We start from the raw sequence: 115,343 nt of genomic DNA on the forward strand, positions 1-115,343 counted from the left end.
CGCCGGAGGCCGTTCCATCGCCAGTGTCGCCCGCCGGTTCCGCTTCGCTCCACCTGCGGCCAACACTGGCGATGGACGCGTCAATGCACTAACAATCCCAGCGGACCACTCGGTGGGGGCCGGTCACGATTCATATTCGCCACGGATCGAGATCGACGGGCTGAGCGCGAATTCGACGCCTGCACCGTAAAGGAAACCGCTTTCCTTGATCTTCGTGTCGACGGCCTTCGCGCCGGCCGCGGTCGGCGTGGCGGTCAGGTCGAAACGCTGCCAGGCCCAACCGGCCTTGCCGAAGATCAGCACCGAGTTGCCGACGGCGTAGCCGAGGCGACCGGTGGCGTCGATGGTACGGCCCGGATTCACCTTGACGTTGGTGGCGCCGACCTTCTGCGTGAAGGTCTTGCCGCCGCCGCCGAGGCCGAGTTCGGCACCGATCACGATGTTGCTGTCGGTCTGGACGTCGTAACCGACGTAGCCGCGCCAGTCGAAGGACTTCTTGGCGAGGTCGAGCTTGGCGGTTTCGCCAGCGACCGGGCGATCGATGTCGTTGCTCGTGCGACCGAGCGAAGCGCCGATCTTGAAGCCGTCGAAGGCCTTTTCGTCATTGGATTGGGCGTGCGCGGCCTGAGCGGCGAAGAGCGCGAGCCCGCAAAGCAGGATTCTGGTTTTCATGGTATAACTCCACAGGACTTTCGACCCAGATCGGATCGACAAGAGGCCATCTGGCGGCGAAGCGTGGAGCTTTGGTGGATGGATTGCCGACACTGGGTCGAGCGAGAGCGATAACCGGAACCCACTGTTCCGATTGCATTTTCCTTTTTTCGTCCACCCAATTCGCCGACAGGCTGCACAGCTTCTCCACGCAAGGTGGGCATCGCGTGGTCACGTGCACGATCCCGTGCGTCCACAGCACAGAGAAACCGATGATCGCCCGCATTCAAGCCCTGATGGCCAACCATTATCTCTGTTGCATCACCCTCGCCGCCTTGACGCTGATCGCCGCCTTCCTGCTGATCCTTACCCTGTTGCTGCTGGCCGCAATCCGTGTTCTGCGCTGGATCGACGACAGCGCCCCGGCATGGACGCTGCCCTCCGCCGCCGCGATGGCGACGACGATCCTGCTGGTCATCATCGCCCGTATCCGTCGCACCCGCCGTACCGCTCGATATCAGCCCTTCGTGCTGGAACCCTCCGCGCCGGGCTCCCTTGAACAATTCACCCCCCTGGGCGACTGCCGCCGCCCGGCGGTCCGGTCCGGCCCGCAGGAACATCCCGACCGCGAATGCGACCGGGAATTCTCCTGACAATCCTGCCCGGCGCTATTTCACACCCTCGGCGCGCCGCAGGATCGCACCGGGACGCGCTTCGGTCGGTCGGCCATCGTCAAAGACAAGCACGCCATTGACCCACACCTTGCGCACGCCTTCGGACAGGCGCGAACGGTCGCGAACCGTGGCCCGGTCGATGATCGCCTGGCGGTCGAACAGCACCAGGTCGGCGGCCAGCCCCGCCGCGATACGCCCGCGGCCCGCCAATCCCATATGATCGGCGGCGAGCGAGGTCATTTTCTGGACCGCCTGCTCCAGCGACATCAGCTTCTGGTCGCGGACATAATGCCCCAGGATGCGGGGGTAGCTGCCATAACCGCGGGGATGGCCTTCCGGCGCGCCGTCGGTGCTGAAATTGCTGTGCGGCCATTGCATCAGCGTGCGCAGGTCGTTTTCGTCCATCGACCGGCCGATGATCAGTTCCAGATCGCCGGGATGCTGCACCTGCCAGTCCTTGGATTGTTTGAGCAGCGCGAGATAGGTGGCGGCGGGGGACTGCCCGCGCGCCTCCGCGATTTCGGCGATGGTCTTGCCCTCGACCGTGCGGTCGGCGGGAAACAGCGCGAGCGTCAGCCCGTCGGCGGGTGCCAGTTCGGCCAAAAGAAATTCGACCGCCTTCACGTCTTCGAAATTCCGGTCGGGAAGCAATACCTCCATGACCGAGGCCCAATATTGATACGGATAGACGTCGGCCGTGATCCGCACCCCTTCCGCCCGCGCCCGATCGAGTTTTGCCAGCAGGGCGGGGGCACTGCCCCACTTGCTCTTCATCGCGATCTTGAAATGCGAAATCTGAACCGGCATCCCGGTATCGCGTCCGATACGAATAATCTCGTCGATCGCCGGTTCAAGGTGCCGGTCCTCGCTGCGGATATGACTGATATAGCGGCCACCGAGCGAAGCCGCCGTGGCGGCAAGGTCGCGAACCTCGGCATAGTCGGAATGGATGCCGGGATCATATTCCAGCCCGGTCGAAAGGCCGAGGGCGCCATTTGCCATCTCGTCGCGCAGCGCGCGCTCCATCTTCGCCTTTTCGTCCGCATTCGCCGTACGGCGATAATCCTCCCCCATCACGGCGGCACGGATGCTGTTGTGCCCGGCATAGGATGCGATGTTCACCGCGACGGGGCGCGCACGAAGCCCGGCATGAAAGGTTGCGAGCGGATAGTTGGAAAAGCCGTCCTGCCCGACGATGATCGTCGTGATCCCCTGGCTTGTGGCGCCCAGCACATGGGGATGATTGTCGAAATCAAAGTCGTAATGGGCATGGGTGTCGATGAAGCCGGGGGCAAGGACCAGCCCTGCGGCCTCGATCACCTTTTCTCCCGGCCGCGCCTGAAGCGCGCCGACGGCGACGATCCGGTCGTCCTCGACCCGCACCGATCCGGTTTGACCCGCCGCGCCCGTCCCATCGATGATCAGCGCATCGCGGATCAGCCAGCTTTCGGCATGAGACGGCGCGGCGAACAGCATGGCCGTGGCCGCGCTTCCCGCCGCGAGCGCCCATTTTCGCAGGATCTGCATCATTTCTCCTTTTGTGTTGCTGCCGCCCGCGCGGGGGCATCCCCCGGATTGGCGGCGGGAATGGTTACGGGGTTGCGGCGGCGATGGCGGACACCCTCGCGCGCCGGCGCATCGAGCAACGGCGCCGTGCGCCCCTTCAGCCAGCGGTCGAAAAAGGCCACGGCATAATCGATCGAGACGCGGCGCCCTTCCAGGGTGGCCGACCGGCCGCGCAGCGTCAGCGCCAACGGCTGCGCGGCATAGCCAAGCATCGGCGCCATGAACGACATGTCGCTGAAATCCATGTGCCCCATATGGTCGATCTCGACGAAATGGACCGGCTGCGTCGCCGCCCCGAACACATATTCGGCGCCCAGCAAGCTGCTTCGGTCATCGCCTTCGCGCCACCCCGCGACCCACATGAAGGGAATGCGCGTATCCATCGCGGCCAACTGACCGCCCCAGATTTCGCCGTCGAAGTTCAGCCCCGCCTTGCAGCGCGCATCGACAAGGCAGAACTGCCCGGCGGTCGGGCCGCCAAGCGACATGCCGAACACGCCGACCCGCGACAAGTCGATGCGACCGGACAGCAGGTTGGACGGTCCTTCCGCCTGATGGCGTTCCAGCGTGTCGAGCACGAAGCCGATATCGGCGACCCGGTCGTCGATCGAACGCTCGAGAAAGGCTTCGCCGGCGGCACGCTGGCGGCGCAGGTCGAAATAGCGCTGCCGCCGCGCGGGTTCCTTCATCTCCGCCAGCCCGGCCATCGCCCCATGGCCTTCGATCGTCGCGGTTTCGATCCGGCGGGCCTCTGCCCTTGTCGTTCCCGCCTCATTCTGGCGCGTCTGGTCGTTCGACGCGAGCCGCCGCCCGTCGGGCAGCAGGGTCAGGTCGACTTCATGGCTGGGATTCACCGCGACCACGACATAGCCATGGCTGGCGATATCCGCGAGGAGTCCGGAGAAATAGTCGATATTGACGCCATAGCCCGGCGTGAAGAGCAGCAAGGGAAAGGCTTTGCCGCCTGGCGCCATCGGGACGCCCCGCGCGCCGGGCTTTTCGATCCGCCCGATCTCGTCGACGAACAAGGGGGCGAGCGGCGGGAACCAATAGGCGCCAGCGATCGCCCCTGCGACCTCCGGATGACTATAAGGCGCCTTGTTCGCAGCCAGTCCTGTCTGCCATTCGGCGCGCTCGCCGGGCGCGCGCGGCGGTGCCTCTGCCGGATACCAGACTTCGACCATCAACTCGCGGCGGTCGTCGGGATCCTGCGTCTGATATTCGGCGCGCGCGGTATCGCGCATCGGCCATATGAACGACCCGACCGCATAGGGTCCGGTGGTCGGTGGCGGCGGCGCAAAGCTCATCAGCGCGCTGGCCGCCCCGGCCAGTCCGCCGACGCCCAGCGCGGCGGCGGCCAGTGCCAGCCGCACGCTCCGTCGCTGCGGCACCGGGGCAAGATATCCCGCGGCGACGGCAAGCAGCGCCCACAGACCCACCGGCCACAACGCGCCGCGCAGCCCCTGCGACAGGACCGCGGTCAACAGCAGAAGCAACAGGGCCACCGCGAACCAGAAGCGCACCCGCCGACTGCGGACCCAGAAAATGGCGACGCCGCCCAACGACAGTGCCAGCGTGAAGAACAGCATCTTTCCTCTCCCCTCCGGGGCGGCCGCTCGCCGCTCATCCGGACGCGGCGAGCGGCCGCCCCCCACGCGATTCAAAATAGGCGGGCGCCGCAGAACATTTCTCCAAATTACGCGCCACTTTCCGGCGAAGCCTCTGCCCCGCCAGAGCGGAGCCGTGCCTTTTTCCCTTCGATGCCGAGGAAAATGCCGTCGCAGCCGTTTCGATTGGACGAAATGACTGCCGCGTGCCGAAAAATGCGAGATACAATCCAGCCGATTGGCATCAGTTTTCCCGCACCCGAAAAAGCAGGACATTTTGGACATGCAGATCGACATCGCCCGCGAAACGTGGCGGCTTCACAAACCCTTTCGCATCGCGCGCTGCGTAATCACCGAAAGCTATATCGTTCGCGTGACGCTGCGCGATGGAGGGGTCGAGGGCCAGGGCGAGGCCGAGGCGCACGAAAGCGATCTTGCCGAACTCGAATCCGTGGTCGCCGCGATCGAGGGGCACCGCGATGCGATCGCGGCGGGCGCGGACTGGGCGACCGCGCTGGCGTCGGTCAGCCATCCGCGCGCGCGCAATGCGCTCGACTGTGCCTGGTGGGATCTCAATGCCAAGCGCAGCGGCATTCCGGCGTGGAGAGCGGCGGGCCTCGCGCCGCCCACGCCTGTCGTCACCGCCTATACGATCTGCCTCGACGACATCGACGCGATGGCCGACCACGCGCGGCAGGTCCGTCATCGCAAATTGCTGAAGATCAAGCTCGGCAGTCCCGATGGCGACGTCGAACGGATGCGCGCCGTGCGCGCCGCCGCCCCCGATGCGACGCTGATTGTCGACGCCAACGAGGGCTGGTCCTTCGACCAGCTCGCCGCCTATGCGATGCCGCTTGCGGAACTGGGCGTCCAGCTCATCGAACAGCCGCTGCCCGCAGGCCGCGATGCCGTGCTCGCGGATTTTCGCTCGCCGGTGCCGCTGTGCGCCGACGAAAGCTGTCACGACCGGCGCGACCTGCCCCGGATCGCGGGACGCTATCGCTTCATCAATATCAAGCTCGACAAGGCCGGCGGCCTGACCGAATCGCTCGCTCTCGCCCGTGAAGCCCGCGAACTGGGGCTGGATATCATGGTCGGATGCATGGTCGGCACCTCGCTTGCCATGGCCCCCGCCACGCTGGTCGCCGGACTGGCGCGCTATGCCGATCTCGACGGTCCGCTGATGCTCGGCCACGATCGCCCGACGGCGCTGGCCTATGATGACGAAACCAGCCTGGTTTCGGCCCCCACCCCCGCCTTGTGGGGTTGATTCACCTCCCCCCTCCCTTTTTCCGACGCAGAGCAGGACAATATCGATGATCGCAGCCCCCTATCTCCTCTTCCTCGGCGCCGAGGATGACCGCCACAATATCAAGACGGCATCGGGTGTCGCCCGCTGGCGCCCGCAGGATTGCGTCGGGCAATTGCGGATGGACGGATGCACGCTCGACCTTGGCCTGCCCGACCTGACGCCCGAAGAGGCGGTGCGGCAGGGCGTGCGTACGCTGGTGATCGGCGTCGTCAATTTCGGGGGTGTGATCGACCCCCGGTGGGAAGAGCCGCTGGAGCGCGCCCTTGTCGCCGGGCTCGATATTGCCGCGGGCCTTCATGTCAGGCTGAACGACAATGATCGCCTGTCGCGCGCCGCCAGGGCCCACGGGCGGACCCTTCACGATATCCGCCAGCCCACCACGCCTTTTCCGGTCGGGTCGGGCCGCAAACGCAGCGGCCGGCGGTTGCTGACCGTGGGCACCGATTGCGCGGTCGGAAAAATGTACGCCTCGCTCGCCATCACGCGCGAGATGCAGGCGCGCGGCATCGATGCCGATTTCCGCGCCACCGGCCAGACCGGCATTTTCATCGCGGGGTCGGGTATCTGCGTCGATGCCGTCGTATCCGATTTCATATCGGGCGCCACCGAACAATTGTCGCCCGACGCCGCGCCCGACCATTGGGACATTGTCGAGGGCCAGGGGTCGCTGTTCCACCCCGCCTATGCCGGGGTCACGCTGGGCCTCGTCCACGGCAGCCAGCCCGACGCGATGGTGCTTTGCCACGATCTGGGGCGCACGACGATCGACGGCTATCCCGATTATCCGATCCGGCCGCTGACCGACGCCATCGAAACCTATCTTGCCGCGGCACGCCTTACCAACGGCGGCGCGCGCTTCGTCGGGGCCTGTTTCAACACATCGTCGATCGCGGACGAGGATGCCGCCCGCGCCGCGCTTGCCCGGGCGGCGCAGGAAACCGGCCTGCCCTGCTGCGATCCGGTGCGGACCGGCGTGGCCCCGATCGTTGATGCGTTGACCGGATAGGCGCCGCCTGTGTAGGTCCGCGGCCCGGCCTCAGATGCCTGGAACGAAAGGATAAAAGGGTGCGCAGACAACATCAGAAGCTGGCCCAGCTCGACCGGCTCGACCTCAAGATCATCACGGCCCTGCTGCGCGAGGGCCGGATCAGCAAAGTCCAGTTGTCCGAACAGGTCGGCCTGTCGGCGACCCCCTGCTGGGAGCGGATCAAGAAGCTGGAAAAGAGCGGCATTATCCGCGGCTATCACGCCGACATCGACCTGTCGCGGCTGGTCAACATATCCTATTTTCGCGTGGAAATCACGCTGAACAGCTATTCGATGGCGGCCGCCAACCGCTTTGAAAAGACGGTGAAGGCCATGCCCGAAGTCATCGAATGCGAGGCGGTGCTCGGCGGGCTCGACTATGTTCTCAAGATCGCGGCGACCAGCACCGAAAGCTATCGCGAGATCATGGAGAATCTGCTGGACGAGGAAGGGATGGATTTCGACTTTCGCACCTTTCCCATCACCAAGCCGGTGAAAAGCTTCAGCGACAGTTCGGTGATCGAACTGATCGAGACCATGGATATCTGAACAAGCACGGGCGGCGCCACCGCCGCCGCCCTGCCCGTCCCGATCAGTCGGCGACCCGCACGAAACGCACGGGGCCAACGCGGTCCATTTCCATTACAAAGGCGTCGACACGCTGGCCCGGCTTGTCGAAGCGCAGCTGGAACAGCGGCGAACCCAGCCGGTCTTCGCCGAGCTGGAACAACGGCAATCCCATCGCCCCGAAATCGAACGGCGTTCGGCGCGGTCCCGCCTCGAAAACCAGCGAATCGCCCTTGCGGCGGATCACATAATCCGCATCGATCTGTTCGCTGCGATAACGGCCGGCAAAGGCGTCGAGCAGCGCGCCGGCCGGCGGCGATGCGCCGTCGGGCAGGCGCATCTCTTCCTCGTCGGCCGGCGCGCGCGGCGCTTCGGTGAACGCCTTGGCAAGGAACAGGTCGGCGACGCTGTTGGCAAGCGACGCCGGATCGACCGCATCGACGTTGCACAGCACCGCCACGCCCAGACGCTGTTTGGGGAAATGCACGAGGTCGGCGACATAGCCCGCCCAGGCCCCACCATGGCGCACGACATCAAGCCCGCGGTAACGGGCAAGGCCAAGCCCACCGGCATAGACCGCCCCCGACGCCGTCGCGACCGGCTGGCCGTCGGGCAGATGCGCGACGCGCAGCATTTCGGCCTTTACCGCCGGGGTCCACACCCGCCCGCGGTCGAAATCGGCATCCCATTTCTGAAGGTCGCCAAGGGTCGTATAGACGGCACCGTCGCCGGGAACGGCAAAGTTGCTGCCGCCGACCGTCAACCCCTTTTCGGCATCGGCATGATAGGCATAGGCGCGCCGGGGCACGATCCGTCCGGCATCGTCATGCACATGGGTATTGTCCATGCCGAGCGGCTTGAAGATCCGTTCGTCGGAAAAGGCGGAGAAGCTCTGCCCCGACGCCCGCGCGACAATTTCGGCGAGCAGGACATAACCGGTGTTGCTGTAACTAAAGGCGGTGCCCGGCGCGAACATCAGCGCATCCTGCCGCGCCATCAGGTCCAGAATTTCCGGCATCGTCACGCCGTCCCGTTCATCCTGCCCGCGCAGGAACATCAGGTTCAGAAAATCAGGAATTCCGCTGCTGTGATGGATCAGGTGGCGGACCGTGATCTTGCTGCCATAGTCGCGCAATTCGGGAAGGAAGCGGCGAATATCGTCGTCGAGCGACAATTTGCCGTCCTGGGCCGCCAGGACCACGGCCATCACCGTGAACTGCTTGGACACCGACCCGATGTCGAAAACCGTCGCCTCGCTGATCGGCACGCCCAGTTCGACATTCGCCAGCCCGTAACCGCGCGCGATAAGCAGCTTGCCGTCGCGAAAGACGCCCGCGGCACATCCCGGACCATCGGCACCGATATCCGCGAAAATCGCGTCGAAACGCGCGGCGGTTTCGGCGGGCACCGCCGGAGCGGGCTGGGCGGCGACGGTGCTGGCGGCCGCAAGGGCGCTGCAACCGGCGGCAAGGAGCAATAGCGGCTTCATTGGATCTTCTCCCACAATTTCATAACCTTGCCGCCTAGGGGATTTCGGTCAGACAAAAGGACTGAATTTCGGCGCCGCCACCGAGGGATTCTCTGTCGCGCGCCGGACAGGCCGCAACATGCGCGCCGGATTCCTCCTGCAATCCGCGTCATTTCAGTCGGTCTTTCCATGACCCGCCCCCGAAACGCCCATTTCCTCTGTCCCCCTTCCCTAAAACTGCCGCCAGCCCGGGACCGACGACCGGGCGCCCCGCGCTGCTCCCGGTGGCGCGGGGCACAAATGGACAAAATGGGGAGAGACATGATGAAATCGGGCCAGCCTATCCGACGAGCGGCCGCCGCCCTGCTGGCGACAGCCAGCCTGTTGCCGGGAACCGCGGCCTTCGCCGCAGAGCAGGAACAGCGCGCTGCGGCCGAACCCGCTGCGGCCGAAGCGGACGCAACGAACGACCAGCCCGGCAGCGCCATCATCGTGCAGGGTCAGCGATTCTATTATGAAGAGGCCGGATCCGCGCTGAAAATTCCGCTGTCGATCAAGGACACGCCGCAAACGGTCGTCGCGATCACCGAGGACATGCTCGAATTTGCGAATGTTTCCGCGCTGCAGGACATTTACAAGCTCGATGCATCGGCCAGCGCGACCCACGCCACCGCCGATACCACCGTCAACTATTATCGCGGCTTTCGCCAACAGAGCAGCAACGGCGTCCGGATCGACGGGTTCCGCCTGAACATCGACACGCCGCTCGACTTTGCCCCCTTCGAGCGCATCGAACTGGTAAAGGGCGCGACATCGACGCTCTACGGCCAGAATTCGATCGCCGGGACGATGAACGTCATCTCCAAGGCGCCGCGCGCCGATTTCGGCGGCGAGTTGATGTTCGAGGCCGGGTCCTTCCGCCACTATCGCGGCGAGGTCGATCTTTATGGCCCGCTGACCAGCGACGGACGGCTGACCTTCCGCCTGGTCGGGGCCTATACCGACGAAGGCTCTCACCTGCGCTACGTTCATCAGCGGATCGGCGTGATCGCACCGATGCTGCGCTTCGAATTCACGCCCGACACGTCGGTCACGACCCGGATCAACTACCAGCATTATGACACGGTGCCCTTTTTCGGGCCCGGCCTGATCTATGACGGCGACGCGCTCGACGGGCTGATCAACGGCTTCGATCCCGACAAGCTGAAACGCCCCGACCTGCCCCGAAACTTCTTCAACGGCACCGACGCCGACAAGTCGCTGATGAAGAATTTCACCTGGCAGACCACCTTTGAACATCGTTTCGCCAACGACTGGCAATTGCGCGCCAATGCGCAATATGTCGCGGGAAGCGCACGGTGGGAAAGCATTTTCAGCGGCTTCGCGGGTGCCGACTATGTGCCCATCTACAATCGCCAGTCCAAGAACCGCACGAGCAACAAGCTGTACGGCGGCGAGGTCAATATTTTTGGCGACGTCCATTTTCTGGGCGGCAAGCACACGCTCTTCTTCGGCGCCGACTATTCACGGATCCGCTTTCCGATCCTTGCCGCCCACGCCGAGATCGAGCGGCTCAGCATGCGCGACCCCAACTATGTCACCGGAGTGCCCCGGCGACCGGACATGAAGGATTTCGACACCTTCTATCAAAGGCTGCTTTTTCAGGAAGATTTCGGCCTGACCGCGCAGGCGATGCTGCGGCCGCTGAAGGGGCTGACACTGACGCTTGGCGCGCGCTATTCGCGCGATCGGATCAGCGATTCGGTGCGCACCGATACCATCGACCTGATCGACGATCATGTCGCCGCGCCCTTCCGGAAATCCTCGCTCACCACGGGCAAGATGACCTTCCAGGCCGGCGCGACCTATGCGCTGACACCCGGCACCAACCTCTACGCCAGCTATGGTCAGACCTACGAACCCAAGACCGAACGGCAGAGCATCGACAAATATATCGATCCAGAGGAAGGCCGCGCTTACGAACTGGGGCTAAAGGGCAATCTGGCGCGCAAGCTGTCCTATTCCATCGCGCTCTATTACATGACCCGTTCGAACATCGCGCAGTCGCGCTTCGACACCGACTTTTTCGACCCCATCGGCACCCAGCGCAGCCAGGGCGTCGAATTCTCGCTCCAGGGCACGGTGATCGACGGCTGGGAAGCCTATGTTTCGGTATCGGCGCTCGACGCCGCATTCATCGACGGCACCTTCAAGGGCCTTCGCCCCGAAGGCGCTCCGAAACTCGGCGTGTCGGCCTTTACCAGTTACGAGTTCCGCGACGGACCGTTAAAGGGTTTTGGCTTCGGGGCCGGGGTCGTGCACAAAAGTGCGTATCGCACCTTCTTTTCCGAAACCGACGCGGCCGGGCGCCCACTGCCCTATCGCATGCCCGCCAATACCGAAGTCGACCTGCGCGCCTTCTATGCCGCGGGCGACTGGAACATGTCGGTATCGGTCACCAACCTGTTCAACACGCGCTATCACGCGCTGTCGCACAACGGCTTTGCGTTCGGCTTCAACGTCAATCCGGGCCGCGCCGCGATCGTCCGCGTCGCCCGCTCCTTCTAGGACGGCAGCGGCCGCGCCGGCCGCATGACAAAAGTGCGGCGCCGCAAATCGCGGCGCCGCACTCCCCCTCTCCCCAAAGCGGAAACGGTTGTCAGGGCTGCTCACCAGGGAAAAGGAGCAGCCAGTCCGCTTCTGCCTGGATACGGGCGAAGAAACCCCAGCTATCGACGCTGATCGAACGCTTCAGCCACGGGCGGGCCTTTTCGGCGTCGCCGCGCAGAATATAATAGTTGGCAAGGCTATAGGCCGTCGAAGCCGCCACCCCGTCGGCGGTGGCAAAGGCGCGGCCGCTGTCCTTGTCGCTGAAAAAGCTGTCGGCGGCGCGGTTGCCCTTGAACAGCTGCAACCCGTCGAAATAGGTGTCCGATCCGCCTTCCGGGTGAAGGTCGAAAAGGGTCAGATCATAATCGTCGAGGATTTTCTGGGCCTCGCGAAGACGGCCGCCGCGCGCCAGCGACAGATATTCCCAATATCCGTTGGCCGTCCGCGAATCCTTGTCATGCGTAAAGGCGGCGGCATCGGCCGACTTGCCGAACCATTTCGCCGCATTGTCGAAATCATGCTTGGCGAAATAGGCCTGGCCCAGGTGATAATATAGATAATATTGAACGACGTCGGGGTCGCCGGGGAAATAGTCGGGGCCTGGTTTTTCGCGTTCGAGCGGCTGGCCTTCGTAGAGTTTTGCCGCCTTCAGCCCCAGTTCGATCGACTTGTCGAATTCGCGCAGCGAAAAATGGCGGTGCGCCCGGTGCCGCAGCAATTTGGCCGAATTGGGAAAGCGTTTCAGCGCCTGGTCGTAAACCGCCGCCGATTCCTTCGAATAGCCCTGATAGAAAAGGATGCGGCCATACCAGGTCGCGTTATCGGCCGTCATGTTCGCATCGAAGGCGGCCTTGGCGTCGCGGGCGGCGCGCTGCAGCGTTTCCGTCGCGGCGATATTCGCATTGCGATCGACGGTCGTGATCATCGGCTTGCCGAGCAGCGACGTGCCCTGCAGGCTTTCCTGCGCCGACGCCGGTACGGCGGCCAGCAACAGGCCGGCGGTCATCAGCAATTTCAGTTTCCGGGGGACCATGCCTCTCTCCTTTTTGGGTGTCATGCAAAACTGACGCGGGGCGTCAGCCAATGTCGAGATCGAATTTGACGCCCTGCGCCAGCGGCAATTCGGTCGAGTAGTTGACCGTCGCGGTGGCGCGCCGCATATAGTTTTTCCAGCTGTCCGATCCGGACACGCGGCCGCCACCCGTGACCTTTTCGCCGCCAAAGGCACCGCCGATCTCCGCTCCGCTGGTGCCGATGTTGACGTTGACGATGCCGCAGTCGCTGCCCGTCGCCGACTGGAACAATTCGGCCTCGCGCATGTCGCGCGTAAAGATGCTCGACGACAGGCCCTGGAGCACGCCGTTCTGCAACGCGATCGCACCGCCCAGATCGCGATAGGACAGGACATAAAGGATCGGCGCAAAGGTTTCCTCGCGCACGATGGCGGTCTGTGCCGGCATTTCGACGATGGCAGGCCGCACATAATAAGCGTCGGGCGCCCCGGCGACGTCGATCCGCTCGCCGCCGTGAACGATGCCGCCTTCGCGCTTCGCCTGTTCCAGCGCGCGCTGCATCGCGTCATAGGCCTGCTTGTCGATCAACGGCCCGACGTGGCTGTCTTCGGACAGCGGACTGCCGATCCGCAGCCCCTTCATCGCCGCAATCATGCGCTGGACGAAATCTTCGCGAATGCTGTCGTGGACGATCAGGCGGCGCAGGGTGGTGCAGCGCTGGCCGCAGGTTCCCGCCGCGGCAAAGACCGCCGCGCGCAGCGCAAGATCGAGGTCCGCGCTGGGCGCCACGATCGCGGCATTGTTGCCGCCGAGTTCCAGGATGGCCCGTCCGAAACGGCGCGCGATGCGCATCCCGACATCCTGCCCCATGCGCACGCTGCCGGTCGCGCTGACCACCGCAATCTCCGGATGATCGGCGATGAAGCCTCCGCATTCGGCGCGGCCGACCACCACCTGGACCAGATCGGCGGGCGCCGGTTCATAATCGGCGGCAACCTTGGACAGCAGATTTGCAAAGGCAAGCGCGGTGAGCGGCGTCTTTTCCGACGGCTTCCAGATCGCGCTGTCGCCGCACACCAGGGCGACGGTGGTGCCCCACGCCCACACGGCCGCCGGAAAGTTGAAGGCCGAAATCAGGCCCAGAACGCCCATCGGGTGCCAATATTCGGTCAGGCGGTGCTCGGCGCGTTCGGAGGCGATGGTCAGGCCGAACAGCTGGCGCGACAGTCCGACGGCATATTCGCAGATGTCGATGACCTCCTGCACCTCGCCGCGCGCCTCGGTCAGGATCTTGCCATTCTCGATCGCCAGCAACAGCGACAATTCTTCCTTATGCTCGCGCACCGCCAGCCCATAGCGCCGCACCAGCTCGCCGCGATGCGGTGCCGGAACCGTCCGCCAGGCCGTGAAGGCCGCGCGCGCACGCGCGACGACCGCATCCATGTCGGCGGGCTTGTCGGTGCGCAGCTTCGCCAGCGCGCTGCCGTCGACGGGCGAGTGGACGGCAAGGTCGCCGCCTTCGCGATCGCCCAGCGAGAGGCCGAGCCGAGCGAAAATATCCGATACCGTCCGGCTCAGCGGCACGTCCGGCGAAGGGGACGCGGCCGAAACGGAAATCTTGTCGAGTGCATTCATATAACTGCTGTCCATATCGTCTGAAAGAAATGGGAAAGGGCGCTCAACGCGTCGCCGGCGGCTGGTTCCGAATCACCTGGCCGTCCTTGATGACGGCCGAAACATGTTCGAGCACGGTGATGTCGCGATAAGGGTCGCCCGACACCGCGATCAGATCGGCGAATTTTCCGACCGCGATCGATCCGACATGCTGCGACTGCCCGAGCAGTTCGGCGGCATCGACCGTCGCCGAGCGCAGCGCGGCCATCGGGGTCATCGGCCCCTGCTCGACCATCAGGCGGAACTGGCGGGCATTCTGGCCATGCGGCGACACGCCCGCATCGGTCCCGAAGGCGACCTTGACCCCATATTGCACCGCCAGCCGTATATTCTGACCCGACACCCGGCGCGCCTCCGCCATCTTGGCCCGCACGGCCGGGGTCAGGCGCGCATCGTCGGCATGGCCCGCGCCATCGACCAGCCCCAGCGTCGGCACCAGCCAGGTGCCCCGCGCCGCCATCAGCTTCGCGGTGTCGGCGTCCAGATAAGTGCCATGCTCGATCGAATCGACGCCCGCGCGGACCGATGCCGTGACGCCCTGCCCGCCATGCGCATGCGCCGCGACCTTCAGCCCCAGATCATGCGCGGTGGCCACGATCGATTCGAGTTCGGCGTTGGTCAGATGCTGTCCCAGGCCGCGCGCCTGTTGCGACATGATGCCGCCGGTCGAGGTTATCTTGATCAGGTCGGCGCCATATTTCGCCGCCTCGCGCACGCGCAGCGCGCATTCGACGGCGCCGGTGCAGGCCCCCGTATAGTCATAGGGGTAAAGCGCCTCGGTCGCCTTGCGGTTGAGACCCGACATGTCGCCATGCCCGCCGACGATCGACAGCGAGGTTCCGGACAGGAAGATGCGCGGCCCGTGAACCCGCCCCTTTGCGATCGCGTCGCGCAGCGCGTGGATGGGATATCCGTCGGACCCGACATCGCGGACCGTCGTGAATCCGGCCTCCAGGGTTTTTTTCGCATTGGAAAAGGAAAAGAGCGCCACATCCTCGGGCGTATCGACCGCCGCCGACCAAAGCTGCGTTTCGGACGAAAAGCTGAAGTGGACGTGCATGTCGATCAGCCCGGGCAACACCGTCCTGTCGCGAAGATCGATCACCAGCGCGTCGGCATAGCGAATATGCCCGGACCGGATTTCGGCGACCCGCCCGTCGCGAATGACGATGGTGGTCGGACCAAGCGCGCGTTCGCCGGGGACCGCGATTACCGCGCCGGCATGAACGACAAGCGCGCCGTAAGAGGGTGCAGCGGACGGATTTGCCGATGGCGCATCTGCCGCGGCCGTCGCGACGGGCAGCATCGCCGCCGCCATGCCCCCTGCCAGCGCCACCGACAGCATCGCCTTGCGACGGGGCGACCACCCGGGCGCCGACGGTTTGGCGATATCCATCACGTATCAAAACTCCCGTCGTCACCGGGCGTCGAAGATCGCCTTCGCCCCGCCCTTCATTACATAGGAATATTTTGCTGGTTGAGCAAGAATTTTTATGATAGGAAAATTATGAAAGATGAGATGGTCTCCGGAAATTCAAAGAATTCCGGGTGGGGAAATGGGTCACCAAGGAGGGATAAATGTCGAAGTTCGTTTCACGCCTGTTGCTGTCGTCCGCTCTCGCATTCGCGATCGCGCCCGTCGCGCAGGCACAGACCGCGCCGCCGCAAGCCGACGGCGCCACCGCCGATGAAGGCGGCAGCGATATCGTCGTCGTCGGCACGCGCCGGAAAGACCGTTCGATCACCGACAGCGCGGTGGCGATCGACGTCATTTCGCCCGAGCAGATCGATTCGACGGGCTATTCGGACGTAAACGACGCGCTGCGCACGCTGGTGCCGGCCTTTAACGCCCAGCGCCTTCAGGGCAATGACGGGTCGTCCTTCGTCCGCCCGATCACGCTGCGCGGTTCGCCGGCCGACCATGTCCTGCTGCTGATGAACGGCAAGCGCCGCCATCGCGCCTCGATCGTCCAGATCGGGACCGGTCACGCCTCCACCTCGGGCTCGCAGGGCCAGGATTTCAACGTTATTCCGCCCATCGCCCTGTCGAGCGTGGAAGTGCTGCGCGACGGTGCCTCGGCCCAATATGGATCGGACGCCATCGCGGGCGTGATCAACATGGAGTTGAAAAAGGCGAAAAGCGGCGGCTCGATCACCGGGCAGGTCGGCGAATATTATGCAACCGGCGGCCGCACCTATGACATCCAGGGCCACATTGCGGTGCCCGTCGGCGACAATGCCTATTTCAACCTCGCCGCCCAGTATACCGATCAGGCCAAGGCATTCGCCCGCAAGGCGCGCCACGCCGGTGCCGAAGCGCTGCGCGCCGCCGGGGTTCCGGGCGTTCCGGACCATCCCGAAGGCAATCTCGACCCGCGCTACATGGCGTTCAAGTCGGTCTGGAACGCGGGCATCGAGCTTGGCGACGAGCTGGAAGCCTATACGTTCGGCAATTATATGACCGGCAAAAGCTCGGTCACGTTCGGCCTGCGCCAGCCTTTCGCCGCAGGCGGGTTGAACGGCCACAGCACCTATGCGAACTCGGCATTCGATCTCAGCCCCGCGCATCCGCAGGCCTTTGACCTGACCGCCATTTATCCGGGTGGCTTCACCCCCGAATTTTCGGGCAATCTCGAAGATTTCAGCGCCCTCATCGGCCTGCGCGACGATGTCGGCCCCTGGAACTGGGATCTGTCGGCACGCTATGGCACCAACACGGTCGATTATACGATCACCGGCACGATCAATGCCTCGATGGGCGTCAATTCGCCGACCTCGTTCAAGCCGGGTTCGCTGACCCAGCGCGAAATCCAGTTCGACGCGGAAACCTCCTATCAGCTCACCGACGACATTCTGGCCTTTGCCGGCGCCAGCTATCGCAAGGAAACCTATGTCATCGGCCAGGGCGACCTCGCGAGCTATACCACCGGCCCGCTTCAAGATCTGCCGGCCGGATCGAACGGCTTCCAGGGCTTCTCGCCCGAATTTGCGGGCAGCTTTGACTCGAACAGCTTTGCCGTCTTCGCCGAAGTCGACGCCGACATCACCTCCTGGTGGAACCTGTCGGCGGCGGGCCGGTTCGAAGATTATGACCAGTTCGGCGACAACTTCAGCTACAAGTTCGCCACCCGCGTAGAGCTCAGCGATGCCTTTGCGCTGCGCGGTTCGGTCAGCACCGGCTTCCGCGCCCCGGCGGCCGGACAGGTGTTCGGAACCAGCCTGACGTCACAGCTCGACGGCCTTGGCGGCTTCATCCTCGACGCCGTTCTCGTTCCGGGATCGCCGGCGGCGCAGGTGTTCGGTTCGCAGTCGCTGAAGCCCGAAACCTCGTTCAACATGTCGGCGGGCGTGGTCTTCACCGGCCTCGACGGCTTCCTCGCCACGCTCGATTTCTATCAGATCGACGTCGACGACCGCCTGCTGCTGACCCCGTCGCGGGACACGACCGCTGCGGAACGGGCCGCCCTTGCCGCCATCGGCTTCCCCAATGGGGCCGATATCGAACAGGTGCGCTACTTCCAGAACGAGATGGATACGCGGGTACGCGGGTTCGACTTCGTCAGCACCTATCGCCACAGCTGGTCGGACAACGCATCGACCGATTTCAGCCTGGCGCTCAACTATAATGAACAGCATCTTCGCGGCGCGCCGCCGCTGGGCTTCAGCCCGGCGATCGTGACCGAATTCGAACGCGGCACGCCGCGCTGGCGCGGAAATTTCTCCGCGACCACCAAGGTTGGCGATTTCGGTTTCATGGCCCGCGCGATTCACTATGGCGCCTGGCGCCGCCTGAACGGCGCAAGCTTCTTGCCGCGCAAGGCCGTGACGCTGTTCGATGCCGAAGTGACCTATTCGGGGATCGAGAATGTCGATCTCAGCATCGGGGCACGCAACCTGTTCAACATCTTTCCGCCCGATCGCGGTGCCGCCCGTGCCCGCGCCGGTCTGATCTATGACAACCACAGCGTATTCGGCGTCGCCGGTGGCTTCTATTATTTGAACGCCAAGTTCAAATTCTGATCTGAACGACCCGGGATCAGCCAATATTTCCGATAGGCATGGGGTGATGGTGTAGCGGATATGCCAATCCCATAGCCTATCGGAAATTTGTGCTTTATAGATTGTGTCGGATGATTGAGCGGACTTGATCCGCAAGCGGCTCAATCGCCGACACATAGCGATCTCGAGCAAGTTGAAGATTGGAGATTTATGCCGCCCAGAAAAGGAGACGAGCCGGAAGTACTGGGTGCTGTGCGCAACAGAAAGCGGCCTCGTTCCGAATCCTTCCATCTGGGCGAAAGACTGCGCCAGTTGCGGCGCGAACGCGGCATGACGCTCGAAGACGCGGGGCGACTGACCTCGCTGGCCGCCTCCACCTTGTCGAAGATCGAAAATGACCAGATGTCGCCGACCTTCGACGTCGTGCAAAAGCTCGCGGCGGGCTTCGACATCGACATCACCGAACTTTTCGCCAGCAATTCCGGACAGGACAGCGCCGGACGGCGCAGCGTAACGCCCGCTGGCGGCGGACGGCCGATGGAAACGCCGGTCTATAATCACCGGCTGATCGCCGCCGAGCTCAAGCACAAGAAGATCCTGCCCTTCGTCACGACGATCAAGGCCCGCAGCCTCGACGATTTCAAGGCCTGGTCGCTGCACAGCGGCGAGGAGTTTCTGTACGTCCTTTCGGGCGAAATCTGTTTCCAGACCGAACATTATGAACCTGCGATCCTGGGGGTCGGCGACAGCATCTATATCGACAGCGGCATGCAACATGCCTGCTATTCGACCAGCGAAGAGGATGCCGTCGTGCTGTGGGTCAATACCGGCTGAGGCGTCACGCCGTCCCCACCGCTTCGCCGGCGCCGCAACCCATGCTGGCGAAATCGCGGCCCGGAAGAAGGCTTGCAAAAATTTTCCTATCCGCTAATATTTTCCAATAGAGAATATTGGAGAGGAGCGGGTGCAATGGACAGGCGGCAATTCATTCTGACCGGGTCGGCGCTGACCGCCGCGATGGCGGTCGCCCCGACGGCGGCGGCGCGGCAGGCGGCGGCGCGGCCGTTGACCTTCGACGCGATGGGCGAAGTGCGCTTCGAATATGATGCGGCGCTGGTTCGCCGGATGCACGCCAGCGGCCTCGACGCGATCACCGTCACCCTTTGCGATCCCAAGGTCTATGAGGCGCAGGCCTATGAAGAGGCGGTTCAGGCGGTCCTGGACCACGACGCCCATATCGCGGCCCACCCCGAATTGTTCCTGAAGGCGACGCGCACCAGCGACATCGATGTCGCCCGGAAAAACGGCCAGATCGCAATATTCTACCTGTTTCAGAACAGCACGCAGTTCGGCCGCGACCTCGACAATGTCGACCTGTTCTACAAGCTGGGCGTGCGGTCGGCGCAGATCACCTATAACGACCAGAACTGGGCCGGTGCGGGGTGCAAGGAACTGGGCACCAACGGCCTTACCCACTTTGGCCGCGATCTCGTCGCGCGCATGAACGACCGGCGGATGCTGATCGACATGTCGCACGCCAATATGCAGACCATGGCGGATGTGATTGCCGCATCGACCGTGCCCGTCATCGTGTCGCACACCGCCTGCATGGCGGTTCACCAGAATGTCCGCAACACGACCGACGCCAATCTGCGCGCGCTGGCCGACCGCGGCGGCGTCGCGGGCATCTGCCAGATGCGCCCCTTCCTGACGACGAAACGCAAGGATGCGCTGCCCGAATATTTCCGCCACATCGACCATGCGGTCAAGGTGATGGGGGCCGACCATGTCGCGATCGGCAGCGACCGCGACCATCGCGTCGTCGAAATGACCGACGCCTATATCGCCGAACTGAAGCGTGAAGAGGGCGCCAATTTCAACGACGCCGACTGGCCGCTGTTCATCGACGAACTCAACGGGCCGCATCGCATGGAAGTGGTGTGGGACGGCGTGCGCAAGCTCGGCTATCCCGAAAGCGTCGTCGAAAAGATCATGGGGACGAACCTGCGCCGCATCTATCAGCAGGTGGTGGGATGATCCGCCGCCCCGCCGCTCTGGCCACCGCCGCCCTGTCGGCCTTCCTGCTGCTCGCCGCCACCCCCGCGTCGGCATCGCCCGGCGGCGATACCGCGCCGGATTGCCAGACCAGCCTGATCGGTACCAAGCTGTCGCTTCCGGCCTTTTCGCCCGCGACCCAGAAACGCCTCGACCAGGATATCGCGATCGCGCGGGCCGCGCTGGAAATCGCGCCCGACCGCGAAGAATCGCATTTCTGGCTCGGCCGGCGGCTCGGCTATGCCGGGCGCGTCTGCGAGGCGGTCGCGGTGTTCACCGAAGGGCTGAAGGCGTTTCCCGACAGCTACAAGCTGCGCCGATACCGCGCCCGCCACCTCGCCCGCGCCCGCGCGTTCGACGCCGCGCTGGCCGACTATCGCGACGCGCTGGCGCTGATGGAGGGCAAACCCGACAGTTTCGAACCCGACGGTCTGCCCAACGGCCAGGCGCTGACCATCGGCACCTATCGCAGCAACATCATCTATTACCACGCCCAGACCAGTTTCGCGACGGGCGACTATCGCACGATGATCGACGGCATGGCACGGGCGCTCGCGCTCGCGCCGGGCTTTGCCCATGACGACATGCGCGTCCCGACCGCCTATTGGACCTATCTCGCCCATCGCAAGCTGGGCGAACATGACAAGGCGCGCGCCGTCATCGACGCCATCGAACCCGAGCTCAAGCTGATCGAGAATTTCACCTATTACCAGGCGGTGCAGATCATGCAGGGGCGACTGAAGCCCGCCGACGTGGGACCGACCAGGGACAGCACGATCAAATTCGCCATCGCGATGGAACGCCGCTTTGCCGGAGACGAAACCGGCGCCCGCGCGCTGCTGACCGAAATCGTCACCGAAAATGCGCAGGGCCATTGGCCGTCCGAGGTCGAACTGACCGCACCCGACCGGCGCGCGTCGAACTGACCGCGCCCGCGCCGGGCCGTCAGTTCCCGCGGCCGAGCATCCCGCGCGCGATCACCTGCGCCTGGATTTCGGCGGCGCCTTCAAAGATCGACAATATGCGCGCGTCGCACAGCAGGCGGCTGACCGGAAACTCGAGCGCAAAGCCGTTGCCGCCGTGGACCTGCACCGCATTGTCGGCGTTGCTCCACGCGACCCGCGCCGCCAGCAGCTTTGCCATGCCCGCCTCTATGTCACAGCGGCGCCCCTCGTCCTTGGCGCGCGCCGCCGCATAGCTGAGCTGCCGCGCCACCATGGTTTCGACCGCCATCCAGCCGATCTTGTTCGCAACGCGGGGAAAGCGGATCAACGGTTCGGCGAACTGGACGCGCTGCTGCGCATAGGACAGCGCGAGCTCGAGCGCATTTTGCGCAACCCCCACCGCGCGCGCCGCGGTCTGGATGCGCGCGCTTTCAAAGGTTTCCATCAGCTGCTTGAAACCCTGCCCCTCGACCCCGCCCAGCAACGCGGCTTCGGGCAGCGCGAAACCGTCAAAGGCGATCTCATATTCCTTCATCCCGCGATAGCCGAGCACCGCGATCTCGCTGCCCGACAGGCCGGGCGCGGGAAAGGGCGCAGCATCGTCGCCGCGCGGCTTGTCGGCAAGGAGCATCGACAGCCCGCGATAGCCCGGCGCATCGTTGGTGCGAACCAGCAGGGTCATCAGGTCGCTGCGCGCCGCATGGGTGATCCACGTCTTGTTGCCGTTGACGATCCAGCGCCCGTCGCGGCGTTCCGCGCGGGTGCGCAGCGCGGCAAGGTCGGAGCCATGGCCGGGTTCGGTGAACACCGCCGTCGGCAAAATCTCTCCGCTGGCTATGCGCGGCAGATAATGCGCCCGCTGATCGTCGGTACCGCCCAGCCGGATGAGCTCGGCCGCGATTTCCGATCGTGTGCCGAGCGAACCGACGCCGATATAGCCGCGCGACAATTCTTCGGAAACCAGGCACATGGCCAGCTTGCCCAGCCCCGCGCCGCCGAATTCCTCGGGAATGGTCAGCCCAAAGACGCCCAGCGCCGCCATCTCCTCGACCACCGCGATCGGGATATAGGCATTGGCCAGGTGCCAGCCGTGGGCGTGCGGCGCGACGCGGTCGTCGACGAACCGGCGAAACTGGTCCGCCATCATGTCCAGCATTTCGTCGCCCAGTGCGCGGTCGGCCTGCACCCCGCCTGCCAACAGCGCGGCAATCCGCGCGGGATCGGCGCGCAGCCCCCGCGCCGCGCCGCGCAAGGTCGCCGCCTCCTCGTCCAGCCCCATATCGGCGGGACGGACGATTTCGGCCTGGCTCATGGGCAAGCCGCCGGCAAGCTGCGCGACATATTCGGCGAACGCGGCCTCCAGCATCAACTGTTCGATTTCCGCAAGCGCGCGCTCAGCGGCGATCGCTTCCGCCCAGCTTAGCAACGCGCGCAGCGCGGCGGCATAGGTCGTCATCCATGCAAATCCATGCGCGACATGCTGGTGCCGGTTGATCAGCGCGGCATCGACGGCGCCGTCCCGCGCCACGATATCGTCGGTTGCGGCGCGCGCCCGCGCGACAAAGGCATCGACCGCATTCAGCGCCGCGCGGCATCGTTCGATCACCGCCGCCCCGGCATCCCGATCAAGCTCCCCTATCGCCGCACCGTTCGCCATATTCCGCCCCGCTATTGCTGTTCGCGCCGTCCTGCGCCCATCGCCATAGTCAGGCTTTGGCGCGCGCGTCCAGTTCGAAGCCCGGATCGCGGCCCGGATCGCGGCGGCGTTCCGCGTGAAGCTCGGCACGGCCCAGCAGCAACGCCAGATCCTCGCGGCCGATATCAAAGGTTTCCCCCAGATCGCCCAGCGCCGCGTCAATATCCTCCATCAACAGGCCGGTTGCGGGTGCGGGGGGCAGCGCCCGCCCCTCGACCGGTTCGGGGCGATGGGGATAGCTGTGTCCCGAATAGCGATGGAAAATCCAGCCCGCCGCCGTCAGCAGGATCGAATTGACCGCGACAAGAAGAAGAAAACGCGCACCGCCGTCGGACATCACCAGCGGCGCCGCCAGGACGGCACTAAGCGCCGCGGCGCCGCCGGGCGGGTGAAGACAGCGCAACAGCGACATCAACAGGATCGCGGCGGATACCGCAACCGCTGCGGCGACGACGGGATCGGCAATCGACAACACCACGCATACGCCGACCAGCGCCGACAGGCTGTTGCCCCCGACGATCGACCAGGGCTGGGCCAGCGGGCTCGCGGGAACCGCGAACAGCAACACCGTCGACGCACCGATCGGGGCGACGATCCACGGCATCGATGCGGGAAAGACCGCGGCACAAGTCAGGCCGACCAGTCCGACGCCGATCAACGCCCCCAGGCAGGCGAGCAGGCGGTCGCGAAAGCTGGCCCCCGCCAACAAGGGCAAGAAAATCACTTTAACCCGCGCCAATTCCGACTCTTTCCCTGTTGCGATGCGGCCGAATGCAATGTTGCCGCCGAACAGGCCAGTGAGGATTATTTGGTCGGTTGCAAGCCTCGCTTATCGGCGCGGCTTGTCGGCGGGGCGTTTCCACCGCGCTTCGACGATCCCCAGCAGGGTCAGCATCACGACGCTGACGAACCCGCCGATCAGCACCAGCGGCCATTGCGCCGCGCCGCAGGCGATGCCGATGACCGCGGCAAGCCACAGATGCGCCGCGGTGGTCAGATTCTTGACCTCGCCCTTGCTGAACACGATCAACCCGGCGCCGATGATACCGATGAAGGCGCCGGTCGCCTCGAAAATGCGCAACACATCGGCACGCTCGCCGCCGATCTGCGAATAGAGGGCGATCATCGACACCGTCATCGCGGCGGCGGAAAAGCATATCAGGCCATGGGTTCGCAGCCCCGCTTCATGCCCCCGCAACTCGCGGTCGAGGCCAAGCAACAGCCCCAGCACCGCGGCCGCGCCGAGCCGGGACAAAAGATCGAGGTCGATCCAGTGGATCAGGATGGGCGCGTTGAGTTCCATGGCGACAGTATAAAGCAGCGGCGGCCCAAGGGTTCCCTCGACACGTCCGCGCCGCGCCGTGGCGCGATCAGGGGCCGGTTCGCCCTTTCCCGTCGGCCTTGCCGCGGCGGGCGGCCGATCGCGTCCGCACGATCATCGCCGCTCGGACGAAGCGCGCAGCGACAGGCGATAACCGACCGCCAGTTCGTTGACGATCAGCTGCGGCCGGGACGGATCGTCCTCCAGCTTCTGGCGCAGGCCGCGAACCGCGATGCGCAGATATTCGACCCGTTCGACATGGGCATTCCCCCACACGGCCTTCAGCAAATGGGCATGGCTCAACACGCGGTCGGGGCGCCGGGCGAGTTCGGCCAGCACCCCATATTCCTTGGGCGTCAGATGGACGTCCGCGTCGCCGCGCGCCACCCGGCGGCGGTCGAGGTCGATGCGCACGCCGCCTGCCTCGATCACGTCGGGAACATCGCCCGCCTCGACATGGCGCTGGTGACGAAGCGCGGTGCGAATACGCGCCAGCAACTCCTCGGTGTCGAAGGGCTTGGTCACATAGTCATCGGCGCCAAGGTCGAGCGCCGCCACCTTTTCGGCACTTTCGTCGCGCGCCGACACCACGATCAGCGTTGCGGCCGACCGCTTGCGGAAATGCTGGATCAGCTCCAGCCCGTCGCGGTCGGGCAAACCCAGATCGAGCAGCACGACGTCGGGCTTCTCGATATCCAACAGCGCCAGCGCCTGCCGCGCATCGGCGGCATCGACCGCCACATGCCCCGCCCGCGCCATGGTCGCATGAAGCAGGCGGCGGATATGGGCGTCATCCTCCACGATCAATATCTTGGCTGGCAAGGGCATGGACCGTTCCTAGCCGCGCCCGAATGCCCGGTCGAGCGCCCGATTGAGCTGAAGCACATTGACATGCGGGTCGCCCAGAATGCCCAGCGCCGGTCGCTCGATCGCCGCCTCGACCAGCGCGCGGACCCTGGCGGTCGGCACGCCGCGCGCGTCGGCCACCCTTTCGACCTGGAAAAAGGCCGCCTCGGGGCTGATATGGGGGTCAAGCCCCGAGGCGGAGGTCGTCACCAGGTCGGGCGGGACTTGGCGGCCCGGTGCCGTATCGGACAGGGTGGAAACATCGGCGCGCACACGCTCGATCAGCGCCTCGCTCGCCGGGCCCAGATTCGATCCGCCCGACGCCGCGGCGTCATAACCATCGGCGCCGGCCGCCGATGGGCGCCCATGAAAATAGGTCGCACCGGCGAATTTCTGGCCGATCAGTTCGGACCCGACGATCCGTCCCTGTTCGCGGATCAGGCTTCCGTTCGCCTGGGCGGGGAACAGCGCCTGACCGATGCCGGTCAGCGCAAGCGGATAGGCGACGCCGAGCAGCGCGGCGAACAACAAGGTCATGACCAGCGCGGGACGGATGGCGGATTTGAGGTCGGACAACATGGCTGGATCCTTAGGCGAGATGAAGGCTGGTGAGGGCGAGGTCGATCAGCTTGATCCCCACGAAGGGAGCGATCAGCCCGCCAAGGCCGAAAATCGACAGGTTGCGCGCGAGCAGTGATCCCGCATCCATTGCCCGGTATCGCACGCCCTTCAGGGCAAGCGGGACAAGGCATGGAATGATCAGCGCGTTAAAGATGATCGCCGACAGCACCGCGCTTTCGGGCGTCGCGAGTCCCATGACGTTCAGCAGGCCCAGTTCGGGATAAAGGACGACGAAAATGGCGGGGATGATCGCGAAATATTTGGCGACGTCATTGGCAACCGAAAAGGTGGTCAGCGCGCCGCGCGTCATCAGCAACTGCTTGCCCAGCCCGACCACCTCGATCAGCTTGGTCGGATCGCTGTCGAGGTCGACCATATTGCCGGCTTCGCGCGCCGCCTGCGTGCCGGTGTTCATCGCGACCCCGACATCGGCCTGCGCCAGCGCGGGGGCATCGTTGGTCCCGTCACCGCACATCGCGACCAGCCGCCCTTCGCCCTGTTCGCGCCGGATCAGCTCCAGCTTGTCTTCGGGCGTCGCCTCGGCCAGAAAATCGTCGACCCCGGCCTCTGCCGCGATCGCTGCGGCGGTCAGCGGATTGTCGCCGGTGATCATCACGGTCCGGATTCCCATCCGGCGCAGTTCGCCAAAGCGTTCGCGGACCCCGGCCTTGACCACGTCCTTCAGCGCGATGGCGCCGAGCAGGCGCCCGTCCTGCACGACCGCCAGCGGCGTTCCGCCCTGCCGCGCAATCTCGTCGGTGATGCGGCGCAGTTCGGACACGGCGGCGCTCGCTTCGTCCTGCGGATGCGCGCGCAGCACCGAATCGACCGCCCCCTTGTGGATCGTCACCCCGTCGATCCGCACGCCCGACAAACGGGTCTGCGCGGTAAAGGCGATGACCTCTGCCCCGGCCGGAAGCGCTTGGGTGGTGACGGCGTGGCGGTCGCGCGCCAGGGCGACGATCGAACGGCCTTCGGGGGTTTCGTCGGCCAGGCTCGACAACAGCGCCGCCGTGGCCAGCCCGTCAGGACCGATCCCCGCCAGCGGCCGGAACTCGCTCGCCTGCCGGTCGCCGACGGTGATCGTGCCGGTCTTGTCCAGCAACAGCACGTCGACATCGCCCGCCGCCTCGACCGCCCGCCCCGATTTGGCGAGGATATTGAACCGGACAAGCCGGTCCATGCCCGCGATGCCGATCGCCGACAGCAGCGCGGCGATGGTGGTCGGGATCAGCGTGACGAGCAATGCGGCCAGCAGCGCGACCGGCACGCTCCCGCCGGCATAGGCGGCAAAGGCCGGGATGGTCGCAACCGCGATCAGAAAGATGATCGTCAGCCCGACCAACAGGATGGTCAGCGCGATTTCATTCGGGGTCTTGCGGCGTTCGGCGCCTTCGACCAGCGCGATCATGCGGTCGAGGAAGCCCTGCCCCGGCCCGGCCGTCACGCGGACCCGGATGCGATCGGATATGACCCGCGTTCCCGCTGTCACCGCCGACCGGTCGCCGCCCGCCTCGCGGATCACCGGGGCGCTTTCGCCGGTGATCGCGGCTTCGTTGACCGACGCGACGCCCTCGATCACCTCGCCGTCGGCGGGGATCAGGTCGCCGGTTTCGACCAGCACCAGCGCCCCCTTGGCGAGTTCGCTGGCCGGGACGATGCGATAATCATCGTCCGCTCCCGACAACAGCTTCGCCGTCAGCTCCGCCTTCGCCGCGCGCAGCGAGGCCGCCTGGGCCCGTCCACGCCCTTCGGCCAGCGCCTCGGCAAAGGTGCCGAACAGCACGGTCAGCCACAGCCAGATCACCAGCTGGACCTGGAACCCCGTCGACAGGCCCGCGTCGCCCGTCAGCAGCAACAGGGTCAACAGCACGGCGATACAGGCGGTGACGAACATCACCGGGTTGCGCGCCAGCGCGCGGGGGTCGAGTTTGCGCACCGCATCGCGCATCGCGGGCACCACCAGGGCGGCGCGGAACATCGTGGAAGCAGTCATATGTCGTTTCCGTCAGAAAAGGCGGCCGTCGACCATCGCCAGATGATCGGCGATGGGACCGAGCGCGAGGCTGGGCAGGAAGGTCAGGCCGCCCATGATCAGGATGATGCCGACCAGCAGGCCGATCCACAGCGCCCCGGTGGTGGGAAAGGAACCGGCGGTGGCGGGCGTGTGGTTCTTGGCGGCCAGGCTTCCCGCGATCGCCAATATGGGGACGATCACAAAGAAACGGCCGAGCCACATCGCGACGCCAAGCAGGCCGTTATAGAAGGGCGTATTGGCGCTCAGCCCTGCAAAAGCCGAACCATTGTTCGCGGCAGCAGACGTAAAGCCATACAATATTTCCGTGAAACCATGCGGTCCGCCGTTCAATGGGCCGGCCAGACCTGCCGGGACGACGCTCGCCACGGCAGACATAACGAGAATAACCAGCGGCAAAACCCCCACCCCCATCAACGCAAGCTTCACTTCTCGCGCCTCGATCTTCTTGCCGACATATTCGGGGGTGCGGCCAACCATCAGGCCCGCGACGAAAACGGCAAGCAGAGCAAAGAGCAGAAAGCCGTAAATTCCGGCCCCCACGCCGCCGACGACCACCTCGCCAAGTTGCATGTTCAACAGCGGGATCATCCCGCCTAGTGCCGTGAAGCTGTCGTGCATCGCGTTGACCGCGCCGCATGACGCCGCGGTGGTAACGACTGCGAACAGGGCGGAGGCGGCGATGCCGAAACGCACCTCCTTGCCTTCCATATTCCCGCCGCCGACACCTATCTGGTGCAGCAGAGGGTTACCCGCTGCTTCCTGCCAATAGGCTATGGTCACACCACCCAGAAACAACAGCCCCATCGCGGACAGGATCGCCCAACCCTGCCGCGTGTCACCGACCGCCCGGCCAAAGCACCAGGTCAGGCCAACGCCGATCACCAGGATCGACAACATCTGGATCAGATTGGTCAGAGCCGTCGGATTTTCGAACGGATGGGCGCTGTTCGCGTTGAAAAAGCCACCACCGTTGGTGCCCAGCATCTTGATGGCTTCCTGTGTCGCCACCGGCCCCAATGCGATGGTCTGGCGCACGCCTTCGAGCGTTGTCGCCTCGACCGAGGCCGCCAGTGTCTGCGGGACGCCGCTGGCGATCAGGAACAGCGCATAAACGATGCAGATCGGCAACAGCAGATAGAGCGTAACGCGCGTCATATCGGCCCAGAAATTTCCGAGCGTGCGCGTACTGCGCCGTGCAAAGCCGCGGAACAACGCAAATGCGACCGCTATACCCGTCGCGGCTGACAGGAAGTTCTGGATCGTCAGACCCAGCATTTGCGAGAGGTATGACAACGTCGTTTCACCACCATACCATTGCCAGTTGGTGTTGGTGGTAAAGCTGACCGCAGTGTTGAAGGCGCCATCGGCCGCGACCGGCCCGAATCCCTGTGGATTGACCGGCAACAAGCCCTGCAGTCGCAGCAAGGCATAGGTGAAGAGTAAAAGCGTGAAGTTGAAAATCAGCAGGTGCAACGCATAGCGAAGCCAGCCCTGTTCCTGATCGGGATCAATCCCGGACAGACGATAGAAACCCAGCTCCGTCGCCCCGAACAGGCGGTGCAGTGGAGTCGAGCGGCCTTCATACAGCGCGAACAACCATTGCCCCATGGGCTTGGCGAGTGCAGCGAGAATGGCAATGAAAAGCAGGATCAAAGCCCAACCGGAAACGGTCATGACAGAGGCTCCGATCAGAACCGCTCAGGCCGCAGCAGCGCGGCGAGCAGGTAGATAAGAAGAGCGGCGGCGGTTGCGCCCGCCAAAATCAGCGATATCGACACGGATCACGCTCCATCGCACAAGCGGGCGTAGCCAATCGTCAGCGCAAGCAACGCGCCGAGCAGGCCAAGCCACAATATATCGGACATAGTCTGTTCTCCGGCAGGACCGTCCCGCCACATCGCGTGGCGGAAATCGGTTGAGTCCAGCGGCGCTACGCCGGTTCCGCATAAAGTTTCGCGGCCAAATTCGGCCCGGGGCATAAAGTTTCCATAAAGATGTCCGGTGGCCGGATTGGCAGCCCATCCTGTGCTCGGCTAAGGTCGGGGCATGCCGAAAGTGACCCTTTCCGACAAAAGACCTTCTCCCGACGCCCTCCTGCGACAGGTGCGGCGCGAAGACCGCGGGCGGCTTAAAATCTTCCTTGGCGCAGCCCCAGGGGTCGGGAAGACCTATGCCATGCTGATCGAGGGAGCCGCCCGCCGCCGCGCCGGAGACGATGTGGTCATCGCGGTGATCGAGACCCATGGCCGCGCGGAAACCGATGCACTGCTTGAAGGCATGGAGGTGATCCCACGCCGCGACATTGCCTATCGTGGCCACATTCTGACCGAAATGGACATCGACGCCGTATTGCGCCGCGCTCCGCGCATCGCGCTGGTCGACGAATATGCACACAGCAATGCCGAGGGATGCCGCCACCCGAAGCGCTGGCAGGATGTCGCTGAACTGCTCGATGCCGGAATTGACGTCTATACGACGCTCAACATTCAGCATGTCGAAAGCCTTAACGACGTCGTCGCCGGTTTTACGCGGGTTCGGGTTCGCGAAACGGTGCCCGACAGTGTTTTCGAACAGGCCGAAATCAAGCTGATCGATATCCCGCCGGACGAACTGATCGAGCGGCTGAAGGACGGTAAAGTCTATGTCCCCCAGGAAGCCTCGCGCGCGCTAGGTCACTTCTTTTCACGCCCCAATCTATCTGCGCTCCGCGAGATGGCGCTGCGCCGCGCGGCTCTCAGCGTCGACCGTAGGATGCTCGAGGAACTCGACGCAGGCGGCGTCGCTGGCACTTATGCTGCGGGCGAACGCATTTTGGTCGCGATCGGCGAACAACCCGGATCGGATGTGCTCGTTCGCACGGCCAAGAGGTTCGCCGACGGGTTGCGAGCGCCGTGGACAGTCGTCCATATCGAGACACCCAGCAGCGAGGGTTTCGACGAAACGGAGCAACGACGTATCGCCGCCACCTTGGCGCTTGCGGCAACGCTCGGTGCGCGCATCGCAACCATTCCAGCCGAAACCGTCGTCGCTGGATTGCGCAGTCAGATCGAAGCGCAACGCGCCACTCAACTGATCCTGGGCCGGTCGCATGGGAACTGGTGGTCCAAGATACGACGCGGGTCCGTCTTGGAAGCACTAACTCGAGCACATGACGTTTCCATTCACGTCATCCCCTCGGCCGAAACCCTGGTTCGGCGAAGCTGGCATCATAAATTTCCGCAGGGATGGGGAGGGCCACGCCCCTATGCCGTTTCGGTTCTGTTCGTGACGCTGACAACGCTGTTCGCCGTCGCGGCCGCGCCGTTGATCGGCGCCGGAGCCATCGATCTGATCTATCTGGTTCCAGTCATTCTCTCAGCCACATTTTTCGGCCTGCGTCCCGGTCTGACCGCCAGCTTGGCGGCGGCGCTTGCTTTCAACTTCTTTTTCCTGGACCCGGTCCACACCTTCACCATCACCGATCCGCAAAGCATGTTGACCATGCTCATCCTGACCGGCGTGGCGCTGGTGACAAGCAATCTGGCGGGACGTCTGCGGACCCGTGCCCAAATCGGCATCCGCAGCGCAGAGGAAAATGCTTCGCTTGCCGCCTTTGGTCAGAATCTGGCACGCGCCGCGGACCGACAAGCGACCGCCGTGGCAACCTGTGACGAAGTGTCCCGCCTTATCGGCGTAAGAGCGATCCTGCTCGATCATCGCGGCGACAAGCTTCAGACGCTGGTGTCACGCCCGCGAGAGATTTCGATGTCCCCGGTTGATCAGGCGGCGGCCGAATGGGCCTGGAACAGCGGTGAACCCGCTGGACGCGGCACTAGCACGCTCGTCGCGTCGGACTGGCAGTTCCATCCCCTCAGAACCGGACTGGGTGTGCTGGCCGTGCTCGGTATCGCGAATGAAGATGGCCGCGATCCGGTGACCGCCGACAAGGCGACCCTTTTGGCAACATTGGTCGGTCAGGCGGCCTTGGCGCACGAGCGCCTGCACCTCGAAGACGAAATGCGCCAACTTTCGATCCTAGACGAACGCGATCGGCTTCGCGCGGCCCTGCTGTCGTCGATCGGGCACGATCTGCGTACCCCATTGACCGGTGTGACGACGGCCATTGAGGCCATCGCGGCGAGGCATCCCGATGCCGAAGGCTTGCCCGCAGCACGCGCCGGCGCGGTACGTCTGCGCCGCTTTCTGGACAATCTGGTCGAGTTGGTACGTCTGGACGTCGGGGGCATCGAACTGGCCATCAAACCCGTGGATCTTACCGATGCGGTGGCCGGTGCTGTCCACGACCTCAAAGACCTGTTGAACGACCAGGAAATTGATTTCCAGGTGCCAGCCGGACTGCCATTGATCCGCGCCGACGAACGCCTCCTACACCACATCCTGCTCAATCTTCTTGCCAATGCGATCCAGCATGGAGGCAATGACGGGCCGATCAGCGTCATCGGGCTGCGCACGCCGGACGCGGTCAAGTTGACGATACGCGACAGAGGCAAGGGGCTAGAGCCCGGCACCGAAAGCAGCGTTTTCGATACATTCGTACAAGGCAGAGGTGGCGATCGCCTCGGCGGCAGCGGCCTGGGCCTGGCGATCGTCAAGGGTTTCTCCGACGCCCTTGGCGTAGCGATCCACGCGGCCAACGATCGCGGCGGGGGAGCCGCCTTTACCCTTGTCTTTCCGCAGTCCCTGATCGTGATCGCAGACGACTGATGTCCCTGATTCGGCTTCAGTCCAGCAACGCCGCGATCAGATCGCAAATGCGGTCAGGCCGCTGATAGAGGAGAAGCTCGCTGGCATCGGCAACGGTGTCAATCGTCACACGTTCGGACAGACCGCGGCGATTCGTCAAATCGCGGTCGTGCAAGTGGCTGTCCTCCTTCCCGTAAAGCCAAATATCGATTTGGTCGGAGCGCGCCAGCGCCGGGGCCGGATCGCTCAGCACCAGCATACGGTCGCGCGCGAAACCCGCACCATTCTGCAACATCATCGCCCGTGTATCGGTCCGTAGCAACGCCTGGGTTTCCGGCGCACGCAGCGCCTCTGCATTGCGCGGGTTATATCCGTGAGCCCGCTCGATATACCAGTCGGGCCCATGACGACGAACCAGCCGGAGAGCCAGCGCCGTCATGTAGTTCAGCATTTGGGGCGCCGTCGTCGCCAGCCGGAAGAAGGCCCGGTGCACGGGCGTCAGGCGTCGAACCTCGCTTTCGTCCATCTTTCCGAAAGCGCTGACGAAACCCAATCGCCCCAGAAGATGGGGCGCTCGATCGCGGGCGAGGATCAGCATCGTCGCCGCGCTGGTGGTTCCGATTGCCGGGCAATCCTGAAGGCCAAGATGGCGCACCAGCGACAGCAACGCATCGATATTGTCTTCTTCGGCCGACAGGCTCCTGTCGATCTCGCTGCTGCCGTAACCGGGGCGGCACGGGATAATCAACCGTACCCGCAGCCTGTCTAGGGCATCGATCACGGCGCGGGGCAACGAATAGTTGAAAACCGGCCCATGCACCCACAGCATTGGCCGACCGTCCTTGGGACCTGCGAAGCTGTAGCGAAGCGCACATCCTCCCGAGCGAACAAGGCGCTGTTCGTTCCGGTACGGGTTCACCCACTCACCCTCGAAGGGTTCGGCATCGATACCCGACTGAATGCACAACGCCGTGAGGACCCGGATCAGTTCGACCTGCCCCCGGCATCCCGTTTTCGCCAGAACCGCCTTGAACTGCGTCTGGATCGTCTGGATGGATACCGCGCGCAGCTCTGCGATCCGTTGCAACGAACGATGACGATAAAACAGGCGCGCAATCTCGCCTTCGGCTTCGGTCAATCCCCAGGATTGTTCGACAAGGTCAGATGTCGTTTCGAGCCACTGAAACTCAAGCGAACGGATAAGCAGCAAGGGCTGTGGATAACCGAGAAGCGTCACCAGCCGTACTTCGGCAAGCTGCATCTTGTGATCGGCATCGGTCTCTGTCGGATCGACGCACTCGACAACGCGGCGGTCACTGTTACCTCGCTCGCCAGCTTGCGCGCGCAACTGGCGCAGCGCCGCGACATGCACCGGCGCAAGCCAGGCACCGGCATCGATGTCCCCGGTCTGCAAACCAAAGGACAGTCGGCCGCCGGGGTTGATCGCCACAACCCGCCCATCACTGTTCTGGACCATCGCCGCCGTGACGCAGCGAGCGAGCAACTCGTCCGCGGGATCATTGTCGACAACCTGCAGCGCACTTGTCGCCAGCCGACCCACCTCAGCGAACTGGTCGAGCATGGCGGCATCAAGATGCAATTGGCCGTCTCCGCGGCTATCGACACTTCCGATCCGTCGATTCCAGGCCGCAACCAGATCGTCGAACGCCGTCCCGTCGACCAACGTGCGATAGCTGTGGCCGATCAGTTCGACGTCGTTACGTGCTGCGGCTGCCCGCTCGCCTTCCAGCGCCTCGTTCCCCCTGCCGGTCACGCTTTGCCCTTTGCCCCGTCCATACCCGATTTGGGGTATGACGGCCGCACCCCAGTCTTTCAATAAGCGAGGCAGGTCGAAGCGACGGAAATATCCGAAAAAGTTCAACCCCGACCCGAAGGACTCACGATGACCCGATCAAAACTCTTCCTCGTCGCCCTTGCCGCGCTGGCGGCGGGCGGCAGCGCTACGCTGCTCGCCAAGAATAGCGATCCGCAAGCCAGCCTCACCCTCTACAACGGCGAAAACATGATGGGCGAAGGCGTGACGGTGACACGCAATGTTGCCAACTTCCAGTCTGTGCCTGCTCAAGAGGGCTTTGACGGTACGGCCAACGATTTCGCCTATTCGGTGCGCTCTGTCGGTCGCTGGCAGCTCTGCATGGACGCGGGCTTCAAGACCGATTGCATTACCGTCGATGGAGAGTTGGCCGCGCTTGGCGAACGTGGCGGTTCGATCAGCTCAGCCCGCTACATCGGCCCCTCCAAACAGCCGCAGACGAACGCATCGGCAACGCCGTCGCCCGCCCCGTCCTCCCGCCCTCAGGCCCTGCCTCAAGCACAGGCGGCCGAATGGCAGCCGATGTATAATGTCGACCTTTTCGGCAATGACTATCGCGAAATCGTCTATGATCGGCCCGGAAACAGCTGGCAAAGCTGCAAGGCAAGCTGCGACGGCGATCGCAAGTGTCAGGCCTGGACCTATGTTGCACCCGGCCGCACCCCGAATGGCGAATGTTTCCTGAAGGCCCCGGTACCCGCCGCCTCTACGTCCGATTGCTGCATATCGGGGGTCAAAGGTGCCGACAGCTCGCGAGGACGGCGCGGAGACGCGGCGATCAACCTGGGGCTGGGCCGGGTCGGCGACACAGCAAAGCGTGCCGCTGAAGACGAAGTGAACAATGCCGTCGACCGCAAGGTTCGCGGCGCCGTGGGGCGCATCCTGGGCAATTGATCCGCCACGATCATTTGCCAGAATGCGGTTGTGGCGCCGGGCTCGCTCGGCGCCCGCTCCGTCAAGCGCGATACAATCGATTTGCGCGCCACGCGATGAAACTGGCGCGCGATCCGTTAGTTCATCGACGATGCGGCCGGAAAACCGCGAACACCGCCAACGGCAAAGAGGATACCCCCGCGCACCGTTTCGGGCGCCTCTTCCAGCATGTAAAGTTTCACCAGTTCGCGCGTGACTTCGCTATCATCATCCACCACCAGACGCAGCGATGTGACGCCGAGTTCGCCGCGACTGACCACCACGTCGCGGATCGACGAAAGCGGCCAGGCGGCGTCGTTACCACGATAGAGCCGCGCGCCGTCATGGGCGATATAGACGTCACGTTGCCGCCAGAGCCGTCCAAAATGCATGAACGCCAATGTCGCGGCGACGATCACCCCTGTCACCATGAGATCGCCCAGCAACAGGCTGCGCAGGATGACACCGAACCCATCATCCCAGCCCGTGGCTGCAATCCGCTCCCCCAGCAGAACGACGAGCAACACAGCCGACAGAATTTGGCCCAGCAAAACGGGTTTTGGTCGCAGCCGGCCAATTACGACCCTTTTTCTATCTCCATGTGTCATCGCACGGCAGGATAGCAGTGCGTCGCCGCAAAACCAGCCGCCACATGCCGCGGCTTTGAATATATGAAAGCTGCAGGCGTGCCGCATTCACGATGAAATGCTTCGACCCCGAGCTATCATGCGGTAAGTCACCATCATGCGATTGCCGACCTACATCTATGGTCTGATCTACCCTGCCTTTCTGGGCAGTTTCCTGTTCGGTGCACTTGCAGCACCGTTTCCTGACAATATGCATGTTTGGGCCGCGCTGCTGATGATCCTGTATTTTTCGGCGCAATATGGCGAGGGTGCGGTGATCGCCAACAATCCCGATCTAGGCATCGCCGCCCAATATGGGCGGTCGGAGGCCGCAATCGACCTGGGCGAAATCCTGGCCATGGTCGCCATCATGGCGGCAATCGGTATCTTCGGCGATGCCCCTTCGGGCCTGGTCGGACGGTTATTCGATCCGGCCAGCCGCTTCGATCACTGGGGCTGGATGGCGCTGGCCTTTGCCTTGCCTCCCCTCGGCCGCGTTCTGCTGTCCTTTTGGGGACGCCATCCCGATCGCCGCAGCCATGATGTCAAGGCTCATGGTCGCCTGACGGCGCTTTCGCTGTCCGCTGCCGTCGGCTCCTTGCTTGGGTATATTGCGCCCGCGCTCGGCCTTGGCGTAATCTCGGCTTCACTCATGACCTATCTTGTCTTGCTGCTCGGTCGACCCGACATCGGGGAAGCACCGGTCCACGAAACACTCTCCCGTCATCGCCGCACCTGAAGCTACCGCCAGAACGGCTCCTTCTGATATTGAGCCATCACCTCCCTCCGATCATTCTGTCCGCCCGAAAATGGGGAGGAAAAGAATGGGTATTCTCGATAAGCTGGAACTCGACACGCTGTTGCTCGCTGCTATTCTCGTAACGCTGATTGCCCAGATTCTATTGGGACAGCGCGGACGCGAGACGCAATTGCTGCGCCGTCATAATGACCGGCTCATCCAGTCATTGTCATCACCCGCGTTCGATCACGAGCTCACCCGCGCGACCCTGATCGAGGCCAGCGTCATGGCCGAAATTGACACCAAATTGCACGAATTGCAGGAAATGAATTTCGAGCAATTCTCGATCAAACTTGCCGAAGTGGGCCATCCGGAGGTGAGCGACAGCAAGCGACAGAGAATCTGGGACATGATCCGCAACGGACCGATGGCCGCTCTCGGCGGAAAATTGTTCGACAAGCTGTTGGGGCTTTTCAACAAGACGATGGGATTTGGCTGACCGAAACACGCCAAAAGCGCCCCACCCTTGCCAGGACTCCCCTTCTGTATTACATAAATAACACAGCAGGGGAGTTCTGGCCGTGACCGCTACCGCGTTTCTTGCCGCCGCCATGGCTGCCGCGCCCATCGCGTCCCTTCCGATGCCGCAAGGCGCCGATTTGCGCAGCGACATTGCCGCTGCCGACGCGCAGCTTTTCTGGGCAGCGTTCGAAGGCTGTGACCCGGCGGCCCTGCCCGACCTGCTTGCTCCGGATTTCCGTATGATTCACGACAAGGGCGGCCTCGCGGTACCAAGCCGCGATGCGATGCTGAACTCGGTGCGCCATTCCTGCACCGACCGCGAAGCGGGCGGCAAGCACGCAGGATATCGCAACCGCCGCCTGCTCGTGCCAGGTTCCCGTACGATCCGTGAGATGGGCGAGTGGGGCGCGCTGGAAGAGGCTGCGCATATCTTTTTCGAATGGCGAGGTGCCAAGGAAGGGTGGCAAATGGTCGGCGGCGCCCGCTATATGCATCTGTGGCAATGGATGCCCGCGGAAGGGCGTTTTCGCCTGAGCCAAAGCTACAGCTATGACCATGATGCGGCTCTGCCCTATCCCCCATCCGATCCGGTCAAACAGGATGCTCCCCTAAAGTAGGGCAATCGGTTCTGCCCGGTTGCGGCATCGCTTATCACAGCACGACACAAGCCCGGCAGTGCAGCAAGTCGGGCATAGCGCCAGCGCGACTCGCCTCTCCATGCTATGCTGGTCAGCGAAAGGAGACATATCATGCAGGCAGTTACCGAAAGCGACCGCCGCAAGGAGGTGCGCCTCCTCCTCGACCGGATACAGGCGCACCCCGAACGCGACTGGAGCGCGGCCCGCCGCCGTATTGCAACGCTGAACAAACTCATCGGTCCATCCGGACGCAAACCGCATTAGGGGTGTGACACGCTGCGGGTCACACCCCTGAACGCCAAGGAGTTCAGCGACAGCGCGGGTGCGTACCGATATCGCGAATATCCTCTACTCGGCCATCGGCGACCGTCATCTGCAGGCATTGGTGGCTCTGTCTGCGATTCCATATCGTATAAGCGGCGGTGCCCGACTTGAAACCGTCAACATTCGTAAAGCCACGACTGCGCAAGCTACCGTCAGCACTGGACGCCCGCGCGCCATTCAGATCGCGATATTCACCAATCGCCTGATATCCGCCCCGGCCATAATGATGATTCAGATTGGCTCCGCGCTCCTGCACGCCAGCCTGATATCCGTTCGAATAGGCGTCGGAGCGATCATAGTTGTGATAGGCAGCGTTATAGAGGCCATCACGATATCCCCGATCGAATTGAGCGGTCTGGTTCGCGTCATATTCCTTGTCGTCGCGATGGTGTTTCTTGCTCGCGAGCAGCGCCCCCAGCACCGCTATTCCAGCCACAGCGGCAACCGCGGTCCCAGTATTGCTTCCATCCTTCTGATTGCAATCAGATTTGGAAGCATCCTCTATAGATTGATATTTCCCATCCCAGGTTACGACATGGACGCATTTCTTGCCGTCGCCATTCCACCAATAGCTATGCTTGCGATCGGAATCGGCATGCGTTTCGATATGCGTATAACCGCGCATTTCGAGCTGGGTTTCCCCGCTTGATCCACGCACGCCAACCAAATCCTGCAAACCAGCAGTCTGTTTCGCTGCCACCGGCGTTATCAGCATCGCCGCAGACGCCAGCGCCCCGGCCACCATCCTCTTGTGATGCGCCATCATCATTCCCCTGCCAAAGTCGGTAACAACGGCCTGCACCCATCCCACCAGGCCACGCCGTTGCGACTCATGGTCCCCAGATCTTTCTATCACAAATGGCCGTCCTATGGGCTTCGATGAGCTTGCCGCCGATCAGCCGAAAGGTTCCTTGCCGGGGACGGCAATATGGCGCGTCATTTTGACGCGGATCAAAGCGCGAGCGCTCCACTTGGGGCATCGGCGATATATTGCTTCAGGAAAGGATGTATCGCCATGGCGCACCCACTGACCCAGACCCCGGTTCTGATCTTTCTGCTGATGATGGCTGGTTTCATGCTCACCCTTGGGCCCGTCGCAGCCATCGACCTTATACGCTCACGCAAGGAATAGTCAGCGCCCCCAATTGCCGCTGGCACCAAGGTGGGACGGGAGCTAGGTTTTTCCTTTCTTGCTGAAAGGAATTCCGCCGATGTTCCGTTTACCTGTGGTTCTGGCCGCGATGAGCCTTGCCGTCAGCAGTCCCGCGCTCGCAGCCGAGCCCCCGTCCGCGTTTCACGCAGGAACGGTCATTACCGATTTCGGGAAGGTGGCAACCATTGCGGACCGCGACGTGGACGTGCCCACCGGAACGGTGTTGCGGGTCGCGTTCGATGCTGTGACGGGCAAAGAGGCAACGCTGAACCGCACCCTGGAATCGGCCGCGCGCTTCCTCAACATGCATGCCGAAGCTGGCGTTCCGGTGGAGCACCAGCACCTGGCCATCGTGGTTCACGGGGCGGCGGTATTTGATGTCACCACTGTCTCAGCCTATGCCCGCAAATATCCGGGCGCCGAAAACCCCAATGCGCCTTTGATCGCGGCATTACATGCAAAAGGTGCGCGCATCATCGTCTGCGGGCAGAGCGCTGTCGCGCAAGGCGTGGAAAAGGCGGAGCTGTTGCCCGGCGTGGAACTCGCCTTGTCGGCGATGACCGCGCATGCGCTGTTGCAGCAGCAAGGTTATTCGCTGAATCCCTTTTGACGCCGGCAATCAAGCCGCGTCAGCCAGAACCTTGCGTTCGATAACCCGGATGAAAGCGTCCGGTTCCTGCGCCCCGGGCACCAACATGCGGCCGCCCAGAATGAAAGCCGGAACGCCGGTAACATTCTGATCGGCCCAATAGGCTTCCTCGGTGCGTACGATTTCGCCGAACTCTTCGCCTTCCAGGATCGTGGCGGCGCGCGCCTTGTCGAGCCCGACCGATCCTGCCAGATCGACCAGCACTTGCGGATCACCGACATCGCGATTCTCGGTAAAGTGAGCGCGAAAAAGCGCCAGTTTCAGCGCAGTCTGCACACCGGTTGCCGCAGCCTGTTCGGGATCTTCCAAAGCGCCCGCCCAACTCAACAAACGGTGCGCATCGAAGCTGTTGCGCATGCGAAAGCCGGGACCGCGATTAAAGGCAAAACCGAGATCGGCCGCCACCATTGCCATCCGCTCGCTATTCGTCCGACTTTGTTCGGCGCTTATGCCATATTTGCGCATCACATGCTCGCGGGCATCCTCCCCCTCCGGCGGCATCGCCGGGTTGAGTTCAAATGGATGCCACTGCACACGAAAATCCAGCCGGCCCGCGAAATGGGCCATCACCTTTTCGAACTTCAACCACCCGATGATGCACCACGGGCACATCACATCGGACACGATGTCGACCGACAGGCGAGGAAGCGGAGAGGTCATGGCGGAGCTCCTGCAAACACGGCGAGCAGGGCCGCGCCTGCCAACCCTATGGCAAGCGGCTCTTCAGCACCAGCCCGCCGGGGTGCACTATCCGCGCGGAGCCGTTCTGCGGTCCTGACCGGATCGCCGGTCGACGCCCGATCGCCGCTCTGGGCCGTTATAGTTGGGATCCTGCGCCTTGCGGCGGTCTTCTCGGCGGCGCCCCAACGCCGCAAACTGGTCCTTGGTCGGTTCCATCCGGCCCCTCCATACCCCGTCCTTTGTGACGGAAGGCCAAGCTTTTCGCACAGAAAGCCGGAAAAACCATTAACGGCTCGCTCAGGAGCCGCCGTCTGCCGCCGCCGGGGTCAACGCGGCATCAGATTTCGGACGCGATAAAACGCGCCAACTGCCCACCATCAGCATCACGGTCAACGCTTCGACGATCATCGCCTGGACAATCGCTTCGTTCACAATATCGCCGCTCATCGCGCCGACCAACCGACCGATCAGAGCGGTGCCGTAAAGCGCAGCGGGGACCAGCATTGCCCGCGTCCATCCCGCAACCAGTGCGCCCAACGCCGCGGCACCCGCCGCCACCAGGAAAAAGGCCGACAGGTCAGCGCGCACCGTATTGGCTGCGATCCCTTCCACCCCGATACCGAACATTTCGGTGAAACTGGCGGGATCCATCACCCCGCGCACGCCCACGATCATGAAAAAGACGGCCCATAAAAGCACCGCGCCCCGCAAAACCCAGTTGATCATCGATCCTCTCCCTGTTTGCCGCGAACGCTGCGGCAAAAGACAGGAAAGTTCAATCTATTCCGGACAGTCGGCCGCAAAGCTCTCCTCGATCCATCCCCCACCGAGTACGCGGCTTTCGTCCTTGGCATCATAAAGCACGGCCGCCTGGCCCGGCGCGACGCCATATTCGGGCACGGCAAAAAGCAGCCGGTTGCCCTCGACACGCGCCGGAACGGGTTTGGCCATGCTGCGCACCTTGGCGAGTATGGTGCGCCCTTCGACGTCAGCCAGCCAATTCGCCTCGCCAAGGCGCGCTCCCGATACAGCAAGCGCGCGGCGCGGTCCGACAATCACCGCCTTCTTCTCCGCATCGAGGCGGACGACATATAGCGGTTCGGCCTGGCCGCCGATCTCGATCCCGCGCCGCTGCCCTACCGTGTAATGAATTAGCCCCTTGTGGGAGCCAAGGACGGTACCGTCGATATGGACGATTTCCCCCTGATCCTCGGCTTCCGGGCGCAGTTTGCGGACGAGAGAGGCATAGTCGCCATCGGGGACGAAACAGATATCCTGGCTGTCCGGCTTGCCGGCAACGCCAAGCCCGAGCTCACTGGCGATTTCACGCACCACCCGTTTTTCCAAGCCGCCAAGGGGAAAGCGCAGAAAATTGAGCTGTTCCTGTGTCGTCGCAAAGAGGAAATAACTCTGGTCGCGCGCGGGATCGACGGCGCGATGCAATTCCGCCCCCGCAGGCCCCATCACGCGGCGGACATAATGGCCCGTCGCCAGGCAATCGGCACCCAGATCCTTGGCGAGACGGAACAGGTCGGTGAACTTCACACCCATGTTACAACGAACGCAGGGGATGGGGGTGCGCCCCGCCAGATATTCATCGGCGAACTGGTCGATCACCGTATCGCGAAAACGGCTCTCATGATCATAGACATGGTGCGCGAAGCCCAGCCGATCTGCGACCGCACGCGCATCGCGTATGTCCTGCCCGGCACAGCAGGCCCCGACCCGTTTTGCCTTCGCCCCATTGTCATAAAGCTGGAGCGTGACGCCGATGACTTCGGCCCCCGATCGCGCGGCCAGAGCGGCGACCACGCTGGAGTCGACGCCGCCGGACATCGCGACGACGATTCGCCGGTCCTTGAGCGGCATCGCGAGCTGAAAGTCGGCCTGGGCCAGCTCGTCGGGAGAAGAAGCCATCATATCCATGATCGCCGCCATCTAGGGGCAGATCGACGAAAATGCCAGCTTTTCGGCGTTCCCTGTCAATTTATTGACGCAGATTAAGCTTCGCTAACAAGCCATGAAATGGGCATTTACGGGACCTTAGGCGGTTCAGGCTAGACCAGCGGCATGAACCTTGTCCCATCCGATCTTCCGAGTCCCGACGGCGCCCTGCGTCTGCCGCGCCCCGGATTCGATATCGTTCTGGCGGTATCAACGGCGCGCCAGGCGGCATCGCCGACCGTCCGGATGCTGCGGGACCAGATGAATCGCGATAGCCACCGGGCGAGGCTTAACGCCCTGCGGGCCATGATGGCTGGCATTGCAGTCGATCAGGCCCCGCACCCCGTTCGCTTCTTCGACTTGTCCGACGATGCGAACGCCCTGCCCGAAACTATGAACAGCCTGTTTACCAGAGGGTTTCAGTCGATGTTGAACCCCTTGCATATAGACCGGTCTTCGCCGGGTCGCCCGGCATCCCCCGACGTTGATATTATGGAATGAGCATGATCGAGAACCAGAAAATCCGGCCCGCTCAGGTCATCGGCCCGCTCGGCGAACCGCTGACCCTGGACACGCTGCCACCGCCCAACACGACCCGTTGGGTCGTGCGCCGCAAGGCGGAAGTCGTCGCGGCGGTCAACGGCGGTCTTCTGACCGTCGACGAAGCGTGCGAACGCTATGGGCTGACGCTCGAAGAGTTTGCTGGCTGGCAACGATCGATCGATCGGAGCGGCATGCCTGGGCTGCGCGTGACACGTATCCAGCATTATCGCGACCTTTACGAGCGCCAGCAGCGCTTCTGACCGCACGGACGGCAGACAAGATGACGCAAAGAGGGCGCTTCTGGCGCCCTCTTTTTTGCGTGAACGCCAATAACTGTTCACCGAAACTGCAGAAATACCGTCGCTTTTCTGCCGTTTGTCAAATTTGTTGCAACCGTTGGCGTTCACCCTGCGTTGGGCATGCTGTAACAAGGGAGACTGTTATAATGCGCAAGATGTTTATCACCCTCGCAGCCACCTCGGCCCTCGCTCTTGGTGCGTGCCAGAGCCCTGAAGCCGACAAAGTCGAGGATCAGGCCGAAGCCCAGGCAGAAGCCATTGACACCCAGGCCGACGCAATGCCCGAAGGCCCCGCCAAGGAAGCCATGGAAGACAAGGCCGACAAGGTTGAGGAAATGGGCGAGGAAAAGGCGAATGCCATGGACGACAATGGCGAAATCGCTCCGTCGGAAACCGGCATCGGCGACACCCAGAAGAAATAAGTCATTCGCCCTCGGGCGGAGCATCGAAGGCGCCGGAGCATCGCTCTGGCGCCTTTTTTTTTCCTCCGAAGGATATTTGTGCGCCGGAGTGATCCACGTCACCGGCGCGTCACGATCCCGCGGCTAATGAGAACTCGAGAGCGCAACGCCCACTCCACCGGGCGCCACGACCTCACCCTCCCGCCGGCAGAAGCGACCCCTGACGGCGGGAGGGCCTAGCGCTTCGGACAATGGTATCCGATTGCTGATCACCCATGGATCACGCCAATCTGTCCCAGAATGTTCCGGCGCACGAACCGACCATCCGAGAAGGCGAAAATATATCGCCGATAGCGTGAGGGTCAGGCCGCGCCCAGTTGTCGCAGGACGTCCCGCACCCCCGGCGCGCCATCATCCTTACGAAGCGCCTCGAGTCCCGCCGCCACGTCGAGCCGATAATCCGCAACCCCGTGCGACTCCTCCTCGCGGCGTCCACCCATGGCGCGTATCAGGCCGGCCGCCGCATGATTTTCCGACAATATGTGCACGTCAAGTTCGGTGATCCCTTCGGCCAGGCAATCGACGAGCAGTGCCGCGGTCAGCATCCGGGCCAATCCCTGCCCATGATAGGCATCGATCACCGCAACCGAATATTCACCGACCCGCCCGTCAGGAAGGCGGCCTTCGCTGTCACTTTTTCGTTTGTGCCGCACGGCTCGAACCGCTCCGATCGCGGGTTGGCCTTCGCATTCGCTGCAAAGCGCACCCCAGGCGATATGATCATGACCGTCGACATCGGCCAGCCGCTCGATCACCGCGTCGGGAATGACGGGGGCGGGCGAAAAGAAGCGCAAATAGCGCGATTCATCGGACAGTTTGGCAATCGCCTCGCGCAGCAAATCTTCATCTTCGGGCCGGATCGTTCGCAGCAACACCGCCGTCCCATCGTTCAACCGGCTGTGAATCGCCATATCGTCGATGGACCGTGAGGAGGAATTTGCCATCGCCATCCCCGTATCTGCGAAACCAGCGGACAGACTATCGCGCGCGCAGGGCGGTGACAATCGCGACTGACGCGGCAGCGGCGATCGCCTGCCCGTGCCTTCATTCTCTCTTGTTCGCATAACACCGGCCTATACGCCGGACCGGCGCACAGGTTGCAGCCGCCACGCCGCCAAAGGACGAAGCGACCGCAACCGGCGCCGCATGTTATGCGCCGAGCGGCGTCGGCAGCCCCTCCTCTTCCAGCATATTGCCGGACTGGCGATCGAACAGGCGCCGATATCGTCCACCCTCGATGGCAAGAAGATGGGCGTGATCGCCATCCTCGGCAATACGTCCTTCGTGGAATACCAATATGCGGTCGAGCGTCCGGACCGTCGAAAGACGATGGGCGATGATGATCGCGGTCCGCCCCTTCATCAGTCGTTCCATCGCCTGCTGGATCAAGGCTTCGCTTTCCGAATCGAGGCTCGACGTCGCTTCATCGAGGATCAGGATCGGCGCATCTGCCAGAAAGGCGCGCGCGAGCGCGACGCGCTGGCGCTCGCCGCCCGATAGCTTGACCCCGCGTTCCCCGACCGGCGTGGCATATCCACGCGGCAGTTTCGCGATGAAGTCATGCGCGTTGGCGAGACGTGCGGCGGCCTCCACCTCGGCGCGGCAGGCGTCGGGGCGAGCATAGGCGATGTTGTCGGCCAGACTGCGATGAAACAGGATCGGTTCCTGCTGAACGATCGCGATTTGCTGGCGCAGCGATTGCTGCGTTGCGTCAGCCACATTCTGACCATCGATCATTACGCGACCGTCGCTGACATCATACAGGCGCTGGACCAGCTTGACGAAGCTGGTCTTTCCCGACCCCGAATGGCCAACCAGTCCGACCCTTTCGCCACCCCGGATGTGGACGTCGAGATGTTCGTAAAGCGGCTTGTCATGCCCGGCATAGCAAAAGGTCACGTCATCGAAACGCACCTCGCCAGTCGTTATGCGGATCGGCGATGCGCCGGCACGATCCTCTATCCCGAGTGATTGGCCGTGCAGGTCAACCAACTCCTCCATCTCGTTCACCGAACGCTGGAGATTGTGAACGTGAAAGCCGATGTCGACGAGATAGCCATGCACGACAAAATAGCTGGCAAGAACATAGGTCACATCGCCGGGCGTCGCATCGCCACGCCACCAAAGCCACACGGCAACACCGATAATGGCGCTGCGCATGATCCAAAGCACCAGATTCTGAATGGTGCCCGACCTGGTGTATCGCATCCAGGTGCGCCGCGTGCGCCGTGCCCATTTGGCGATCGTCCAGCGGACGTGTTCTTCCTCGCGATCTTCGGCGGCGAAGGCCTTGACGACCGCATTCGAGCCGATGGCATCGGACAACAATCCGCCCAATTTGGTGTCCCAGGCGTTCGACAGGGCCGCAGCCGGCGATGCCCAGCGCGTCGAAAGCAGCAGCAAAACCGAAACATAGAGCGCCGCACCGACGCCCATGACGGCGCCCAGCACCGGCCAATGCCAGCCCAGCAGCAACATTGTTCCGACCAGCACGACCATCGACGGCAGAAGTTGAAGCAGCAGCACATCGTTCAACGTATCGAAGGCCCACATGCCGCGCGTGATCTTGCGGACCGTCGAACCTGCAAAGCTGTTGGCATGCCAGTCGGTCGAGAAACGCTGGACGCGGTGGAAGGTGCGTTGCGTCGCATCGCTCATGATGCGCAAGGTGAAAGGCACGACACCGGACCAGGCGACGTGCCGCAGCACCAGCATCACCAGGCCCAGAACAGCCATGGCGGCAAAGAATGAGAGTGCACTGTCGCGGGCTCCTGCCGACAGGGCGTCGATGAGGCGACCGGCAAACAGCGGCACGAAAATCTCGGCTATCGTCGCGGCGGTAATGAGAAGCGCGATCATCAGCGCCCGGGTGCGCTGTCCGGCCCAATGGCGAAAGGTAAAAGAAAGGACGCGACGGGTCGGACCCGCGCGGTCTGCTTCGGTTGCAAATGTCATAAATTGTCCGGCGCCGAAGCGCCGTCTCCAAAAACGAAATCGATCAAGGAAAATTTGGCGTCAGATCACCAAATCCGAGGAGGTTTCAGAACCTGGGACGAGAACACCTATGGTCCGGAAACCAACCGAAGGGGCGCGGTGCGATCAGCATTGTCATTTCCGCCCTCCAGTCTTCGAGTTCATATTGGAACGGCGAGCACCGTAACAACATCACATGGCAGTAGCAAGTGATTGTTTTCCGGACGTATCATAGGGTTTCCACCATGGTTGCAAGCCAAGCATGGCGCCCCTAGGGGAGGCATCCCTTTCGAGGAGTATCACGATGCGCCGCCTGACCGCCCTATTTCCCCTATTGCTGGCGGCCGCCGCTGTTCCGGCCGCGGCGCTGCATACACCCGAAAGCGCACCGACCGGGCCGAGCATCGCTTTCGAGGGCGGTCGCTGGTTCGACGGGCAGAATTTCGTTCCAGCTCAATGGTATGCCGTCGAAGGTCGGCTGACCTCCACCCGCCCCGAGCGGATCGACGTGCGGATCGATCTGAATGGCCGGTTCCTGCTGCCCCCACTAGCCGACGCGCACAATCACGACATGCAGAACCCCCATTTCGGAGCGATATCGGCGATCAAAAATCTGCGCATGGGCGTGTTTTATTCGCTTCAGATGTGCTCGACACCCGACAGCCGGAACGGTTTCGCCGCGCTGTTCAACCATCCAGGCACGATCGACGTCGTCCATACCGACGCCTGCATATCCTCATCCGACGGGCACCCGCTGGGCATCGCCCTCGCATCCGATCGTGAGATGGGACTGGAACCCGACATCAACGCCGCACGCGCGGGTTACGACCCGATCGACAGCCTTGCCGAACTCGATCGACGCTGGCCGGACATTGCGGCGCGCAAACCCGCGATCATCAAGATCATCCTCGTCAATTCGGAGAACCGGCAACGCGACGCCGCCGACCCGAAAATGTTCGGCTTTCTGGGCCTGCCGGCCGAGCTGGCGCGGCCGATCGTCGAACGCGCCAAGGCCGCAGGCATTCGCGTCGCGGCCCATGCCGACAGCGCGGCCGACTTTGCCGCTGCGGTTGCGGCGGGCGCCGACCTCATTGCCCATCTGCCCGGATATCGCATCGCGCCGGGGATGAAGATCGACGCTTACCGCCTGTCGGATGCCGCAATCGCCGCGGCGCGGCGGCAGGGAACCAAGGTGATCACGACCACCGCGGTCGCCGCCTATGACTTTGGCCCGCGCCCCGAGCACAAGGCGCCGATTCAGGCAATGCAGGCCGAAAACCTGTGGCGTCTGCATTCGGCGGGTGTGCAGTTGGTCATCGGCAGCGACATGGTGATGGGTACGGCCGTCGACGAGATTCTGTATCTCGACGCCCTCAAGCTGATGCCGCGCGCCCAACTGCTGCGCCTTGCCACCGACGACACCCCTGCGACCATCTTTCCCGGGCGTGCCATCGGCACCTTTGCCGAGGGGCATGAAGCGAGCCTGATCGCCTATGACGCCAATCCGATCGACGACCTGACCGCGCTGCGCCGCCCCGCGATCCGGGTCAAGGCAGGGGCGATCCTCGCCGACCCGGCGCCTTAGCCATCGCGCCGGACGCGCGAGGCATCGTCAGGAATCGTCGCCCATCCGCAGCGCGGCGATGAAGGCTTCCTGCGGAATATTGACATTGCCATATTCGCGCATCCGCTTTTTGCCCTCTTTCTGCTTTTCGAGCAGCTTTTTCTTGCGGGTCGCGTCGCCGCCGTAACATTTGGCGGTCACGTCCTTGCGCAGCGCAGCGATCGTTTCGCGCGCGATCACCTTGCCGCCGATCGCCGCCTGGATCGGGATCTTGAACATGTGGCGCGGGATAAGGTCCTTCAGCCGCTCGCACATGCCGCGGCCGCGGCTTTCGGCCGAACCGCGGTGGACGATCATCGACAGCGCATCGACCGGTTCATTGTTGACGAGGATGCTCATCTTCACCAGGTCGCCCGCGCGGTGGCCGATCTGGTGATAGTCGAACGAAGCATAGCCGCGGCTGATGCTTTTCAGCCGGTCATAAAAATCGAACACCACTTCGTTGAGCGGCAGTTCATAGGTGATCTGGGCACGCCCGCCGACATAGGTGAGGTTTTTCTGGATGCCGCGGCGGTCCTGGCACAGTTTCAGGATCGGCCCCAGATAATCGTCGGGGACATAGATCACCGCTTCGATCCACGGTTCCTCAATCTCGTCGATGCGGTTGGGGTCGGGCATGTCGGCGGGGTTGTGGAGCTCGATCTCCTTGGCCGCCTCATTCTTCGTATGCCCAAGCTTCAGCTTGTAAACGACGCTGGGCGCGGTGGTGATGAGGTCGAGGTCATATTCGCGCGTCAGCCGCTCCTGAATGATCTCCAGATGGAGGAGCCCCAGGAAGCCGCAACGGAAGCCGAAGCCGAGCGCGGCCGAACTTTCCATCTCGAAACTGAAGCTCGCGTCATTGAGCCGCAGCTTCTGGATGCTTTCGCGCAGCTTTTCAAAATCATTGGCGTCGGTGGGGAAGAGGCCGCAGAAGACGACCGGCTGAACTTCCTTGAACCCCGCGAGCGGCGCCGTGGCGGGTTTCTTGGCGTCGGTGACGGTGTCGCCGACGCGCGCCTGCGCGACATCCTTGATCTGCGCGGTGATGAAGCCGATTTCGCCCGGGCCGATTTCGGTAAGATCCTGCCGCTTGGGCGTGAAACATCCCACGCGGTCGATCAAATGGGTGGTGCCCGCCTGCATGAATTTGATCTGCTGTCCTTTTTTCAGGACACCATCGATCACGCGAACCAAGATGACGACGCCGAGATAGGGGTCGTACCAGCTGTCGACGAGCATCGCGACGAGCGGCGCGGCAGGATCGCCCTTTGGCGCCGGGATGCGCTGGACGATCGCCTCGAGCGCTTCCTCGATCCCGATCCCCGACTTGGCCGACGCCAGCACCGCATCGTCGGCGGGCAGGCCGATGATATCCTCTATCTCCGCCTTCACCTTGTCGACGTCGGCGGCGGGCAGATCGATCTTGTTGATCACCGGCACGATTTCATGGTCATGCTCGATCGACTGATAGACGTTGGCGAGCGTCTGCGCCTCGACCCCTTGCGCCGCATCGACGACGAGCAGCGCGCCCTCGCACGCCGCCAGGCTGCGCGACACTTCATAGGCGAAATCGACGTGGCCGGGGGTGTCCATCAGGTTGAGCTGATAGGTTTCGCCGTCCTTGGCGGTGTAGGACAGACGCACGGTCTGCGCCTTGATGGTGATCCCGCGCTCTTTCTCGATGTCCATATTATCGAGGACCTGGGCCGACATTTCGCGCTCGGTAAGGCCGCCGGTGAACTGGATCAACCGGTCGGCGAGCGTCGACTTGCCATGGTCGATATGCGCGATGATCGAAAAATTGCGGATGCGGGACAGAGGAGTCGTCATGGCGCGCCGTTAGCAGGGGAAATGCGCGCTGTCAGCAGGGAGTGGCGCCGATCACCGGCAGCGGACGATAAGTTGTCAAACTTGTCACCGCTCCCCACCGAAAAACAAGCACTTGGGTCGATGCGGCGGTGCTGCGGACGCCGATGGCCGCGCACGACGACCATCCAAAGTTCAGGAAGGGTCGGCCCTGTGACGCCATCCTTGACGTTTGAAGCAGTGCCAAGGTCGCGAAGATCGCACGCACGCGCGATGTTTTGCGCAAGCGGCGAGGCAGCGGATTTCGACGAGTCAAAGAGCCAGCGGCGGGAGGCTGGCATGGCGGGATAATGTAGGAAAGGATTTTTCGCGCGGCGGCGCGGCGGGTCAGGCCGCGAGCAATTTTGCGAGCCGCGCGACCTCCTCCGCGAAGGCCCCGCGAAGCCAGGCTCAGGACTCACTGATCAGAGCCAGAAGATGACGGTTGCGGCGAGGGCGATGGCCGAGAAGAAGGCGTTGGGGCACCTGTCGTAGCGCGCGGCGGCGGCGGCGCAGGCGCGAGCCACAGCGACAGGCCGGGCGGCGGATCGGCGGGCGGCGCGGCGGCGATATGGCGCACCGCATCGGCGCGGGCGCGGTTCAGGATCGCAGCCGGCACTTCGGGTGGATGAAAGATATGGTCGGCCTCCCCCAACAGCCGCGCGGCGCGCAGCGTCAGATCGTCGGGGTCGGCGCTGGCAAGCGCGATCCCCTCCAGCCGCGACGGCGCGACATCGGCGGCGTCCGCCAGCCACAGGCCGAGCCGTTCCACCGCCCCCCCGTCGAGCGGGTCGAGCGCGCCGCCGGGGGCGAGCGCGGCGTCGATCGCGCGGCGGCGGTCGGCGGCGGCGGGCCAGCGCGCCTTCATCGCCGCGCGCGCGGCATGGAGCGCCAGGGCCAGCGCACCGAGCCGCGACGGCAACAGAGCCTCTATCCGCTGGCGCACCGCCTTTGCCAGCCCTGCCGAGGCGCCACCGGTGCCGATGGCGATGGTGACGGGCGCGCGATCGACGATTGCCGGGGTCGTGAAATCGCACAGATCGGGGCGATCGACGACGTTGACGAGCAGCCCGCGCGCGCGCAGCGCTTCGGCGGCGGCGCGCGCAGCGGCCCCATCTTCAAGCGCGACGAAGGCGAGGCTTGCCCCCGCCTCCCACGCCGGGACGGTACGCCCGCCCGCGCGTTCGATCAGCCGCGCCTTCGCGTCGGCCGCTTCCCCCTCTCCCACCAGCACGACCGTGCGGCCCGCCAGATTCAGAAAGATGGGAAGCTGTTGCATGGCGCCTGTTTATCGCAAGCTGGCGATCGGAGAAATCATGATTGCGAACGAAGCGAAGCGATCAGGCGTGGTTGACCCACATCTCCGGATTGCTGCGCTTCGTTCGTTGCCAGGACGGGACCGATCAATCGAGCCATTCCGGGACGCGCTCTGCGGCCATGATGGTGCTCGCGGAGATGCGGTCGGCCACGATCGTGTAACGATCGCCATCGACCAGCACCTCCGGCACCAAGGCGCGGCTGTTGTAGGTCGAGGCCATCGTCGCGCCATAGGCGCCAGCGGTGCGGAACACCGCAAGGTCGCCCGCTTCGACCATGTCGATGTCGCGGTCGCGCGCGAACGTGTCGCCGGTTTCGCACACCGGACCGACAATCGCGGCGGTCATGCGTTCGCCCGTCGGCTTGACCGCGACAAAATCATGATAGGCGTCATAGAGCGCCGGACGCGCGAGATCGTTCATCGCAGCATCGACGATCACGAAGGGGTTGGTCGCACCGGGCTTGACCCACAGAACCTCGGTGAGCAGCAGGCCGGTATTGCCCGCAATGGCGCGGCCGGGTTCGAACATCAGCGTGACGTCCCAATCCTTTGTCACGCGCGCGACCATCGCACCATATTCGGCGGGCGTCGGGGGATTGTCCGCCGCGCTGTAGGGAACGCCCAGTCCGCCACCCAGATCGACATGGGTGATGCTGTGCCCGGCAGCGCGCAGGTCGGCGACGAGCTTTCCGACACGTTCGAACGCCGCCTCGAGCGGCTCAAGACTGGTGAGCTGGCTGCCGATATGGAGCGCCACCCCGCGCATCTGGAGGCCCGGGAGCGCGGCCAGTCGGCCGAAAATCTCGGGCGCGACGTCGATGCCGACGCCGAACTTGTTTTCCGCCTTGCCGGTCGAAATCTTCGCATGAGTGCCCGCATCGACGTCGGGATTGACGCGCAGCACGGCGCGCGCGGTCATTTCCTTTGCCAGCGCGATTTCCGCGAGCGCCACGCCTTCGGGTTCATGTTCGATATTGAACTGTCCGATACCGCGGTCGAGCCCGAGAACGAGTTCGGCGCGCGTCTTGCCGACGCCGGAAAAAACGATGTCCTCGGCCGCCATGCCGGCCGCCAGCGCGCGTTCCAGCTCTCCGCCCGAAACGACGTCGGCGCCATAACCCATGCGCGCGAGCACCCGCAGGACGCCGAGATTGGGGTTGCACTTGATCGCAAAGGCGATGTGCTTCCTCGGTATGTCCTTCAGCCCGTCGCGGAACACCTCCGCATGACGTTCGAGCGTGGCGCGCGAATAGACATAGACGGGGGTGCCGACTTCTTCGGCGATACGCGAGAGCGGAATGTTTTCGGCGTGGAGAATGCCGTCGCGATACTCAAAATGATCCATTGAAACAAATCCTTGGTCTGGATGACCTCCGTTTGCCCGCCCCCCCTTTTCATCGGACGAGACGCAGGATCCCTTCGCGCGCGCGCGGCGAAGTCGATGGCGTTTCGGCTTCGTTCGGCACGGGTCGGATCAAACGGAAGGCAGTAAATTTCAGCCCGGCGGGGGCAAATCGAAATCGTCGGGTTCGCGTTTTTCGGATCGTTTGAGAAGTTCGTCGCTGCGCGCAGGCCGGGCCTGCGCGTCAGGCGTCGTAAGCTCCTCGGTAGTCGGGGCGCGACTGGCGCCAACCGGGATAGACGGGGCCGGCTGGTTCGCCGGCGGCTTGAGATCGGCCTTGGCGCCGCATGCCGCGAGCGCCGCGAGCAGCGCACTGCCCAAAAGGGCGGTCATGATCGGGCGATGGGGGCGCATCATCCTGTTCCTTTAAATCGCGGCGCGCGCCGCGGCGATGGCCTGCCTTACCCGTTCGGGCGCGGTCCCGCCATAGCTTGCGCGACTGGCGACCGATGCCTCGACCGTCAGCGCGGCGAGCGCAGCCGGAGTGACGGCGGCATGGATCGCGGCCGCATCGGCAGCGGGCAGCGCCGACAGTTCGACGCCCAATTCCTCCGCACGCTTCACACAGGCGCCGACGATATGATGCGCCTCGCGAAACGGAACGCCCGCCTCGCGCACCAGCCAGTCGGCAAGGTCGGTCGCGGTCGAATAGCCCGATGCGGCGAGCGCGCGCATCCGGTCGGTGCGGAAGGACAGGGTTTCGATCATCCCGGTCATCGCGGCGAGCGACAGCGCGAGCGCATCGAAGGCGCCAAAGACGGTTTCCTTGTCGTCCTGCAGATCCTTGGAATAGGTAAGCGGCAGTCCTTTTACGATCACCGCGAGCCGCTGAAAGGCGCCGAGCAGCATTCCCGCGCGCCCGCGCACCAGTTCGGCGGCGTCGGGATTGCGCTTTTGCGGCATGATCGAACTGCCCGTCGACCAGGCGTCGGGCAGGCTGACAAAGCCGAAGGGCTGGCTGGCCCAGATCACCACCTCTTCGGCGAGGCGCGAGAGGTGAATCGCGGCGATCGACGCCGCAGCGCAGAATTCGAGCGCGAAGTCGCGGTCGGACACCGCGTCGATGCTGTTCGCCATCGGCCGTTCAAAGCCCAGTGCCGCAGCGGTCGCGTGGCGATCGACCGCAAAGCCGGTGCCCGCCAGCGCGGCGGCGCCGAGCGGCGATTCGTTGAGGCGGCGGCGCGCGTCGGCAAAACGGCCGCGGTCGCGCGCGAACATTTCGACATAGGCGAGCAGATGGTGGCCGAGCGTCACCGGCTGCGCCACCTGCAAATGGGTGAAGCCGGGCATGATGCTGCCTGCATGTTCGTCGGCGCGGCCGAGCAGCGCCGACTGCATCGCCGCGAGCCCGGCGTCGATGCGTTCGCAGGCGGTGCGCGTCCACAGGCGGAAATCGGTCGCGACCTGGTCGTTGCGCGAGCGCGCGGTGTGAAGGCGCCCGGCGGGTTCGCCGACCAGTTCCTTCAGCCGCGCTTCCACCGTCATGTGAATATCCTCGAGCGCGAGGTCGACGGGAACGCCGTTTTCGGCAAATTCCGACGCGATCTGGGCGAGGCCGCGGTCGATCGTCGCGGCGTCGGCGGCGGCGATGATCCCCTGTGCCCCCAGCATCGCGGCATGGGCGCGGCTGGCGGCGATATCCTCTTCCCACAGCCGCTTGTCGACGGGGATCGAGGCATTAATCTCTTGCATGATCGCCGCCGGGCCGCCACCGAAGCGGCCGCCCCACATGCTGTTGCTGTCCGGAGATTGCGTCATCCACCGTGTCCCGAAAATCATGGTACCCACCCTCGCCCTGATGATGGCGGGGGCATCGATCGCGGGCTGCGATAGGGAAAAGCCCGCCGGGGAGCAAGCGGCAGGGGACGAAGCAAATATTTCGGCGCGACAAGCTGGCAGCGGGTCAGGCGACAAGGCAGGCAACAAGGCCGGTATCGGTGCCTTCACCCATCAGGTCGAACGCCGTTTCAAGGGACGGGACGCGCCCGCCGCCACCTTTCGCGGCCCCGACGACGCGCCGGTGACGCTCGCGGCCTTTCGGGGCAAGCCGCTGCTTGTCAATCTGTGGGCGACCTGGTGCGCGCCGTGCGTCGCCGAGATGCCGACCCTCGACGCGCTGGCCGCAACGCGCGGCGAAGCGATGACGGTGATCGCGGTCGCGCAGGACATTCAGGGAGCCGCAGTGGTCGATCCCTGGTTCCAGAAAGCCGGGCTGAAGGCGCTGCAACCCTATCTCGACCCCGAGAACGCCCTGCTCGACGCCTATAACAGCGCGCTGCCGACCAGCATCTATTATGATTCGAAGGGCCGGGAATTGTGGCGGGTGATCGGCGCCATCGACTGGCAGGGTGCCGAAGCGAAGGCGCTGCTGGCCGAAGCCCGTTAGCCCCCATCGCCCGGGCCACACATGACCAACGCCCGACGTCTCTATCGACCCCGAACCGGCCGGCCCCGAAGGATAGGTTGCCCTTTGCAACCATAGTCGTTAGCGCGTCCGATCAAGAAAACAGGAGAGGCAGCTTATGGCGATGCTGGCGGGCAAGGTGGTCGCGGTGACGGGCGCAGGGCGCGGCGTGGGGCGCGAAATCGCCCTGCTGTGCGCCCGCGAGGGCGCGGCGGTGGTTGTCAACGACCTGGGCACGTCGGGCGAAGGCGAAGGCGCCGATCTGTCGCCCGCCGAGGAAACGGTGAATGATATTCGGGCCGCGGGCGGCCGGGCGGTCGTCAATGGCGCGAGCGTCGCCGACCCGAAGGGAGCCGCGAGCATCGTCGAGGATGCGGTGGCGCATTTCGGCCGGATCGACGCGGTGGTGAACAATGCCGGCATCCTGCGCGACCGCATCTGGCACAAGATGAGCCATGAGGACTGGAATGCCGTCGTCGACGTCCATCTGAACGGCTGTTTCAACGTATCGAAAGCCGCAACCCCCTATTTCCGCGATCAGCAGTCGGGCAGCTTCATCCACTTCACCTCCACCAGCGGCCTGATCGGCAATTTCGGGCAGGCCAATTATTCGGCGGCCAAACTGGGTATCGTCGGCCTGTCGCAATCGATCGCGCTCGACATGGCGCGCGCCGGGGTGCGATCGAACTGCATCGCCCCCTTTGCATGGAGCCGCATGACCGCGAGCATTCCCGCAACGACCCCCGAGGAGGAGGCGCGGGTCGAACGCATGAAGACGATGAGCGCCGACAAGATCGCCCCGCTGGTCGCCTTTCTGGCCAGCGATGCCGCATCCGAGGTGACGAACCAGATTTTCGGGGTGCGCAAGAACGAGATTTTCCTGTTTTCGAAGCCGCGCCCGATCCGGTCGATGCACAAGGGCGACGGGTGGAGCGCACAAAGCATCGCCGACGAACTGTTACCCGCCTTTCGCCCCAGCTTCGCGCGCGCCGACGAACGGTCGGGCGATGTCTTCGGCTATGATCCGATCTGAGCCGCGGGGATGTACGACCTCCTTCCCTCGCTGAGCGTGATCGAGGCCTCCTCCTTCGTCGCCTCGCCCACCGCAGGGCTGTATCTGGCGCAGATGGGAGCAGAGGTTATCCGGGTGGACCAGATCGGCGGCGGCCCGGATTTTCGCCGCTGGCCGGTGACCGAAGCCCATGACTCGCTTTATTGGGAAAATCTCAATCGCGCGAAGAAATCGGTCGCGCTCGACCTTGGCCGTCCCGAGGGGCGTGAACTGCTGCAGCAACTGGTGCGCGCGACCGGACAATTTGTGACCAATTTTCCGGCAAGCGGCTTTCTGGCGCATGACCGGCTTGCCGAAGGGTACGCCGACCTTGTCACCGTCCGCGTCATGGGTTGGGCCGATGGCTCGCCCGCGCTCGACTATACGGTCAACAATGCCGTCGGCTATCCGATGCTGACCGGTCCGGGGCCCGAACCGGTCAATCATGTCCTGCCGGCCTGGGACCTGCTGACCGGCGCCTATGCCGCCTTTGCCCTGCTCGCGGCGATCGAGCGGCGCCGCGCGACCGGCGTGGGCGGAGAAATACGCATCCCGCTGTCCGATGTCGCCATCGGCACCGTCGCCAATCTGGGCGGGATCGCCGAAGTGCTGGCGGCCGGAGGGAATCGGCCCCGCCTGGGCAATGCCGTCTATGGCCTGTTCGGACGCGATTTCACGACCCGCGACGGACAGCGGACGATGATCGTCGTGGTCACGCCGCGCCAATGGGCCAATCTGGTCGCCGCGCTGGACCTGGGCGCGGACATCGCAGCCGTCGAGGCCGCACGCAGCGTGTCCTTTGCCACCGACGACGGGATGCGTTTTACCCACCGCGATGCGCTCTATCCGCTGTTCGAGCGCGCGATCGCGGCCCGCGACCATGCCGACCTTGCCGCCGTCCTTGACGCCGGGGGCATCGTTCATTCGCCCTATCGCACCATGTTCGACGCCGCGAACGATCCCGCGATGGTGGCGGACAACCCGATTTTCGGCGCGGCGGAGAATCCCAGCGGCCTTGTCTATCCCGCCGCCGGAGCCTTTGCCACGCTGCCCCAGCAGGAGCGCCGGGCGCCGCGACCCGCACCGCGCAACGGCCAGCATTCGGAAGAAGTGCTGACGGAACGGCTGTCGCTTTCCTCGGGCGACATTGCCCGCCTGGTCGACGCCGGAATTGTCGGCGTCGGTTGACATGTTCGTCCCCGTCCCCCTGATTCAACACCAAAGAAAATACATCATCGGAGAATTGCCATGACCCTGCGCCGCGCCGCCATCGTCGCCCCCATTCGCACCCCTGTCGGCAAGTTCGGCGGCGCGCTGTCGTCGATAACCGCAGGCGACCTGGGCGCGGTCATTCTGAAAGCGTTGATGGAGCGCACCGCAATCGATCCCGCCCGCGTCGACGACGTCGTCTTCAGCCAGGGTTATGGCAATGGCGAGGCGCCGTGCATCGGCCACTGGTCGTGGCTGGCGGCGGGGTTGCCGCTGGAGGTTCCCGGCTATCAGCTAGACCGGCGTTGCGGTTCCGGTCTTCAGGCGATCGTCAACGCGGCGATGATGGTCCAGACCGGCATGTCCGACGTGGTGGTCGCGGGCGGATGCGAAAGCATGTCGAACGTCGAACATTATTCGACCGACCTTCGCAAGGGCGTGCGCGCGGGCAATGTCACGCTGCACGACCGGTTGACGCGCGGGCGATTGATGTCGCAGCCGATCGAGCGTTTCGGCGTGATCAGCGGCATGATCGAAACCGCAGAGAATCTGGCGAAGGATTTCGGCATCAGCCGCGAGGCCTGCGACGCCTATGCCGTGCGCAGCCACCAGAATGCCGCGGCCGCCTGGGCCAAGGGACTGTTCGATGACGAACTGGTTCCCGTCGACGTCCCGCAGCGCAAGGGCGATCCGGTACGGTTCGACCATGACGAAGGCTATCGCGCCGACGCCACCCTGGAAAGCCTGGGCAAGCTTCGCCCGCTGGAGGGCGGCGTCGTCACCGCCGGCAATGCGAGCCAGCAGAACGACGCCGCCGCCGCCTGCCTGGTGGTGGCCGAGGACAAGCTGGACGAGCTGGGGCTGGAACCCATCGCTTGGTATCACAGTTCGGCATCGGCGGGATGCGACCCCAGCCGCATGGGAATCGGTCCCGTCCCGGCGACCGAACGGCTGTTCGCGCGCAGCGGGATCGGCTGGAACGACATCGATCTGGTCGAGCTCAACGAAGCCTTTGCGCCGCAGGTCCTCGCGGTCCTGAAAGGCTGGGGCTGGTCGGACGACGACAGCCGGATGGACATGCTGAACGTCAACGGATCGGGCATTTCTCTTGGCCATCCGATCGGCGCGACGGGGGGGCGTATCCTCGCCAATCTGACACGCGAGCTGAAACGGCGCGGCGGGCGCTATGGGCTGGAAACCATGTGCATCGGCGGCGGACAGGGCATTGCCGCAATCTTCGAGGCCGCATGATCCCCGATTATAGCGACATTCGCGCCGAGGTCGCCAAGCTGTGCGCCGGTTTCCCCGGCCCCTATTGGCAGGCGAAGGATCGCGCGCGCGAATATCCGTCCGAGTTCGTCGCCGCGCTGGGCGAGGCCGGCTATCTCGCCGCGCTGATCCCGGAGGAATATGGCGGCGCGGGGCTGCCGCTGTCGGCCGCCGCCGCCATTCTGGAAGAAATCCAGAGACAGGGCTGCAACGGCGGCGCGGTCCATGCGCAAATGTATGTGATGGGCACCGTGCTGCGCCACGGGTCGGAGGAACAGAAGGCCCGTTACCTGCCACGGGTCGCGACCGGCGAATTGCGGCTGCAGGCCTTTGGCGTCACCGAACCGACCAGCGGCACCGACACGCTGAGCCTGAAGACCACGGCCAGGAGGGACGGCGACGATTATGTGGTCAGCGGCCAAAAGCTGTGGACCAGCCGCGCCGAGCACAGCGACCTGATGATCCTTCTGGCCCGCACCACCCCGCGCGAGGACGCCGCGAGCCGTACCGAGGGCCTGTCGGTATTCCTGGTCGACATGAAAGAGGCGCTGAAACAGGGCACGCTGACGATCCGCCCGATCGACACGATGATGAACCATGCAACGACCGAAATATTCTTTGATCAGATGCGTGTCCCGGCAGCAAATCTGATCGGCGAAGAGGGCAAGGGTTTTCGCTATATCCTGTCGGGCATGAACGCCGAGCGGCTGTTGATCGCGGCCGAGTGCGTCGGCGATGCGAAGTGGTTCATCGACAAGGCGTCGGCTTATGCCAAGGAGCGGGTACTATTCGGCCGCCCGATCGGCCAGAATCAGGGCGTGCAATTCCCGATCGCCCGCGCCTATGCCCAGATGCGCGCCGCCGAATTGCTCGTCCATGACGGGATCGCCAAATATGAAGCGGGCGGCAACGCGGGAGCGGAAGCCAATATGGCCAAGATGCTGGCCGCCGAGGCGAGCTGGGCGGCGGGCGAGGCCTGCATCCAGACCCACGGTGGTTTCGGTTTCGCCGCCGAATATGACATCGAGCGAAAGTTCCGCGAAACGCGCCTGTACCAGGTCGCGCCGATCAGCACGAACATGATCCTGTCCTATGTCGCCGAGCATGTGCTGGGGATGCCGCGAAGCTATTGAGGGCAGCGGGACAGGGCCCGGCTTTGACGCGAAGAACGGCGGATTGAATGATCAGCGGAGGGGCGAGGAACGACCGCAACCGGTCGCTTTCTCCTGCCCCTTCCTGCGGCGAAGCCGTGGGGAGGTGGTAGCGCGCAGCGCTGACGAAGGGGCGGCCGCAAAGAAGGGCGGGTGCCCATCGGACACCCGCCCTTCCCTTGCGACCCGGAAAGGCTCCCGGGGGATTCGATGCGTCTATCCGCCGATCGTCACGCGGCCGGTGCGATAGCCCTTCTTGCGCATGACCTTCGTATAATCCTTGTCGGCGTCGACCACTTCGGTCACCCATTCGTCCCAAGCGTCCCAGCGATCCTCGCGGTCGGTCGCGCGGCGCAGATCGCTGCCCAGTTCCTTTTCGGCCTCCAGAATGTCGGCGCGATAATTGTACCAATATTGATTATAGACGCCGGCGATCGGGCGGTCGCGAATTTCGGGCGTTTCGAAGCCTGCAGGGGGCGAATAACGCAATCCGCCGGCAGCGACACTGGCAGGAAGAGCCAGAAGCACGGCGAGGGTGGTCCATTTTTTCATCGTCCATCTCCTGATTGAGCCGCCATTACGGGCGGTCAGCCAAGACAACGAAACAGAAGCGGGTTTTCTTCCCCGTTGGCCGTCCAATCCGCACGGTTCGCGGTGGAAACCGCGAAACATGCCCGTCACACGTCCAAAAATGGCGATCCGTCAGCCCGGATGCGCCTCATCTCCGACCGACGAACGGAGCAGGCCGCGAAACACTTCGACCGCGCTGCGCTTTCCCTGTGTCACGTCGAACACGTCACGAGCGATCGGCATGTCGAGCCCATAGCGTTCGGCAAGGGCAATCACCGTCGGCGCGCTTTTCACGCCTTCGGCAACCATGTGCATATCGGCGATGATCGCATCGATATGGCGCCCCTTGCCCAGTTCGACACCGACATGGCGGTTGCGCGACAGGGGACTGGTGCAGGTCGCGATCAGGTCGCCCATTCCGGTCAGCCCGGCAAAGGTTTCGGCACGCCCGCCCATCGCCACCCCGAGCCGGGTGATTTCGGCGAGCCCGCGGGTCATCAGCGCCGACCGTGTATTGTCGCCCGCCCCCAGCCCGTCCCCCATGCCGACCGCGATGGCGATGATATTCTTGAGTACCCCGCCAAGCTCGCAGCCCAGAAGGTCGGTGTTGGTATAGACACGGAACAGCCCCGAGTGGAAAACGGGCTGGAGCGCGCGCACGACAATCTCGTCCTCCATCGACAAGACGCTCGCCGCCGCCTGTCCCGACATGATTTCGCGCGCCAGATTGGGTCCGGTGAGCACCCCGACCGGATGGCCGGGCAATATTTCCTCGATCAGTTCGGTCATCCGTTTGCCCGAGGCCAGTTCCAGCCCTTTGGTCAGGCTGATCACCGGCACCCACGGCCGCAGATGCGCGCGTACCTCCCCCAGCACGCCGCGGAAACTGTGCGAGGGCACCCCCATGACGAGGACATCGGCACCCGCCACCGCCGCTGCCAGATCGGCGGTTGCGCGCACGGCGGCGGGCAGCGCGATACCTGGCAGATATTTCGGATTTTCACGATCGCGGTTGATCGCATCGACCGTTTCGGCATCACGCGCCCAAAGGGTGATCGGCGCGTTGCGCGACACCAGCGAGGCGACCGTCGTTCCCCAGCTGCCGCCGCCGAGCAGCCCTACCTTCAACCGCATGAACCTCTCCCTGTTTTGAAGGAGAGTGGCGGCACAATCAGGGCTTGGCAAGTTTGCGATCCTGCCCGTGGCGAAGCCGGCAGGGAGGTTCAGGCCCTGGCGAGAAAGCCCCGGATCGCCGCGGCGGTCGCCCCGGCATCCTCGACCATCGGGACATGCCCGACATGTTCGAAGATATGCACCTTGCTGCCGCGGATCCCGCGCTCCAGTTCGACGACGCAGCTGACATCGATCAGCTGATCATGGCGCCCCCACAGGATAAGGGTCGGTGCCCGCACCTCTCCCAGCCGGTCGTTGAGCGGTCGGTCGCGCATCTCGGTCGCGATCGCCCAGAAGGCAACGTCGAGTTGGTCGCGATATTTGAGCGCATCGCCGTAAAGCGCTGGCTTGAGCCGGGCGGGGATCACCGGCGGCTTGTGCACCACCATCGCGACCAGCCGGTCGGCGTCCTCGAGGCTGGCGAGAATCAGCGGATTGTAATCTTCCTTCTCCGCCTGTTTTTCGAGATTGCTCTGATTGGCGCCGCGAACCCCGGCATTGTTGAGCAGGATCAGGCTGGCCAGCGCGCCGGGATAGTCGAGCGCGTAGCGCAGCGCGATCCATCCCCCCATGCTGTTGCCGCCGATATGCGGCCGGTCGAGCCCTAGCGCATCGACAAAGGCCTTCAGCCGCGCGGTCTGTGCCGCAATTTCATAATCGAGCGCCGGATCGCGTTCATTCTCCCCAAATCCCGGAAGATCGGGGGCAATGACGTGATAGTCGCGGGTAAGATAAGGCGCGAGAAAGGACCAATTGTCCTTGTCCCCCGAAAAACCGTGGACGAGCAGCAACGTCGGTTTCGTCGGGTCGCCGCCTTCGAGATATGGCCAGGCGCGGCCATCGACGGTGACGCTTTTCTGAACCATTCGGCCGCGACGGCGCAGCAAACCGCGCCCCAGCGCAACCAGCCGGTCGGGAAAGACGAAATAGAGGATCGCCAGCGCAATGATCGGCGCGAAAAGAAGGGCGAGCAGGATTTTCATGACTTTAACACTGACCTCTCAATCCGTTCGCGTCGAACGGGATCCGGGGTGGGCCTAGTTCCGCGAAACATGCGCATCGAACCAGCCAACCAGATCGCCCAGCACCGCATCGCGTTCGGGCTCGTTATAGATTTCGTGGAACAGCCCGGGATAGAGTTCGAGCCGCTTGTCCGGCGCGGAGACATGCTCGAACAGGAAACGCGACCCGTCGGGCGCGGCAAGGCTGTCGTTCCCGCCATGCTGGAACAGGATGGGCAGGCGAATGTTCGGCGCCCCCGCCTGCGCCGCAGCCATCGCGTCCATGAATTCCTTGCCCAGGCGCGCGCCGATCTTGCCATGATAGACAAGCGGGTCGGCGACATAGGCCGCAACCACCGCGGGATCACGGCTGACACCGGTGGCATCGAGCGATAGCACCCCGAGGCGGGGGAAGAAGCGCGAGAGGAATCGGCTGACCCAGACGGTGAAGCGCGACGGCGGCTGTGCCGGCAGAATCGCTGGGCCCGAAAGCGCCGCAGCGGCGAAAGCGTCCTGCCGCTCGATCAGGAACAGGGTCGAAACCAGTCCCCCCATCGAATGGCCGAGCAGCAGGCGCGGCAGCCCCGGATGATTGATCTCCACCAGCGTCAGCAGTTCGGCCATGCCGTCGGTGAAGGCCGAAAAGCGAGGAACGAAGCCCGGAACACCATCCGACCGGCCGTGCCCCCAATGATCGACCGCATAGACAGCATAACCCGCCCCCGTCAGCCGCGCGGCGACATGATCATAGCGACCGGCATGTTCGGCATAGCCATGGGCGAGAAGCACGACCGCGCGCGGTGCGCCGTCGGGCAGCCAGCGCGTAAGGTGCAACCGCGCGCCCGCGGCGACCGACCCGGACGGCAGGATGAGATCGAAGGCAACGCTCATCGCACCGCCTTTTGCAACGCGGCGCTGCGATGTCCGGGGCCATCGTCGCCCGCCTTGTCGATCCGCGCGAGGATGGTTTCGAGCGCCCGGCTGATCGCGGTCTGGGTCCGCACCATCTCCACCTTTGGCCAAGCCGTCCGCATACCGGTGTCGATCAGTTCGTCGATGTCATCCTGTGCAAGGTCCGACAATATTTTCGCCGGGGACCAGAATTTGGGCGGCCGGATGATGTTGATGTCGCCGGTATATTCCTGGTTGATCACCGATCGCGCCAGATTGGCGAGACTGTTGAGCGGCGGAACCATTTCCAGCGGCTTTTGAAAAATCACCATATTCGCGTTCAGCCACGCCTTGAAGGTCGTCATCGACGCATGCTGGATCGCCTCGATCGGCGCCTTTTGCTTGCGCGTGTCGGTGGCGAAGGGAAGCGCGAGCGGGTTCGCCTGGCTGACGATATGATGGTTGACACCGTAGAGGCGTTCGAGACGCTTGGTCGGAATGTCGTGCGTCACCGACCCGTCCACCCAGCGCCGATCGGGCTGATAGGGCACCCGCGCACCATCCTCGCCGCGCGCCATCAGCATCACCGGCGGGAAAACACCAGGCACCGCGCAGGACGCCAGCACCGCCTCGCGGATCAGCACATTGGGTGCGGTAATCGCGTTGAGAAGCCGGCCGTTCTGATGTTTCTCGGCCGGCGCGACCGAGACGTTGAGGTGGCGGCCCGATATCTCATAGGCCTGTTGAAAGGTCAGGTCGGGGATGAGATCGGCGAGCCGGTCGGCAACATCGGGCGCGGCGAGGCGGCGATAATCGCCCTCGACCGCCGGATTGGCGATCCCCCGCCGATCCAGATGCGCACCGATGTCGGCATCGGGCCGGGTGCAGACCATCGCCGCGACGATCGATCCGCCGCTCGCCCCCGACAGAATGGACGGCAGCACGCCCTCGTCCCACAGCGCACGGACGACCCCGACGTGAAAAAAAAGGAAACTGCCCGATCCCGACAGCAGCAACGCCGAACGGCCGTAGCAATGCTGGGCACGGCGAAAAAAGTCGCGCTTTTCCTCGCGGCCGATGCTGCGCGCCGCCGCGATCTTGCCCAGCGCCGCAACCACTTCGGCGACATAATCCTCGATCAGCTTCTTGGTGCCGAACCGCGCCTTTTGATACAGGCGCTCGTGGCCGATGCCGTCGATATTGCCGTGGATCCCTTCGTTGAGGACGAACAGCAGCCCCTTTACGTCGCCGGCGGTCGACAGGCCGCGCAGCCGTTCCAGCCGGGCGCGGATCGCGCGATAGTCGAAATGCTTGCTTTCATCGACATCGCGCCAGGCCTGCATCCCGGATTTGCCGTCATGCGCGCGTGCCGCCTTCGACCAGGCGGCATAGTCGGGCGCAGCGGCCAGGTCGGCATCGGCGCTGAGCGTCGGGGTGAAAATCATGCATCGGTCCTGCGGTTAACGGCCATTTTCCGGATTCTTGCGGTTTGGGTTGCCCTTGGCAACTGTTTTGACGGTTGCGATCAATCTTCCCGCGCCGCGCCCGGCCCGCCGCCTATCCCCCCTTTGCCGATGGCGAGCGCGGCTTAGCCCGACCTTTGGCCGCCGGCTTCGAAGCGATTTTGGCGCTGGCCTTTGGTTTGGCCCTGCCCTTTGGCTTGGGTTCGGCCCTTGGTTTGGGTTGGGCTTTTGACCTGGCGGGCGGCTTGGCCTTGCGCGCCGGGGCCACGGGTTCTTCGGGACGCGGTTCCGCGGCCATCAGATCGGCGAAACTTTGCTCGATACATTCGCGAAAGAAGGCGATGTCGGGCATGACCTGCCGCTCCGAAATCAGCGAAAAGGCAATGCGGCCATTATAGCTGGGCGTGGCGACGAACAGGCCCATATTATTGGCCAGCGGCGCAAGTCCATATTGCTGAACCAGCTGCGCGCCCGCCAGATACAGCGGCACCTGTGCGCCCGGTACGTTGGAAATGAACAGGTTGGTTCCGCGAACGGCGAAGCGTTCGCTGGTCAGGATTCGGGCGACGGCCGCCATTGTCGCACCGGGAACATGTTGCGACAGGTCGGTCATGATCCGCGCGCTGACCCCCGCCTTCGCTTCCTTGGCCTCGACCGTATAGTCGCGGATCGCCGCCAGACGGTCGAGCGGATCGGCGATGTCGGTCCGCACCGGAATGCTCATCGCCGACACCTGGTTACCGGGGGTTGACGCTTTGCCGTCTTTCCCGCCCTTTCCGCGCAGGTTGATCGGCGCCACCGCAACCAGACTGTTCTTTGGCAATTCCTTGTGCTTTTCCAGATATTTGCGTAACGCGCCGCCCACCGTCGCGATCACGACGTCATTGACCGTGGCGCCAGACACCTTTTTGCGGATCATCCCGACGTCCGCGAGGGCAACCGTCGTGCCGTCGAACATCTTGTGCGGGCCAACCGGGACGTTGAAGCGCGTTTCGGGCACCCCCGCGGTCATGCCGCCGTCGGCCATCGAGCGGCGCGCCGATGCCACGACGGCGGGCGATATCTTCATCAGCGCGTTCATGAACTTGACGGGTGACTGGAGCGACGCGGCCCAGGCGCGCGAGACGACTTCGGCGCTGGACGGCGGACGTCCCAGATCCTCGGGCGGAGGCGGGGCTGGGATCGCAGGGGTTCCCTTTGCATCGATATCGCTCATCGCGATAAAGGCGTGCGCCCCCGAGGCCCCATCAACCGCGGCATGATGGACGCGATGCAGCATCGCAAAGCTGCCCTTGGGAATGGAGGGAATGCGGTCGAGCCCCTCGATGACATAAATGTCCCAAAGCGGACGGTTCATGTCCATCGGCTTTGAAAAATAGCGCGCGACCGCGATACAGAATTGCCGCCAGTCGCCCGGTTCGGGCAGCCGCGCATGGTGAATATGCGCCTCGATATCGAAATGTTCGTCCTCGACCCAATAGGGGTGATCGAGGTCGAAAGGCAGCCGGTGCAACCGCCGCTTGAACAGCGGCGAGCTGTCGACGCGCGACTGGACATGGGCGATGATATCCTTGAACCGCACGAACCCGCCGGGCGCGGTCGAGGGGTCGTAGATATAGACCCCCATGATGTGGGTCAGATTGTTCGCGGTCTGCGTATAGAGAAACTGGGCGTCCTGCGCGCTGAGCTGTTTGAGCATCCTATCCACTTTCCATTCTGTCGTCACGACGCGCGGGCCGCGCCCGATCCGGCAACAAGGCGGTATCGCACCGCCCAAGACGTCCGCTTTGCGTCACCCCCACCCCTCCAGTTCCGGTAGCCGGTCAGCGAGCGCGAGCGTCGCGAGCCGCATCGCCTCCATCCGGTTGGCAAGGCCGCGCAGTTCGACGAGCAGCGCCCGCCGCTCGGCGATGATGTCGGCGCTCGCCACCTCCGCAAGCCCCATGTGACGCATCAGCGACAAACCGTTGGCGAAGAGCAGCTTGCCGATCGCCGCCTCGCTGCTGATACGGCGGAGGAGATAGGCCTGTTTCCCCTCGACCAGCGCGGCGTCGAGCAGCGCCTTTTCATCGACCGCCTCGCCAGGGGCCGCACGGGCGAGCAGATCGGCCACGACCGAATAGGCCTCCGCAAAGGGCAGCAATATCGCGTGACCGACGAGCGGCTGGCAACGCCGGATCAGCTGCGCGACGCCGCGATCACCGCTTGCCAGCCGCTTTTCCCAGGTCGGATCGATCCGTGCGAGTTCGGCCTCGATCGCAGCGCGATGTTCGTCGCGCGGGGGATAGAAGAACTCGAATTTAAAGAGGTCGCGCAGCCGCTCGATCCCGGCCCAGAAGGCCGCGGTGGCATCGCCGCTGTCCGCGTCGCGCAGACCGAAGAGGGTCAGCTCGATCATCGCCCGGTCAAGGAAATGATGCGCGATGATATTGCGATAATAGCTCGCCATCGGATGATGCGCCGGCTCGATCGAATAGACGGTCTCGCTCGCCGCCGCATAGCGGGTGAGCAGGCCGCTGGTGACGAGGGTGTCGAGGGTCGCGGTCAGCGCCGCGCCGTCGCGGCTTTCCATCTCGCGGCTGAGACGGATGCCCCGCGCCTGCGCCCATTCGGTGATGCGCCCCATCATCTCCATCATCTCGCCCGCCGTCACGCCGCGCGGCGCGGTCCCGAGCAGGATCAGCGACATGACCGAGGTGACGGTGAGCGGCGTGACCCGGTTTGCCTCGACCGCGACCGCGAAGGCGATGCGTTCAAGCGCACGCCGGTCGTCGGGGGCCGGGGCGGTTTCGATGATCACCGGATCGCCGATATCGAGCCGGATGCGGCCCGACGGCTGTTTCAGGCTGCGCATATAGCCGAGGAACCACGACAGGCTTTCGGGCTTCTTGGTCCGGCCGGTCTGTTCGGCGGCATATTCCTCGACATCGCGAATGAGGTCGAAACTGGTTACGAAGGGAACGAAATGCACGCCCCCCGTCCCCGTCGCATGGGCGGCGTCGAGGACATATTTCATCAACCCATATTTGGGCGGCATCAGCTTGCCGAGGCGCGAGCGCGTCCCCTCGAACGCCCAGCTCAAGGGGAAACGCTTGCCGAGCAGCCAGGCGATATAGTGGCGCAGCACCAGCTTATAGACCGGCTGGTCCTGGAAACTGCGGCGGATGAAGATCATGCCCGAACGGCGAAAGAACTGCCCCATGACCGCGAAATCGAGATTGGCGCCGCCGAAACTATGAAGCATCGGCAGGTCGTTTTCATAGGCAAGCCGGCTGGGCGTCGCGCCGTCGATATAGGTTTTGTGGGTAAAGAGGATGCAGGTCGGATGTTCGCGCAGCACCGAGCGCAGCCGGGCCAGCTCGGCCGCGTCGACCTCCATCTCGGGCGCGTAACCGCCGAACATCATGCGGTCGAGCCGGGCGCGCAGATCGAGGAACAGCGCGCCGGGGGTCGAAATCACCTCCTTCATCAGCGGCCGCGCGTCGCGGTACAGGTCGGCGACCGGGCGGCCGAGCGTGTCGGCAAGGTCCGACAAGGCGGCGCGGAATTTGGGGCTGGTGCGCAGACTGTCGGCGACGAAGCGCGGCACCTTGTACCGGGTGCCGCGGATGCCGCGTTCGGCGACGTCGAGCGCAAGCCCCGCCTGGCGCGCAACGAATCCCGCAAATTCGGCCCCGCCCGCATCGCCGTCGCCGCCGCCAGTCTGGGCAAGAAAGCGGGCGTGGAGCGCCGTCTGCGTCGCCGCCTCCCCCACCAATATCTGCGCCCGGCGGCGGTCGCGCCACAGGATGAAACGGGCGCGCAAGGCGCCGGGCTGGCGCGGATCGCCAAAGATCAGATGCCGGAATTTGAGCGCGCGGTCGCGTTCGAACCCCGGAATACGCCATGCGACGCGCAGCGGCACCACCTGCCCCGTCCCGCCACGCGCCAGCCGTGCCTTGAGCGCATCGAGGTCGAGCGCATGATCGTCGTCGGCGATCGCCAGGCTGACCCATTGCGGCGCATCGTCGCCGCCAAGGTCGCCCGCGGTCGCGTGGATCCAGTCGAGCAGGATACGCCGTTCCACCCCGTTGCGCGCGTCGATGATGTAAAGGCGATCGGCCGGCGCGGCCTGCGCCGCGATCGATGGACGGGCCGCGCCTTCTGCCATGGCCCTATCCCCCTTCCGCCATTGCGAACGTCGCAACGCAATCCAGGGTTGAGCCGTCCGCTCTGGATTGCCGCGCTACGCTCAGCATGACGAGATGGTCCATGCGCTAGGCGGCCTTTCCCTTGCCTGGGGAGGATTTCGCCGCGGTCCTTTTCGCAGCAGGCTTTTTGGCCGGGGCATCCTTGGATGCCGCCTTTTTCGCCGGTTTTGTCTTTGGCAGCGGGGCATCCTCTGCGGCATCTTCCGGCTGCCCCAGCGTGCGCAGAAACATGTTGCGGACGTCGCGCACATGAGCATTCACCGTCCGCGGGCTCCACCCCGATGTGTCGACGGGCGGCAGCACGGTGACGCGCACCGTCGCCGGGCGCATCACAAATTCATTCTTGGGCGCAACGTCGGTGGCATTGTGGATCACGATCGGGACGATCGGCACCCCGGCCTGCATCGCCAGGTGAAAGGCCCCTTTCTTGAAGGGTTCGAGCCTGGGCGTCAGGCTGCGCGTCCCTTCGGGCGCGATGCAGATCGACTTGCCCTCTTTCCGGATCGCATCGACCAGCGGCTCCATCGCCTTGATCGCGCTTTTCCCGTCGGCCCGATCGACAAAGACCGTGCCGCCCCATTCCATCAGCTTGCCGAGAATGGGGATATCCTTGATCTCCTTTTTCCCCACCCCGCCCATGTCGCGGCGGATCAGCTTGGCCAGGATCATCACATCGGCCTTGCTCTGGTGGTTGAAGATGAAGACGCAGGGGCGCGACGACCAGAGGTGGCGTTCGTCCTCGACCTCCAGCTCGACGCCGGTGATCGCGGTCGCGAAATCGCCGAACAGCCCCATCGAGAAATTGACCGCCTCGCGCTGCGAACGGGTCAGCGCCCAGATCGGCAGCCCGGCGGCAAAGGCGCCGACGAGCGATCCGGTGGCATAGACGGTGCGGGTATAATCGATCCACGACGGCGTGCCGCGGCTCGCAAAGCGCTGAACCGGCCATGCCCGCTCGTCGGCGATCGCCTTCAACTTCATATTGGGGTTGAGGGGGCGCGGCTTTCCGACCCGTTCGAGCAGTTCGATGTCATCGTCGCTGTCCGAATAGAAAAAGCTCTGATCCAGATCGAGGCCATATTCAGCGGCCAGTTCCTCGGCCGCCAGCACCTTGCCCTCGCCAAAGCACAGGGGCCGGATGATCTCTCCGGTAAAGACGCCATCCTCGATCTCGTAGGCCGAGCATTTGATGTCGGTGATGCCAAGATCGCGCGCGGTCGGTTCGATCTGATAGATGGTGGCGGACGAGATGATCGCGACGCGGTGCCCCTTGGCCTGATGCGCCTCGATGATCGCGCGGGTTTCGGGATAGATTTTCCGCGCGATATGTTTTTTGTAGAGTTCTTCACCGAATTCGGTGAAGCTTTCTTCCTCGACACCCTTCATGAATTTGGCGGCCGCAGACATCAGCCCGGAAAAGCCGATCTGGCCCAGGCTGTGCTGCGCGATGACCTGAGCGGTTTCGGCGATTTCCTCGACCGACATTTCGCGGCGCTGAAATTTCTCGCGCAGCATCGCGGTTGCCGAATAGCCCGAAATGATCGTGCCGTCGAAATCGAAGAGTGCGGCGATATGCGGTCCGGGTTCGGACGCCAGCACTTCATCCAAATGCGGTTGCGGTCTTGGCACGCACCCTCCCCACCTGCGGCTTCACTGCCGCCTTTACGCCACGATGACAGGTAAGATGGGGTTAATCAATGGTGCCCGTTCGCCGCACGACGATCAGCCGTTGAGCCCCGCCGCCTCTGTCGCCAGCGCCTCGATCGCGGCCGGATCGAGCGGTCCCGACGGAACGACCCAGCTGCCGCCGACGCACAGCACCGGATCGAGCGCGAGCCATTCGGGCGCCGTCGCAGCGCTGATCCCGCCGGTCGGACAGAAGCGCGCCTGGCCGAACGGACCCGCGAGCGCCTTTAGCGCGGGAAGGCCGCCGCTGGTCGCGGCGGGAAAGAATTTGAAGCGGTCAAGGCCCAGGTCCATCCCGCGCATGATGTCGCCGGCATTGGCAATGCCGGGCAGAAAGGGAATGCCGCTGGCGACCGCCGCCTTGCCAAGATTGTCGGTCAGCCCCGGCGAGACGATGAATTCGGCGCCGGCCTCGATCGCGGCGGCCAGCATCGCCGGGTCGCGCACCGTGCCCGCGCCGACGATGGCGCCCTTCACCGCCTTCATCGCCGTCATCGCGTCGAGCGCGGCGGGGGTGCGCAGCGTCACCTCGAGCACCGGCAGGCCGCCGGCGACCAGCGCCTCGGCCATCAGCACCGCATCCTCGACGCGGTCGATGACGATCACCGGAATGACGGGCGCCAGGCGCATAATCTGGTCGATGCTGTTGTTGGTCATTTCAAAATCCGCTTTCATCGTCATCCCAGCGAAAGCCGGGATCTGTTTGATCCTTGCGCCCAGCCCGCCAGCGATCCCGGCTTTCGCCGGGATGACGGACAATCAGACGACGTTTTCCATCGCCGCGAGCATCGCCGAACCACCCTTCTCCGCCTCGTCGGCATGATGGCGGAACAAAGCGAACAGCTCGCGCCCGACGCCCACCGCGGGCGGCGGCGGCGCGGCGGGGGTGCGCGCCGCCCATATGGCTTCATCGACCAGCGCGGCCGCCTCCCCCTGGCGCGCGCAGACGCGCACAATGTCACCGTCACGCAGAAAGGCGAGCGGGCCGCTGACCCCGTCGGGGCCGGGCAGCGCCTCGGGCGACAGATGGATGACGGCAGGCACTTTGCCGCTTGCCCCCGACATCCGCCCGTCGGTGAGCAGCGCGACGCGAAAGCCCTTGTCCTGCAACACCCCAAGCGCCGGTGTCAGCTTGTGCAGTTCGGGCATGCCGTTGGCGCGCGGTCCCTGGAAGCGGACGACGACGACAAGGTCGCGTTCGAGCTCGCCCGCCTTGAAAGCGGCGAGCACCTGATCCTGATCGTCGAAGATCCGGCACGGCGCCTCGATCGTCCAGCGATCCTCCGCCACCGCGCTGGTCTTGATGATCGCCCGGCCGAGGTTGCCCGACAAAAGCCGCATCCCGCCGTCGGGCGAAAAGGGCGCGGCGACCGGGCGCAGCATCATGTCGTCGCGGCTGATCGCGGGCGCCGCCTGCCAATGCAATTGTTCATCGGCCAGCACCGGTTCGGCACCATAGTCGGCCATCGTCCCGCCGACGGTCAGCACATCGCCGTGGAGCAGCCCGGCGCCGAGCAGTTCGCGCACCACAAAGCCGATGCCGCCCGCGGCGTGGAAATGGTTCACATCGCCCGCGCCATTGGGATAGACGCGCGCGAGCAGCGGCACGGCATGGCTGAGCTCGTCGAAATCCTGCCAGTCGATAATGATCCCCGCGGCGCGGGCGATCGCCGGCAGGTGGATGGCATGGTTGGTCGAACCGCCCGTCGCGAGCAGGCCGATGCAGGCGTTGACGATCGCCTTTTCATCGATGCAGCGGGAAAGCGGGCGGTAATCGCCGCCGTCCCAGCCGATTTCGGCCAGCCGGCGGGTCGCGGCGCGGGTGAGCGCCTGGCGCAGCTTTGTCCCTGGATTGGCGAAGGCGCTGCCGGGGATGTGCAGCCCCATCAGTTCCATCATCATCTGGTTCGAATTGGCGGTGCCGTAAAAGGTGCAGGTGCCCGCGCCATGATAGCTGGCCGCTTCGGCTTCGAGCAGTTCGTCGCGGCTTGCCTTGCCTTCGGCATAAAGCTGGCGGACGCGCTGCTTTTCCTTGTTGGCAAGCCCCGACGGCATCGGCCCTGCGGGCACGAGGATCTGCGGCAAATGGCCGAAACGCAGCGCGCCGATGAGCAGGCCGGGGACGATCTTGTCGCAAATGCCGAGCAGCAGCGCGCCCTCGAACATCGCGTGGCTGAGCGCGATAGCCGTCCCTTGCGCGATATTGTCGCGGCTGAACAGCGACAGGTCCATGCCCGCCTGCCCCTGCGTCACCCCGTCGCACATCGCGGGAACGCCGCCCGCGACCTGCGCGGTCGCGCCGATTTCGCGCGCGAAGAGTTTGATCTGTTCGGGGTAGCGGCCATAGGGCTGATGCGCCGACAGCATGTCATTATAGGCGGTGACGATGCCAATGTTCATCGCCGCGCCGCCGCGGATCGCGGGCTTGTCCTCGCCCGCCGCAGCGAAAGCGTGAGCAAGGTTGCCGCACGACAGCATGCCGCGATTGGTCCCCGCCGCGCGCTGGCGCTCCATCAGGTCGAGATAGGCGGCGCGGCGCGGCGCGCTGCGCCGGGTGATGCGGTCGGTGACCGCGGCGATAGTAGGGTGGAGGTCGGTCATAAATTTCTCTCGTCACCCCCGCACGCGCGGGGGCCGCTATTGCGGTAGCGCAAGGTTGCCAACCGCCCCTGCACAGACAGGAGCGGCGTGCGATCATCAATCGTCCCAGCTCGCGCCGTCGCGTTCGATCAGCGCGACCGACGCGCTCGGTCCCCAGCTTCCGGCGGTGTAATTCTGCGGCACCATGTCGATGGCGGCCCAGGCGTCGCGGATCGAATCGATCCACTGCCACTGCGCCTCGACCTCATCACGGCGCACGAACAAAGTCTGGTCGCCCTCGATGAAGTCGAGCAGCAGGCGTTCATAGGCGATGCGGCGCCGTTCGCCCGCGAAACTGTGCGACAGCGAGACGTCGAGATTGACGTCGCGCAGCTTGACCCCGTCGCGGTCGAGCCCCGGCTGCTTTGCCATCACCTTGACCCGGATATTCTCCTCGGGCTGGAGATTGATCACCATGACATTGGCGTCGAGCTTTGGCGCGCCGACGCGCGCGAAGATGTTGTGCGGCACCGGCTTGAACTGGATCAGCACCTCTGACTTGCGCTGCGGCATCCGCTTGCCGGTGCGCAGGTAAAAGGGCACCCCCTTCCACCGCCAATTGTCGATATAGGCCTTGAGGGCGACAAAGGTTTCGGTGTTCGACGGCTGGCCGAGCTCGTCGGCATAGCCCGCAACCGCCTCTCCCTTTACGGCGCCCGCAGTGTACTGGCCCTTGACGCTGTGGGCGCGGACATCGGCCTCGGTCATCTTGCGCAAGGAGCGCAGCAGCTTCACCTTTTCGTCGCGCACCGCGGTCGCCGACACGCTGGCGGGCGGCTCCATCGCAATGATCGCAAGCAGCTGGAGCATATGGTTCTGGACCATATCCTTGAGCGCGCCGACCCCGTCATAATAGGAGACGCGGCCTTCGAGCCCGACCGTTTCGGCGACGGTGATCTGGACATGATCGATCGCCTGCGCGTTCCACAGCGGTTCGAAGAGCATATTGGCAAAGCGCAGCGCGAGCAGATTCTGGACCGTTTCCTTGCCCAGATAATGATCGATGCGGAAAATCCGCTCCTCGGCAAAGGCGCTGCCGACCTGTTCGTTGACGTCGCGCGACGAGGCCAGATCGTGGCCGATCGGCTTTTCCATCGCGATGCGGCATTCGGCGCAGGCGATGCCGGCGGCCGCAAGCCCCTGCGCGATCGGCCCGAACATCGACGGCGGCGTCGACAGATATACACCGATCGGGCGGGTCAGCCGGTCGCCGAGCATCGCGGCGAGATCGTCATACCCCGTGCCCTTTCCGGCATCGACGGCGCAATAGTCGATCCGCGCGAGGAAGGCATCCGTCCCGTCCGCGTCGAGCCGATCTTCGGGCAGATGTTCGGCAAGAGCGGCGCGGACCTGTGCATGAAAGGCCGCGCGATCCATCTGCGAACGCCCCGAGGCGATAATCGTCAGCGCTTCGGCAAGCAGTCCGTCGAGATGCAGATTGTAGAGCGACGGAAAGAGCATGCGATGGGCGAGATCCCCGGTCGCGCCGAACAGCACCAATGTTTCGACTTTCACACTCACAAGCATCCCCTTGGATATCCGGGCGAAGAAGTGGAGGATGCGCGGCGCGATTGCAACGCGCATACGTAACCCGATCGTCACCCGTTCCGTCAGGCGAACCGAAAGAGGTTCAATCGGGCTTCGAACGATTCTAAGAAGCAGCGCCATGACCGACGCCCCGCCCCCCTATGACATCATCGTGATCGGCGGGGGCGTGAATGGCGCCGGGATTGCCCGCGATGCCGCCGGGCGCGGTGCGCGGGTCCTGCTGATCGAACAGGGCGATCTTGCCCAGGGAACATCCTCCGCCTCGACCAAGCTGATCCACGGCGGGCTGCGCTATCTGGAACATTATGAATTCGCGCTGGTACGCGAGGCGTTGAAGGAGCGCGAGATATTGTGGGGCATCGCGCCGCACATCATCTGGCCGATGCGTTTCGTCCTGCCCTATCGCGACGGATTGCGGCCGCGCTGGCTGTTGCGGCTGGGCCTGTTCCTCTATGACCATATCGGCGGCCGAAAGAAGCTCCCCGCCACGCGCACGGTGAATCTGACCAAGCATCCGGCTGGGACCCCGCTCCAGCCTCAATATCGCCAAGGCTTTGAATATTCGGATGGCTGGGTTGATGACGCGCGGCTCGTCCTGCTTAACGCGCGCGACGCGGCCGACAAGGGCGCACGGGTGCGTACCCGGACACGCGCCGACATGCTGCGCTGCGAGAATGGGATGTGGGTGGTCGACGCTACGGGCCACAATGGTCATGCCTATCGCTTCACCGCGCGCAGCATCGTCAATGCAGCGGGCCCTGCGGTGCTCGACCTGCTGCGGCGCGCCGATGCCGAACCCGACCACAGCATGCGATTGGTGCGTGGGTCGCATATCGTCGTCGCCCGGCGGTTCGAGCACGACTATTCCTATTTTTTCCAACTGCCCGACGGGCGCATATTTTTCGCCATTCCCTATGAACGCGACTTCACGCTGATCGGCACCACCGATGTCGATCATGAAGGAACACTCGCGGACATCCATGCGAGTGCCGAGGAAATCGCCTATTTATGCGAGGGCGCGAGCGAGTATTTCCGCGAACCGGTGATCCCGGCCGATGTCGTCTGGAGCTATTCCGGCGTGCGGCCGCTGGTCGAGGACGGGTCGGGGCGGCCCGAGGCGGCGACGCGCGGATACCGGATCGACCTCGACATGAACGAAGGGGCGCCGCTCCTCACCATCTATGGCGGCAAGATCACCAGCTATCGCCATGTCGCCGAAGAGGCTGTGGACGCGCTCGCGGCCCATATCCCTGCGCTGTCGCGAAAGCATTGGACAGCGCAAGCGCCGCTGCCCGGCGGTAATTTCCGTCCCGACGGCGCCGCCGCGATCCGGGCCCAATATCGGCTCGACTATCCCTTTCTGCCGTCCGCAACGGTCGACCGGATCGCCAAGGCCTATGGCACCGATGCGCGCAAATGGTTGAGCGATGCAGACGGCTGGGATGCACTGGGCGGCGAAATCGCCCACGGTCTGTCGGTGGCCGAACTGCACTGGATGGTATCGCGCGAATGGGCGCTGACAAGCGACGATATCTTGTGGCGGCGCAGCAAGCTGGGTCTGCACTTTACCGCGCAGGAGGTCGAACGCCTCGATGCACTGATCGACGCCATCGCGGTGAAGCCGGCATTGCCCGACTGAGCGCGTTCAGCACCGCCTTTGCCCAAATCAAGGGGAGACCGCCGACGCGGTTTGCCGTGACGGCGGGCTAGGCTGGTTTGCTTCGCGGCCTCTTCGTCTTGCCAGCGGCATCCTCGCGCAGCCGGTTTTCGCGCTCTGCCAGTTCCTCGAAACGGCAGAGCGGAATGGGTGCGGGCGGTTTCTTCTTCTCGGTCATCCTGCCTTCATCACCCCGGACTTGATCCAGGTTCCCAGCTCACTGTGAAGGAAAGCGGGATGCCGGATCAAGTCCGGCATGACGAAGTGGAGCAATCAGGCCGCGTCCGCAACCTCCGCCGGCAAACGGATCATGTAATCGAATGCCGACAGCGCCGCCTTCGACCCTTCGCCCATCGCGATAACGATCTGCTTGTACGGCACCGTCGTGCAATCGCCCGCAGCGAAAATGCCGCGCTGGCTCGTTTCGCCGCGATGATCGACCTCGATCTCGCCGTGGCGCGAGAGGGTAACGCTGTCCTTCAGCCATTCGGTATTGGGGACGAGACCGATCTGGACGAAAATGCCTTCGAGTTCGATCTGATGCAGCTCATCCGAGTTGCGGTCCTTGTAGGCGAGGGCCGTCACCTTTTCGCCGTCGCCAAGCACTTCGGTGGTGAGCGCCGAGGTGATGATCTTGACATTGGGCAGGCTCGCCAGCTTGCGCTGCAGCACCGCGTCGGCGCGAAGCTGGCTGTCGAATTCGATCAGCGTGACATGCGCAACGATGCCGGCCAGGTCGATCGCAGCCTCGACCCCGCTGTTGCCGCCTCCGATCACCGCGACGCGCTTGCCCTTGTAGAGCGGGCCATCGCAATGCGGGCAATAGGCGACGCCCTTGTTGCGATAGGCATCTTCACCCGGCACGCCGAGCTGGCGCCAGCGTGCGCCGGTCGAAAGGATCACCGTGCGCGCCTTGAGCGAGGCCCCGTTCGCGAGGCGGACCTCGTGGAGGCCGCCGTCGACCTTGGCGGGAATCAGCTTTTCGGCGCGCTGCAGATTCATGATGTCGACGTCATAGTCTTTGACATGCTGTTCCAGCTGCGCGACCAGCTTGGGCCCTTCGGTGTGCTGGACCGAGATGAAATTCTCGATCGCCATCGTGTCGAGCACCTGCCCGCCAAAGCGTTCGGCAGCGATGCCGGTCCGAATGCCCTTGCGCGCGGCATAGATGGCCGCCGCCGCGCCGGCGGGTCCGCCGCCGACGACAAGCACGTCGAACGCATCCTTGGCCGCGATCTTTTCCGCCGCCTTGGCTTCGGCGCCGGTGTCGAGTTTGGCCAGAATCTGCTCCAGCTCCATGCGGCCCTGGCCAAAATTCTCGCCGTTCAGGAAGATGGTCGGCACCGCCATGATCTTGCGATCCTCGACTTCCGCCTGGAACAGCCCGCCGTCGATCGCAGTGTGGGTGATGCGCGGATTGACGACGCTCATCAGGTTCAGCGCCTGCACGATATCGGGGCAGTTCTGGCACGACAGCGAGAAATAGGTTTCAAAGTGGAAGTCGCCGTCGAGCGCGGCAATCTGTTCCAGCAACTCGGGCGCGGTCTTGGGGGGATGCCCCCCGACCTGCAGCAGCGCGAGGACAAGCGAGGTAAATTCGTGACCGAGCGGAATGCCCGCGAAACGCACCGCTATTTCAGGATGACCGGCACGGCGAATCTCGAAACTGGGGCGGCGCGCATCGTCATCGGCGCGGATCACGCTGACCTTGTCGGACAGCGCAGCGATTTCGTCGAGGAGCGTCGCCAGCTCGGCCGACTTGGCATCGTCGCCCAGCGACGAAAGCAGTTCGATCGGTTCACGAAGATTCGTGAGGAGGCCTTGAAGTTGTTGCTTCAGATTGGCGTCGAGCATGGGGAGAGCTCCTGCATAAATTGGATTGTCATTGCGAGGCGCCAAGCGACGCCGCAATCCAGAGTGTGCGCAGACCGTTCCGGATTGCTTCGCTTCGCTGGCAATGACGCATGTTGTCAGCCCCAAGGCGCGCACGCCTCAGGTTGCCGTGTGCCCCGCCTTCGCGAGGACACACGGCATGTTTGTCACTTAGATCTTGCCGACGAGGTCGAGCGAGGGCGCCAGCGTTTCAGCGCCTTCTTCCCACTTCGCGGGGCAAACTTCGCCCGGATGGCTGACCCAATACTGCAGCGCCTTGATCTTGCGGAGCAGTTCGGCGGCGTTGCGGCCCACGCCTTCGGGGGTGATTTCGAGAAGCTGGATTTCACCCTGCGGATCGAGGACGAAAGTGCCGCGATCGGCCAGGCCAACGCCCGGACGCAGAACTTCGAAATTGTTCGAGATCGCGTGATTCTGGTCACCGACCATGAAATAGTCGATCTTGCCGATTGCCGGCGAGGTGTCGTGCCAGGCCTTGTGGCAGAAATGCGTGTCGGTCGACACGGCATAGACTTCGACGTCCATCTTCTGCAGCGTCGGATAGATGTCGGCCAGATCCTCAAGCTCGGTCGGGCAAACGAAGGTGAAATCGGCGGGGTAGAAGAAGAAGACCGCCCACTTGCCCTTCACATCTTCGTCGCTGATGTCGACGAACTTGCCCTGCTTGAACGCAGTGGCCTTGAACGGTTTGAGGGTGGTGTTGAGAACGGACATGGAGAGCTCCTCTTGGTTATCGGAGCCGCTCCCCTAGCGACAGATGTTGCAGTGCGACAATTGAAAAAACAGGCGCTACAGATCGATTTTATCAATCAATAGCCGATCATCCCTTGAGCGCAGCGTCAAAGAGGTTGCGAAAGCTGGCACGACACATGTCGCCATTCTCTTCGCTCATTTCGACGGGCTCAGCCTCCATGACGGTGCGCAGGACGCCGACTCCCATCAAGATGGCCAGCAGCATATGCGCGCGCATTTCGGGATGATCGCCGCCGATCGTCGCCGCCAGCGGTTCCAGCACCTCTTCACGCACCATGTCGCGGATGATCACCCCCGCCTTGGGCGAAGAGGCAGAGCGCAGCAGAATGACAAACATCTCCATGCGCTGGTGGCGATCTTCATCCTCGTCCTCCATGATCAGGCGGGCCATGAAATCGGGAAGCTCGTCGACGCTTTGGGGTTCGTGAAACAGGTCGGGCCGCTTGTCATCATGCCCCAGCACCTCTCGAAACAGGCCTTCCTTGCCACCAAAATAGCGACTGATCAGCGCGACATCGACGCCCGCAAGCGCCGCGATCTCGCGCAGTCCGACACTGTCGTAGCTTTCGCGCAAAAAGCGCTGGCGCGCCGCCGCAAGAATCGCCGCACGAGTCGCCGCCGCGTCCCGTTTTCTAATGGTCGTACCTGTCTCCATTCCGGAGGATTTAGACCGGATAGGAAATAAATCAACAGGTGTTGACTTAGCATCTAACTCAGATTAGTTCGCAATAACCGGCATCGTGCGGCTCCCCTCCCCCCTCCCTGCCGTCCGGTGTCGGAACGTCCAGACAGAAAAAAAGATACAAGCCCATGAAAACGCGCCCTCTCCTCGCGCCTGTGATCCTGTGCCTCTCGCTGATGCTCGCCGCCTGCTCAGGCGGAGGCGGCGAGCAGGGCGGTCCGCCGGCGTTGCCCGTTACCGTTTCCCAGCCGCTGATCCGCGACGTGACCGAGTGGGACGATTATGTCGGCCGATTCGAAGCCGTCAGCAGCGTCGAGGTGCGTCCGCGCGCTTCGGGCTATCTTCAACGCTCGCACTTTACCGATGGTCAATATGTGCGCGCCGGACAATTGCTGTTCACCATCGATGCCCGCCCGTCACAGGCCGCACTCGACCAGGCCCGCGCGCAGCTTGCCCGCGCGCAGGCCACGCTGGTCAACGCGCGCACCGAACTGGCACGATCGGAAACGCTGGCCAAATCGGAGGCCGCGAGCCGCGAGGAAGTCGAACAGCGCCGCGCCGCCGTGCGCGCGGGCGAAGCCGATGTCGCGGCGGGGCACGCCGCCGTGCGCGCATCGCAGCTCAATGTCGGCTTTACGCGCGTCACCGCGCCGATTTCGGGCCGCGTGTCGCAGCGCATGGTCGATCCCGGAAATGCCGTTTCCGCCGACCAGACGGTGCTGACGACGATCGTATCGACGAACCCGATGCATTTCAGCTTTCAGGGATCGGAAGCAAGCCTGCTGCAATATGAGCGGCGCGGCGACACGCTGCAGAATGCGCCCGTCCGCATCCGGCTGCAGGGCGAAGACGCCTATGGCCTGAACGGCCGCATCGACTTTGTCGACAATGCCCTGTCGAACGGATCGGGCACGATCACCGTGCGCGCCGTCGTCCAGAATCCCGACGGCAAGCTGCGTCCGGGCCTGTTCGGCCAGTTGCAGCTCGCCGCTTCGGCGCCGCGCCCTTCGATCATGGTGCCCGACACCGCGGTCGTCACCGACGGCGCGCGACGCCTCCTTTATGTCATTGGCAAGGGCGATGTCGTCCAGGCACGGCCGGTCGAACTCGGGCCGGTGGTGAACGGACTGCGCGTGGTCCGGTCGGGCATCACCGCGAAGGATCGCGTCGTCGTCGGCGGCATCCAGCGCGCCATGCCCGGTCAGCCCGCGAAGGTGGAGGCCGGCAAGATCGGCGATGATGGCAAGATCATCGCGTCCAAGCCCGCCGCCGCCGCGAAGGCGAAGGACGCCGGCAAGTGAATTTCAGCCGCTTTTTTGTCGATCGGCCGATCTTTGCGGCCGTCATCGCCATCTTCATCACGCTGATCGGGGCCTTTTCCTACCCGCAGCTTCCGCTCGCCCAATATCCCGAGATCGCGCCGCCGACGATCGCGGTCAACGCCGCCTATCCGGGCGCCTCGTCCGAAACGATCGCGGAAACGGTCGCCTCGACGCTGGAACAGGAAATCAACGGTGTCGAGAACATGCTCTATCTGCAGAGCAGTTCGACGCAGGGGGCGGCGCAGATCACCGTCACCTTCCAGCCCGGCACCGACCTCGACGCCGCACAGGTGCTGGTCCAGAACCGCGTGGCGCTTGCCGAACCCCGCCTGCCCGAACAGGTGCGCCAGATCGGCGTCCAGGTGAACAAGCAGGAAACCGGCTTTCTGATGATCGTCGCGCTGACATCGACCGATCCCGCGATCGATATCGACTATGTCGGCAACTATGCCAATTCGACGCTGCGCGACCGGCTGCTGCGCCTCGACGGGGTCGGCGGCGTGCAGATTTTCGGTGGCGGCTTTTATTCGATGCGCGTGTGGATCGATCCCGACAAGGCCGCCGCACGCAATATGACGGCGCCCGAAATCGTCGCAGCGCTGCAAAGCCAGAATGTCCAGGTGGCCGGCGGCAGCGTCGGCGCCCCGCCCTATGGCAGCGGCAACCCCGCCTTCGAACTTCCGGTCGAAGTGCCGGGTCGCCTCGTCACCCCCGAGCAATTCCAGAATGTCGTGGTCAAGACCGATACGCAGACGGGTGCCATTACCCGGCTGAAGGACGTCGCCCGTGTGGAACTGGGCAGCCAGGAATATGGCGTGCGCGGCGTGTTCAACGGGCGCGACGGCGTCGGCATGGCGGTGATCCAGCAACCGGGCGCCAATGCGCTCGATGCCGCGAACCTGGTGCTGCAGGAAGTCGAGGCGGCGTCCAAGGATTTCCCGCCGGGACTGGAATATGAAATCCCCTTCAACCCGACCGAATATGTCCAGGCGTCGGTGACAGCGGTGCAGCAGACCCTGGTCGAAGCCATCATCCTGGTCGTCCTGGTCGTCCTGGTCTTTCTGCAAACCTGGCGCGCCGCGATCATCCCGATCGTCGCCATTCCGGTGGCGTTGATCGGCACCTTCGCGGTCCAACTGGCGCTCGGCTTTTCGATCAACTCGCTGTCGCTGTTCGCTCTCGTCCTCGCGGTCGGCATCGTCGTCGACGACGCGATCGTCGTGGTCGAAGCGGTGGAAAAGCATATTCGTGCCGGGCTGAGCCCGCGCGAGGCCGCCCATCGCACGATGGACGAAGTGTCGGGCGCGCTGATCGCGATCGGGCTGGTGCTGGTCGCGGTGTTCGTGCCGACGGCCTTCATGCCCGGCATTCCCGGGATCTTCTATCAACAGTTTGCGGTCACGATCGCCGCGGCCACCGTCTTTTCGACGCTGACCTCGCTGACCCTGTCCCCCGCCATGGCGGCGCTGCTGCTGAAGCCGCACGAGGAAAGCCACCAGCAACCCAAGACCCGCGCGATGCGCTGGGTCCGCGGGGCCGCAGACAAGTTCAACAGTGGTTTCGACCGCCTGTCGGAAAATTATGGCCGAACGACGGCTTCGCTTGTCCGCAAGGCCGGGCTGATGCTGACGATCTATGCCGTGCTGTTGGCCTTTACCGGCTGGCGCATGGTCGACACGCCGACCGGCTTCATCCCGGATCAGGACCAGGGCGTTCTGATCGGGGTGGTCCAGTTGCCGCCGGGCGCCTCGCTCGACCGCACGAGCGAAGTGCTGAAACGCGCGCAGGAAACCGTCTCGCAAATGGACGGCGTGGCGAGCATCGCGACCTTTGCGGGTCTCGACGGATCGAGTTTCTCGACCGCATCGAACGCGGGCACCATGTTCATCCGCCTGACCGACTGGGGCGAACGCGGCAAGGCGATGAGCGCCACCGCCATGTCGCAGCAGCTTTCGGGTACGCTCGCGACGATCCTGCCCGAAGCCAATGCCTTCGTCATCGCGCCGCCCGCGGTGCAGGGGCTCGGTAACGGCAACGGCTTTACGATGATGCTTCAGGCACGCGACGGTCAAGGCTATCGCGAACTGGAACAGGCGACCTTCGCCATGATGGGCGGCGCACAGGAAGTGCCCGAAGTCACGCAGGTCTTTTCCCTGTTCAACACCGGAAGCCCGCGCATCTTCGCCGATGTCGACCGTGACAAGGCGCAGATTCTGGGGGTCGACCCCGCGCAGGTCTATTCGGCGCTCGGCACCTATCTGGCCTCCACCTATGTCAACGACTTCAACTTCCTCGGTCGCACTTTCCGCGTGACCGCTCAGGCAGAGCCGTCGGCAAGAGCGAGCATCGAGGATGTCGGCCGCCTGCAGGTCCGGTCTTCGTCGGGCGAAATGGTGCCGCTGTCGTCGGTCGCGACGTTCCGCAACGACAGCGGACCGACCCGCGTGGTGCGTTACAATCTGTACCCCGCGGTCGAATTGCAGGGACAGGCAGCACCCGGCGTTTCGTCGGGGGCGGCGCTCGCCGCGATGGAAGGGCTGGCGGCAAAGACGCTGACCGATGGGTTCAGCTATGAATGGACCGGCCTTGCCTATCAGGAACAGGCTGCCGGCGGCAGCGCGGTACTGATCTTCATGCTCGCGGTTGTGTTCGTCTTTCTCGTGCTCGCGGCACAATATGAATCGCTGCCGCTGCCGATGGCGGTGATCCTGATCGTGCCCATGTGCCTGCTCGCCGCGATGCTGGGCGTCAACCTGCGCGGGATGGACAATAATATCCTGACCCAGGTTGGCCTGGTCGTGCTGATCGCCCTCGCCGCGAAAAATGCAATCCTGATCGTCGAATTCGCCAAACAGGCGGAGGAGGAAGAGGGAATGAGCACGATCGATGCGGCCGTCCATGCCGCCCGGTCGCGCCTGCGCCCGATCCTGATGACCAGCTTTGCCTTCATTTTCGGCGTCATTCCGCTCGCGATCGCGAGTGGACCGGGACAGGAGATGCGGCAGGCCCTGGGCACCGCCGTCACCTTCGGGATGCTGGGCGTGACCTTCTTTGGCCTGATTTTCACCCCGCTCTTCTATGTCCTTTGCCGCAAGCTGGGGGACAAGGCGCAGCATATGATGCGCCGCAACGGACCGAATGGCGAAGCGCCGCTGGAGACCCAATGATGACCCGCAACCTGTTGTTGGCAGTCAGCGCACTGGCGCTGTCCGCCTGCACCGTCGGCCCGGCCTATGTATCGCCGACGCCCGCCGCGCCCTCGCAGGCTCCCTTTCTGGAGGCGGGGAAATCGCCCGCCTTCACCGGCGAACAGCCGCCGGGCGAATGGTGGAGCCTGTTTGGCGATCCCACGCTCGACGCACTGGTCGAGCAGGCACTGGTCGCCAATACCGACCTGCGCGTCGCAGCCGCGAACCTGGCACAGGCGCGCGCGGTCCTGCGCGAATCGCGGGCGGGGCGTCTGCCCACGACGGGCATCAACGCCAGCGGCGCCTATGCCCGCCAGCCCGGCAGCCAGACCGGCATCGGTCCGGTCGAGGGCGAAAGCTATGACGTCGGGCTGGACGTCGGTTATCAGGTCGATCTGTTCGGCCGGGTCGAAAGCGCGATCCGTGCAAGCCGCGCCGATGCGGATGCGGTGCAGGCCGCGTTCGACCTGACCAGGATCAGCGTCGCCGCCGAAACGACCCGCGCCTATACCGATGTCTGCTCGTTCAATCGGCAGGTCGCGGTGGCAGAAGAAACGCTGCGGATTCAGGAGCGCACCTTTGACCTGACCCGCCGCCTGTTCGAGGGTGGCCGCGCCACGCGGCTCGAAACCGGCCAGGCCGGCGCCTTGCTCGAACAAACGCGCGCGGCGATCCCCGCGCTCACCGCGCAGCGTACCGCGGCGCTCTATCGCCTGGCCGTGCTGACCGGAAAGCCCCCGGCCGAGGCGCCGCAACAGGTGCTCGCATGCCAGGCACCGCCCGAACTGGGCCGTCCGGTGCCGGTCGGCGATGGCGCGAGCCTGCTCGCCCGCCGCCCCGACATCCGCCGCGCCGAGCGTCAACTCGCCGCCGCCGCGGCCCGCGTCAATGTCGCAACCGCCGACCTTTATCCCAGCATCCGCCTCGGCGGTTCGATCGGATCAACCGCCGGGTCGATTTCGGATCTGGGGTCGAACGACGGCTTCCGCTTTTCGATCGGCCCGCTGATCTCGTGGAACTTTCCGAATATGGAAGTCGCGCGCTCGCGGTTGAAACAGGCCGAAGCGGGCGCGGACGCCGCCCTCGCCACCTTTGACGGAACATGGCTGTCAGCGCTCGAGGAAACCGAAAGCGCGCTTGCCCGCTATGCGGGTGAACTCGACCGGCTGGCGGCATTGCGCCGCGCCGCGCGCGAAGCTGGCGACGCGGCCCGGATTGCCCGGCTGCGCTATGAATCGGGACGCGAAGCCTTTCAGGTCGTCCTCGACGCCGAACGGTCGCTGGCGCAGATTCAGGCGAGCATCGCCCAATCGGAACAGCAGCGCGCGACCTATCTCGTCGCGCTGTTCCTCGCGCTGGGCGGCGGCTGGCAGCAAGACGCCGCCTAATCCCGCCCGCAAAACGCGCGCCGAAGCCAGAACAAGGCCGGGGCGCTTACCGCAAAATGTACGTCCCTGCCCGTCCCTGACCCGATTCAGGCGGCGGGCGGGTCGCGCCATGGTACCGCACCGACCAATCCCCGCCTTCTTTTTTCGCAACTTTTCGCTGCGGGAATCGATAGGCGGCAAAAGCATCCATTTCGGTGACAGATGGCCCGGCAAACTTGGCGCCGGTGCAGCCATTACTTGCACGATTTGATTATTCTGGCATTTTGGACTTAACGGCTTATTTAGCCTTAACCGCCACATGGCGAAGAAACGTCCCATTTACCAGATGATACGTCGCCATGTCCTATGTCAGCCCGTCCGGCCTTCAGGCCTTTTCGAGCGCCTATCCCGCGGCGCCGGCGATGCTGCGCCATGAGCTGGTCGATCATCCGCTTCTGTCATTCGCGGCGCTCGCACAAGCGGCGCGCGAACTGCCGCCGCAGCATGTCGAGCGCCGGATCGCGGATGCCGTGAACGGCGGCGATTTCGCAATGGATGGACAGGCCGGCGACGATGTCGCCATGGCGGTCGAATCGATGCAGATCGACGGCAACTGGATCATGTTGCGCTTCGTCGAACAACTGCCCGCCTATCGCGCCTTGCTCGACACGCTGATGGCCGCCATCGCGCCAGCCATCGCCCCCGTCACCGGCACCGGGTCGGCGGTCAAGGGCTTCATCTTCATTTCCGCACCCGGAACGCTGACGCCGTTCCACTTCGATTGCGAATATAATATTCTGTTCCAGATCGCCGGCGACAAGCAGTTCGCGACCTATCCCCCCACGCCGCCGTGGCTGACGCTTGACCGGCGCGAAGCCTATCATGGCGCGGGCGACAATATGCTGCCTTGGGACGATGGGTTCGAAACCGCCGCAACCATCCATCCGCTATCGCCCGGCGATGCCCTGTTCGTGCCCTATGCCGCACCCCACTGGGTCAAGGCGGGGTCGACGCCGTCGATTTCGCTGTCGATGACATGGCAATGCGAATGGAGCCGCGAGGCCGCCGATGCCGTTCAGGTCAATCCGCTCCTCCGCCGGGTCGGCCTGGCCGCTGCCGAGCCGCCGCTGTGGCCTGCGTCACCTGGCTGGCGCGCGCTTTGCGGGCGCGCCGCGCGCAAGGTGGGGCTGCTATGAGCTATTGCCTGTCCAGCGCCTCCTTCCTTCTTCCAACCCCTCCCCCGATGAAGGCGGTGGCGCTGGGTCCATGCGACGTTCGCCTTGTCCGGCCGCAGAGCCTGTCCGACCGCGACCGCGCGCATTGGGCCCAGCTTTCTGCGGCAGCGGGCGGTGGCAACATCTTTGCCCATGACTGGTTCATGGACGCCGCGCTGCGTCATGCCGACCGCGAGGAAGAGGTCCGGCTCGCCATCGTCAGCGAAGCACAGGAAGGGTGGATCGGCGTGATCCCGCTGGTCGCCGAGCGTCGCTTTGGCCGCTGGCCGGTCGGGGCCTGGGCCAGCTGGCTGGCAACCAACCAGTTTCTTGGCACGCCGCTGGTCATTCCCGACCACGCCGAGGCTTTCTGGCGCGCATTGCTCACCCATCTCGACGCCCACAGTCGCGGCCAGATGCTGTTCTTCGTCCGACAGCTTGCCTTTGACGATCCGGTCAGCGCGGCATTGTTCGCGCATTGCGCCGCGGAACGCCGCGCGATCCGAATGGTTGAACGCTTCGAACGTCCCGCCCGGCGCCCCGGCGAACCAATCATCGCGCAAGGCGACGGCAAGGCGCAGAGCCGTCTGCGCAGCCTGCGTCGCCGGCTGGAGCGCGACCATGGCACCGTGGCGATCGACACGCTGACCGCCGGCGAGCCGGGACAGAAGTGGATCGACCATTTTCTGGCGATGGAACGAGATGGCTGGAAAGGGCGGGTCGGCAGCGCGCTCGGTTGCCATGCCGCCACCGAGACATTGTTCCGCGAGGTCGCCGAGCGCGGCCACGCCAACGGCACCTTGCGGCTGGCAACCTTGCGAGCCGGCGACCGGCCACTGGCGATGACAAGCTGGTTCGAAACCGGCGCCCATGGCTATGGTTTCAAGATGACCTTCGACGAAGCGTTTCGCACCTATGCCCCGGGGCAGCAATTGATGCAGCACGTCGCCGACCAGGTCGCGGCGCGGCCCGAGATTTATTTCGACACATGCACACCCCAGCGCGCGACCAGTTGCCGGTCGATGTGGCAAAGCAAGCGCACTATCTTCAACGGCGCCGTCGCCATCGGTTCGGCCCCGCGCCGCGCGGGTTTCGAAGCCCTGATGAACGCACGCGCCGCCTATGCCGCGCTGCGCCGTCGCCTGCGCTGACACGCATATGGCATCGATGCTGACAAGCCGCCCGAAAGATCAGGCCGGACGCTTCCATGGAAACGCCCGGCCCGCCGATCAGAATTTGGTGGTTATTCCGGCATAGAAGCTGCGTCCAGCGATGCCATAAGCCGAGATATAGCCGTTGCTGCTGATCCCCGTCGAACCTTCGGGAACGTCCGGCCCCGTGTTGTTGAACAGGTTGCTGATCCCCGCATAAACCTGAAGATTCACACCCGGAACGTCCGGCCGCAGGCTGACATAAAGGTCATGCCGCCACTGACCCTTGTAATAAAGATAGAGCGGATCGGCGAAGCCCGCCGCCTTGGCATCCCGTACGCGTTCGATGGACGACACCGTCGGGCCATAGTAGCGCGCGCGCCACTGGAACCGCATGGGTCCGACATTATAGCCGAGCTGGCCGACCAGCACGTCCTTCGGACGATTGATCTCGCCATTGTCATCGTCGATCTGCGGCCCGTTCAGGCCGATGAAGGTCGTTTCATTCTTCAGCGCGTGCGACCAGCGCAGCTTGACGTCGATCGCGCCCGGCAACCCGATATTGTCAAGACGCGACCGGTAGCTGGCCTGGGCATCGATACCGCTGACGACCGAACTGTTCAGATTCTGCTCTAGCTGGAGAACCTGCTGCAACTGGCCGTCGAGCGTGTTGCGCGTGATAAAGCCGCAGAAAGCGTTGTTCACGCCGTTGCTGTCCGAATAGCATTCGCGCATGATCACATCGGTGCTGTAGGAGTCGATCGCCCCCTTCACCTTGATGTGATAATAATCGACCGCCAGATCGAGACCGCGCAGACCGCGCGGCGAAAAGACCGCCCCCGCCGTCAGCGTATTGGCCGTTTCCTGTTTTACCCCCGGATTGCCTCCGTTGGGTGATGACACGTTGGTCGAACTTTGTTCGAAAATACCTGCTGTCGCGATGGTGGCGGCAATACCGGGATCGCGCCGACAATTGGCCGCGACCGTCCCGGCGGTCGTCGCAGTGACCCCCGAGCAAATGTCGATCAGCGTTCCGAAATCGTCGCGCGGCGGCGAATAAAGCTCGGCGAGATCGGGCGCGCGCTGAGCCGTGCCATAGGCCGCCCGGAAGCGCAGGTCACGCACCGGCGCCCAGTTGATCCCGGCGCGATAGCTGAACACCGTCCCGACATTTTTCTGGCTGTAATCCGAAAAACGCCCGGCAAGGTCGATATTCAGATCGTGCAGAAAAGGTTGTTCCCGGAAGAGCGGCAACGACAGTTCGACAAAGGCTTCCTTGGCATTAAAACCGTCGTCGAACCCGGGGATTCCCGCGTTGGTCGTATAGCCGCTGTTGGTCGCGCGATCGGATTTCAGCGAACCATGTTCGCGGCGATATTCGCCGCCGACCACCATGCTGAGCGGCCCGGCGGGAAGCTGGAAAAGCGTGCCGGTCGCATAGGCCTGGACCACTTGCTGGGTCAGGCGCGATTTGAACACCGAATTGGCGCGGATATAGTCGGCCGCCTCGGGCGTGATCGACCCGACGCCGAACAGATTGATCGGCACGCAACCGTCAGCCCGCGCCGCCGCGTCGATGCACTGCACCCCGGTCAGGGTCCGCTGCGCCCGAAGCGCATTGCGCAGGTTGAACAGGTTGACGCCATTGGTGCGAAGCTGGTCCTGACGGAATTCACCATGGCTGTACGAGACTTCATAAAACCAGTCGCCCGCCAGCGTCCCGTTGAACCCCGCCCAGATGCGTAACGTGTCGCGGTCGTTCAAAATCTGTCGCGCGCCGAGTTCGTCGAAACGCCGACGGAAGTTGATACCGCTGGACGGAGCCCCCGCCGCAATCGCCGCCGGCACGAAAGGATTGCTCGCCGAAATGCGTCCGACGTTGAAGAAGGGAGCGCCCGGAACCGGAATCCCGGTTTCGGGATCGCGCACCAGCACCTGCGTCGTATCGCGAACGCCGATCGGCGCGCGCGCATAGCGACTGTCGAGCTGCGAATAATGGATCTGGACAAAGGGCTTGAACGCGCTCGAAACCTCGAAATTCAGTTTCGCCGCATAGTTGATCAGCTTGCGCGGCGAGATCAGCCAATCGTGCCGACGGTCGTTATAGCCGTTGCGGGCAAGGTCGAATCCGGTCTGCATCCCGTCTTCATCGAAATAAAAGGCGCCGCCGCGAAAATAGCCGCCCGGTATGTCGCTGCTGTGATCAGGTTCGAGGATGGTGTTGGTCGTCGGCCGAAAGGTCCACGACCGCGACGCCCGCGCCCCACGGTCGCTGGCATGCAGCCCAAAGCCCTGTTCATAATCGACCCCGACGAGCAAATAGCCGCGCCCGTCGGCGAATTTGTGGCCGAAGGTCGCCGACGCGCTCACTTCATCGTTGCCGCTGGCCCCCAGGCTGGTCCCCGCCCGCGCGGTGAGGCGCAGCCCTTCGAGCTTGGAACGGGTGATGATGTTCACCACCCCGGCGATCGCGTCCGATCCGTAAATCGCCGATGCGGCGCCGGTGATGATGTCGACGCGATCGACAAAACCGCTGGGAATGGTGTTCAGGCTGACGACATTGCGGTTGGCCGCGTTCGAAACGGTGCGGCGTCCATCGATCAGCACGAGCGTACGGTTCGACCCGAGCCCGCGCAGATTGACCGTGCTGGTCCCGGCATTCTGGATATTGGCGGTCGGCTGGCCGATGTTGGAATCGCCGACGCTGACACCCGGCAAATCGGCGAGCACCTGCGACAATTCGGTAAAGCCGGTGCTGGCGATGTCTTCGCTCGACATCACCGACGTCGGCACGGCGGTGTCAAATCCCTGGCTGCGAATACGCGAACCGGTGACGACAATATCCCCGGCCGCTTCCTGCGGCGCATCCAACGCGGAGGTGGCGGGAGCCACCGACACCTCACCCGATTCCTGCGCCAGCGCTGGAGCCGCAACGACAGCCGCGCCAAGGAATGCCGCGCCCGTCAGCAGGCGCTGTTTGAATTGTTCCACCCTGTTGTCCTTCCCGAATTGCGTCGCCGCCCGCATGTCGAAAGGAACGCCCCGGGTCCCAGTCGCCGCGCACTTGACCAACGCAATGATGATGCCGGTCGAGATCCCGTAAACGCCTGACCGGACGAGGGATTATATTGAGCAGCCGGGGCCCCCGATGACCAATATCAAGGCTTCGGGCGTGTATAGAATAAGTCTATGATTAGGATCGCACCCGCGAAGGGTCGTCAGCCTTCGTCCTGGTAGATGGCGACATGCCGTTCGCCCGCGCTGTTCGCTTTGGCGCGGTACATGCCCTCGGTATTGAACGACCAGTCGGCGCTTCCAGACGGGCTCGTGACGATCACGCCGCCCGAACCGCCCAGGCCGCCGATCTCCGCGATCACTGCATCCGCCGCCTGTTTCGGGGTATCCCCCTGCATGCGAATGCGGGCACAAATTTCGTGCGCAGCCCCGACGCGGATGAAATATTCGCCGGACCCTGTCGCCGACACCGCGCAGGCACGATCGTCGGCATAGGTCCCGGCGCCGATCACCGGCGAATCGCCGATGCGGCTCCACCGCTTGCCGGTCATGCCGCCCGTCGAGGTTGCCGCCGCGACATGCCCTTGCGCGTCGAGAGCAACCGCACCGACGGTTCCGAACTTGTAATCGACGTCATAGGAACTCAGCTTTTTCGTTTTCATCTGCTCCAATTGCAGCAAGCGCTCGGGGGTCGCGAACCATTTTGGGTCGACCTGTTCCAGCCCTTGATCGATCGCGAAGCGGTCAGCCCCGCCACCCCCCAGAAAGACGTGCGGGCTTTTTTCCATGACCGCACGCGCCAGGCTGATCGGGTTGCGCGTGCGCAGCACCCCGGCAACGGCACCCGCCTTGCGCGTGCGCCCATCCATGATCGAGGCGTCGAGCTCATTCTGTCCGTCCCAGGTAAAGACGGCGCCGCGTCCGGCGTTGAAATGGGGACTGTCCTCCAGCACCCGAACGGCGGCCTCAACGGCGTCGAGCGAACTGCCCTTCGCAGCCAGAATCTTCGTGCCCGCGTCGATCGCCGCGTTGAGTGCAGCACGAATTTCGCGATCCTGATCGGGCGTGATGCGCGCGCGCTCGATCGTTCCGGCCCCACCATGGATTACCAGCGTCCATTGGGCATCCTGGGCCGCAGCCGGAGACAGCGCCAGGCTGAGCGCGCCGAACAAGGACAAGATACGCATAGGGAAAGGCTCCGTGAAAAGGGTCGATCAAAAATGGGGGCCGCTGGCGGAACGGCGCATCCGCCGGATCACATCATCCGGTCAGCCGCTCCGGCCGGATTTGTTCAGGCCTGACGCCATAAGCACGCAGTTCGTCGGGCCAGGCCTGGTCGAACAGCAGCGCCTCTGCCGCCAGGGCCATCGCAGGTGATGTCTGAAGACCATACCCCCCCTGTCCGGCCAGCCAGAAGAAGCCCGGCGCATCGGAGGCAAAACCGGCGGTCGGCACCTTGTCAGCCACGAAACTGCGCAGCCCCGCCCATTTGACCGGAACGCGCGACACCGACAGGTTCGTCGCCTCCTCCACCCGCCAGGCGGCGAGCGCCACCTCATAATCTTCGGGCTGGACGTCGCAGGGCGGCGACGGCGTCACATCCATCGGGGAGGCGAGCAGGCGCCCGGCATCGGGCAACATATAAAACCCGTCGTCGGATACGGTCTTGAGAAAGGGCCAGCCTGAAATATCGAGCCCGGAAGGCGGATCAAATCCGATGATGGTCCGCCGAAGCGGGGTCAGTCCGAGCGGCCGCACCCCGGCGAGCAAAGCCAGTTCGTCGGCCCACGCACCCGCAGCATTGACCACAATTCCGGCCGAATAGCGTTCGACGCCGGTGTCCACGATCCACCGCGCGCCGTCATGGACGATTGCGGCGACCCCCTCCCCAAATCGTATCTCTCCGCCCGCCCGGCGCAGCGCGCGGGCATTGGCCTGAAGCAGCAGGTCGGCGTCCAGCTTTTGCCCCCCGACATCGAGAATTCCGGCGACGGCTCCGTCATTTCCGACTTTCAGCACCGGAACGATCGCCTGCATGTCATCGGGGCCGACCCGCGTGATCGTGTCGGCGAACCGGCGCATCTCTGCTTCCAGGGCTTCCAACTCTCCCATCGTCTCTCGCGTCGCGATGAACAGCGCGGGCTTGGCTTGCGACAAAGGAACATCGGAGTGGTCCGCAGGCGGATCGACGAAAAAGGAGCGACTGGCCGCCGTCAGCCCGCGAACCGCATCGTCCCCAATCCCGAAATGAAAGAAGGTCGCGCTGCGCCCGGACGAATGATAGCCCAGCGCGCTCTCGCGCTCGATCAGCAGCGTCTGGGCCTGGCGGGCGAAACGCGCCGCAGCAGAGACCCCGGCAATGCCGCCGCCGATCACCAATATGTCGACCGATTTCAACGCGGCGTCCTTACCGTTCGTGCGGCATCCCGTCCGGCAGCGGGACGATGACGGGCAATCGCCGCCTGCACGGCATCGATATCGATCGCTTCTCCGACGGCGGCCGGCGCATCGTCCGTCGCCTGCCGTTCGATCGTGGTCGCCATCAGCAGGGAATTGTAGATCGCTTCTTCCGCCGCATCGGCCACCGCGACAAACAGCGGGGACATCGCATCATTGCCCAGCTCGGGATAGGCCGTCACCGCGTTGCGGCGTTCCGGCGTACGGCGAACGCTATCGGCAGTCGAAAAAGCGATCGCATAGTCGCCCGACCCGTTCGAAAAGGCCGCCCCGGTCCGCGCCAGGCCGGCAATCGCCCGATGCGCAAGGCGCGTCAGATTGCGATCGCCGAGCGGCGCATCGGTGGCCACGACCAGAATGATCGATCCATCCGCCGCTGCCGTTTCGACATGGCCCTTCAGATAATAGCGGCCAAGCGCCCGGCCCACCGGGATCCCGTCCATGACCAGCGATCCGCCATAATTGCTCTGGACCAGAACCCCGACGCGATATCCGCCAAGCGACTGCGGCAGGACACGCGAGCTGGTGCCGATTCCGCCCTTCCAGCCGAAGGCTGCCGTGCCGGTTCCTGCACCAACACTTCCTTCCGCAACTGCACCGCCCTTGGCAGCGTCAATCGCGGCGACCGCATCGGCGGCCGAAATCACCCGCTTGCGAATATTGTTGAGCGGGCTGTCGTTGGTTTCGCCGACCACGGCATTCACCGAACGTACGGCTTCGTTCCCGGGGCGGGTCAGCGTCCAACCGACAATCCCGTCGATCACCGGCGCGACGCTCAGCGTATTGGTCAGGAGGATCGGCGTTTCCACCTCTCCCAGTTCGGCGATCTGGGTGGTTCCTGCAAATTTGCCGAACCCATTTGCAACGACCACACCCGCCGGCACCTTGTCCTGAAACAGGTTGCCGCCGTGCGGGAGTATCGCCGTAACCCCCGTCCGCACATCGGCGCCCTCGATGCGCGTTATCTGGCCGACGCGGACATCGCCGACATCGGTGATCGCATTGTGCGGGCCGGTTGGGAAAAGGCCCGGCGCGATCCCGACGTCCCGCGCCCGAACACGTTGATCGCCAGGCGATTGCGCCGACGATGGACCGACTTGTGCCGCTACGGTCACGGCAACCCCGACCAGGATCGAGGCCCTGACAAGGCGTCGGGCGACACCCTTGGATCTGCAAGCAGGAGGCGATATCGAACGAAAGCGCAAAACGGGAAGCATGGATAATCTTCAGCCTTCCGAAAGGATAAGGCGTTCAGACTAGCCCGCTCTTGGCGGCACTGACAATATCAATGCCATGTCCATCTATAGAGGAAGTCTATAGGCTTCGAACGCATCTTTCAGATGCTTCAGAAACACCGTGGCAAGCTTCGACAGCGGCCGGTTCTGCAAATAGATGGCGTGAACGTTGAAGCCGAGCGCCGGAGATAAAGGTTTGAACAGCACGCCAGGCGCCGAAGCCGCCTGTGCGGTGAAGCTGTCGACCACCGAAACCCCGACCCCCGACCGCACGAGCGCCACGGCCACGAAATAGGTTTGCGACGAGACCACCTCTTGCGGGACCACGCCCGCCCGATTGAGCTCTTCGGACAACAGCCGACCCATCGGCCCGCTTTTGACGGTGGTGATGAAACGCCGCCCTTTGAACGTGCTCAAGGGCAGGCGCGCCGCGTCGCACTCGATATCGCCATCGCGATAAACGGCGACCATCTCGCCCTTTCCCAGCCATTTATAGGCCACGGGGGCCGTCGCCGGCACGTCATAGGTGATGACGAGATCGGTCTCGCGCTCGTAAAGCTTGCGTACCATGTCATCATGATGCGCCGTATGCAGTTCCAGCGAAACGCCCTCATGCTTTGCCAGAAACTCCGACACGGCATCGGGAATCGCTCCCAGCCCCAGCGACGGCAGGACCGAAATGCGCAGCGTGCGCCCCCGGCCAAAGCGCAGATTGCGGCTGGCCTGTTGCAGCAGGTCGACGCGCTTTTGTATTTCGGCAACCTCGGAAAATAATTCGTGCGCATCCTCTGTCGGCACCAGACGCCCCCTGGTCCGGTCGAACAGCGTCAGACCCAAACTCGATTCGGCGTAATGCAAAATCTTGGTGACGGAAGGCTGAGAAATATTGAGAACACGCGCCGCCGCACTGACCGAACCGGTCAAATAGACCGCATGGAAAATTTCGATCTGGCGCAATTTCACGGCGAGTATTTAACAGGCCGGCGCATCCTGGGCACGCCCTTTGCTTCCGCATATGCGCACAGCGAAACTATTACGCAAATTGCTGGCATGCGGGGTGGACTCGCCGCGACCCCATTCACGGCTGTGCGGGGCCGCCGCAATCCGTCGGACAGGCGCCCCGGCCGAACGGTTAATCGCCGCGAAACAGCGTTTGCCGATTGACGCTGCGGCACGGCGGGCCGACAACATGTTGAACAACGATGATTCGGGCTACGTCGCATGGCACCGGATCGAACCATGACCAGACCAGAATCGGATGCTCCCCCATTGGCTCGTTGCCGATGGCGGGACGAAGCCGATCTGTTGTCCGCACATGACAGGTGGGACAGCGTGGGGTCGCTTTGGACTAAAGGGATTTCCCGTGGCCGAAGCGAGTATGGAGATTATCGGGCAAAGCGAGGCCATAACCGGCCTCTCCGCCATGCTGCCCAAAATCGCGCGATCGGACGCGCCCGCGCTGCTGACCGGATCGACCGGCACCGGCAAGGAACATTTCGCGCGCTTGCTCCACCGCATGAGCAGCCGATGCGACCGCCCCTTCGTCGCGATCAACTGCGCCGCCATCCCCGACACCTTGTTCGAATCCGAACTGTTCGGTTTTGAAAAGGGGAGCTTCACCGGCGCGCAGCAGTCCCGCAAGGGCAAAGCCGTTCTCGCCGACGGCGGCACGCTGTTCCTTGACGAAATCGGCGAGCTTTCGCCCTATTCGCAATCAAAATTGTTGCGCGTTCTGGAAGAAAAGGAAGTTTATCCGATCGGCGCCGAACGTCCCGTCCATGTCGATCTGCGCCTTATCGCCGCCACGAACCGCCGGGTCGAGGACAATATCCGCACCGGCGCGTTTCGCGCCGATCTTTATTACCGTATCAATGTCGCGCGCGTCGTCATCCCCGACCTTGCCGACCGGCCCGACGATATTCCCCTGTTCATCCGCCACTTCATCGACCGCTTCAACCGGCGTTGCGGCACCAGCGTCGCCATGCCCGACGGCGAATTGCTCGACATATTGAAAAGCTATGACTGGCCCGGGAACATCCGCGAAATCCGCAATTTCGTTGAAGCCGTCTTCATCGACCCGCCCGATGGCCCGATCACCCGCCAACATATCCCGCTTGCTTTCGAAAAGCTGCACCAGCTTTATGTGGCGAGCGGCGAGGACGAACGACAGCGGATCATCGACGCGCTCGAACAAACCAACTGGAACAAGGTCGAAGCGGCCAAGGCGCTCCATTGGTCGCGCATGACGCTGTATCGCAAGCTCACCAAATATGACGTCGCCCAGTCGCACCCCGACAGCGATGGCCGAACGGATTGATACGCCGCTGTAACAGGCATCGCCGCTGTTACACCCGATCCGTCGCAATGTGACATCCGCGCATTCAGTCTCATTCAATTATATTATTGATTAAAATACAAAATTTCTCTTGGCACACTTCCTGCTGAACATCCTGCCGACAGAGCAGGAGTGCGAATTTGGCCAAGCCCGAACATTCGACCACCACAAGCTGTGAAGCGTGTGCGCCCGCCGCCTCGCTTTATGTCAATTATTTCGAGCTCGGCCATAACCCTTATGAGTTTCTGATCGAACTCGGCCAATACCGCCCGTCGGCATCGACGGGTGGCGGTGCGATCGGCATCCACACCCGCCTCGCCATAGCGCCGCCCTATGCCAAGCTGCTCTCGCAGCTGTTGTCGAATGCCGTGTGCGAGCATGAAAGCGAGCATGGCAAGATCCCCGATCTGGCCGCCAGCGAGAACAGCCCGTTCGACGAGGTGCTGCGTTCGCTCCCCGAATTCGAAAGGCGCGCCCGCCGCCTCCTTCAAGAGGCGGTGGCGAATGGCGCGCCGCGTCCCACCCCCGCCAAAGACGTCAATAGCCCAGTAGGTGAACCATCATGACCGCCCAAATCCGCCCCAACCGCATGGAAGTCAGCGACCGTTTCCCGATGATCGGCTTTGCGATCAAATCGGACGTTTCGGGCGTCGAGGCTGAGGTCGTCCTCGCCAGCGACATCGCCCTGTTCAAGGCCGAAAATCGATCGATGCGGTCGGCCGCCAACTTTTATTCGAGCCGCGAGCACGGCCTGCTACAAGTTCCGAACGGCGAAGGAATTTTTGCACTGCCGCCCGAGGTTCTGGCCCGCTTCATCGGGCAGGACCGGCTGTTCTTCGGGCTGGCGACCGGCCGCGTCGGCAATGGCGGCCTCAGCGTCGATGCGCTGCCACGGGAGGGCAGCCCCTATGTTTCGCTACGCAGCTTCAGCGGTCGCACCTTGCGGCGCAGTTTCGGGGCCCGGGCCGCCCCGCGCCCGCCGGTGCTCGACTGGGCGGGCGACACCGCCCGCCCAGGCGGTGAACCCGCCACCAGCCGCCCGGCCGCGGGCGCGAACGGCGCATCGCCGCCCGCCACCACCGGGGCCGGGACAGGCGCCGGTTATGACGACGGCTTTGGCCCGATGCCCGACATTCCGGCGCGCGAGGCGCGCTTCGACCGCGGGATGAGCGCCGATCCGGCCGAAGGCCCGGCGATCGTTGCCCCCCCACTCGCGGACGGTGCACGCGGGCGCGCTAACCGGATCGGCGGCCAGTTCGGAACCCGCATCGGCGAAGCGCTCGATCTTGGCCTCGCCGAAAAATCGCTGACCGCACTGCTCGACACGCTCGACCCCGGAGCAACGCCCCAGCCGCTTTCCTATGCAAAGGCGGACGCGAACGGCCAGGCGATACTGGCACCCGCACCGCCGCCGCGCGCCCGCGCGATGGATGGCGGCGCCAGCGCGGCAATCGCGGTCGCGGGCCTCGTCATCAGCCAGCTTTCGTCGAGCAGGGGCGATGTCACCTGGACGCTCGACCAGCTACGCTCGATCAAGCATCCGAACAATATCGAACCGTCGGGCGCCCCGGCTTTCCGCGATGCCCCGACGATCCGCCTCGACGACTGGCCCGTCTCCGGCGGCCTCGTCGACGACATATCGGCCTGGTTCGCGGTCGACTGGCAATATAATGGCCGCTCGCTCGGCAATGTCCGGATCAGCAATATCGGCGTCAATGACGCCGTCGGCTGGGGTCTCGAGGTACGCGCCGAGATCATGGATGACGACATCATCCATCAGCCCGGCGACTGCGCGGCGCTGCGCATCCGCTTCAGCTATCGCTTCACCCGCACCATCGGAGCCGACATCCTGGCCTATCGCGAGGTTCGTCTGTTCGGCAACGGCACCCACGCGATCAGCGGCGACTGGATCCAGCACAGCGCCCTTGCGCTCGCCGACGGCGGCGACGAACCGCTGCGTCCCCCCGCGCCGCAGCCCCGCGCCCGCGCCATGGAAGGCGGCGTCGGCAATGCGATCGACGTCGCCGGGATGGTCATCGAACAAGTGGCAAGCAGCCAGGGCGATGTTACCTGGACACTGGAACAGAGCCGCGGCCTCAAGCATCCTGGCGGCAGCGCCCCTTCGCCACTGCCGCCCGTCCGCGATGCCCCGACGATCCGGCTCAACGACTGGCCCGTCTCGGGCGGTCTCGTCGATGACATATCGGCCTGGTTCGCGATCGACTGGCAATGCAATGGCCAATCGCTCGGCAATGTCCGGATCAGCAATATCGGCGTTAACGATGCCGTCGGCTGGGGCCTCGACGTCCGCGCCGAGATCATGGACGACAGCATTATTTACGACGGCAATGTCGCCGCGCTGCGCATCCGCTTCAGCTATCGCTTCACCCGCACGATCGGGGCCGACATCCTGGCCTATCGCGAGGTCCATCTGTTCGGCAACGGCACCCACGCGATCAGCGGCGACTGGATCCAGCATAGCGCCCTGTCGCTGGCGGACACGAACGGCCAGGCGATACTGGCACCCGCACCGCCGCCACGCGCCCGCGCGATGGATGGCGGCGCCAGCGCGGCAATCGCGGTCGCGGGCCTCGTCATCAGCCAGCTTTCGTCGAGCAGGGGCGATGTCACCTGGACGCTCGACCAGCTACGCTCGATCAAGCATCCGAACAATATCGAACCGTCGGGCGCCCCGGCTTTCCGCGATGCCCCGACGATCCGCCTCGACGACTGGCCCGTCTCCGGCGGCCTCGTCGACGACATATCGGCCTGGTTCGCGGTCGACTGGCAATATAATGGCCGCTCGCTCGGCAATGTCCGGATCAGCAATATCGGCGTCAACGACGCCGTCGGCTGGGGCCTCGAAGTGCGCGCCGAGATCATGGATGACGACATCATCCACCAGCCCGGCAACTGCGCCGCGCTGCGCATCCGCTTCAGCTATCGCTTCACCCGCACCATCGGGTCGGACATCCTCGCCTATCGCGAGGTTCGCCTGTTCGGCAACGGCACCCATGCGATCAGCGGCGACTGGATCCAGCACAGCGCCCTCGCGCTGGCCGACGGCAATGAGGAACCCCTGCGTCCCCCCGCGCCGCAGCCCCGCGCCCGCGCCATGGACGGCGAGGGAGGAGGCAGCGGGGCCGGTACGGCGATCAAGATCGCCGGCATGGTGATCAGCCAGCTATCATCGAGCCAGGGCGATGTCACCTGGACGCTGGAACAGAGCCGCGGCCTCAAGCATCCGGGCGGCAGCGCCCCTTCGCCACTGCCGCCCGTCCGCGATGCGCCGACGATCCGGCTCAATGACTGGCCCGTCTCGGGCGGCCTCGTCGACGACATATCGGCCTGGTTCGCGATCGACTGGCAATGCAATGGCCAATCGCTCGGCAATGTCCGGATCAGCAATATCGGCGTTAACGATGCCGTCGGCTGGGGCCTCGACGTCCGCGCCGAGATCATGGACGACAGCATTATTTATGAAGGCAATGTCGCGGCGCTGCGCATCCGCTTCAGCTATCGCTTCACCCGCACGATCGGGGCCGACATCCTGGCCTATCGCGAGGTCCATCTGTTCGGAAACGGCACCCATGCAATCAGCGGCGACTGGATCCAGCATAGCGCGCTGTCGCTGGCGGACGCGCGCTGAGGTCGGGGGCCGTGGCAGCCGACACATCCTATCGCCGTCCGCCGGCTCCGCCACCAACCACGGGCGGCGCCCAGGCCGAGGCCATGGCGGGCTCCTTCTGGGGAGGCCGCAGCGGTGGCGCGTCTTCGCAGGATGGCTTTGCCGATCCCGAACCGGCGACCAGCGGCGGCAAGGCGCCCCCGGCGACCGAAACCATCGGTCGCCGCGCCGGGTCGCTGTCGGACGAACTCGACTTTCCGGAATTCGTCGCCTCGCTGATCCACGGCACCTGGGACGCCATGGTCGATAGCTCGATCCGCCAGATGGATGCCTATGCCGACCTTGTCGCCGCCATATCGAAACCCGTCGAACAATTTCGCGAGGAAAATGTCACCGCCGCCCAGGCGCGCGACTGGCTGGCGGCGCAGCATCCAGCCGAACTTAGCCTTTATGACGGCGGCGGCGGCAAATTACTCTCCCCCCGGCCGGGCGCGGGCGGCGAGACGAGCGAGCCGATGTGGCTCGCCGACTATGGGCTTGAGGGGCAGGAGCTGACCCCTGACCTGATCGAAGAGCAACTCGTCCCGGTCGCACGCGACCGCATGGCGCGCGACCGGATGCAGACGCTGGCGACCCTGGTGATGCTCGGCCTCAACCGGATCAAGGTCGATAATGGATCGATCACCGCCCGCCTGCGCTTCCGCGCCGCCGCCGCCGACAAGACGAGCGTCGATTATGCGGTGAGCGACGATCCGTCGAGCGCCGCCCCATCAGGCAGCTGGTCGACGCGCGGCAGCACCTCCTACGCCGCGCCCGTCACCAAAGTATCGACCGTCGGCGTCAACGCCCAGACCGACAGCAATCTGAACGCCGAGCTTTTCGGGGAGGTGAAGATCAATTTTTCCAGCGAGACGCTGCCCCTTGATCGTTTCGTCGACGATGCGCGGCGCACCATGCTCGAACGCGCCGCACGGCCGCCCGCCGCGATAGCGCCGCCGCCGTCGGCTCCGCAACCGTCCGCGGCGCCGGCCGCGCCCGCATCGCCGCAGCCCGCCGCCCCGCTGGCGCCCGTTCCGGGAGCAGTGGCATGACCCTCTATCCCGGCCGCCGTCCGCTCGCCGATCTGCTCGTCGAATTCGCCGACGGGATCGGCGATCTGACGCGCGGCAGCACGGGGCCCGAGGGGCTGCGCCCGGTGTCGCTCGAATGCCGCCTGCCAGTGGAATCGGTGGTCGAGTTTCGCAATGGCGAACTGACCCTGTTGTCCGATCTGCCCGCAACCCGGATGCGCACCGGTTTCGATCGGCCGGTCAACCGCCTGTCCTTCACTCTGGCGGCGGAGCAAGCGCCATGACGATCACCACCGCCCCGCGTTCGGTCCCGCTGGAGGATTTCATCCAGGCCGTGCAGGCGCAGCTCGACACGGCGCAGGCGCGCATGACGCTGAAGGCCCAGAATGACAAGCTGCCGCTGACCTTTGCGATCCGCGACATCACCATGGACCTGAAGGCGCATGTCGAAATGGACCGCAGCGAGGTGCGCATTCGTCCCGCCGGTCCCAACGAGAATGACGCGAGCGTGCTGCACCTGCAGTTCACGGCGATCACCAAACCAATGATCGACGAAACCGCGGTACAGCTCGCCGCCGAGGATGCGGCCGATACGCCGCTCGAGGATCTCGGGGATTCGCTCGACGAGGATGAACGCCGCCGCCTCGAATGGATCGGCGTGCGCACCGTGTCGCAGCTCAACGACATGCAAAAGCGCGGGCTCGGCCGGTCGGTCGGCCGGATCACCAACCTGCCGATCAGCAAGCTTGAAAATGTCCTGTCGCACGCCGCCCGGCCGATGGTCGACGATGTCCGCGCCGAACCCGCGGCGGGCGGCGGAAACGACGATCTTCGCGCCCGGCTGCGGGTGCGCGGACGCAATCTGCTGAAAGACGGCAACCCACCCGCCGTCGCGATCGGCGGACGCCCGGTCGGGGTGCTGCGCGCCAGCGAGCATGAATTGCTGCTCGACGCCGACGGCGAACAGTTCGCGGGGCAGATGAGCCTGGCGCACGACCCTGTCGCATCGACGCAAATCTGGTTCGACGAAAGCGCACGCGCCGCGCCGCCAATGAATGGAGGCCTGCAATGAGCGCCGCCGGACGCACGCTCCAGCCCTGGCTCCATCGTTCGGGGACCTTCGCAAAGCCCAATGCGATCCTCGTCCGCCTGAAGCTTGGCGAAACGGCCGACCGCATCCCTGCCGCGATGGACGTCCGGCGCAAGCTGGTGCGCGCCGCCGAAACCACCGAGCATGGCGCACTCGACCGTGTCGTCAAAAGCTTTGGCGGCGGCATCAGCGTATCGCGGCTGCACAGCGCCGCGGCGGCGCTGCGCGCCGTCGGCGACCGCAATCGCGGCTATTCGGATCTTGAAGAAATCAGCGGCGTATCGCGCGTGCTGCGGTTCGAGGTCGAACCGGGTACCCATGTCGGCTCGATGGCGATCTCGCTGATGCAACTCGACATCGTCGAATCGGCGCTCCCCGACTATCTTTGCGCCGTCGGCCTGGACGGCCCCGAGCATTTTTCGCCGCCGCTTCCCGACGATCCCGACGGCTGGGCGCCGCGCGATCAGATCAATGCCCGCGCCGCGATGGCGCACGAGGCGGGCGACAGCGCGGTCATCGTCGGCGTCGTCGACAGCGGGGTCGCGCACCGCCATCCCGAATTCCTCGACCGGCGGCTGCGCCGCGGCCTCGACACCGTCCAGCTTGGCGAGGGCGAGTTGCCCGGCGGGGTCACGCTGCTCGGCGACAACCGGGGAGTCGACACCAACCCTGAAGACGCCTTCGTCGGCCACGGATCAGGCTGCGCCGGGATCATCGGTGCGGCGGGTCATGGCATGCCTTCCGGCCTTGCCGGCGCCTGCCAGCTTTTGCCGATCCGCTCGCTCGGTGCCGCGACTTTTCCCGGGCGGCCCAATGCCATCGGCATCGGCGCGGTCAGCGATCTCGACATGGGGCTGGTTCTGGCCGTCCAGTTGGGCGCCGATGTCGTCAACATGAGCTTTGGCACCGATGACGACGCGCTCGAGCCCGGCGCGCCCAAGCCACATGCCGAGGCGGTCGCCTATGCCGCCGGGCGCGGCTGCACCCTCGTCGCGGCATCGGGAAACAGCGGCGATCGGCGCACCTATTGGCCCGCCGCCTATCCCGAGGTGATCGCGGTGGGATCGGTCGGCCCCGACGGCCGCGTCAGCGGTTTCAGTACCACCGGCGATCATGTGGCCATTTGCGCGCCTGGCGAACGCATCCGTACGGCGACCGTACAGGGCTATCAGAATGCCACGGGAACCAGTTTTGCCGCGCCCTTTGTTGCCGCAACGGCAGCGTTGCTGCTCGCCCGCGCCCAGACGCGCTCGGCGCCCTTATCGCCGATCCAGATCAAGCGGCTGATCGCGGCGAGCGCCGCCTCGCATCATCCGGACACCCCGGCTGGAAACGGTGTCGGCATCCTCGACGCAGCCCGCGCGCTGGAACTGCTCGATGCCGCGATCGACGCGGATGACAGTGTCGAACCCGAAGGAGCCGACGATGGCTAGCCCCCCATTCCACCGCGAGGGCCGCATGGCTCCGCCCGTTTACCGAATGTCTGAAAGGAAGTTATCATGGCCGACATACTGATCCCGAACGTCAAGTTCGTCGATATCGCCGCCCGCGAGACCGAGGCGTTGCAACGACTGAAATATGACATCGACAAGCTCAATGCGCGCAAGAAGCGTAACGGCAATATCCTGGGCCCGCTCGACACCGCCGAACTGGAACGGCTCGAAAAGCTCGACAAGGCACGCGCGACCAAGGGCAATTATTTCGACCCGCTGTTCGTCGCCACGCGCACTGCCTTTTCCAGCCCCGAAACCGGCGTGGTCCCCATCGATTTCCATCAGGAAGGCGGCCTGATCAAGATCGCCATGCCCAATCAGACGACGGGCGCCACTTTGAGCAAGAAGGAAGAAGCGCAGAAGGACGCCGCCATCGCGCGTGTCGCGCTGGTAATGGGTCTGCTTGCCAACCACGGCACCCCGGTCCCGCCGATCCGCGTCCGCGGGACGAACCCCGTGGCCACGACGCCCGACACGACGCATCAGAATTTCGGCCCGTTCGTCGAAGGCTTTTTCCGCGCCGCCGGACGTGTCGCCGGGCACATGGACCTGGCGGTTCGGGTGCTCAAGCTGATGGTCGAAGCGGTCAAGATTGCCGGCGACGACGAACCGGCGGTCTCGACGACCGAATTTGCCAGCATCTTCGAAAAGCTGGTGGTCGCGGGGGTCAGCGCGAGCGACCCCAATCTCAAGCGCAAGGTCGATGATCAGATGGACCGCGTGCAATCGGCAGACGAGGAAAAACCGCTGCACGAATTCACGCTGACACTGCCCGACCTTGAAAGCACCACCGATTATGAAGTGGTAGAGGAAAATATCCGGCTGATGGGCCCGATGATTTTCGCCTCGATGTTCGAGGAGCTCAAGGCCTTTCAGGTGGTCGACCGGCTCGTCGAAATGTCGCAGCGCGGCGAGCTGCCGCTGATCAAGGGGCCAGCGGGCACCAAACTCTATCAATATTGGCGCGAAGCGCCGAACCGGATGAGCGAGGTCGAGCGCCAGACCTTTTACGCAATGACGCTCGGACTGCCCACCGGCCAGCCCGGGGGGTCGAGCAACGGCGAGTTTCAGGAATTGTGGCTGCGCTTCGTCTCGTCGGTGTCGTCGCTGGTCCGCGAGAACCGGGTCGACCAGATCCTGCGCTCGGCGCTTCCGGTGTCGATCAACCAGCAACAGGTCAAAAAGGCCGCGCGCGATCTGGCCGCGAACATGTCGCTGCACGGCTATGGCATGGCCTTCTATGCCGCGGCCGATCTCACCAAACAGATCAACGAGATGATCGACCTGTTGAGCGACGCCGAACTGCGCTCTGCCTTTGGCGCCCGCGACATCTGGGGCGTGATCGACCAGGTCGCCCAGCTCGAACTCGGCGGTGCCCGCAACAGCTCCAAATACCGGACGCTAGCGTCGTGCGGGGCGATCATCACCAACTGGCTGGCCGACAATACCGACCGTCTGCGCGACCCGACGATGCCGATCATCGACATCAAGGAGGTGGAAAATCCGCCGCGCCGCTTCAGCGGGCAAAGCGCGACGTCGAACCCGACCGACTATGATCTCGTCAATGCGTGCGAGCTGTGGCTGGCGGATTCCGCGATGGCCGACGAGCGGATCGAACAAATGGCCCAGCCCCGCGAATCGCCGCAGCAACCGAGCCGCCCGATCCAGATTCCGTCGATCGCGCGCGACCTGCTCGAAGGCACCGGCCTAGGCCTTGGCATGGGCATCGACCCCGCACGGCGGCCGATGTCGAACGGCCATGGTTACGCCGCCTATTGACCTTTCACCCAAGGAGTATCGCCATGGCGAACCAACCCTTCAGTGCGCAGGTCATGAACCGGCTGTCGCACGCCGCCCAGCGGCTGCGAACCGCTGACCCGCGCGATTATGTCGGCGGCTTCATCGCCGACAGTTTTCGCAAGCCGCAAGGCGACCTCAGCTATGCGCGCAATGCCCTCGCGCCCGGCGCCGTCCCGCTCGAGGCGCAGTTCAGTGCCAAGGCGCCCCGGGCGCTCGCGTTCAACATGGAGCCATTGGGCCCCGACGCGAGCGGCTGGGACCGCCGTACCGGCACCAACCGCGAGATGCGGCGGCTGGTCGACGGCAATTTCGGCAGTTCGGCGCTGCGCTGGTTCGACGAGGTGAGCGAAGGTTTTCGCGGCATGTCGGTCGGATCGGGGCTCAACTATGGCGCCTTTTTCGGTTCCAGCTTCGACAATGGCGGGCTCCAGTCGGCGTCGGTCAGCTATGAGGGCGGCTCCGATCAACTGGGCCAGGTCAACCCGGCTCTTGCCCGGCTGATAGGCACGGCGATGGCTGGAATGCCCGGGCTGCGTCCAATCTTCACCACCCTGATCGCCGGGCGCGATTATGGCAGCCAGTGGGCGACCTTCCTGATCACCAACGGTCTGCGCGTGTCCGACCTGCAACCGATGATGGAGGAACTGGGGCTGGGACCAAAACTGTCGCAGATCATGCAGATCGTCGGCATCGCGCTCGGTGGCCGCTTTGACCTGCCGTCGGGATCGACGCTGGTTTCGCTCGGGCGCGGTCCCGAAGGGGCGGAGATGGAATTGCAGATCATGCTCGACGCCATCCCCGACGTGCCGCCGAATTTCCTGCAGCTCTTGACCATGAACCTGCGCGAACGGCCGCGCGAACTAACCGCACTCGAACGCTTTCTGGAAGCATTCACACCCGATGATGGCGTGTGGCCGGGTCGCTTTTCGATCCTCGGTATCAAGATCGGGCCAAGCGGGCCGCCCAAGGTCAGCCTGTTCCTTCGCCCCGTCGAATTCGAAATCTCGCCCGCCTCGGCGCTGACATCGGGGCCGGACGCGCGCGCTGCCGCCTGAACCTCGGCCGCGCTTCGACCAGAGAAGGATAAACCCATGACCCTCCATCAACCCGTCGCGCCCCGGCCCGCTACCGCCGCGGATGCACCGACACCGCGGCCGGAGGTGCGCGCCAAGGTGCAGGAACTGCTCGAACGGTCGCCGGCCTATCACCAGTTGCCCGCCGCCCAGCAGAAACAGGTCGCGCACGACACCGCGATGGTCGCCGACGCCATGGTCGGCCAGGCGGGACCCGACATGGCGTCGGTCTCTAGCCAGGCGATGGCCGGCCCAGCGGGCGGCATCGGCGATTTTCAGGAACATCAAAAGGCAGTCGATGCAATCGGCCAGGAGCCTTTCACCGCCGGTGCGGCGCGCGAGGGCGCCGCCGTTGCCGGGGAATTTCTGAAACAGATCAACTTTGTCGAATTTGTCTCCGGCCTCATCGACGGGGTGTTCAACTCGATCGTCACCTCGTCGATCGAACAGATGGAGGCCTATTCAAAGATGGTCGCCGATGTGTCGAAATCGCTCAATCAGTTTCGCGACGAAAACACCACCGACGACGACGGAAAGGACGCGCTGGTCGAACAATTCCCCGACGTTTTCTCGATCGGCCTCGACTCTTTTTCGGGGCAGCCGACCCCGACGCTGCAATTGCGCGACGATGTCGATCAGGACACGGCGTTGACCCGGGTGCGCGATACGCTGGGTAGCTATGCCGATGGCCAGATCGAATCGATCGACGTGTCCGATCCCGAAGCGCAGGCCAAGCTGATCAAGGCGGCGCGCAGCCATGTCGCAACCGCCCGCCAGCAACTGCTGGCGACGATGGTGCTGATGGGGCTCAATCGCGTCGTCGTCACCAACGGCAAGATATCGGCGAAAATCATGTATGATTTCAACGCCTCGTCGCAGCGCACCCTGTCGCGCACCGCCATGGCGATGGATCATGCGCGCAATCCCGATGGCAGCATGGCGGTCCTGACCGATGGCGAAGGCGAAAGCGAGACGACGAGCAACCGTTCGCGCAGCTATGACGGCAGCTATGAAAGCGGGAAAGGCAATTACAGCGGCAAATATGACAGCGAATATTATACCAAGGGAAAGTACAAATATTCGCAAAAGCCGGTGATGACCGCGATGAGCGTCGCGGCGGACGCCCAGACCGATCAGCTGACCGCGCGCGCCAGCCTGGCCGGGCAGGTCGATGTCAATTTCAAGTCGGACTATCTGCCGCTCGACAAGATGGCGACGCCGGAAATGATGGCGGCGATCCAGATGCGATCGAAGCCCATCGACCACAACAAGCCGAGCTACAAGCCGACCGAGGCGCAGGCCCCTGCTCCCGCCGCCGCACCTGCGGGGGCCTGACCCATGTTGCCGTCCGTCCAGCCTCCGTCACCTGCCGCGCCCCCAGCCGCGTCCGCCCCCGACGCGACGCAGCTCAGCGCCGACGCCATCGCGCGCGTTCGCCCTCAGGTCCGCGAAATGCTCACCAACATCCCGGCCTTTGGCGAAATGAGCGCGGAGGAACAGGGCAATCTGGCGAACAACATGGTGAAGGTGCTGGCCTTCATGGACGATCCGAACAGCATCGTTTCGGAGGCCATGGCGGGCGACCCGCTGGCCGCCGCGATGGTCGGTCCGCAGAAAAAGCCCGATGCCAACGAACAGACGCGCCAGAATCTGTCCAAGTCCCCCGGTTTCGCGGGCAAGGATTTCGAGGCCGGCGCGGCGCGCCAAGGCACCGACCAGTTCGTCCGCCTGGTTCAGGAAGTCGATTTCCCGGCCTTTGTCGGCGGTTTGATCAACAATGTCTTCCAGACGATCGTGTCGAGCTCGATCGAACAGATGCGCGCCTATGCCGAACTGGTCGCCAATGTCGCCAAATCGGCATCGGACTATATGAACGAGAATATCGGCCTGGGGCAGGGCCGCGACTATCTCGCCGACCGTTTCCCCGACCTGTTGCGCGTCGAACCGGGCGAGGAAGGGCAATCACGGCTCGTCCCGACGGGTGAAGATCCCGAAGCCGGGATCGCCGAAATCTACAAGACGATGGGCATTCCCGGCGAACCGATCACCGACCTCGACGACGAAAATCAGGAAATGCAGCTCGTCAACGCTGCGCGCCTCGCGATGGCCAAGTCGCGCCAGCAATTGCTGGCCTCTATGGTCATGCTCGGCATCAACCGGATCGTCGTCACCGACGGCTCGATTACCGCGAAGGTGAAATTCGATATGCGCGCGACCGACGAGGCAAAGCGCGACTATCGGGCTTCGGCATCGGACAAGCAGACGATGCGCAACCGCAACACCACCGCCTTTGGCGGTACATTCCTCGGCTTCGGCGGCGGATCGGTGAATGTGAACGAGCGCGGCCATGTCGCAACGGTCAAAACCTCGGTCGACGAGAGCAGCGAGTCGAAGCTCGACCTGACCGCCAAGCTGCAAGGCGAAGTGCGGGTGAATTTCAAATCCGACTATCTGCCGCTCGAGAAAATGGCGACGCCCGAAATGATCGGCGCGATCCAGGGCAACGCACAGCCGGTATCACCGGCGGGGACCGCGGGCACCGCCGCCACCGCCGGAGCATGACATGATCCGCCCGCCCCCTTCCACCGCCGACGACCCGCAGATCCATGCCCCCGAGGCTGCGCTGGCCGACGCCGATGCGCTGCTGTTTTCAGCCGAGAATTTCGCGGTCATGCTCGCCGAACTGGCGCCGATCGCGCTGCCGCCCGCTACCCATGCCGACCCGATGCAGCTGCGCGCGATCGCCAGCCTATATCTCGCCGCGGCGCTGGAATCGGCGGGGCTTATCGAGGCGGCCGACGATCTCGTTCGGATGATACGCACCGGGATGGTCAGCGGCGATCTCGGCGCGGCGGCGGAAGCCGTGCAGGATTTCTGGCGCGAGCGGCGCGACCACATCCAGCCGCAGGAACGCCAGTCGCTGTTCGCGCGGCTGTTCGGCACCCCGTCGGACGCGCTCGACATGGTGGCGGGCAGCAACACGGAATTCGACGAAAAAATGCTCGACCTGTGCGATGCGATCATCAAGGCGGCCGAACAAGGGGCGACCCGAAAACTGCATGTCACGGTGACACGGCTCGCCGAAAATATCGGTGCCGCAGCAAATGATGCCTTGCTGCTGATGGCGCGCGAGATCATCGACATGCTCTCGCAGGCGATCGCCATCCTCAACCATCCCGCCATCCGCGCCATGCTCGGCGCGCGAACCTTGTGGGACGCGGTGGCTTCGATCGACCGTCGGCTGCGCCGCCCGCCGCGCGGGACGCTCAACCACCTGCGCCGCGGCCGTGCCGGCATGGCGGTGATCGCCTGGGTCGCCGATGTCCTGACCGAGGTGGAACGCGACGGCACCGCCGCTTTGATGCCCCCCGACGTCATCGTCACCGCCGCGCTGGACTGGATCGATGAAACCGTCGCGCTGTTGCGACAGGAGGAAGCCAATGCCGCGCAGCCGCAGGACCCGGGGGCCTATCCCCGGGGTCAGCCCGCGTGGGCCGATCTGGCGCACTGACCGATGGGTGCCGAACCGACAGCCCAAACCCTCGCCGTGCCGCCCGACGCAATCCGGCATGCGGTGCGCGAACGGCTGACCGCCGACGATGCGGCCTCCAACGTCGACCCCGGTTCGCAACGCGAAATCGCCAATGCGCTGGTCCGCATCGCCCACGCCGCGCAACTGCTGGGCGACGAGGCGGCCCCTGCTCCGCCACCCGCCGCGGCCAGCCGCGCCATGGATGCCGGCGATGATTTCTCCTCAGCGGCGGTCGATCGCGTCGCGGGTTCGACGCGCCGTATCCTGAACGCCATTTCCTTTCCGCGTTTCGTCAGCGAATTGATCAACGGCGTTTTCAAGGCGATGCTCGACACCAACCAGGCGCAGCTTCAGCAATATGTCGAGCTGGTTCGCGGGGTATCGCAATCGCTCGACGGTTTCGCCTCGATGGGCGGCGGCGACGATGCCGCCAAACGCTGGCTCGCCGAACGTTTTCCGGCCAGTTACGAGATCGAGGCACAAGACCCCGACGATCGCCCCGATCCCGACGACGATCCCGAACCGCTACGCCTGATCAGCCGGGGTTCGGCGCCCAGCGCCGATGCCCTGCGCGCCGCGCTGGGTGTCGAACCCGACACCGAAATGCCCGGCACCAGCCCGTCCGAACTGATCCCTTTCGTCCGCCAGTCGCTCGCCCGCAACCGACAGCAGATGCTGGCCACGATGGTGCAGATGGGGATGCAGCGGATCGTCATCGACGCCGGGCGGATTTCGGCAGGCATGCGCTTTCACATCGACGCCAGCTCTGCCGCCGCCGAACAGAATACGTCCGCCTTCGACACCCGCACCAGCATCGGGGCGAGCGGGTCGGTGGGCTTCGGCTGGTGGAGTGCGTCGGCCTCGGTCAATTCGACCATCGGCTATGTGTCGACCAACGACCGCCGCACGAGCCAGGATCTCAACGCCTCAGCCGATCTCACCAGTTCGGTCGAACTCCAGTTCCGCACCGACCAGGTGCCGCTCGACCGGATCGCTTCGGAAAATACCGTCGATCGGTTGCGGCTCAATACCCTCAACCCCGAACGTGAGATGGAAATCAACCGCGAAGCCGATGAAGCCCGCTTGCGTACCCGCAGCGAATTGGCAACGGCCCGCGCATCGCGCGCAGCACCCACTGTCGCCCCCAACCCCGCCACCTCCGCCCCCACCGCGCCGTCGCTCGACACCAATGTCATCGCCGACCGCGCCCGCGCGATACTGGGGGGCGGAAGCACCGGAGGAAGCGGTTCGGGAAGCGGCGGAAGCTCTGGCGGCTCGGCAGGCACGCCGCCCCCCGGCGATAGCAGCGCGCCTTCCCCGGGTGCCGCAGCGCCGGCCACACCTCCGCCGACGGAAACTGCTCCGGCAACCGCAAGCCCCCCGGCCAGCGCACCGCCGCCCGGCGGGGCATCTTCGGGCGCTCCCCCATCGGGCACCTCTGGCGGCACAGGGGGGGACAGCGCTGTGGTCAACCGCCCGCCGCCGCCAGCGCCGAGCCGATAGGGTCATGTTTGACCCGTGAACGCCGCGCGGTGGATGCACCATTCGTCGTTGCTTTCGACCATTGGGCGCATTCCTGTATCGCAACCCCTATGTTCCGGGCGTCGCTTCGAGGTATCCCAAGGGATGATATCCATTCTTCTTTCGATGTTCGCCGCACAACCCACGACCGAAAGGCCGCTGGTCGTGGCCACCTATGCCTATCCGGACTTTGATCGCGGCGCCGCGCTGTCCCCATTGGCGACCCTTGTCGAACGTGCCGCTGGACGGCCGGCAAGAATCGCGCTGTTCGATACGCCCGATGCGCTGTCCGAAGCGGTGTGCGCCGGACAGGTCGACATCGCAATGACCAATCTGGGTTCCTATGTCACGATGCGCGACTGCGACGGTGTCGACCCCGTTGCGGTGCTCGATACGCCGCCCGCGGTATTGGACCGTTATCGCGGAGTTCTGCTGGCGCGAAGCGACGCCGGCGTTACATCGCTCGCCGAGCTTCCCGCTCGACAATCGGCGTTGCACTATAGCGAAGTGTTGCCCGGATCGACATCAGGCGCGCTGGTTCAGGCGGCACAGCTGCGCATCCTCGGCATGGTGCCATCCGGTTTCGCCGCGCGCCGTCAGGCCGGCACACATGACAAGGCGCTCGACGACCTCTTGAGCGGCCGGGCGAGCATCGCCGCCCTCGCGGAGAACCCGTGGCGCGAATTGCAGGCCGCAGATCCGGCGCGAGCAGCGACGCTCCATCTGCTCTGGCGCTCGGCCCCGTTGCCGCCCGGGCCAGTCGTTTGCCGCAACAGCGGGACGCTATCGTGCGTCGGCATTCGCAACGCGCTTCTGTCCGGGACCGGAGCAGAGATCGCGCGTTCCCTAGCCGAAGGATGGACCGAAACCAAAGGCGCGGCAAGATTTCGTCCCTATGACGAGAGCGCTTATGCTCCCTTCAAACCGCAGTAGCGCAACGACAGGCTCTACCGGGTATTTGAGCAACTGAAACTGCCGACTTGTTGGGGCGTCGGGAAAATATCGGCGTCTCATCAGGTCGCCATCATCGCCCTTTCCGCATCCGCCCCATAGCCATTCCGGACATGTTTCGGATCAACTTGTGAGGCGACAATGCAATATCTGGGAGCACGTCGGGCGTGCTGCGCTATCCTGTGGCTGATGGCCACGACCTCTCTGTCGGCGCATGCGCAAACAGCGGCGGGAACGGACGAGCGGGCCGTCGAGCGCGCGGCTGATGCCTTTGGCATCCGTATCGGAGTCGAGCAGATCGGGCTCTATAACGAAAGTCAGGTTCGCGGATTCAATCTGCAGGATGCAGGAAATTATCGGATCAACGACAGCTATTTCGTCCGATCGGGCGGGATCGTCGATTCGGTTCTTTCGGGCGTCGTAACGCGGGTCGGGTTCAACGCCCTCGATGCCGATTTCGCGGCGCCGTCGGGCATTGTCGAGTATCGTCTGCGATCACCGTTCGACAGCGCGTCGATCCACGCCGAAATCGGACTGCGCGAATATGGCGGGCGCTATTATGACCTACGCCTGGCGCAGCAAAGTGCCGACGGTCGCATCGCCGCCCTCATCGGCGCGCAGGCCTTGCGCGGGAGAAGCTCTTCGGGCTTGTCGCCAGACTATTACCGCTTCGGCGCGGTCGGCGAATGGCGACCGGTCGACGGAACCAGCCTCTCCGCCTTTGCATCGCTGAACATCTTCGACCTCGACGGTTTTTATGGCGTGAGCGCCCGCGGCGGTGCCTTGCCGCCAAAGATGAAACACCCGCGACGCTATGTGACGCACTGGAGCGACCATGACGGCGCGGATTTCAATGCCGGCCTCATCGGTTCGGCGCGCCTCGATAATGGTTTCGATGTGGCCGGGTCGCTGATCTATTCACGACTCGATCTGGACCGTGCAGACTTTACGCAACTGGTGATCGATCAGACAGGTCGGGGACGTGCCACCGCCTTTTCCAACCGCCCGCGAGACAATCAAAGCTGGTCTGCCGCTCTCTCCGGCGGTTGGCGACCATCTCCCGCGCACCGTATCTATGCCGAGCTGCGCGGGCGGCGAACGCGCAATCATTTCGCCCCAGGCGTTTCGGCAAGCCTCGGCGCGTTCGACATGGAACAGGGCATTGCGCCCTCCCCCGAACCAGAATTGCCGCCAATTGCGCGCACGCGCGACGCAATCGACCAAATAGGTGGCGGAGTCGGTTATGAAGGTGCCTTTCGTCGGCTGCGCTTGAAAGCTGGCCTTCAAAGGACATGGCACCGCCGCCAGATCGCGGCACCCGCCACGCCGGCCGAAGCGACGACCCAAAGCCCATGGTTGTACGATGCGTCGCTGGCTTATGCCATGACGCCTCGATGGACCCTTTTTGCGAGCGCCACGCGCGGTCTCGAAGAATCGGGAGCAGCGCCAGACAATGCAGCAAATCGGAACGAGGTGCTGCCCCCGGCAATCTCGACCCAACAGGAGCTCGGATTTCGTGGTCGCCTGTCCGATCGCCTGACCCTGATCGGCTCGCTTTTCTCGATAGAGAAGGCGGCGCCGGGTTTCGATGCGAACAATGTCTATGGACTGTTCGGCGTGCTGCGGCACCGCGGAGCTGAACTGTCACTGGTCGGCGAGGTTGTACCACGGCTGCGGATCGTGTCAGGGGCCGTATGGCTCGATGCGCGGCGCAGCGGGGAGCCGGTTCGAACCGGCGCCTGGTCAAAAGAGGCCGTCGGTTTGCCGCGCTTTCAGGCGATGACCGGCATCACCTATTCCGTCCCCGGTATCGATGGACTGTCACTCGAC

92 protein-coding genes and 2 pseudogenes (1 of these 94 running past the window's edge) are annotated in these 115,343 nt (G+C 64.2%); 46 read left to right on the forward strand and 48 right to left on the reverse strand.

The features are described 5' to 3' along the window. Positions 1-92: pseudogene (locus tag U0S50_RS10430) on the forward strand (integrase catalytic subunit); the annotation flags it as partial. A 31-nt stretch (positions 93-123) separates the two neighbouring features. On the opposite strand, the gene U0S50_RS10435 reads toward U0S50_RS10430, so the two are convergent. Next, the gene (locus U0S50_RS10435; protein WP_322308725.1) at positions 124-672 is read right to left on the reverse strand and encodes an outer membrane protein; all 549 of its coding nucleotides are present in this window, start codon (positions 670-672) and stop codon (positions 124-126) included. Between the two features lie 251 nt (positions 673-923). Between U0S50_RS10435 and U0S50_RS10440 the strand changes: the two genes are divergently transcribed. After that, on the forward strand, positions 924-1,304 hold the full coding sequence (locus U0S50_RS10440) for a hypothetical protein (RefSeq protein WP_322308726.1): 381 nt from the start codon (positions 924-926) through the stop codon (positions 1,302-1,304). 15 nt (positions 1,305-1,319) lie between these two features. Here the strand turns inward: U0S50_RS10440 and U0S50_RS10445 are convergent, their stop codons facing one another. Together U0S50_RS10445 and U0S50_RS10450 are read right to left on the reverse strand one after the other, a co-directional pair. After that, positions 1,320-2,855, reverse strand: coding sequence for a D-aminoacylase (locus U0S50_RS10445; RefSeq protein WP_322308727.1), 1,536 nt, complete (start codon positions 2,853-2,855; stop codon positions 1,320-1,322). Next, entirely contained in the window at positions 2,852-4,480 is a 1,629-nt protein-coding gene (locus U0S50_RS10450; protein WP_322308728.1) for a hypothetical protein, read from the reverse strand. Before U0S50_RS10450 ends, U0S50_RS10445 begins: the two co-directional genes overlap by 4 nt. Before the next feature lie 301 nt (positions 4,481-4,781). Between U0S50_RS10450 and dgcA the strand changes: the two genes are divergently transcribed. The 3 genes from dgcA to U0S50_RS10465 are packed head-to-tail and all read left to right on the forward strand — an operon-like array spanning position 4,782 to position 7,385. Then, entirely contained in the window at positions 4,782-5,768 is a 987-nt protein-coding gene (dgcA, locus tag U0S50_RS10455) for an N-acetyl-D-Glu racemase DgcA (RefSeq protein ID WP_322308729.1), read from the forward strand. A gap of 46 nt (positions 5,769-5,814) precedes the next feature. After that, positions 5,815-6,816 carry an N-acetyltransferase DgcN gene (dgcN, locus tag U0S50_RS10460; RefSeq protein WP_322308730.1) on the forward strand — a complete coding sequence of 334 codons (1,002 nt, stop codon included), beginning with the start codon at positions 5,815-5,817 and terminating at the stop codon, positions 6,814-6,816. A 59-nt stretch (positions 6,817-6,875) separates the two neighbouring features. Then, positions 6,876-7,385: an Lrp/AsnC family transcriptional regulator gene (locus U0S50_RS10465; RefSeq protein ID WP_322308731.1), complete on the forward strand. Its 510-nt coding sequence runs from the start codon at positions 6,876-6,878 to the stop codon at positions 7,383-7,385. A gap of 43 nt (positions 7,386-7,428) precedes the next feature. On the opposite strand, the gene U0S50_RS10470 is transcribed toward U0S50_RS10465, so the two are convergent. Then, positions 7,429-8,892 (reverse strand): serine hydrolase domain-containing protein, encoded by a 1,464-nt coding sequence (locus tag U0S50_RS10470; protein ID WP_322308732.1) that lies wholly within the window; start codon positions 8,890-8,892, stop codon positions 7,429-7,431. Positions 8,893-9,192: 300 nt separating this feature from the next. Between U0S50_RS10470 and U0S50_RS10475 the strand changes: the two genes are divergently transcribed. After that, entirely contained in the window at positions 9,193-11,439 is a 2,247-nt protein-coding gene (locus tag U0S50_RS10475; RefSeq protein WP_322308733.1) for a TonB-dependent siderophore receptor, read from the forward strand. 91 nt (positions 11,440-11,530) lie between these two features. On the opposite strand, the gene U0S50_RS10480 is transcribed toward U0S50_RS10475, so the two are convergent. The 3 genes from U0S50_RS10480 to U0S50_RS10490 are packed head-to-tail and all read right to left on the reverse strand — an operon-like array spanning position 11,531 to position 15,564. Next, positions 11,531-12,514 carry a hypothetical protein gene (locus U0S50_RS10480; RefSeq protein ID WP_322308734.1) on the reverse strand — a complete coding sequence of 328 codons (984 nt, stop codon included), beginning with the start codon at positions 12,512-12,514 and terminating at the stop codon, positions 11,531-11,533. Positions 12,515-12,557: 43 nt separating this feature from the next. Next, complete coding sequence (locus U0S50_RS10485; protein WP_322308735.1) at positions 12,558-14,129, reverse strand: aldehyde dehydrogenase family protein; 1,572 nt, start codon at positions 14,127-14,129, stop codon at positions 12,558-12,560. Positions 14,130-14,172: 43 nt separating this feature from the next. Then, on the reverse strand, positions 14,173-15,564 hold the full coding sequence (locus U0S50_RS10490) for a metal-dependent hydrolase family protein (RefSeq protein ID WP_322308736.1): 1,392 nt from the start codon (positions 15,562-15,564) through the stop codon (positions 14,173-14,175). Between the two features lie 182 nt (positions 15,565-15,746). Between U0S50_RS10490 and U0S50_RS10495 the strand changes: the two genes are divergently transcribed. The 4 genes from U0S50_RS10495 (at position 15,747) to U0S50_RS10510 (ending at position 21,148) form a co-directional block, all read left to right on the forward strand. Further along, positions 15,747-18,188, forward strand: coding sequence for a TonB-dependent receptor (locus U0S50_RS10495; RefSeq protein ID WP_322308737.1), 2,442 nt, complete (start codon positions 15,747-15,749; stop codon positions 18,186-18,188). 189 nt (positions 18,189-18,377) lie between these two features. Then, the gene (locus U0S50_RS10500) at positions 18,378-19,001 is read left to right on the forward strand and encodes an XRE family transcriptional regulator (protein WP_322308738.1); all 624 of its coding nucleotides are present in this window, start codon (positions 18,378-18,380) and stop codon (positions 18,999-19,001) included. 135 nt (positions 19,002-19,136) lie between these two features. Continuing rightward, positions 19,137-20,204, forward strand: coding sequence for a dipeptidase (locus U0S50_RS10505; protein ID WP_322308739.1), 1,068 nt, complete (start codon positions 19,137-19,139; stop codon positions 20,202-20,204). After that, complete coding sequence (locus tag U0S50_RS10510) at positions 20,201-21,148, forward strand: hypothetical protein (protein WP_322308740.1); 948 nt, start codon at positions 20,201-20,203, stop codon at positions 21,146-21,148. Before U0S50_RS10505 ends, U0S50_RS10510 begins: the two co-directional genes overlap by 4 nt. Positions 21,149-21,167: 19 nt before the next feature. Here U0S50_RS10510 and U0S50_RS10515 read toward each other — a convergent pair whose 3' ends face one another. The 8 genes from U0S50_RS10515 to kdpF all read right to left on the reverse strand — a co-directional run bounded on the left by U0S50_RS10515 (position 21,168) and on the right by kdpF (position 29,466). Beyond that, complete coding sequence (locus U0S50_RS10515) at positions 21,168-22,823, reverse strand: acyl-CoA dehydrogenase family protein (protein WP_322308741.1); 1,656 nt, start codon at positions 22,821-22,823, stop codon at positions 21,168-21,170. Positions 22,824-22,872: 49 nt separating this feature from the next. Beyond that, positions 22,873-23,601: an HPP family protein gene (locus tag U0S50_RS10520; RefSeq protein WP_322308742.1), complete on the reverse strand. Its 729-nt coding sequence runs from the start codon at positions 23,599-23,601 to the stop codon at positions 22,873-22,875. 90 nt (positions 23,602-23,691) lie between these two features. Further along, the gene (locus U0S50_RS10525) at positions 23,692-24,165 is read right to left on the reverse strand and encodes an MgtC/SapB family protein (RefSeq protein WP_322308743.1); all 474 of its coding nucleotides are present in this window, start codon (positions 24,163-24,165) and stop codon (positions 23,692-23,694) included. Positions 24,166-24,297: 132 nt separating this feature from the next. Further along, on the reverse strand, positions 24,298-25,011 hold the full coding sequence (locus U0S50_RS10530; RefSeq protein ID WP_322308744.1) for a response regulator transcription factor: 714 nt from the start codon (positions 25,009-25,011) through the stop codon (positions 24,298-24,300). A gap of 9 nt (positions 25,012-25,020) precedes the next feature. Then, positions 25,021-25,608, reverse strand: a complete 588-nt coding sequence (gene kdpC / locus U0S50_RS10535; protein WP_322308745.1) for a potassium-transporting ATPase subunit KdpC — start codon at positions 25,606-25,608, stop codon at positions 25,021-25,023. A 10-nt stretch (positions 25,609-25,618) separates the two neighbouring features. Further along, positions 25,619-27,646, reverse strand: coding sequence for a potassium-transporting ATPase subunit KdpB (gene kdpB, locus U0S50_RS10540; RefSeq protein WP_322308746.1), 2,028 nt, complete (start codon positions 27,644-27,646; stop codon positions 25,619-25,621). Between the two features lie 12 nt (positions 27,647-27,658). Further along, on the reverse strand, positions 27,659-29,362 hold the full coding sequence (kdpA, locus tag U0S50_RS10545; protein WP_322308747.1) for a potassium-transporting ATPase subunit KdpA: 1,704 nt from the start codon (positions 29,360-29,362) through the stop codon (positions 27,659-27,661). 14 nt (positions 29,363-29,376) lie between these two features. Beyond that, positions 29,377-29,466, reverse strand: a complete 90-nt coding sequence (kdpF, locus tag U0S50_RS10550; protein ID WP_322308748.1) for a K(+)-transporting ATPase subunit F — start codon at positions 29,464-29,466, stop codon at positions 29,377-29,379. A 268-nt stretch (positions 29,467-29,734) separates the two neighbouring features. On the opposite strand from kdpF, the gene U0S50_RS10555 reads away from it, so the two are divergent. After that, positions 29,735-32,392 (forward strand): sensor histidine kinase KdpD, encoded by a 2,658-nt coding sequence (locus tag U0S50_RS10555; protein ID WP_322308749.1) that lies wholly within the window; start codon positions 29,735-29,737, stop codon positions 32,390-32,392. Positions 32,393-32,408: 16 nt separating this feature from the next. Here U0S50_RS10555 and U0S50_RS10560 read toward each other — a convergent pair whose 3' ends face one another. After that, positions 32,409-34,145: a helix-turn-helix transcriptional regulator gene (locus U0S50_RS10560; protein WP_322308750.1), complete on the reverse strand. Its 1,737-nt coding sequence runs from the start codon at positions 34,143-34,145 to the stop codon at positions 32,409-32,411. A 129-nt stretch (positions 34,146-34,274) separates the two neighbouring features. Between U0S50_RS10560 and U0S50_RS10565 the strand changes: the two genes are divergently transcribed. Then, the gene (locus U0S50_RS10565; protein ID WP_322308751.1) at positions 34,275-35,099 is read left to right on the forward strand and encodes a PAN domain-containing protein; all 825 of its coding nucleotides are present in this window, start codon (positions 34,275-34,277) and stop codon (positions 35,097-35,099) included. A 116-nt stretch (positions 35,100-35,215) separates the two neighbouring features. Here U0S50_RS10565 and U0S50_RS10570 read toward each other — a convergent pair whose 3' ends face one another. Continuing rightward, a complete protein-coding gene (locus tag U0S50_RS10570) occupies positions 35,216-35,668 on the reverse strand; it encodes a hypothetical protein (protein WP_322308752.1) in 453 nt (150 codons plus the stop codon). A 193-nt stretch (positions 35,669-35,861) separates the two neighbouring features. On the opposite strand from U0S50_RS10570, the gene U0S50_RS10575 reads away from it, so the two are divergent. From U0S50_RS10575 to U0S50_RS10590, 4 genes are all read left to right on the forward strand, one after another. Further along, entirely contained in the window at positions 35,862-36,482 is a 621-nt protein-coding gene (locus tag U0S50_RS10575) for a hypothetical protein (RefSeq protein ID WP_322308753.1), read from the forward strand. 85 nt (positions 36,483-36,567) lie between these two features. Beyond that, on the forward strand, positions 36,568-36,981 hold the full coding sequence (locus tag U0S50_RS10580; RefSeq protein WP_322308754.1) for a hypothetical protein: 414 nt from the start codon (positions 36,568-36,570) through the stop codon (positions 36,979-36,981). Positions 36,982-37,063: 82 nt separating this feature from the next. Beyond that, the gene (locus U0S50_RS10585) at positions 37,064-37,621 is read left to right on the forward strand and encodes a nuclear transport factor 2 family protein (protein ID WP_322308755.1); all 558 of its coding nucleotides are present in this window, start codon (positions 37,064-37,066) and stop codon (positions 37,619-37,621) included. Positions 37,622-37,753: 132 nt separating this feature from the next. Continuing rightward, complete coding sequence (locus U0S50_RS10590; protein WP_322308756.1) at positions 37,754-37,906, forward strand: hypothetical protein; 153 nt, start codon at positions 37,754-37,756, stop codon at positions 37,904-37,906. Positions 37,907-37,949: 43 nt separating this feature from the next. Here U0S50_RS10590 and U0S50_RS10595 read toward each other — a convergent pair whose 3' ends face one another. Next, positions 37,950-38,777, reverse strand: a complete 828-nt coding sequence (locus tag U0S50_RS10595; protein WP_322308757.1) for a hypothetical protein — start codon at positions 38,775-38,777, stop codon at positions 37,950-37,952. A gap of 400 nt (positions 38,778-39,177) precedes the next feature. On the opposite strand from U0S50_RS10595, the gene U0S50_RS10600 reads away from it, so the two are divergent. Next, positions 39,178-39,729: a DsrE family protein gene (locus tag U0S50_RS10600; protein ID WP_322308758.1), complete on the forward strand. Its 552-nt coding sequence runs from the start codon at positions 39,178-39,180 to the stop codon at positions 39,727-39,729. A gap of 9 nt (positions 39,730-39,738) precedes the next feature. On the opposite strand, the gene U0S50_RS10605 is transcribed toward U0S50_RS10600, so the two are convergent. The 3 genes from U0S50_RS10605 to mnmA all read right to left on the reverse strand — a co-directional run bounded on the left by U0S50_RS10605 (position 39,739) and on the right by mnmA (position 42,366). After that, complete coding sequence (locus U0S50_RS10605) at positions 39,739-40,428, reverse strand: DsbA family oxidoreductase (RefSeq protein WP_322308759.1); 690 nt, start codon at positions 40,426-40,428, stop codon at positions 39,739-39,741. A gap of 318 nt (positions 40,429-40,746) precedes the next feature. After that, positions 40,747-41,175 (reverse strand): hypothetical protein, encoded by a 429-nt coding sequence (locus U0S50_RS10610; RefSeq protein WP_322308760.1) that lies wholly within the window; start codon positions 41,173-41,175, stop codon positions 40,747-40,749. 54 nt (positions 41,176-41,229) lie between these two features. Further along, positions 41,230-42,366, reverse strand: a complete 1,137-nt coding sequence (mnmA, locus tag U0S50_RS10615) for a tRNA 2-thiouridine(34) synthase MnmA (protein ID WP_416194985.1) — start codon at positions 42,364-42,366, stop codon at positions 41,230-41,232. A 530-nt stretch (positions 42,367-42,896) separates the two neighbouring features. On the opposite strand from mnmA, the gene U0S50_RS10620 reads away from it, so the two are divergent. Together U0S50_RS10620 and U0S50_RS10625 are read left to right on the forward strand one after the other, a co-directional pair. After that, entirely contained in the window at positions 42,897-43,196 is a 300-nt protein-coding gene (locus U0S50_RS10620) for a DUF1153 domain-containing protein (RefSeq protein WP_322308761.1), read from the forward strand. Positions 43,197-43,381: 185 nt separating this feature from the next. Continuing rightward, positions 43,382-43,657, forward strand: coding sequence for a hypothetical protein (locus U0S50_RS10625; RefSeq protein ID WP_322308762.1), 276 nt, complete (start codon positions 43,382-43,384; stop codon positions 43,655-43,657). Positions 43,658-43,998: 341 nt separating this feature from the next. On the opposite strand, the gene U0S50_RS10630 is transcribed toward U0S50_RS10625, so the two are convergent. Continuing rightward, entirely contained in the window at positions 43,999-44,640 is a 642-nt protein-coding gene (locus U0S50_RS10630; RefSeq protein ID WP_322308763.1) for a GNAT family N-acetyltransferase, read from the reverse strand. 205 nt (positions 44,641-44,845) lie between these two features. Continuing rightward, positions 44,846-46,555: an ABC transporter ATP-binding protein gene (locus U0S50_RS10635; RefSeq protein WP_322308764.1), complete on the reverse strand. Its 1,710-nt coding sequence runs from the start codon at positions 46,553-46,555 to the stop codon at positions 44,846-44,848. 418 nt (positions 46,556-46,973) lie between these two features. Between U0S50_RS10635 and U0S50_RS10640 the strand changes: the two genes are divergently transcribed. Further along, entirely contained in the window at positions 46,974-48,254 is a 1,281-nt protein-coding gene (locus tag U0S50_RS10640) for an amidohydrolase family protein (RefSeq protein WP_322308765.1), read from the forward strand. A 27-nt stretch (positions 48,255-48,281) separates the two neighbouring features. On the opposite strand, the gene lepA is transcribed toward U0S50_RS10640, so the two are convergent. The 5 genes and pseudogenes from lepA to argH all read right to left on the reverse strand — a co-directional run bounded on the left by lepA (position 48,282) and on the right by argH (position 54,571). Then, positions 48,282-50,105 (reverse strand): translation elongation factor 4, encoded by a 1,824-nt coding sequence (lepA, locus tag U0S50_RS10645; protein WP_322308766.1) that lies wholly within the window; start codon positions 50,103-50,105, stop codon positions 48,282-48,284. Positions 50,106-50,640: 535 nt separating this feature from the next. Further along, a pseudogene (locus tag U0S50_RS10650) lies at positions 50,641-51,399 on the reverse strand (NAD(P)-dependent oxidoreductase); the annotation flags it as partial. Positions 51,400-51,523: 124 nt separating this feature from the next. After that, a complete protein-coding gene (gene lysA, locus U0S50_RS10655; RefSeq protein WP_322308767.1) occupies positions 51,524-52,783 on the reverse strand; it encodes a diaminopimelate decarboxylase in 1,260 nt (419 codons plus the stop codon). A 150-nt stretch (positions 52,784-52,933) separates the two neighbouring features. Beyond that, positions 52,934-53,197, reverse strand: coding sequence for a hypothetical protein (locus tag U0S50_RS10660; RefSeq protein WP_416194980.1), 264 nt, complete (start codon positions 53,195-53,197; stop codon positions 52,934-52,936). A 9-nt stretch (positions 53,198-53,206) separates the two neighbouring features. Further along, a complete protein-coding gene (gene argH / locus U0S50_RS10665; RefSeq protein ID WP_322308991.1) occupies positions 53,207-54,571 on the reverse strand; it encodes an argininosuccinate lyase in 1,365 nt (454 codons plus the stop codon). Here argH and U0S50_RS10670 point away from each other — a divergent pair. From U0S50_RS10670 to U0S50_RS10690, 5 genes are all read left to right on the forward strand, one after another. Then, positions 54,570-55,226, forward strand: a complete 657-nt coding sequence (locus U0S50_RS10670; protein ID WP_322308768.1) for a TlpA disulfide reductase family protein — start codon at positions 54,570-54,572, stop codon at positions 55,224-55,226. The two genes, argH and U0S50_RS10670, sit on opposite strands and share 2 nt — an antisense overlap. A 142-nt stretch (positions 55,227-55,368) precedes the next feature. Then, complete coding sequence (locus tag U0S50_RS10675; RefSeq protein WP_322308992.1) at positions 55,369-56,277, forward strand: SDR family NAD(P)-dependent oxidoreductase; 909 nt, start codon at positions 55,369-55,371, stop codon at positions 56,275-56,277. Between the two features lie 9 nt (positions 56,278-56,286). Next, positions 56,287-57,483 (forward strand): CoA transferase, encoded by a 1,197-nt coding sequence (locus U0S50_RS10680; protein WP_322308769.1) that lies wholly within the window; start codon positions 56,287-56,289, stop codon positions 57,481-57,483. Between the two features lie 60 nt (positions 57,484-57,543). Continuing rightward, positions 57,544-58,755 (forward strand): acetyl-CoA C-acetyltransferase, encoded by a 1,212-nt coding sequence (locus tag U0S50_RS10685; protein ID WP_322308770.1) that lies wholly within the window; start codon positions 57,544-57,546, stop codon positions 58,753-58,755. Beyond that, the gene (locus tag U0S50_RS10690) at positions 58,752-59,906 is read left to right on the forward strand and encodes an acyl-CoA dehydrogenase family protein (RefSeq protein WP_322308771.1); all 1,155 of its coding nucleotides are present in this window, start codon (positions 58,752-58,754) and stop codon (positions 59,904-59,906) included. The genes U0S50_RS10685 and U0S50_RS10690 overlap by 4 nt, the downstream gene beginning before the upstream one ends. 234 nt (positions 59,907-60,140) lie before the next feature. On the opposite strand, the gene U0S50_RS10695 is transcribed toward U0S50_RS10690, so the two are convergent. The 11 genes from U0S50_RS10695 to zwf form a co-directional block, all read right to left on the reverse strand. Continuing rightward, positions 60,141-60,476, reverse strand: coding sequence for a hypothetical protein (locus tag U0S50_RS10695; RefSeq protein WP_322308772.1), 336 nt, complete (start codon positions 60,474-60,476; stop codon positions 60,141-60,143). Between the two features lie 150 nt (positions 60,477-60,626). Further along, complete coding sequence (locus U0S50_RS10700) at positions 60,627-61,628, reverse strand: NAD(P)H-dependent glycerol-3-phosphate dehydrogenase (RefSeq protein ID WP_322308773.1); 1,002 nt, start codon at positions 61,626-61,628, stop codon at positions 60,627-60,629. Between the two features lie 89 nt (positions 61,629-61,717). Beyond that, positions 61,718-62,650 (reverse strand): alpha/beta fold hydrolase, encoded by a 933-nt coding sequence (locus tag U0S50_RS10705; RefSeq protein ID WP_322308774.1) that lies wholly within the window; start codon positions 62,648-62,650, stop codon positions 61,718-61,720. A 54-nt stretch (positions 62,651-62,704) separates the two neighbouring features. After that, entirely contained in the window at positions 62,705-63,559 is an 855-nt protein-coding gene (locus U0S50_RS10710) for an alpha/beta hydrolase (RefSeq protein ID WP_322308775.1), read from the reverse strand. After that, complete coding sequence (locus U0S50_RS10715; protein ID WP_322308776.1) at positions 63,556-65,004, reverse strand: DUF3336 domain-containing protein; 1,449 nt, start codon at positions 65,002-65,004, stop codon at positions 63,556-63,558. Before U0S50_RS10715 ends, U0S50_RS10710 begins: the two co-directional genes overlap by 4 nt. A gap of 112 nt (positions 65,005-65,116) precedes the next feature. Then, positions 65,117-66,721 (reverse strand): wax ester/triacylglycerol synthase family O-acyltransferase, encoded by a 1,605-nt coding sequence (locus tag U0S50_RS10720; RefSeq protein WP_322308777.1) that lies wholly within the window; start codon positions 66,719-66,721, stop codon positions 65,117-65,119. A gap of 93 nt (positions 66,722-66,814) precedes the next feature. Beyond that, complete coding sequence (locus tag U0S50_RS10725; protein ID WP_322308778.1) at positions 66,815-69,172, reverse strand: glycerol-3-phosphate 1-O-acyltransferase; 2,358 nt, start codon at positions 69,170-69,172, stop codon at positions 66,815-66,817. 106 nt (positions 69,173-69,278) lie between these two features. Continuing rightward, entirely contained in the window at positions 69,279-70,841 is a 1,563-nt protein-coding gene (locus tag U0S50_RS10730) for an HAD-IB family hydrolase (protein WP_322308779.1), read from the reverse strand. A 93-nt stretch (positions 70,842-70,934) separates the two neighbouring features. Then, complete coding sequence (eda, locus tag U0S50_RS10735; protein ID WP_322308780.1) at positions 70,935-71,555, reverse strand: bifunctional 4-hydroxy-2-oxoglutarate aldolase/2-dehydro-3-deoxy-phosphogluconate aldolase; 621 nt, start codon at positions 71,553-71,555, stop codon at positions 70,935-70,937. A gap of 102 nt (positions 71,556-71,657) precedes the next feature. Then, on the reverse strand, positions 71,658-73,499 hold the full coding sequence (gene edd / locus U0S50_RS10740) for a phosphogluconate dehydratase (protein ID WP_322308781.1): 1,842 nt from the start codon (positions 73,497-73,499) through the stop codon (positions 71,658-71,660). Between the two features lie 96 nt (positions 73,500-73,595). Then, entirely contained in the window at positions 73,596-75,065 is a 1,470-nt protein-coding gene (zwf, locus tag U0S50_RS10745; RefSeq protein ID WP_416194986.1) for a glucose-6-phosphate dehydrogenase, read from the reverse strand. 139 nt (positions 75,066-75,204) lie between these two features. Between zwf and U0S50_RS10750 the strand changes: the two genes are divergently transcribed. Beyond that, on the forward strand, positions 75,205-76,725 hold the full coding sequence (locus U0S50_RS10750; RefSeq protein WP_322308782.1) for a glycerol-3-phosphate dehydrogenase: 1,521 nt from the start codon (positions 75,205-75,207) through the stop codon (positions 76,723-76,725). A gap of 67 nt (positions 76,726-76,792) precedes the next feature. On the opposite strand, the gene U0S50_RS10755 is transcribed toward U0S50_RS10750, so the two are convergent. The 4 genes from U0S50_RS10755 to U0S50_RS10770 all read right to left on the reverse strand — a co-directional run bounded on the left by U0S50_RS10755 (position 76,793) and on the right by U0S50_RS10770 (position 80,044). Continuing rightward, a complete protein-coding gene (locus U0S50_RS10755; protein ID WP_322308783.1) occupies positions 76,793-76,921 on the reverse strand; it encodes a hypothetical protein in 129 nt (42 codons plus the stop codon). A 95-nt stretch (positions 76,922-77,016) separates the two neighbouring features. Continuing rightward, positions 77,017-78,597, reverse strand: a complete 1,581-nt coding sequence (gene ahpF / locus U0S50_RS10760; RefSeq protein ID WP_322308784.1) for an alkyl hydroperoxide reductase subunit F — start codon at positions 78,595-78,597, stop codon at positions 77,017-77,019. Between the two features lie 189 nt (positions 78,598-78,786). Next, a complete protein-coding gene (gene ahpC, locus U0S50_RS10765; protein WP_322308785.1) occupies positions 78,787-79,350 on the reverse strand; it encodes an alkyl hydroperoxide reductase subunit C in 564 nt (187 codons plus the stop codon). 106 nt (positions 79,351-79,456) lie between these two features. Beyond that, positions 79,457-80,044 carry a TetR/AcrR family transcriptional regulator gene (locus U0S50_RS10770; RefSeq protein WP_322308786.1) on the reverse strand — a complete coding sequence of 196 codons (588 nt, stop codon included), beginning with the start codon at positions 80,042-80,044 and terminating at the stop codon, positions 79,457-79,459. Between the two features lie 155 nt (positions 80,045-80,199). On the opposite strand from U0S50_RS10770, the gene U0S50_RS10775 reads away from it, so the two are divergent. From U0S50_RS10775 to U0S50_RS10795, 5 genes are all read left to right on the forward strand, one after another. Continuing rightward, positions 80,200-81,372 carry an efflux RND transporter periplasmic adaptor subunit gene (locus U0S50_RS10775; protein ID WP_322308787.1) on the forward strand — a complete coding sequence of 391 codons (1,173 nt, stop codon included), beginning with the start codon at positions 80,200-80,202 and terminating at the stop codon, positions 81,370-81,372. Beyond that, positions 81,369-84,560, forward strand: coding sequence for a multidrug efflux RND transporter permease subunit (locus U0S50_RS10780; protein WP_322308788.1), 3,192 nt, complete (start codon positions 81,369-81,371; stop codon positions 84,558-84,560). The genes U0S50_RS10775 and U0S50_RS10780 overlap by 4 nt, the downstream gene beginning before the upstream one ends. Continuing rightward, complete coding sequence (locus U0S50_RS10785) at positions 84,557-85,969, forward strand: TolC family protein (protein ID WP_322308789.1); 1,413 nt, start codon at positions 84,557-84,559, stop codon at positions 85,967-85,969. The genes U0S50_RS10780 and U0S50_RS10785 overlap by 4 nt, the downstream gene beginning before the upstream one ends. Positions 85,970-86,307: 338 nt before the next feature. Next, a complete protein-coding gene (locus tag U0S50_RS10790; RefSeq protein ID WP_322308790.1) occupies positions 86,308-87,144 on the forward strand; it encodes a transcription factor jumonji, JmjC in 837 nt (278 codons plus the stop codon). Beyond that, positions 87,141-88,313, forward strand: coding sequence for a GNAT family N-acetyltransferase (locus tag U0S50_RS10795; protein ID WP_322308791.1), 1,173 nt, complete (start codon positions 87,141-87,143; stop codon positions 88,311-88,313). The genes U0S50_RS10790 and U0S50_RS10795 overlap by 4 nt, the downstream gene beginning before the upstream one ends. A 78-nt stretch (positions 88,314-88,391) precedes the next feature. On the opposite strand, the gene U0S50_RS10800 is transcribed toward U0S50_RS10795, so the two are convergent. The 5 genes from U0S50_RS10800 to U0S50_RS10820 all read right to left on the reverse strand — a co-directional run bounded on the left by U0S50_RS10800 (position 88,392) and on the right by U0S50_RS10820 (position 95,983). Next, entirely contained in the window at positions 88,392-91,304 is a 2,913-nt protein-coding gene (locus U0S50_RS10800; RefSeq protein WP_322308792.1) for a TonB-dependent receptor domain-containing protein, read from the reverse strand. A gap of 227 nt (positions 91,305-91,531) precedes the next feature. Then, positions 91,532-92,515, reverse strand: coding sequence for an isoaspartyl peptidase/L-asparaginase (locus tag U0S50_RS10805; RefSeq protein WP_322308793.1), 984 nt, complete (start codon positions 92,513-92,515; stop codon positions 91,532-91,534). 73 nt (positions 92,516-92,588) lie between these two features. Continuing rightward, positions 92,589-93,725: an FAD-binding oxidoreductase gene (locus tag U0S50_RS10810; RefSeq protein WP_322308794.1), complete on the reverse strand. Its 1,137-nt coding sequence runs from the start codon at positions 93,723-93,725 to the stop codon at positions 92,589-92,591. Continuing rightward, complete coding sequence (locus U0S50_RS10815; protein ID WP_322308795.1) at positions 93,722-94,900, reverse strand: P1 family peptidase; 1,179 nt, start codon at positions 94,898-94,900, stop codon at positions 93,722-93,724. Before U0S50_RS10815 ends, U0S50_RS10810 begins: the two co-directional genes overlap by 4 nt. A gap of 186 nt (positions 94,901-95,086) precedes the next feature. After that, a complete protein-coding gene (locus U0S50_RS10820) occupies positions 95,087-95,983 on the reverse strand; it encodes a LysR family transcriptional regulator (RefSeq protein WP_322308796.1) in 897 nt (298 codons plus the stop codon). 400 nt (positions 95,984-96,383) lie between these two features. Here U0S50_RS10820 and U0S50_RS10825 point away from each other — a divergent pair, with 400 nt between their 5' ends. The 15 genes from U0S50_RS10825 to U0S50_RS10895 all read left to right on the forward strand — a co-directional run. Then, complete coding sequence (locus tag U0S50_RS10825) at positions 96,384-97,337, forward strand: sigma-54 interaction domain-containing protein (protein ID WP_322308797.1); 954 nt, start codon at positions 96,384-96,386, stop codon at positions 97,335-97,337. Between the two features lie 158 nt (positions 97,338-97,495). After that, the gene (locus U0S50_RS10830; protein WP_322308798.1) at positions 97,496-97,921 is read left to right on the forward strand and encodes a DUF3467 domain-containing protein; all 426 of its coding nucleotides are present in this window, start codon (positions 97,496-97,498) and stop codon (positions 97,919-97,921) included. After that, positions 97,918-101,004, forward strand: a complete 3,087-nt coding sequence (locus U0S50_RS10835) for a hypothetical protein (RefSeq protein ID WP_322308799.1) — start codon at positions 97,918-97,920, stop codon at positions 101,002-101,004. Before U0S50_RS10830 ends, U0S50_RS10835 begins: the two co-directional genes overlap by 4 nt. Before the next feature lie 11 nt (positions 101,005-101,015). Beyond that, on the forward strand, positions 101,016-102,074 hold the full coding sequence (locus U0S50_RS10840) for a hypothetical protein (RefSeq protein ID WP_322308800.1): 1,059 nt from the start codon (positions 101,016-101,018) through the stop codon (positions 102,072-102,074). Beyond that, positions 102,071-102,337 (forward strand): hypothetical protein, encoded by a 267-nt coding sequence (locus tag U0S50_RS10845; RefSeq protein WP_322308801.1) that lies wholly within the window; start codon positions 102,071-102,073, stop codon positions 102,335-102,337. Before U0S50_RS10840 ends, U0S50_RS10845 begins: the two co-directional genes overlap by 4 nt. Next, positions 102,334-103,125, forward strand: coding sequence for a hypothetical protein (locus U0S50_RS10850; RefSeq protein WP_322308802.1), 792 nt, complete (start codon positions 102,334-102,336; stop codon positions 103,123-103,125). Before U0S50_RS10845 ends, U0S50_RS10850 begins: the two co-directional genes overlap by 4 nt. Beyond that, complete coding sequence (locus U0S50_RS10855; RefSeq protein ID WP_322308803.1) at positions 103,122-104,576, forward strand: S8 family serine peptidase; 1,455 nt, start codon at positions 103,122-103,124, stop codon at positions 104,574-104,576. Before U0S50_RS10850 ends, U0S50_RS10855 begins: the two co-directional genes overlap by 4 nt. A gap of 66 nt (positions 104,577-104,642) precedes the next feature. Further along, positions 104,643-106,415 (forward strand): hypothetical protein, encoded by a 1,773-nt coding sequence (locus U0S50_RS10860; protein ID WP_322308804.1) that lies wholly within the window; start codon positions 104,643-104,645, stop codon positions 106,413-106,415. Between the two features lie 23 nt (positions 106,416-106,438). Further along, positions 106,439-107,491 (forward strand): hypothetical protein, encoded by a 1,053-nt coding sequence (locus tag U0S50_RS10865; RefSeq protein ID WP_322308805.1) that lies wholly within the window; start codon positions 106,439-106,441, stop codon positions 107,489-107,491. Between the two features lie 36 nt (positions 107,492-107,527). Further along, complete coding sequence (locus U0S50_RS10870) at positions 107,528-108,844, forward strand: hypothetical protein (protein WP_322308806.1); 1,317 nt, start codon at positions 107,528-107,530, stop codon at positions 108,842-108,844. Between the two features lie 3 nt (positions 108,845-108,847). Continuing rightward, on the forward strand, positions 108,848-110,071 hold the full coding sequence (locus tag U0S50_RS10875) for a hypothetical protein (protein WP_322308807.1): 1,224 nt from the start codon (positions 108,848-108,850) through the stop codon (positions 110,069-110,071). A gap of 1 nt (position 110,072) precedes the next feature. Next, positions 110,073-111,020 carry a hypothetical protein gene (locus U0S50_RS10880; protein ID WP_322308808.1) on the forward strand — a complete coding sequence of 316 codons (948 nt, stop codon included), beginning with the start codon at positions 110,073-110,075 and terminating at the stop codon, positions 111,018-111,020. 3 nt (positions 111,021-111,023) lie between these two features. Then, positions 111,024-112,544, forward strand: coding sequence for a hypothetical protein (locus U0S50_RS10885; protein ID WP_322308809.1), 1,521 nt, complete (start codon positions 111,024-111,026; stop codon positions 112,542-112,544). Between the two features lie 123 nt (positions 112,545-112,667). After that, positions 112,668-113,495, forward strand: coding sequence for a phosphate/phosphite/phosphonate ABC transporter substrate-binding protein (locus U0S50_RS10890; RefSeq protein WP_322308810.1), 828 nt, complete (start codon positions 112,668-112,670; stop codon positions 113,493-113,495). A 207-nt stretch (positions 113,496-113,702) separates the two neighbouring features. After that, a protein-coding gene (locus tag U0S50_RS10895; RefSeq protein ID WP_322308811.1) for a TonB-dependent receptor domain-containing protein crosses the window boundary here: on the forward strand, positions 113,703-115,343 show its 5' portion. The gene runs 240 nt beyond the window's last position; the window shows 1,641 of its 1,881 coding nt (coding positions 1-1,641); the start codon lies at positions 113,703-113,705; the stop codon falls past the right edge of the window.

Origin of the sequence: Sphingopyxis sp., from assembly GCF_034380315.1 — a bacterium.
Lineage (GTDB): Bacteria > Pseudomonadota > Alphaproteobacteria > Sphingomonadales > Sphingomonadaceae > Sphingopyxis.

Coding starts and splice junctions, on each gene's coding strand:
- U0S50_RS10435 (WP_322308725.1), bottom strand. CDS start 672: ATGAAAACCAGAATCCTGCTTTGCGGGCTCGCGCTCTTCGCCGCTCAG.
- U0S50_RS10440 (WP_322308726.1), top strand. CDS start 924: ATGATCGCCCGCATTCAAGCCCTGATGGCCAACCATTATCTCTGTTGC.
- U0S50_RS10445 (WP_322308727.1), bottom strand. CDS start 2,855: ATGATGCAGATCCTGCGAAAATGGGCGCTCGCGGCGGGAAGCGCGGCC.
- U0S50_RS10450 (WP_322308728.1), bottom strand. CDS start 4,480: ATGCTGTTCTTCACGCTGGCACTGTCGTTGGGCGGCGTCGCCATTTTC.
- dgcA (WP_322308729.1), top strand. CDS start 4,782: ATGCAGATCGACATCGCCCGCGAAACGTGGCGGCTTCACAAACCCTTT.
- dgcN (WP_322308730.1), top strand. CDS start 5,815: ATGATCGCAGCCCCCTATCTCCTCTTCCTCGGCGCCGAGGATGACCGC.
- U0S50_RS10470 (WP_322308732.1), bottom strand. CDS start 8,892: ATGAAGCCGCTATTGCTCCTTGCCGCCGGTTGCAGCGCCCTTGCGGCC.
- U0S50_RS10475 (WP_322308733.1), top strand. CDS start 9,193: ATGATGAAATCGGGCCAGCCTATCCGACGAGCGGCCGCCGCCCTGCTG.
- U0S50_RS10480 (WP_322308734.1), bottom strand. CDS start 12,514: ATGGTCCCCCGGAAACTGAAATTGCTGATGACCGCCGGCCTGTTGCTG.
- U0S50_RS10485 (WP_322308735.1), bottom strand. CDS start 14,129: ATGAATGCACTCGACAAGATTTCCGTTTCGGCCGCGTCCCCTTCGCCG.
- U0S50_RS10490 (WP_322308736.1), bottom strand. CDS start 15,564: ATGGATATCGCCAAACCGTCGGCGCCCGGGTGGTCGCCCCGTCGCAAG.
- U0S50_RS10495 (WP_322308737.1), top strand. CDS start 15,747: ATGTCGAAGTTCGTTTCACGCCTGTTGCTGTCGTCCGCTCTCGCATTC.
- U0S50_RS10500 (WP_322308738.1), top strand. CDS start 18,378: ATGCCGCCCAGAAAAGGAGACGAGCCGGAAGTACTGGGTGCTGTGCGC.
- U0S50_RS10505 (WP_322308739.1), top strand. CDS start 19,137: ATGGACAGGCGGCAATTCATTCTGACCGGGTCGGCGCTGACCGCCGCG.
- U0S50_RS10510 (WP_322308740.1), top strand. CDS start 20,201: ATGATCCGCCGCCCCGCCGCTCTGGCCACCGCCGCCCTGTCGGCCTTC.
- U0S50_RS10515 (WP_322308741.1), bottom strand. CDS start 22,823: ATGGCGAACGGTGCGGCGATAGGGGAGCTTGATCGGGATGCCGGGGCG.
- U0S50_RS10525 (WP_322308743.1), bottom strand. CDS start 24,165: ATGGAACTCAACGCGCCCATCCTGATCCACTGGATCGACCTCGATCTT.
- U0S50_RS10530 (WP_322308744.1), bottom strand. CDS start 25,011: ATGCCCTTGCCAGCCAAGATATTGATCGTGGAGGATGACGCCCATATC.
- kdpC (WP_322308745.1), bottom strand. CDS start 25,608: ATGTTGTCCGACCTCAAATCCGCCATCCGTCCCGCGCTGGTCATGACC.
- kdpB (WP_322308746.1), bottom strand. CDS start 27,646: ATGACTGCTTCCACGATGTTCCGCGCCGCCCTGGTGGTGCCCGCGATG.
- kdpA (WP_322308747.1), bottom strand. CDS start 29,362: ATGACCGTTTCCGGTTGGGCTTTGATCCTGCTTTTCATTGCCATTCTC.
- U0S50_RS10555 (WP_322308749.1), top strand. CDS start 29,735: ATGCCGAAAGTGACCCTTTCCGACAAAAGACCTTCTCCCGACGCCCTC.
- U0S50_RS10565 (WP_322308751.1), top strand. CDS start 34,275: ATGACCCGATCAAAACTCTTCCTCGTCGCCCTTGCCGCGCTGGCGGCG.
- U0S50_RS10575 (WP_322308753.1), top strand. CDS start 35,862: ATGCGATTGCCGACCTACATCTATGGTCTGATCTACCCTGCCTTTCTG.
- U0S50_RS10580 (WP_322308754.1), top strand. CDS start 36,568: ATGGGTATTCTCGATAAGCTGGAACTCGACACGCTGTTGCTCGCTGCT.
- U0S50_RS10590 (WP_322308756.1), top strand. CDS start 37,754: ATGCAGGCAGTTACCGAAAGCGACCGCCGCAAGGAGGTGCGCCTCCTC.
- U0S50_RS10600 (WP_322308758.1), top strand. CDS start 39,178: ATGTTCCGTTTACCTGTGGTTCTGGCCGCGATGAGCCTTGCCGTCAGC.
- U0S50_RS10605 (WP_322308759.1), bottom strand. CDS start 40,428: ATGACCTCTCCGCTTCCTCGCCTGTCGGTCGACATCGTGTCCGATGTG.
- U0S50_RS10610 (WP_322308760.1), bottom strand. CDS start 41,175: ATGATCAACTGGGTTTTGCGGGGCGCGGTGCTTTTATGGGCCGTCTTT.
- mnmA (WP_416194985.1), bottom strand. CDS start 42,366: ATGGCTTCTTCTCCCGACGAGCTGGCCCAGGCCGACTTTCAGCTCGCG.
- U0S50_RS10620 (WP_322308761.1), top strand. CDS start 42,897: ATGATCGAGAACCAGAAAATCCGGCCCGCTCAGGTCATCGGCCCGCTC.
- U0S50_RS10625 (WP_322308762.1), top strand. CDS start 43,382: ATGCGCAAGATGTTTATCACCCTCGCAGCCACCTCGGCCCTCGCTCTT.
- U0S50_RS10630 (WP_322308763.1), bottom strand. CDS start 44,640: ATGGCAAATTCCTCCTCACGGTCCATCGACGATATGGCGATTCACAGC.
- U0S50_RS10635 (WP_322308764.1), bottom strand. CDS start 46,555: ATGATCGCGCTTCTCATTACCGCCGCGACGATAGCCGAGATTTTCGTG.
- U0S50_RS10640 (WP_322308765.1), top strand. CDS start 46,974: ATGCGCCGCCTGACCGCCCTATTTCCCCTATTGCTGGCGGCCGCCGCT.
- lepA (WP_322308766.1), bottom strand. CDS start 50,105: ATGACGACTCCTCTGTCCCGCATCCGCAATTTTTCGATCATCGCGCAT.
- lysA (WP_322308767.1), bottom strand. CDS start 52,783: ATGGATCATTTTGAGTATCGCGACGGCATTCTCCACGCCGAAAACATT.
- U0S50_RS10660 (WP_416194980.1), bottom strand. CDS start 53,197: ATGATGCGCCCCCATCGCCCGATCATGACCGCCCTTTTGGGCAGTGCG.
- U0S50_RS10670 (WP_322308768.1), top strand. CDS start 54,570: ATGCTGTTGCTGTCCGGAGATTGCGTCATCCACCGTGTCCCGAAAATC.
- argH (WP_322308991.1), bottom strand. CDS start 54,571: ATGTGGGGCGGCCGCTTCGGTGGCGGCCCGGCGGCGATCATGCAAGAG.
- U0S50_RS10675 (WP_322308992.1), top strand. CDS start 55,369: ATGCTGGCGGGCAAGGTGGTCGCGGTGACGGGCGCAGGGCGCGGCGTG.
- U0S50_RS10680 (WP_322308769.1), top strand. CDS start 56,287: ATGTACGACCTCCTTCCCTCGCTGAGCGTGATCGAGGCCTCCTCCTTC.
- U0S50_RS10685 (WP_322308770.1), top strand. CDS start 57,544: ATGACCCTGCGCCGCGCCGCCATCGTCGCCCCCATTCGCACCCCTGTC.
- U0S50_RS10690 (WP_322308771.1), top strand. CDS start 58,752: ATGATCCCCGATTATAGCGACATTCGCGCCGAGGTCGCCAAGCTGTGC.
- U0S50_RS10695 (WP_322308772.1), bottom strand. CDS start 60,476: ATGAAAAAATGGACCACCCTCGCCGTGCTTCTGGCTCTTCCTGCCAGT.
- U0S50_RS10700 (WP_322308773.1), bottom strand. CDS start 61,628: ATGCGGTTGAAGGTAGGGCTGCTCGGCGGCGGCAGCTGGGGAACGACG.
- U0S50_RS10705 (WP_322308774.1), bottom strand. CDS start 62,650: ATGAAAATCCTGCTCGCCCTTCTTTTCGCGCCGATCATTGCGCTGGCG.
- U0S50_RS10710 (WP_322308775.1), bottom strand. CDS start 63,559: ATGAGCGTTGCCTTCGATCTCATCCTGCCGTCCGGGTCGGTCGCCGCG.
- U0S50_RS10715 (WP_322308776.1), bottom strand. CDS start 65,004: ATGATTTTCACCCCGACGCTCAGCGCCGATGCCGACCTGGCCGCTGCG.
- U0S50_RS10720 (WP_322308777.1), bottom strand. CDS start 66,721: ATGCTCAAACAGCTCAGCGCGCAGGACGCCCAGTTTCTCTATACGCAG.
- U0S50_RS10725 (WP_322308778.1), bottom strand. CDS start 69,172: ATGGCAGAAGGCGCGGCCCGTCCATCGATCGCGGCGCAGGCCGCGCCG.
- eda (WP_322308780.1), bottom strand. CDS start 71,555: ATGACCAACAACAGCATCGACCAGATTATGCGCCTGGCGCCCGTCATT.
- edd (WP_322308781.1), bottom strand. CDS start 73,499: ATGACCGACCTCCACCCTACTATCGCCGCGGTCACCGACCGCATCACC.
- zwf (WP_416194986.1), bottom strand. CDS start 75,065: ATGCTTGTGAGTGTGAAAGTCGAAACATTGGTGCTGTTCGGCGCGACC.
- U0S50_RS10750 (WP_322308782.1), top strand. CDS start 75,205: ATGACCGACGCCCCGCCCCCCTATGACATCATCGTGATCGGCGGGGGC.
- U0S50_RS10755 (WP_322308783.1), bottom strand. CDS start 76,921: ATGACCGAGAAGAAGAAACCGCCCGCACCCATTCCGCTCTGCCGTTTC.
- ahpF (WP_322308784.1), bottom strand. CDS start 78,597: ATGCTCGACGCCAATCTGAAGCAACAACTTCAAGGCCTCCTCACGAAT.
- ahpC (WP_322308785.1), bottom strand. CDS start 79,350: ATGTCCGTTCTCAACACCACCCTCAAACCGTTCAAGGCCACTGCGTTC.
- U0S50_RS10770 (WP_322308786.1), bottom strand. CDS start 80,044: ATGGAGACAGGTACGACCATTAGAAAACGGGACGCGGCGGCGACTCGT.
- U0S50_RS10775 (WP_322308787.1), top strand. CDS start 80,200: ATGAAAACGCGCCCTCTCCTCGCGCCTGTGATCCTGTGCCTCTCGCTG.
- U0S50_RS10785 (WP_322308789.1), top strand. CDS start 84,557: ATGATGACCCGCAACCTGTTGTTGGCAGTCAGCGCACTGGCGCTGTCC.
- U0S50_RS10790 (WP_322308790.1), top strand. CDS start 86,308: ATGTCCTATGTCAGCCCGTCCGGCCTTCAGGCCTTTTCGAGCGCCTAT.
- U0S50_RS10795 (WP_322308791.1), top strand. CDS start 87,141: ATGAGCTATTGCCTGTCCAGCGCCTCCTTCCTTCTTCCAACCCCTCCC.
- U0S50_RS10805 (WP_322308793.1), bottom strand. CDS start 92,515: ATGCGTATCTTGTCCTTGTTCGGCGCGCTCAGCCTGGCGCTGTCTCCG.
- U0S50_RS10835 (WP_322308799.1), top strand. CDS start 97,918: ATGACCGCCCAAATCCGCCCCAACCGCATGGAAGTCAGCGACCGTTTC.
- U0S50_RS10845 (WP_322308801.1), top strand. CDS start 102,071: ATGACCCTCTATCCCGGCCGCCGTCCGCTCGCCGATCTGCTCGTCGAA.
- U0S50_RS10850 (WP_322308802.1), top strand. CDS start 102,334: ATGACGATCACCACCGCCCCGCGTTCGGTCCCGCTGGAGGATTTCATC.
- U0S50_RS10855 (WP_322308803.1), top strand. CDS start 103,122: ATGAGCGCCGCCGGACGCACGCTCCAGCCCTGGCTCCATCGTTCGGGG.
- U0S50_RS10860 (WP_322308804.1), top strand. CDS start 104,643: ATGGCCGACATACTGATCCCGAACGTCAAGTTCGTCGATATCGCCGCC.
- U0S50_RS10865 (WP_322308805.1), top strand. CDS start 106,439: ATGGCGAACCAACCCTTCAGTGCGCAGGTCATGAACCGGCTGTCGCAC.
- U0S50_RS10870 (WP_322308806.1), top strand. CDS start 107,528: ATGACCCTCCATCAACCCGTCGCGCCCCGGCCCGCTACCGCCGCGGAT.
- U0S50_RS10875 (WP_322308807.1), top strand. CDS start 108,848: ATGTTGCCGTCCGTCCAGCCTCCGTCACCTGCCGCGCCCCCAGCCGCG.
- U0S50_RS10880 (WP_322308808.1), top strand. CDS start 110,073: ATGATCCGCCCGCCCCCTTCCACCGCCGACGACCCGCAGATCCATGCC.
- U0S50_RS10885 (WP_322308809.1), top strand. CDS start 111,024: ATGGGTGCCGAACCGACAGCCCAAACCCTCGCCGTGCCGCCCGACGCA.
- U0S50_RS10890 (WP_322308810.1), top strand. CDS start 112,668: ATGATATCCATTCTTCTTTCGATGTTCGCCGCACAACCCACGACCGAA.